Origin of the sequence: Roseburia lenta (assembly GCF_014287435.1) — a bacterium.
Classification (GTDB): domain Bacteria; phylum Bacillota; class Clostridia; order Lachnospirales; family Lachnospiraceae; genus Pararoseburia; species Pararoseburia lenta.
This window is the reverse complement of sequence record NZ_JACOPG010000002.1, coordinates 634,385-738,110: the sequence shown is the minus strand read 5'-3', so window position 1 is coordinate 738,110 and position 103,726 is coordinate 634,385. Positions and strand designations below refer to the sequence as shown.

Here is a 103,726-nt window from a genome sequence, read left to right as displayed (position 1 = left end):
ATGTTTAAAAGTTTTCCCAGTTTCATGAACGCGCTGGCTTCATTTCTTGAGCCATTCCGTTCCTTACTGTTTTAAGGTTGCTTTTTAAAAAGCTGTTCGTTTGCGATCATTTCTGATCGACTTGAATTATTCTCTTAGAATCTTTCAAGGTTGTTTCACTGTTCAGTTATCAAGGTTGTCCTTTGTCGCATCTGTCAGACACAACTCATTTAGAATATCATATGTATTTCTCTTTGTCAACAACTTTTTAAAAGTTTTTGAGAAATCATATTTTATTCCGTTGTTGCAACCGCCTCACGTGCGGTGCGAAAATTATATTATCAAAGACCACACCCAATGTCAAGGCATTTTTACTACTTTTTTTCTTATTTTTTTGTTTACTATTACAAGAAAATAGATGTTGGGGCAAACCGATCATTTACCACAACATCTATTGCTCTATTTCTTCTATAATAAAAAGGATGTATTTTGTATCCAAGAGCATTTTCCGGATCACATCGTAGAAAGAAATGCCATAACCAGATTATGATCGTACAGATAAGTCAGGAATTTGCTCTGATCGATGCCGGCAAGAAGCCCCTGCCCAAGTGTCGTTGTACTGATGCAGGCAGCCGCATACATGATGATCCAAACGACCAGAAATCCTTCTGCAGCCCCAGCGACCAGACCAAGCAAGCCATTGACCTGCCCGAGCCCCGGTGCCTTTCTGGCACCTTTGACAAAATAACCCACGATCAGCACAATGATCTGTGCTATCACAAAGGCGATAAAGACTGCAATACCCTGCATCATAAAATCCGCGATCTTACCGCAGATCATTTGTCCAAGGGTCTGCGTGCCATCCGATAATTGCAGGATACTGGATGCCCCGCCAAATTGCGCGACTGTAAGATCATTCTGCGTCTGCAGTCCATTTAAAAGATCCTGTAATTGCGGGTTCTGCTCCACATTCGTCTGCATCTGCCGGATCGAATCCGTCACATCCCCCAGCGCATTTCCCGGAATAGCATCCGTCAGGGATTGATACCAGTCCTCAAGCCCTGTGTCCTGTGGCAGGTTTTCCGCCTTATTTGTCACAAATTTTTCTGCCTGCTCATAGACTTTATCATATATATTTGTCTCTGTTTTCAGATATCCCAGAATATAAGGATTGGCTACCGATACAAATATAAAGATAAAGATCCAAGAAACCAGTCCATATACAATGCCAAGTATTCCCTTACGCCAGCCTTGCAGCGTCAGGAAAAAGAGAATAAACAGCATAACGATCAATACTATGTTCATTTTGTCCCCTTTTCACTATTTCAATCGGACCACATCTGTATGTCCATCTTCCACAAAAACATATCTGCGCGATGCATCCTGTGGTATTATTTTATATATGCTTGTGCTAAATTCGTATGCAAACTTTTTGATCCCCTGCAAGGTGTATAGTTCTACCTCTTTATTATTAGAAAGAACAATTTCATGGTTTGCCACAAATTCCGCATTGGTTGATGCTATGTCGATCGTCTTCTGGCAGCGTTTTCTGCCGGTCAGGGTATAGACTGTCATCTGATCGATATACTTTCCCTCGTCATCCGTCGCCTGACAAATGATCCCCCAATACTTGTCATCATAAAAGACACTCTTGATTTGTCCGTCAACAAAGGTCTCCTTGGCAATGCTCGCCTTGGAATTGTTGTTGAACACGATCACTTCGCTGTCACCAAAAGCGATCGCCTTGTCTCCATCCACATAGGCGATCTGCGGGATGATCTGATCCGAAAAACTGTAGGTAGCAACAATATTGTCGATCTCATCCTTGCCTTTGTTGCTAAAATCATAGAAAGAGATCGTCGTCTTTACATTTCCATCTTTGACATCCAGTTGTGAGACCATGAGCCTTTGCGCAGTAGAGGAAAGAGCGATCGCCAGTGGATAACCACTATTTTTCATGTGAAGTTCGCCGGATGCCAGCACTTTTCCCGCGTCATTGCAGACTTGCACATAACCCGCCTCACCGTCCTGCATCAGGATCGCAACCGTGCCCTGGGATGCGATATTGGCATCCACGATCGGCATGGCTGTCTTAATGGTCTGCTTGAAGCCGGTATTGGTAAGGATAGCCGCCTGCGTGCCCTGCACATCATAGATCAGGATATAATTGCCGCACACATCGATCTGGGGATCATCCATTTCATAGGTATAGTTCCAGATCAGGTCGCCGTCATACTCCGTATAAAAAGCGCCATCCCTGCTATATTTCAAAAAGTTGTCCTGAAAATCCACATAGTGTGTCTCCGCAGAATCCACACGCTCATATGTCTCTTTTACATCAAAGTCATCATACTTGCGCAGATTAAAGACAAGCACCCATAAAATGACCGCAACAATACAAAGGAAGAAGACCAAGATCTTCTTCCGATGTCTCGTATATATGTGCTTATGATTTCGCAGGAATTCGGTTCCCGCCGCGCCCAGATCCTTGACGCTATGTTTCTTTCCTTTTGCTGAAACTACTGCATTATCCTCTGCCATATATCCCTTTCCTTATTCTAAAATACAAATACAGCCACTCCATATGCCGGTAAAGGATAGCCAATTGAATATTCCCGTCCATCACATTCCTGTCGCTTCGGTGTATAGGATACCTGTCGTTTGGTATCTGTGCCGCCGTATTTGGCATCCTCGCTATTGAGGATGAGTTTATGTTTGCGTTGGTTTAATACGCCAACGCGGTAATCATCATAGGCTACCGGTGTAAAGTTGCATACAAAGAGCAGGTCATTCTTGCCATTCTTAGACTTGCGGACAAAACTAAAAATGCCGCGATAACTGTCGTTGGCATTGATCCATTCAAAGCCCGCCCATGAAACATCCTGCTCATACATTGCCGGATACTTCTTATATATATGTAAGAGATCCTTTACAAAGGTCGAAAGATGGCTGTGATTTGGATTGTCTAAAAGATACCAGTCCAGTTCTCTCTCCTCGCTCCACTCCTGGATCTGTCCGAAATCCTGACCCATAAAGAGAAGTTTTTTGCCCGGATGCCCCATCATAAAGGTATAGCCTGCCTTGAGGTTCTTGAACTTATCCCCCTCAAGTCCCGGCATCTTGCTCAGCATGGAGCATTTCAGATGAACCACTTCGTCATGGGATAAGACCAGAATATAACGTTCATACTCGTTGTAACTCATAGCGAACGTCATCTTACTGTGATTGTCTTTTCTAAAATACGGATCCAGTTTCATGTAATCCAGGAAATCATGCATCCAGCCCATATTCCATTTATAAGAGAAATTCAGACCGCCATCTTCTACATCACCAGTGACCTTTGGCCATGCAGTCGATTCCTCAGCGACCATGACAACGCCCTTGTTGCGTCCGCGGATCAGGGTATTGATATGACGGAAAAACTCTACCGCCTCAAGATTTTCATTGCCACCAAACTGATTTGGCACCCACTGCCCCGGCTCCTTGCCATAATCCAGATAAAGCATAGATGCGACTGCATCTACACGCAGACCATCGATGTGATACTGCTCGATCCACATAAGGGCACTGCCGATCAAAAAGTTCTTGACCTCATTCTTGCCATAATCAAAGATCTTGGTACCCCACTCCGGATGCTCGCCCTTTCTCGGATCCGCATACTCATACAAGGGCTGACCGTCGAAATCTGCCAGTCCATGCGCATCCTTTGGAAAATGCGCCGGAACCCAGTCTAAGATAACACCGATGCCTCTCTGATGCAGATAATCGATCAGGTACATAAAGTCTTCCGGGCTTCCATAGCGCGACGTCGGCGCATAATAGCCCGTTACCTGATAGCCCCAAGATCCATCATAGGGATACTCTGAGATTCCCATCAACTCGACATGGGTATATCCCATATCGCATACATAGTCCGCCAGGCTCTCAGCCAACTGGCGGTAAGAATAAAAGCCGTCATTCTCTGCAGTCGGATGCTTTTTCCAGGAACCCGGATGTACCTCATAGATAGACATTGGCTGTTCCCAGAAATTCTCCTGTTTGCGGCGTTCCTTCATCCAGTTGTCATCCTGCCATGCATAGGAAAATGGCGCAACAATACGGGATGCCGTACCCGGGCGCACCTCTGCCATGGCTGCATAAGGATCTGCCTTGTAGAGTTTGCCGCCGTCCGGCGTATAGATCAAAAACTTGTATAACTGTCCCGGCTTTGCCTCCGGTACAAAGAGTTCATAAATTCCCATATCCGGCTCGACCAGACGTTCCATCATATGTGATGTCTCATTCCAACCGTTAAACTCGCCGATCACTGCTACCGCTGCTGCATGTGGTGCCCAGACATCAAAATATACCCCCTCGATGCCGTCTTTGGTCTGCACATGTGCGCCCATCTTCTTGTAGATATCATAATGTGTCGCCTGCCCAAACAGGTACATATCTAACTCTGAAAAATTGCCCATAGTAAACCCCTTTTCCTTTATATTACAACTCGAAATCCTGCTCCCGTAAGATCAAGTTGCCATCTTCATCATAACGTTTGGATCCAAAACGGCTGAACATTGCCTTGATACCGCCCTTTTCTGCTTTATCAATGGCGGATTCCACAATATCACGCACCTCGATCAGGGAGGTCGGATGGTCTACGCGTTGGATCAGATTGATACGGTTATACATGGCAAGGATCGCCATTTCATCCACAACATAGCCCTCCTCTAAGGCATAAACCTTACCGAAATTGACCAGTTCGTCTATGGTAAAGATCGGGATGGTGATCTTTTCGGTAAACATGGCTGCAAATGCACTGTTGTGGGAAAGCATCTTGTCAATGCGCTTCTTCTGGTCTTCCATAAGAACCAGAACATCACAATTCTCCTGCGACATCAACTGGCGCATGGTCTCCTGAGTACGCTCACTCAGTCTGCCTGCTCCCTCAATGATCAGACATCCGCCTGACACCTTGGAAAGTACCAGTGCCACATCTTTTTTATTTAACTGTTCTGCATCAATCTTGCCGACATTGCCTGTCAGTTTGTCTGTCTCAATCTGCAATACCTTGATCAGATTGGATGCCAACATGGTCTTTCCACTGCCGACACCTCCCTGGATGATGATATTGCCACTTGCAGAATTCTTTTTATTTTCCAGACGGTAACGCACACCTGTCAATGCCTGGCAGATTGTATTTTCCATGCCGTCGATCGGCATAAAGTAAGAGAAGATCTCCTTTTCCTCCTCGGACAGGGTCAACTCCGGCATCTCCTCACTGATGGCACGTTCTAAGACATTCTCATCCAGTAGTTCTGCCATCTCTTCCGGGTCCAATACCACATCCGCGATCTCAGGGAGTGGCTCCTCTGCCACCTCCTGCTCCCGGCTTGGCATTGCCTCTTCTGCCACTGCCTCCTGTGGGCCGACTTCCGACTCTGCCGTTTCTGCCTCTGCTACAAACTCCTGTAAATCTTCCGGCAATGTAATCTCCGGCAGATCATCTTCCTCTACATCTGGGGCAATCTCCTCTGCCACCTCGGATGCAAGCGTTTCTTCCTCTAAGTGTCTGACCTCTTCCTGTCCCTCGTTTGCCATGATCCTGTCAATTTCCTGCTGTAACATGTCATTGACATCGGCAACGATCTTGCTTGCCTCTTTATAATCCACGTCTGTCACTTCCTCCAAATCTGCTTCTTCCGGCAGGGACGCTTCCTGCGCAGGATCTGCTTTTTCATCCTGGTCTTCTAGAACCGGTGGATGCCATTCTTCGCTGGCGTCTGGTTCTACAGACTTGACGATAGAAGGAGCCTCCGGGCTCTCTTCCCCTTTAATGATATGCGCACTTGCAGGATCTACGACCGGAATTTCCAGACCAACGCCCATGACGCCATCCGCTTCCACCTTTGGGATCTGGAATACCGCCGGTGCCAGATCCTCAGTCCGATCTTTGACCGGCTCGGATGAAGCCTCATCCTGCTTTGCCATATATTCTTCTTTTAAAAGATCTGTCGGCCTTGCGCCGGCATCTAATTTCGGGATCGCTTCTTCCAGACGATCCATGATCTGGGATGCCTCTTTGAGTGCGATATTCTTGGCGGACTCCAACTTTTGCTGCTCTGCCTCCTGTAATGCCGCCTCAGCTGCACGTCTGGTCTTTTCCCATTCCTCCATGACATCTTCAATGGTCATCTGACCGTCTACCTGCTGCTCGACCTCTTTGGATTCCGGCACGAGCAGACTAATCTGACCGTCGTATTCCTCGGCGAGATACTCATTGAAAGTATCTTTTAAGGACTCATCCAGTTCCTGTTTTGCCTGCTTTTGTTCCTCTGCAATAGCATCACTCTGTTCGTTGACCTGAAGATAGGGGATCTCCTCAACCAGAGTCTTGATATTTTCCATATTCTCGGAAACAGCCTCTGCCTCCGTTGCACGCATGATCTCGTCGATATTCTTTTTGATCTCCGCCTGCAAATTGACCGTGTTGAAGCGCTCCGCCGGTAACTCTACCTGCGGGATCGCCATAGTCTCATGCACGATCTCACCGGAGTGCAGGATCTCATTGGCGCGGATCTCCGTCACACCGTCGCGGCGCTGCTGGAAATGGCGGTACTTGTCCTCCTGCATCTTGTCGAGCGGCTGGTATATCATCTTCATCTCAAGGGCACGCTCCACATAAGGACCGTCACCAAACCAGAGGATGATCTCATCACACAGATCGATACACTTGTCTACCTGCATGGTCTTGTGATAGAGATAGGCAAGTTCATATGCCCACTCCTCCAAGAAATCATGCTCCTTTAACTCTTCCAAAATACCGATTAGTGTCGTATAATCGGCACCTTTTGCCTTGTTGATCTGGTATTTGATGATATATTTGAGACTGTCATGCGGCGCGATCTCCACGAATTCATCATAGAATTCCTTCGCCTCATCCAGATCGCCCAACTTCACACACAGAATCGCCAGATGATAAATGATCATCCTGCCGATCGGAGAGCGGTCGTGCGCCATATAAAGGAGTTCCCGCGCCTCTTCCAGACGGCCTGCCTCCTCGCACACCTCACTTGCCTTGACCAGCGCGTTGACGTTGTGCACCTTGCGCCAGTTTGTGCTCTCTACAATATCCAGAGCCTCATCTGTACGCCCTTCTTTTATCAGTTGTTTGATCTCATCGTATTTTGTCTTAAACTCGTTCTTATCCAACGTTCTTACCTCGAAAAAGTATCCTGATACGCTCTTATCTCAAGCTATAAATATACAGTTTCAGTGTATCATAGGGCACATGACATGTCAAAAATATTTGTCTGACAAATCTGTGAAAAACCTGCCATTTTTTAGCAATATAAAGGACAGTTTCCTTTGCTTTTGAAACTGTCCTCCTCATAGTTTTATTCTTTTGTATCCTCTTTCTCAGAAGATTGTTTTTTCTTCTTTTTGAAGAACACATTGACTTTTACATGTGATTCTTCTTCATATTCCTTGGTATGCTCTACAAGAGTATGATCTGCCTCGTTGACTCTTTCCATATTGATATAGTCGGCTGTCTCCTCGGGCAGATCCCGTTTTCTCAGCATGTGCTTGGAGAAGCGTCCCACCAGATAGTAGATGAGCGCCATGGTCGGTACGCCAAAGAGCATACCTGCAAATCCAAACAATCCGCCGCCAACAACGATGGCAACGACAACCCAGAAAGAAGAAAGTCCGGTAGAGTCGCCCAGAATCTTTGGTCCGATGATATTACCATCGATCTGCTGCAATACGATGATAAAGATAAGGAAATATATTCCCTGCATCGGCTCCGTTAAAAAGATAATGATAACGGTCGGCAAAGCCCCAATATATGGTCCAAATACCGGTATGATATTGGTCACGCCGATGATGATGGATACCAGAAGTGGATACGGCATCTTAAAGATCAGCATACATACATAACAGATCACACCGATAATAGCGGAATCAATGATCTTCCCTATGATAAATCCATAGAAAATGTCTCTGGTCTTTCTGCCGATTTCCAGGATGACATTGGCTTGATCTGCACGGAAAATACCGTATATCAGTTTCTTGGCCTGTCCTTTAAATGTTTCCTTGCTACAAAGCACATAGACGGACACGATGATGCCGATAATGCAGTTGACCAGCAAACGCCCTACACCGAGCGCTCCTGTCACCGCCACGGATATCACATCCTTGGTGCTCACATCTATGTAATTTTCCAGCCACTTGACGCCCTTATCGATCGCCTTGTCAAGATTACTGCCCTTAGCGCTCATGATATTCTTTTCATAGCGCCCGCCGGTAATCTGGTTTGCCCAATCCAAGACACCATCGATCTGTTCGTTGATGTGTGTGACCAGATAATGGATGGTCTGGTATAACTGCGGTATGATCGCAACAAAGAACAATACAATAATACCAACCACAATGACCAGTGCGATCAAAGATGTGAGCATACGCGTGGTCTTTTTGGCATTTTCTTCCGTCTTGCAGTGTTTTGCAAAGAAGGGGTACATGTGCCTCTCGAAAAATTCCATGATGGGATTCATCAGAAAGGCAAGTCCAAATCCTATGATGATGGACTGCAGGACGCTCATAAACTTGCTCCAGCCTTCGCCCAGTCCCTGATAACGCTCTACACCAAAATAAAACAGGATCACACAACACGCCGTGAAGATGACCACCACAGAGATGGTCATCATGCGCTTTACATTCCCTCTGCCATTACTCCCCGGTTGTTTTTGTATATCCATAAGTCATTAACCTCTGTAATAGTTGATCAGGCATCCCTTTAAGATGATATCTCTCTCATCATCTGTCAGAGCACCAAGCTGCAGTGTGAACGGCTGCATCTGTCCATCCTTTACCACATATGCCTGAATTTCTTTTGTCTTATCGATGATCGCCTGACGGATCGCCGGAACAAAGAGATAATCTCCGTTCTTAAATGGAAGATCACCTGCCGGGATCAAAAATGGGAGCATGCCCCAGTTGATCAGGTTGGAACGATATCTCTTGGTCGCATATTCGTTGGCAATATTTGCCCAGCCACCCAATACCTTCTGGCAGGAAGCCGCCTGCTCTCTTGCAGAACCATCGCCCGGTTTTACGGCAAAAATGGTAGATCCTACACCAAAGTTGTCATGGTTTACATCCGGGAAGGTCTTTTTCACGGTGTGCACGATCTCACGCAGTTCCGGTACTGCCTGTCCGGCACATTCTCCGGCTTCCAGTGCCTTCTGTGCTTTCTGGATCTCCTTGGCACGGCCTACATATTCCGGATCCTTACGGGAAAGTGTAAATTCTGCCAATCCAAGAGGATTAGAGCGGTAAGAAGATGTCTCTCCTGACGGAATCAGTTCATCTGTCGTTGTTACCGGATCGTGGATCTCAGATACGACCTTGAGGAAAAGATTTTCCGGTAATGGGCTCATTGCCGGCCAATCCTTGATATTCGGTCCAAACTTGATCTCCTCATTCGGATCTGCAACGCCCTTGCTGTCAAAGACGCGGTTGGCATAAATATTTTTATCGAAATAGTATTTTGGCTTGGTGTAGTTGACATCCATATCGGTTGCCGCTGTCAGATAACCCTTATTTGCCGCAGTTGCAGCGATGGAACGGGCATCCATAAGTGCTACGGATGAGATCTGTCCATTCTGTAACTTGGATCCTTCTCTGTTCGGGAAGTTTCTTGTAGAGTGGCGGATGGAGAAGCCGTTGTTGCTTGGGGTGTCTCCGGCACCGAAACATGGTCCACAGAATGCTGTCTTGACGATCGCACCTGTCTCCATCAGATCTGCAACACAGCCATTTTTCACAAGCTCCATATAGATCGGTGTGGACGCCGGATAAACGCTGAGTGTAAACTCATCCGGTCCGATGGATGCACCGCGCAGGATGTCTGCTGCATCCGTGATATTCTCAAAACCACCGCCGGCACAACCTGCAATGATACCCTGATCTACATATAATCTGCCGTTTCTGACCTTATCCTTTAAGGTGAAGTCTACCTGTCCGTCCAAGCTGACCTTGGCTCTCTTTTCGCAATCATCCAGAATATCCATGAGATTTGCATTGAGTTCTTCGATCGTATAGGTGTTGCTCGGGTGGAACGGCATAGCGATCATTGGCTTGATCTGGCTAAGATCGATCTCGATCATACCGTCATAGTATGCAACCTGACCCGGATTTAACTCTGCAAAGTCCTCGGTTCTGCCGTGGATCTCATAGAACTCACGCACCTTGTCGTCTGTTCTCCAGATAGAAGAAAGACAGGTCGTCTCTGTTGTCATAACATCCACGCCGATACGATAATCTACGCTGAGGTTGGCAACACCCGGTCCGACAAACTCCATGACCTTATTCTTGACATAACCCTTGTCAAAGACCTCACCAATAATGGCAAGCGCGATATCCTGTGGTCCCACGCCCTTCATAGGACTACCGGTCAGATAGACACCGACAACGCCCGGCATGGCAATATCATAAGTCTTGTTCAGAAGTTGTTTTACCAATTCCGGTCCACCCTCGCCCATAGCCATGGTTCCAAGAGCACCGTATCTCGTGTGGGAATCGGATCCCAAGATCATCTTACCGCCACCTGCAAGCATTTCTCTTGCAAACTGATGGATAACAGCCTGATGAGGAGGTACATAAATGCCGCCGTACTTTTTGGCACATGTCAGTCCAAACATGTGGTCATCCTCGTTGATGGTGCCGCCTACGGCGCAAAGGCTATTGTGGCAGTTGGTCAGCACATAAGGGATCGGGAATTTCTCAAGCCCGGATGCTCTTGCTGTCTGGATGATACCAACGTAAGTGATGTCATGGGAAGTCAGTTTGTCAAACTTGATCTGCAAATTCTGCATATTGCCGGATGTATTATGGCTCTCTAAGATACCATATGCCATCGTCTGCTTGGCTGCTTCTTCCTTTGTGACTTCTTGTCCCGTCTTTTGTCTGATCTCATCCTGTGCCTGTGGGCCATTAGCGACCAACTCTGTTCCACGGAGCAGATATACTCCCTGTTCATATAACTTCATGTGTTTCCTCCTCAATTTTTATTTTCTGCCGAAGAGAGAGAAAATACCTTTTCCCTCCTCCGGCTTTTTCTCTTCTTCCTGGTCGGATTCCTTCCATGCAAAATATTCTTTGTCCAGATCCTCGGAAAGTGCGGCTGCCTCTTTCTCGGTCAACTCGCCCTGGGTCGGAACCCCCGTAGTCCCTTCCTCATCCTCCAACGGGATGCCATTTTGTATGAAATAATCCTTGTTGATGCGGATCTCCGGCTGCACATTGGCATAGGACGGGGTATCCTTTGGCGCGAAATCGCCTTTTTCTCCCTTTTCCCGCTCTAAGCGCAAACGGTGATTTTCCTCCTCGATCAGATGTAAATACTTTTGCGTGTCGATCAGATCTCCCAACTGCGACTTGAGTTCTGATTGGTTGGACTTGATGGTCTGCTTTTCGCTTGCCATCTTATCCTTGGCGTCTTCGTAGATCTTGGCGATCGCATCTCCCGCATCCTCAATGATCTGCTGAATGTCGTTTAAGGCATTGTCCGTATACATGATCGATGCCGCATAGATATCCTCCGCCTTGCGGGAAGCTGCAAAAATAATGTCGTCTCCCTGCTTTTGCATCTCACGGTTTGCCTTATCCTTTTTGGTCTGGGACAATTCATGTTCGTCGATCATGTCATACATGCAGGCATTTAATTCCTTGAGCAGATCCATCATCTCGTTCTTGTTCACGATCACGTCGCGTTTACTGCCGTTGTATGGCTCTGCCTTGGAAAAAAGTACATGAATATCCCGCAGCACTTTCTCAGTGCGATCTGCTGCACTCATATTTCACACCTCATCCGTTCGTCTTTTGGCATTTTACATATAAATATGAAAATACTCTTTAAAATATAGCATACAAGCCAGAGTCTGACAACGCTTGACGGTCAGGGAAATCTTAAATTTTGTTAATAAAAGGACATCATTTCTAAAGAAGATATAAAAAATACAAAATGTAAGCAAGCAGCATGACGATGCCGGCTTTCTTTCGCAATTCTTTTGTCCGTGCCACACATACAAATAGCAAAATGCCGACCGCCGCGGCGATCAGGGTATCCACAACAAAGCCGGAAGCAAAGGTAACCGGCGTGATCAGGGCTGTGGTACCTACGATAAAGAGGATGTTAAAAATGTTGCTCCCAACGATATTTCCAATGGCGATATCCGCATTATGTTTTCGTGCCGCGGACACACTCGTCACCAGTTCCGGCAGGCTGGTGCCAAACGCCACAATGGTCAGCCCGATAAAACGCTGACTGATGCCAAGCGCCTTTGCAAGATTACTCGCTCCCTCGACCGCGAAATTACTTCCTGCCGCAATCATGACGACACCCGCCAAGATCAGACCTATGATCTTTGCCGTGGAAAGTTGCTCCGCTTCCCTTTCTTCTTCCTTGCCCTTTTTTGCCATCATGTAGAGATAGCGCAGATAGAGGAGGAATAAGACCCAGAGGATAATGCCTTCCAGCCGCGTTACCTGACCTCCGGTATAGCCCAGCCACAAGAGAACAAAGGTAACGACGATCATAAAGGGGATCTCATAGCGGACAGTGGAATCCGCCACCTTAAGCGTTGCAATCAGCGCCGTCACGCCGAGGATGATGAGGATGTTTAAAATATTGCTTCCCACGATATTGCCAATCGTGATCTCCGCATTTCCCCGTAGTGCCGCCGAAATGCTGACAGCCGCTTCCGGCAGGCTGGTTCCCATGGCAACGATCGTAAGACCAATGACCAGTTGCGGTATGCCCAATTTTCTTGCCAGCCCGGAGGCTCCGTCCACGAACCAGTCCGCCCCCTTGACCAAAAGGAAAAATCCCAGCGCTAAAAAGACAATCTGTAGTACAAAGTTCATATCGTTCTCCCTTCCTGCAACTTGGGGATAAAAAAAGCGAGTCCCTTTGTTGCATCAAAAAAATAATACAACAAAAGTCTCGCTACTTAACTACATACCGGATTGCTCGCAATCGTACTGACGATATATAGACACAGGTCTGCTGTGTCAGCTACTCCCTTTTATCTAAGCAGATCGTAGCAAAAAAACAAGCCGTCTGTCAAGTCCTATTTATCTCTTTTTATCGGCAAAAGTCTCCGTCACGCGCGGCAGGATACCGTGAATGTAGGCGATCATGACTCCGTAGTTGGTGATCGCAACCTTCTGGCTGTCCCCATAGGAGATACGATAGCGCATTTCCTGTAAAGGCAGGGTACAGCCGCCACAATGCACGACCAGTGCATAAGGCGAAAGATCCTTGGGAAATTCTGTTCCACTGGTAAAAGCAAAATGCAGGTCTTTACCAGTGTATTCCCTGATCCAGCGCGGCATCTTGACCGTACCAATATCATCGCACTGTCTGTGGTGGGTACAGCCCTCGGAAATCAGAACGGTATCGCCATCTTTCAGATCCTCAATCGCCTGCGCACCGGCGATCTGCACTGTCAGATCTCCTTTGTAACGCGCCATCAGTATAGAAAATGAGGTCAAAGGAATGTCTTTCGGCACAATCTTTTCCACTGTCCCAAATGCCTGACTGTCGGTCACAACAAGGCGGGGCTTTTTGCCAAGGGCTGCCAGCGCCTGCGACAACTCGGTATCCCTGACCACCACCGGAATGGCACCTGCCTCCAGACTGTCGCGAATGACCTGCTGCTGCGGCAGGATCAAGCGCCCTTTTGGCGCAGCGGAATCAATCGGCACGACTAAAACGACCAGATCTCCTTCCTCTAAGAGATCACGGATCAAAGGTCTTTCTGCCTCTTTGGGCTGTAATTTTGCCAATCGCTCCTTTAATTCCCCGATCCCCTGTGCCGGATCTGTACTGACCGGACAGACTTTAGCAGGATCGACCGCCAGTGCCTGTGAGATCTCTCCTGCCTTTTCATCGATCTGCGCCGGATCTGCCAGAAGGTCTGTCTTATTTAAGACAATCAGATAAGGCAGACCACGTTTTTTTGCCTCTGCCAAAAGATCTTGTTCCAGATCTCCTACCATAGTATCTGCTGCGATCACAAGCAGAAGAACATCGGTCTGGCGGAGCATCTGCAGACCTTTTTCCATGCGCTTTTGCCCCAGTCCGCCTTCGTCATCCAGTCCCGGCGTATCGATCAGAACGACCGGTCCGAGAGGCAAGAGTTCCATTGCTTTTTTGACCGGATCTGTCGTCGTACCCTTGACTTCCGATACGATAGCGAGATCCTGTCCCGTGATCGCGTTGATCAGGCTGGATTTTCCCGCATTGCGCCTGCCAAAAATGCCAATGTGCAGGCGCTCTCCGCTTGGTGTCTCATTCATACTCATAGATTTTCCCTTCTCTTCCCAAACGTTTTCTGCTGTCATATCAGACTTTCGTCACATTTAGAAACGGAAGTCGCGGTTGCCCTCGTGGATCTTTTCGATATACTCGGTCGCCTTTTCCTTTACCTTTGGATTGGTGATGACTTCCAGTTCTTTTTTGATCAGAGCCTCTCCCACTTCCTTAGTCTCCGGGCTTGCGTAATCTTCCAGATATTCTTTCAGGGTCATAAGTGCATTTGGATGGCAGCAGTTGACAATCTGCTTGCTCTTTAAAAGAGACATGAAACGGTCACCGGTTCTGCCTTCACGATAACATGCCGTACAGAAACTTGGCACATATCCCATATCCATCAGCCACTTGACAACTTCATCCAAGGTACGATTGTCACTGACATCAAACTGTGCTGAGTTGTCCTCCTCTGCTTCCGGCTCAACATAGCCACCGACACTGGTTCTGGAGCCGCCACTGATCTGGGAAATACCAAGTTCCAGTACGCGCTCTCTGCTCTCCTTGGTCTCTCTGGTAGATACGATCATGCCGGTGTATGGCACAGCGATACGGATGCAGGCAACGATCTTTGCAAAGGTCTCGTCCGAAATACCATTGTCGAAAACATCCGGGTCAATATCATCTGCACGACGCACACGCGGTACGCTGATGGTATGCGGTCCACAGCCCTTGGCTGCCTCTAAGTGCTCTGCGTGCATAATGATTCCGGTAAAGTCGTAACGGTAATTGTTGAGTCCAAAGAGAACACCAAGCCCTACATCATCAATACCGCCATCCATTGCACGATCCATTGCCTCGGTGTGGTAAGCATAATTACTCTTTGGTCCGGTCGGATGCAGTTTTTCGTAAGATTCCTTATTGTAGGTCTCCTGGAAAAGGATATAAGTACCAATACCAGCTTCCTTTAACATACGGTATTCTTCGACAGTTGTTGCCGCGATATTGACGTTGACGCGGCGAATATCTCCATTTTTATGGTGAATACTGTAGATTGTCTTGATACTTTCCAAAATATACTCGATCGGATTGTTCTTTGGATCTTCGCCTGCTTCGAGTGCCAGACGCTTATGTCCCATATCCTGTAGAGCAATAACCTCAGCGCGGATCTCCTCCTGCGTCAGTTTTTTTCTGTGAATATGCTTGTTCTTTGCGTGATATGGGCAATACTCGCAGCCGTTGATACAATAATTGGACAGATAAAGCGGAGCAAACATAACGATACGGTTGCCGTAGAACTCCTGCTTGATCTCTTTTGCCAACTGATAGATCTCCTCATTCTTGTCTTCCAGTTCGCAGTCTAAAAGCACGATGGCTTCCTTGTGGCTGATCCCTTTCATCTTTCTTGCCTTGTTCAGGATCTGGTCGATCAGTTCCCGATTGTTCTTGTTCTTCTCAGCGTAATCGAGACACTCGCGGATCTCCTGATCGCTGATGAACTCCTCTGCCTTTGATGACATTACATCATACATTCTTTTTTCCTCCCTTTTTCTATGTGTCTTATGTTATAGTCCGTCTCATTTATCCCTTGTAAAATCGACGGTTGTTTGTAAAATTAAATTTTCTTATAATTTCAACACCTATTAAACAGGTGCATCGCCACGGTCTACAACCAGTTCATAACCTATAGACTGCATACGGTTTCCCAGACAATGACGACACTCTGCCGCCTCATCTCCGGTGCAGATCTTATTATCATACAACTCATACTGTTTGCGCACGCTAATCGGCGACAGATTTGGCATGACGACATTGGCTCCCGCCAAGATCCCCTTTTCACGCCCGCGCGGATCGATCGTCCCCAGCGCTGTCGTTGCCGGAAGCAGCAACTTTGGCTGTAAAAGCCGAAGCAGTGAAATCAGATACAGGGTCTCCTCCACAGTCCCCTGTGCCTGGTCTTTCAGGGGTGTCTCGTGGTGAGGCACAAAAGGTCCGATCCCCACCATTGCCGGCTGTAAGTTCTGGATAAAGACCATATCCTTCGCCAGCGTATGTGGCGTCTGTCCCCGGGAACCGACCATAAAACCGCAACCCACCTGATAACCTAAGTCTTTTAAGGTATAAAGGCATTGGATACGGTGGTCAAAGTCCATTTCCTGCGGGTGCAGGCTCTTGTAATGGTCTTTATCCGCTGTTTCATGCCTTAAAAGGTATCTATCTGCCCCTGCTTCTCTCATTAAGCGGTAACTTTCTTCACTTCTTTCGCCAAGAGACAGGGTAATGGCGCAATTCGGGTGACGCTCCTTGATCTCCCGGATCAAATCACACATGACCTGATCTGTATAGTAAGCATCTTCTCCCCCCTGCAGGACAAAGGTGCGAAAACCCAGTTCTTCCCCAATATCTGCGCAGGATAAGATATCCTCCCGGCTCAGGCGGTAACGTTCAACCTGCCGGTTATCCCTGCGGATGCCACAATAATAGCAATTATTCTTGCAGTAATTGGAAATCTCGATCAATCCTCGCGTATAGATCCTGTTGCCAAAGATCTCTTTGGACCTCTGACGGGCAATTTCCGCTGCATATTCTGCCACCTGATCGCATCGTCCGCGGATAAGTTCTTCCCATTCATCCAGACTTAGTGCATTTTCTTTATCTAATTTATCAATCAATGCTTTGACATCCTGCATTGCCAGTGCCATAGGCATTTCTCTCCTTTTTCTCTTTTCTTTCGCTATTATCCAAGCGTCACTTACTGCAATTTGGAATAGACGGCTTTTGCCGTTACCCCCTCAATATTGCCGATCTTTCCCGACATGGCACTGATCACATCCTGGGGTGCATCTACGGCGACGCTGATCAGTGAGATCCCGCGTTTTTCATAAGGGATCCCCATGCGCCCGATGATATATTTGCCATATGCATGCAGGACGTGGTTGAGTTCTTCTGCCTTGTCACGCTCCTCCACCACGATCGCAAGAATTGCTACTCTGGTATCCATCAGTATGCTCCTTTCTTTTATGAAGAGTGTGCTTTTACCTATAATATGAAAAAGTCCCTGCATCCAAAGATACAGAGACTTTCCCTATCAAACACCTATAAAATCCCGTATCTTTACGCTCAGGCTGCCCTTTGCGCGCAGATGACTTTAATTCATAATGTAAAAAAGGGAGATACCTTGATCTCCCTGAAATTGTCTTTCATAGCGTTACCTCCACAGCCTGCTCAACCCAGGCACCCTTGCGGCACCCGGAAACTCCTTCTTAGTGCTGCTCCATTCCTGACCTGACACGATTCGTAGGCATCCGTCGCGCAAGACCCAAGTATCAACGCCACTTGTGGAGGCCGCCATTTGCATTGTATGGGATTATGACACATTTGTCAATCAAAACCCATCATTCTATCAACCTTCATATGATCTTGCGGATTTTCCTCCCTAAAACTGCTTCTTCTGCTCACGCAGATCTGCGAAAAATCCGCTTAAGAGGGCTGAACACTCATCTTCGAGGACACCGCGCTCAACCTCGACCTGATGATTGAAAGCATCCATCTGTAAAATGTTAAGGACGGATCCGGCGCAGCCCGCCTTGGCATTCATGCTGCCGATAACCGCTTTTTTCAATCTCGCCTGCACCATAGCACCTGCACACATCTGGCATGGCTCAAGGGTCACATACATGGTACAGTCCTCCAGTCGCCAGTCACCTGTCTTTTTACATGCCTGCTTCATTGCGATCAATTCCGCATGGGAAAGTACATTCTTGTCCGTGTTGCGCTTGTTGTAGCCCTTGCCGATGACTTTATCATCGCGCACGATCACGCAGCCAATCGGTACTTCGTTGAGATCGTATGCCTTTTTTGCCTCCTTGAGTGCCATCTTCATGTACTTCTCGTCATGTTTTTCCTGTCTGTTCTTTTCGATTTTCTCTTTCAGTGCCATATGGTAAAACCTCCACCAAACTGTTATAATGTTTTTGATTGGTTTCATTATAACACGATAAGAAATGGAGTAACACTATGACTGTAAAAATATATGGAATGCAGAAAACAACCTTGGTTGACTATCCGGGGCGTGTTGCTACAACCCTCTTTACCGGAGGCTGTAACTTCCGCTGTCCTTACTGCCACAATGGTGATCTGATCGTCGGGCTGAACGACATCAAACCATACACAAAAGATGATATTTTTGATCATCTGCGCAAAAGAAGAAATGTCCTGGACGGCGTTGTCATCAGTGGTGGAGAACCGACCTTGAACCGGGATCTTCCGGACTTTATCCGCCAGATCAAACTCCTGGGCTACAAGGTAAAACTGGACACCAACGGGACCAACCCTGACATGCTCCGCTCTCTGGTCAAAGACCGCTTTGTGGACTATGTTGCCATGGATATCAAGCAATGCCGGACAAAATATGCAGATATCGTCCACGCGGATGAGTTTGATCTGGATGCGATCGCCGAATCGGTGGAGATCTTAAAAGCTTCCAAAAAAGTCGATTACGAGTTCCGCACGACTGTTTGCCAGGAACTCCATGAGACAAAGGATATGACCGCTATCGGTATGTGGTTATCCGGCGCCAAAGCCTACTATCTCCAGCCATACAAGGAATCGCCGGATGTCCTGCACCCGGGATTTCACGCACCGGACGATAAGACCATGCAGGAATTTGTCCAAATATTATCCGCCTTTCTGAATAAGGTAGAAATCCGAGGTTAAGTGAGTGAATCTTGAACAGACGACCGACCGCCTGATTCTGCGTATCCTTTCCGCAGATGATGCCGAAAAGGTATTACAATTTTACAAAGACAACGCTGCGATCTTTGAGCAGTTTGAACCCCTGATCGGAAATGACTTTTACAGTCTGGAGCATCAGAAAAACCTTTTGACCTACGAGTATCAGGAGATCCTGAAGTTACATATGCTACGTTTCTGGATCTTTGAAAAAGATAATCCCGACCGTATCATCGGCACGGTCAGTTTCCACAACATTTCGCCGAATATCTATTCTTCTGCCCAGTTAGGCTACAAGATGGATCAGCATTTCTGGCGAAAAGGCTACTGCTACGAAGCGATCAAGGCAGGCATCCGTATTGTTTCGGGAGACATCGGCATCCGCCGCTACGAGGCACTTGTACTGCCGGACAACACCCCCTCTATCTGCCTTTTGAAAAAACTGGGCTTCCACAAGGAAGGTCTGCTGGTAGATAAGGTATTTTTGCAAAATCGCTGGCGCGATCATTATCTCTATGGTTATATCGTTCCGAAAATGTAAGTGCAGAAAGGAGACCTCATGTCACAAGTAACCAAGCGTGCCCTAGAGACATCACTGAAAAATCTTCTTTTACAAAAGCCGCTGGATAAAATAACGATCAACGATATTACGGCAGATTGCGGTATCAACCGCATGACCTTTTACTATCATTTCAAGGATATCTATGATCTGGTGGAATGGTCCTGTCTGGAAGATGCCGAGAAAGCCTTGAACAACAAAAAGACCTATGATACCTGGGAGCAGGGGCTGTTACAGATCTTTTACGCTGTGCAGGAAAATAAGCCATTCATCATGAATGTCTACCACTGCGTCAGCCGGGAACGTGTAGAAAAATACCTCATGCCGCTGACCGATAAACTCTTAGTCGATGTGATCGAGGAGCAGTCCGAAGGACTCTTTGTCAAGCAGACAGACAAGGATTTTATCGCACAGATCTACTCCTATGTCCTGGTCGGGCTCATGTTGGACTGGGTCGCCGATGACATGAAAGAAGACCCGGAAAAACTGGTCGAGCGTCTTGCCATTGTCATCCAGGGAAACCTGTCGGCAGCCCTACATCGTCTATGTGACCACTGATTTTATCAAAAGACCGGATTTGATAAAATTATTTACAATCATACCCCCATGATAAAAAAATTATCATGGGGTCTTTTTTGTTTATTTTCCTTTTTCTTTGACAAACCTATACTACAGGTACAAAGAAATGAAGGAGGTAAACATTATGTATTACTCAGCAGGAACTTATGAATCATTCGCACATCCGGAGAAACCGGAGGGTGTCGACAAAAAATCCGCATACATCATCGGAACCGGACTTGCCGGTCTGACCGCAGCTTTTTATCTGGTGCGTGATGGTCAAATGAAGGGCGAGCATATCCACCTTTTGGAAAAACTGACCCTCGCCGGCGGTTCATGCGATGGAAGAAAAGATATTACCAAGGGCTTCTTTATGAGAGGCGGACGTGAAATGGATAACCACTTTGAAGTCATGTGGGATATGTTCCGTGATGTGCCTTCCATGGAAAACCCGGAAATCTCTGTTCTGGACGAATATTACTGGCTCAACAAGCATGACCCGAACTATTCTCTCTGCCGTGCTACCGTAAATCGCGGTCAGGACGCTCACACAGACAAGAAATTCGGGCTGGATAAGGCAAGCGCACAGGCACTTTCCAAACTCTTTATCACACCGGAAAAAGAATTGGAAGGCAAGAAGATCTCCGAAGTGCTGCCGGATTCATTCTGGGATACCAACTTCTGGCTCTATTGGCAGACTATGTTTGCTTTCCAGCGCTGGTCAAGTGCCCTGGAGATGAAGCGTTACCTTTGCCGTTATGTGCACCATATTGATGGGCTCCCGGACTTTAGTGCCCTTCGTTTTACCAAGTACAATCAGTACGAAAGCCTCATCATGCCGCTTGTCAACTATCTGACAGCACATGGAGTACAGATCGAGTACGGCATGGATGTAAAGAATGTTGTCATTGAAACGGTCGGCGACAAGAAGATCGCACGCCAGATCGTATATATCAAGGACGGCGAGGAGCAGACATTGGATCTGGTAGAGGATGATCTTGTATTCATCACAAACGGCTGCTGCACCGATACTTCCTGCTACGGCGACCAGACCCATGTACCGGATCTTTCTAAGGTAAAAAATGGTGCCGGCGAGTCATGGGATCTGTGGAAAAATATTGCAAGACAGGCAAAGCACGGTGAATTCGGTAACCCGGATAACTTCTGTGATGACTACGAAGCAACCAACTGGATGAGCGCGACTGTTGCCACTTCCGATGAAAAGATCATCAGCAAGATCAAGGATATCTGCAAGCGTGATCCGAGAGACGGCAAGGTAACGACCGGTGGTATCGTCACAGTAAAGGATAGTACCGAAAACTGGTATCTGTCCTGGACCATCAACCGTCAGCCACAGTTCAAGGCTCAGGATAAGAATATGGTCCTTGTCTGGCTCTATGCCCTCAATACCAACAAGGAAGGAAACTTTGTAAAGAAAGCCATGCGTGACTGTACCGGTAAGGAGGTCTGCGAAGAATGGCTCTATCATATCGGCGTGGATCCAAAGGAGATCCCGGATCTGGCAGAAAATGCCTGCAACACAACCACATGCTTTATGCCATTTATCAATGCTTTCTTCCAGCCAAGAAAGAATGAGGATCGTCCAAAGGTCGTACCGGAAGGCTCTGTCAACTTTGCTTTCTTAGGTCAGTTTACCGAGACACCGAGAGATACCATCTTTACCATTGAATACTCTATGCGTACCGGCATGGAATCTGTTTACACACTACTTGATATTGACCGCGGTGTTCCTGAAGTATGGGGAAGTAAATATGACGTGCGCGAACTCCTGCGTGCATGCTACTATGCAATCGACAAGAAACCGATCACAGATGTAAAACTTTCCTTTGCAGAAAAAGAAGCCCTGAAAGTCCTGCTCAAGAAGGTCAAGGGAACCGATGTGGAGATCCTGCTGAAAAACAGCGGTCTGATCGAATAAGCCCATCATTAAAAAATAAATCTTGAATTAAGGAAACGCCAAAACTGGCTCTGCGTCGGCTTTGGCGTTCTTTTTTCTTTTATTTATTTCTTTTCGGATTCTCTGTGCATGCTCACGGCTTCTCTGCGGATATCCCGCTCAGTGCCACATAGACATCCGCTAAAGATACGATCTGGGCTGAGATCGTTTTGTCATAATTATTTATCCGCCTTTCCGCGAAACTACCTATATACCAATATAATAGACTTCTGTCCTACTTTGGTATGTATTTTTTCATAATCCGTAGTAAATCTTTTTTAATGATAGGCTTGGATATGTGTTCGTTCATGCCAGCCTTGTAACTGCGCTCCTTGTCATCACTAAAGGCATTGGCTGTTATGGCAAAGATCGGCACACTCTTTGCATCCGACCGATCCAGGGAACGGATACAGCGCGCCGCATCCAGTCCGTCCATGACCGGCATCATAATATCCATCAGGATGATGTCATAGGTGCCGCCCTCGGATTGCAGGAAACAGTCTACTGCCTCCTGTCCGTTCCATGCTTTGGTCACAGCCGCGCCCGCATTTTCAAGGATAAACTGCGCAATCTCCATGTTGAGATCATTATCTTCTACCAAAAGAACATGGATGCCATCCAGACAGATGTCCTGGTCCTCGCTGTCCTCCTTATCCTCCACATGGTCGGCAAGTTTGAAACGCAATTCTATGGTAAAGGTCGTTCCCTGCCCCTGCTGGCTGGTAAAGTGGATGCTGCCACCCATCTTTTCCGTCAACTCCTTGGCGATCGGCAGTCCCAGACCGGTTCCGGCATAGGAAGTTCTGGCAGATGCATTTTCCTGGGCAAACGGCTCAAAGGCACGCTTTTGAAATTCTTCCGACATGCCAAGTCCGGTGTCCTGACAGGTAAAGACAAAGATCGCCATCTTTCTGGTCGATCCGGTTTCCTCTACGCTGACATGCACAGTCCCTCCCTCACGGTTGTACTTGATGGCATTGCTCATGATATTCTGCAAGATCTGGCGCAGGTGCAGTGGACTGCCTAAAACATTCCAGTGTACCCCCTTGCAAACGTCCACCTGAAAATCGACCTGGCACTCTACCGCCTGTACCTCAACCAGTGATACCGTTTCCCGGAATAATTCCAAGAGGTCAAAAGGCTTTTGCTCCAGACGCACCTGGCCGGACTCCAACTTATTCATATCCAGCACATTATTGACCAGATCCAAAAGGAAACTGGAGGCGCTGACGATCTTCTGACGACATTCCTCCTGCTTTTCCTCGTCACCTGCATAATATCGGCTGATCTCGATCATACCCTTAATGCCATTGATTGGTGTCCGGATATCGTGGCTCATCCGTCGAAGGAAGTCTGTCTTTGCCACGCTTGCACGCTCTGCATGTTCCACAGAACGGCGCAGACTGTTCTGATAGTGGATCTCCTTTTTCTTCTCGGTCGACACATCCCGGCACAGAAAGATAACTTCCTGTAATTTTCCGTCCTCATCATATTTTTGCGGCACAAAAAACAGTTGTTCCCACTTGGCATTTTTTTCTTCCATGACACAGGAAACATAGGTCTTACCTGCGACACGCGCCGCCATATCCGCCATATCCGAAAAGCGCAGAAAATCCTCCTGATAGGCTTCAGTCAAAACATGCTCTGCATATCTTTTCAGCATATATTTTACGTCACTGCCCTGACTGAGCGCACTCTCCATCTTATCCGCGGATTTTAAGACCTTCCAGGAGTCCGTCCCCAAATCTATGAGCAAAACAAAACTATAGACCCGGCTGATAGAACTGATGGTACGCAGTTGCTCTGCACTTTTTTCCCGGTTCTTTTCTTCCTGTTTGTAACGCAGGAATAAGAAAAGAATACAGGCAAGCACATACAAGATGATCCCAAAACTTTCCGTCATGATAAAGGTGGAATAGACCTTGACCTCCGGGAAAAAGATATAAATATCATAGCCTTCCACCCGGCGCACCTCGCCACACAGATGTCTGCCATTTATCGTCAGGCGGATCAGATTACTGGTCTGGTTCAATTCCCCAAAATCTTCTGCACTCATCTTTAGCCAGTCCTGTAGGCATTTGCCTTTGAGTTCTTCATCGTTGGTACTGATGATCTCATCCCCGGATGCAATGACAGCCGTGCCCTTTAATTCAAAGATAAAATCATCTAAAAGCGTTTGTATGCTGATCTCGTCCTTGGCAAAGATCTCTCTTTTTTCCGATAAAACTGCCACACAGCCCACCTGATCCTGCCGGGAAACAATGGCAAAATCGTACTGGCTACCCCCGATATCCATACGGGTCGCATAAGAATTTTCCGGATAGTGGGATGCATCATACGAAACATCGTTATTCAAAAATTCATCCCAGACAGACTCATCAATCTCTCCCCAACCGTATGTCGGCACATTGTCCGCATCCGTTACCAGAATACCGTCCAGACGCTGCTCATAGGCATACTGCTCTAAGAGAGCATCTGAGGCTTCCTCCCGCTTTAGGCAACGGCTCAACTCCTTTGCCTTGTCCAAAAGACGGACCTCGCTCTTGGTGCGGTCTCCGACCTCATAGTTATTCCATCGCACGATCCTGGACTTGATCGTGTCAAAACTTTCATCCATGACATAATATAGTCTGGCGCGATCACTCTGTATGATGATCATACCACTGATCAAACTAACGGCTATTCCTAAGATTAAGAGAAAGCATGCCAAACTGATCTCTTTATTTTTTCTCATATCTCTACTCTGCATCTGCGTCACTCCAAGCGCGGTCTGCGCTCATGCCGTATTTTTCCAGTATCTCCCCTGTGGTTCCATCTTTTTGCATCTCCTGCAAGGTCCGGGTCAGTTCCTCTGCCAGTTCTTCGTGTGTCCCCTTTTCAAAGGCAACGCCAAGTTCGGACTCATAAAGACTTTCATCCAGCATGTAAAACTCGTCCGGCATAGAATCCATAAAAAGGCGCAATGCACTCTCATGTCCCGCAATGGCATCACAATAGCCCTTGCGCAGACAGGCATACACTTCATCTAATGTAGAAAAACAATAAACCTCATCCACCTGTGGTATTCTGGGATCCTCATGGTTGAGCAGGATCTCCTCCGGCTTGGAGGACACCTGCACGGCAAAGCGCTTGCCCGCAAGATCCTGCAAGGTCTTGATGCCGCTTTCCTGACGTACGACCACGACCTGACGGCTCTTTAGATAGGGGCCCGCCCAGGTGTACTCATCCTCACGTTCAGTCATGGTAAAGGATCCCCAGAGACAGTCAATCTGTCCATCCGCCAGATATTCCTCCTTTTTCTCCCAGACAATATTGCGAAAGACCGGTTCATATCCCATGCGCCCAAAGGCTTCTTTGGCAAGTTCCACGTCAATGCCTGCTGCATTTCCGTCTTCATCCACATAATTGTAAGGTTTATAATCGTCACTGCCTATGATGATCTGCGGTAAGGTGTCCTCTGCCGCTGCCGGACTGCTTCCACAGCCTGCCAGCCCTAGGACCAGCCCTACACAAAGCACCAGGCTTAATAATCTCTTTTTCATGCTCTTTCTCCCCATACGGTCAAAAATCCATTATTCTGCGTCCTCTTGCATTAAGCGGGTCACAGCATCCTGGATCGTCTGATACTGATCGTCCATTGCCTCCATCAATTCTTCTGCACCTTCAAACGTTCCGGCACGAAAGATCTCTGTAATGTCATAAGAAGTATGATAGAGATCCGAAAATCCCAAATTTAGGCAAACCCCCTTTAAGGTATGTGCTGCCCGGAATGCATCTTCCACATTTTTCTCCGCTACTGCTTTTTTCATGTCTGAAAAACTCGGATCATCCAAAAACTTGATGGCAAATTTCTTGACGATCGCCTGACTTCCTCCAAATCTCTGAAGCACATCCTGCCAATCTGCTCCGATCATCTCATAACATTCCTGTACGGTCATTATCCGTCCTCCGTATTCTATGTATTTTGCTCTGTCTAAACGCAATTTATCCTATAGGTATAATTCACCTATGTTATCGCTTCATTATACGCCTGCTTTTGCAGAAAGACCAACACTTTTCACTCTCAAAAGCCAGCATACACTAAATTCCTATCCTTAGGTGGTTATTCCTGTCGAAAAAAGACGACAACATATAAAAAAGAGGAACGTGTAAATCTCATACACATTCCTCTATCTTTTTAACTTCTATAAATCCGGCTTAGCCAAAATATCTGTCAAGCAGACCCTTTAATGCCTTACCATGTCTTGCCTCGTCGCGAGCCATCTCATGTACGGTATCGTGGATAGCGTCCAGATTGTTCTTCTTTGCACATTTTGCAAGATCAACCTTTCCTGCGGTAGCGCCAAATTCGCAATCTACTCTCCAAGCCAGGTTGTCCTTGGTCGTAGCCTTCATGTTTGGCTCAAGGTCCTCGCCTAACATCTCAGCGAACTTTGCAGCATGCTCTGCTTCTTCGTATGCTGCCTTTTCCCAGTAAAGTCCGATCTCCGGATAGCCCTCGCGATGAGCGATACGAGCCATGCAAAGATACATACCAACTTCTGAGCATTCTCCTTCGAAGTTTGCCTTTAACTGATCGAAGATGTACTTCTTGTCCTCTTCGCTGATAGCGTCGTTATTCTTTACCGTCTTAGCATATACGCCATATTCATGCTCAGCAGCAAGTGTCAGTTCTTCGCCTTCTTTGACTTCCTTAAACTTGTCAGCACCAACATGACATACCGGGCACTCCTCTGGTGGCTGCTCGCCTTCATAAACATATCCACATACACTACATACATACTTTGCCATAATTCTTTTCTCCTTTTCTTTACTTATAATGATTCTTAATTACTTACTGTTCCCTTTCGGTGATCTTAATATAACACCTCACCAATGAAATGTCAATAGAAAGTTAGGAATTATTATTATTTTTTTCTTTATCCAAACAGGCAGGGCATTTTCCAAAGAAAACTACCTGACTCTGTTCGATCGTGCCGCCAAACCCTTGATTTGCAAGGGTATGCAGAAATTCCAGATTATCCATTTCCAGATCTAAGACTGACTGACAGTAGTTACAGACAAAATGCGGATGCTCTGCTGTGTTGGCATCGTAATGATCCTTGGCATCGTTGCAAGGGATACGCTGCACCTGTCCGGTTTCCTCTAAGACCGTCAGATTTCGATAGACCGTCGCAAGGCTGATCTTTGGGTAATCCTGCTGAACTGCTTGAAATATGGTCTCTGCAGTGGGATGCTTCTTCGTCGAAAGCAGATAATTATATATGGCTTCCCGCTGCCTGCTATAATTCAGAGTTTTCATAATTTCAACCTTTCTTTATCTTAAACAAATCAGTAACTATTATCAATTTAACATGGCAACTGCTATTTGTAAAGCGTTTTATGCTATTTGAATTTTCGATGAACGTTTTATTACGTAAAAAGAAGACGATGCCACAAGACACCGCCTTCCAAAACCGTCTTCAATTGTCATTATACCAAGAGGTCTGTTCGTTCTTTGCTTTCCTCGATCTTTTCATTCAATTTCTTGCAAGGAATACTGATAACCAGTCCAAAGAGCAGAGCGACTCCGATATAGGCTGTCATTTCTGTCAGATACATCCAGTAGTCATTGCCATGCGTACCTGCGATTGCCTCACGCAAAGCATTCATACCATGTGCGAATGGCATATATTTATAAAGATACTGGAATACCTTTGGCAATACTTCTACCGGGAAGGTACCACCACTTCCAGCAACCTGGATAACCATAAGCACAACTGCTGCTGCCTCGCCGACATTGCCAAAGGCATATGCCAGAGAGTACATAAAGATGGTAAAGGTAAAACTGGTAAAGGATGCCGCAAACCAGAACATAAGCGGATGGTCACACTGGATACCTACATAGAGGATACATCCCAAAACAGTAATGATCGTCTGCAACTGTCCCATCAGGTAGAACACTATATATCTTCCGAAGAATTTCTGCCAATTCCGCAAGTTCCTGCATCCCGGATTGGTCTTAAGTCCGGTATGCATAATGGCGATCAGGATCAGGGCACCAAACCAGATAGATAAGATCACATAGAATGGTGCGGTTGCAGATCCGTTATTTGCCATCGCATAAATCGGCTCCTGATCCAGATTAACCGGACTGGAAATAAAGTCTGCGATCAGATCCGGGTCAGACTCGATCAGTGACATCAAAATGTTGTACTGGTCGTTTGACTCAATATCATCCATATCGGCGATCAGATCCTGCAGTTTGCCTTCCATCTCGATGGCATCATCCCTGGTTGCTACCAGTTTATCCTTGCCAAAAGACATCATATCCGGGTAAGAGTCCAAAGCAGATGAAACATCCTTGATGCTATCGCTGGAGTAGTTCAGGATCTTCTGGATCTCGCTGATCGATGACTGGATGGAATTCATGGTAGAGTTCAACTGTGGGTCTACCGTATCTTTATAGGTCGTTCTTAAGGCTTCGACGCTCTTTTTGCAGGTATCAAAATCTGCATGCAGGGACTGTGAGATTGCATTGGAATCTGCAGAAGTCTTGTCAGATGCTGCTTTTAAATTATCCAGATCTGCCTCAATCTTGTCAAAATCTGCATTGACTGCATCTTTTTGCTGTGTAATGGTCGAATTCATATTTACATTTTCCATTGCACTGTTGAAACTCGTCTGCAAAGCTTCGACTGCAAGTTTGATGGAGTCAATCTGGCCTGACATACCATTGCTTGTGTTATCTACCTTGTCAAAAACATCATCCACAGCATCTGCCATGTTATCGATCTGCTTTAAGACATCATCTAGGTTGACCGTCACCATATCCGAAACGGTATCAATGCTGCCGTCTGCCGCATCCGCTGCTGCATCTGCACTGTTTGCCATGCTCCGTCCGGTCTCCATAATGGAATCCAACTGGTCTGTCACAGCATTAGTCGCATCCATCAGACTGTTTGCGGAGTCAATGATGGCAATATAGGAATCTACGATCGTGATATAGGTATTCAGATCGGCATCCATATCATCCAATTTATCCCGGGCGGCATTGGTAAAGTTGCCGCCATTGCCGCTATTATCTGTCACGACATACTCGCTCATGCTTAAGAGTGCCTGTGCCATGGTCGATACAAAAGCACTGTTGATCTCCTCCTGAACAGTCGTCTTTACCTTACCGGTAATCTTTGGCGCGATCGCGTTCTTTTTCTCATTTTCATAATAAGTGATCTTTGGATTCTCGATGTCTCCGCCAAGGAAACTGATCAAATCTTCCGAAAATGACTCGTCAATGACTAAAGCCGCATAATAATCACCGCTCTGTACGCCATCTACCGCTTCTTCCTCGCTATCTACAAAAACCCAGCCGATGGTCTTATTCTCTTTGAGGTTGCTGACAACCATATTACCGATATTTAACTCTACGCCCTCAATCTCTGTCCCTTGGTCGCAACTTGCAACTACAACGTTCAAATTGGCTGTAGATGCCTCTCCGTATGGATCCCAGTTGGACATGATGTTAAACCAGGCATATAAACTCGGAATAACCGTCAGACCAATGATCATAACAACTGCAACAACATTTGTTGCCAGTCTCTTTGCATCGGAGGTAAAAATCCGAATAATGTTTCTCATCTTATTCGTCCTCCTTTTCATCTGTATTTTTATTGTCCGGGCTGATCTTCTGGATCACTGCCTCTTTGAACTGCTCCTTACGCTCCTCGATCTCGGCACCGATTCTCTGTTTTTCAGCCTCTATCTTTTGCTTGCCTTCGTCAATGCGGTCATCAACATAATCTAATTTCTCGGAAATGTTGCTCTCTGCCTGCTGCACACCTTCACCGATCAGACTGGTGTCGTCATGCAGTTTATCAACATCCACGCCAAACTCTTTCATCTGCTCCATCATCTTGTAATCACTGTACTCCACATAGATCAGATAGAAGGCTATGCCAAAGAGGGAAAGGATCCAAAGGACCAAAAAGACTAATTTCCCTTCTGAAATGGCAAAACTCATGATCAGAAAGAAGAGTGGTAATATGATGTTGACTTTAAGACCAATACGGATTCTCTTTTGATTTTCCAGATGAAGATCCTGTTCATAATTGATGAACTTCTCATACATCTCTTTGTATTCTCGTTTTTCTGCCACAGTCCTACCCTCCTTACATCATTTCCGTATCTTCCAGACGCTTTTCCATGTAATGGTTGAGCCCCTCGAATGGGATACGGATCAAAAGTCCGATGACAAGACCTACACCTAAGAAGGTCAGTAACTTGAGCAGATAAACTACAATATCCGCCTCGTATAATCCACAGATACATTCACGCATAGCGTTGATCGCGTATGGGAATGGGAAGAAGATATATACCTTCTGGAAAAATTCCGGCAAAAGTTCGATCGGATAAGTTCCGCTACTTCCGGCAATCTGCAGCACTAAGATAACAACGGCAATGGCTTTACCTACATCGCCAAAGGAGTAGACCAGTGCATAGATCAAAAGGGTAAAGGTCAGACTGGTCAGTGCGCCGACCACCCAGAACAAAAGCGGGTGAACACACTGAATCTTCAAGATGAAAAGATCACCCAAGACCGTGATCAGGGTCTGTACCTGCCCCATAGCGATAAAGAACATGCCTCTTCCAAAGAAAAGTTGTGTCGGTGTCGCATCCGGGTATTTTGATTTTGATATTTTTACTTTGACAATGGCTACCATGATGATACAACCTACCCATACAGACAAAACCGTATAGAATGGTGCAACTGCAGAACCATAATTTTCAATCGGATATACCGCAACGGACTCGATCTCTACCGGCTCGGAGAAGAACTCACCGTACATATCCGGATCACCGGTCAGTGTATCTACCAGTGCCTGCACACGCTCGTCGTCCTCAACGCTCTTTGCCTTGTCGATCGCCTTGGTCAGTCTGGTGCTGATCTTGGATAAGGCTTCTTTGGTCTTTTCCAGACTCTTATCCGAAGTAGAAATCGTTGTCTGCAAGGAAGAAAATACATTTCCCATGGAGTTGAGCACGCCGCTCATATTGTTCATGACCGTACTTGCATTGCCGATCACATCCTCTAAGTTATCCACGCAGGTATTGAGCTGTGGTACCAACTGGTTGTTGATGGTATTTCTGGTCGATGTGATATTGGAGACCGCCTTGTCAATATCTGAGATCATGGTCGCCTCGGCATCCTTGATCTGCTGGGCGGTCGCATCATACTGTCCGTCCAGATCTGCCTGTTCTAATATCTTTTGCAGGGCATCCACGGCATCGGATAACTGCTGCAGGGTATTGACCACATCCGTATTCCCGTTTTCATCTGCAATGGACTGGCTGAGGGCATTGATATCTTTATTTAACTGGTTGGTATCCTTTAAGGTCTGCTGACAGGCATCTGCCATCTGATCAATATCACCGCTGATCTGCGCCTGCTTTAACTGATTTTCCATGTTTGTCAACATGGTGATCATGGTATCAACCGTCAGATTCATCTGATCTTTGTAGGCATTTAAGGTATTCTGGCTCTGCTGGATAGAACCGTTTGCCTCAGACAGACTTCCTGCGGAAGACTTGGTCTTGCCCTCCAGATCACTCACATCATCTGTGGCATTTGCAATATTAGAGGATAATACCGCATTTCCACTGATGACCTTGTCGATGGTATCCTGATAATCGATCAGATTGTCATTCAACTTCTCTAACTTCTCAATAAAGGCATCCACACCGCCTTCTTCCTCGATGTCGTCATACATATCATTGACATCTTCAAAGATGGTCTTGGTCATGACCTTTACAAACTCTTCGTTGATGTTGCTCTGTACGGTCGTAACGATGGTATCCGAGATCTTATTGGCTACCGGATTCTTTTTCTGATTCTGGTAAAAGATCAGGGTAGGTTCCTCTGTTGTGTTTACGAACATATTATACATATTGTATGTAAAATCTTTTTGCACAACGAGTGCTGCATAGTATTTACCGGATTCCACACCCTCAATGGCTTCATCCGCAGAATCCACGAACTGCCAGTCGACCTTATCGTTGTCTGCCAATTCATCCATGATGTCTTCACCGGTATTTTTGAACTCTCCGTCATCATCCGTATAACCCTGATCCAAATTGACAGCCGCTAACTGTAGATTACCGGTATTGCCGTATGGATCCCAGTTGGAATAGATATTGAACCATGCATAAAGTGCTGGTAAAAAACATACACCAATGGCGATAATCAGGGCAAACAGATTTTTTGCCAGATTTTTCACATCTGTAAAAAAGATTTGTTTGATCGTCTTCATGCCTTTATCCCTTTCGTATTTGTCTGATTCTTGATCAATTCTATTTTCTGCTTTCGCGTTAATTTTTTGATCGCCGCTTCCCGGCGCATTGCCTCTTCCTTTGTGGCATATTCCTCATGGTAGACCATTTCCACCGGAAGACGCGCTTTTGTATATTTGGCACCCTTGCCCGCATTATGCGTTTGCAGGCGTTTGGCCAGATTGGTCGTATAACCTGTGTAGAGTGAATCGTCGCTACACCGGAGTATGTAGGTAAAATGCTTTTTATCAGTCATGATTGGCAAACCTCTCTACATCTCCCAAATGCCCCAGTCGGATGCTGTTTCTGGAAACCTTCTTTACCTGATAGAGAAGTTCATCTGCTGCATGCAGATAGTCCCAGACCTTGTTTTCCTCTACGGGAACACCCCAGCAGATGCCCTGTGAAATGGTCAGAACCTCTGCCGCCTTGGAGTATTTATGCTCTACCGCCTGACGCAGGATCATCTGTTTCAGATGTTCTGCCCACCGATAGGTCTCTTCTTCTGACATCCCGGAGTATATGAGGACAAACTCATCCCCTCCATAGCGGGAACAGAAAACTTCCCCCTGATGCTGCATCTGCATGATCATGCGGGATACCATCTTAAGAGCCTCATCTCCTGCCTGATGTCCGTAATTATCATTATATTCTTTGAAATAATCAATATCTAAGATCTCAATGCCAAGTGGTGTCTGCTGTTCGCGTGCACGGATAAAAGCATCTTCTCCGTATTCGTTTAGTTTGTAGCGGTTGTAGAGTCCTGTCAGAGGATCTGTCTCTGACTTGCGGTGGAGGGCAATATTTTCCTGCTCCACTTCCCAGTTGATCTGCGCCAGATTGTTGAGGGAATTACGCATGTTGATCATGCTCGCCACCATAACGCTGTTTTCTTTTTCCATCTCCTCAGACAACTCATAATAGGTCACGGCCGCCTTCTGGAAATTGTCCTGATCCTCTATGGCTTTATAGTAGCAAACCAGCAGCGTCAGCAATTTTTTCTCCAGATTGCGGATATTGGTCTGCTTGGTCAGTTCCTCGACGATAAAATAGCAATCCTTAAAGTCCTCATAACGCTTGCCATCCAAAAGCATACGCATATACTCATAGAGATCGTCGTAAACATCCATGATCGGCACTTCTTCTTTCAGATAGTCACCGATACGCCTTATCTCACGCAATAAGGCATCTTCCTGTCCTCTTTCATAATAAAAACGCGCCTGAAAACATGACACAACAAGCCCATCGACGTTTTGCAGATATGGCTTGCACTCTTTTTCAATCTTGTCATTGTAACGCGCTGCCGTCGCAAACATTTCCTGACCGGATTCCTCCTTGCCCATGAAAAGATATGCCTTGGCAATGTTGAGATATGCCGCCGTCAAATGCTCTATGTAACCGGGCATGGTCGGATTCACGATAATATAGTGATAGCCGCTCTCCAGGTGGTCAAGTGCCTTTTGATACTCATGGATGTTCAGATACAGGGAACCGATATTCATATGTACGATCCATTCCAGATTCGGCAGTCCGTATTTTTCACAATAGGAAAGTGCTTTCAAGTAATAATCCATGGCATAAGGCGCGTTGCCGCGATTTAGGGACATGATGCCCAGCATATTGTTTGCCATCACGACATATCCCCACTCCCCGATCTTTTCCATGGAAGGAATACACGCGATCATCTGAACATAAAAGTTTCTGGTGTCATTCATTAAATAATAGGTCTCGCCCCTGGAAAAGCAGGCAAAACCTATCAATGCATCGTCGTGTATCTTACGTCCGTATTCTTCAATCTTATCGCAGTTCTCCATAAGACGCTTAGAGTCTCTGCCCCGGTCAGACTGAATTTCTTTTATCCAATTTTGAACCTCTTGCATATAAAGACTGATATTCATACGCCCATTATAAACCTGTCATTTTGAAAAATCTATTACCGAATTTTTCTTATTGTTGCAAAAAATCCTGCGGATTTACTGGGTTTCCATCCTTTCGCAACTCAAAATACAGGTTTGCTCCTTCTGCTGAATAATATTTTGATGGCTGGCTGATATATCCTATGCACTGGCCTGCTGCAACATACTCGCCTGTTGCAACCGGAATCTCCTTCAACTGACCATAGACAGCCTCGTAACCATCTCCCAAGTCCATTGTTACTGTCGTTCCCGTTTTTGCATCATTTAAAATGGATGTTATCTTTCCCGCACAGGCGCTAACGACTTCGTCATTGACCTCTGCTCCGATGATCAGTGCCGGGTTGCACTGGTATTGCTGTAATGTCTTAAAATACACCGTCTGCTCCATGCTGTAGTCGATCAGCACCTTGCCATCGACCGGCCAGGTCAATTCGTCCGGGAAATGTAAGGTGATCGCGGATGTCTCTGCCACCTGCTCGATCACGCTCTGCTCGGCTGTCTGCTGGGAGTCCCTCTCTGCAAGGCTTGCCTCGTAACGCTCCTTTTGCAGGGCTTCCATATCTACAGTCGAGGTCTTTGGCTCTACCGTGCCGGATACCGACTGGCTTTCTTCCTCTGCAAGACTTTCCTGCTTTGCCTCCTGCCGCTGCATGACATTCTTCTGATAAAAATACATCAGCGTGAATCCAACCGTGGCAATAATCAGCATAATTCCCGCTATCTGATAGGATAAACGATGATTTTTTATATATTCACTCTGTCTCTTCATTCCACTACCTCCTACTCATAGGATGGCTGAAATGAAAGATTTTATACGATCAATGTACTTTCTTTTTTAAGGCTTCGCTCAGACGCGCAAATTCTTCCAGGGAAAGGGTTTCACCACGCACAGAAGCCGGATAGCCCAGTTCCTCGATGGTCGCGATAATGTCTTCCTTGGCGACCGGAATGGTCGGTGCATTGTTGAGTCCGTTTGCCAGCGTCTTTCGTCTCTGGTTGAAAGATGCGCGGATCACACGAAACAAAAATCCTTCATCCGTGATCTCAACCGGCGGCTTTTCGTGACAGGTCAGGCGGATCACAGAACTTGCGACCTTTGGCTGTGGTACAAAACAGGTCGGTGGCACGACACAGACGACCTCCGGCTTTGCAAAATACTGTACTGCCAAAGAAAGCGCACCGTAATCCTTGGTGCCAGGTCCTACCTGCATGCGATCGGCAACTTCCTTTTGTACCATAATGGTAATGGATGCCAGCGGCACATGGCTCTCAAACAAGCCCATAATGATCGGCGTCGTAATGTAATATGGCAGATTTGCCACGACCTTGATCGGCTTTCCGCTATTTTTTTCTCCGGCAAGGGATGCAATATCCACTTTGAGGATGTCCTCATTTAAAACCGTCACATTGTCGTATTCCTTTAAGGTATCGTCCAAGACCGGCAAAAGATTGGTATCGATCTCGACTGCTACGACCTCTCTGGCGGCTTCGCACAGATACTGGGTCATAGTACCGATACCCGGTCCGATCTCTAAGACAAAATCATCCTTTGTGATCTCGGCCGCATCGATGATCTTTTCCAGAATATGCGTATCGATCAAAAAGTTCTGCCCATATTTTTTTTGAAAATGGAAGCCGTGTTTTTCTAAGACCGCCATCGTATAGGCTGGATTTCCTAAATATGCCATAGTAACTCCTAATTTCTATTGTAATAGACCATACATGTTTCTTGCATTGATCTCTGTCTGCTTTTCTACTTCTTCCGGCAAAATGCCGCGGATGTCTGCAATCTTATCGATCACATAGCGAATCTGCGATGAATCATTGCGCTTGCCACGGTTTGGCTCCGGGCAAAGATAAGGACTGTCTGTTTCCACCAGAATACGCTCAAGCGGAATCTCCTTTGCCGTCTCAACCAATTTTTTGGCATTTTTAAAGGTAACTACACCGCCGATCCCGATATAGTAGCCCATGGCAATGTATTGCTTTGCCATTTCCGGCGAATAGGAATAACAATGAATGACACCCGGGTGCTTGATATCCGGGTGGGCTTTTCCGAATTCCTGCAAAATCTCCATGGTATCTTCCGCCGCATCTCTGGAATGTATGATAAAAGGTTTTTCTAACTCTACTGCCAGATCCAACTGCTGACGGAACCAGTATTTTTGTGTATCTTTGCAGGCATGTCCCTCCTTGCGGAAATAATCAAGCCCGATCTCTCCGATGGCAAGAACCCTTGGATCCTGCGCCATCTGCCGGAGGCGGTCAATACAAGCCGCATCCATAGACTCCACCTCGTCCGGGTGCACGCCAACGGCTGCGTAAATATAATCATAAGACTGTGCCAATGCGACGCTGGATGCAGAAGATTTCATATCTGCTCCCACATTGACAACGATACCTACATTTTTGGATGGGAGAACTCTCAATAAATCCTCCCGATCCACATCAAATTGTCTGTCATCATAATGTGCATGACTTTCAAATATCATCTTTTTCTCTCTTCATTTAAAGTAATCTTATAGACACTTGCAGGGTCAGACCAATCCGACCTGACCCTGAAGTTATGATTATAGTGTTTGATTAACAGATCTCTGCGCCTGCCGGCATGTCTTTTTCCGGTGTCATGAGTGACAGATTGCCCTCTGCGTCCTCTGCACAAAGCAACATTCCCTCGGAAAGTACACCTGCCAACTTGGCTGGCTTTAAGTTCACGAGAACCATGACCTTCTTTCCGACCATCTCCTCGGCACTGTAGTATTTCTTGATGCCGGACACGATCTGCTTGGTCTGACTGCCAATGCGAACCTGTGAGCAAAGCAACTTCTTAGACTTTGGCACTTCCTCACACTTGATGATCTCGCCTACCTGAAACTGCATCTTGGTAAAATCGTCAAAACCGATCTCATCCTTTGGCTCAATATCAATCACATCTGCATCTTCTTCCGGCTCCTCCTGCGGTGCTGCAACCGGCGGATGGAGTTCAGCAACCTTTGTCATGACCTCGCCCAGATCCAATCTTGCAAAAAGGATCTCCGGTGCATCTGTCACCTTGGTTCCGCTGACATAGTGACCAAAGGTGGAAAGTTCCTCGTATGGGACTTCTTTTGCATTTAACTGTGTCAGGATACGGTCGGTTGTCTCCGGCATGAAACTCTTAAGCAGGGTAGCACCGATGGAAATACTCTCTACCAAATTGTAAAGAACGGTTGCCAGACGATCCTGCTTGGTCTCATCCTTGGCAAGTGCCCATGGCATTGTCTCATCAATATACTTGTTGCAGCGCTTGAAGAGTGCGAAAACTTCTGTGATGGCATCTGCCACACGAAGATCTTCCATCTTGGCTTCCACGCGGGAAACGGTAGAAGTAACAACTGCCTTGAGATCATCATCTACCGGCTCATTTACACCTTTGTCACAAACAAGACCGTCAAAATATTTATTGCTCATGGAAATGGTACGGTTTACCAGGTTTCCAAGTGTATTTGCAAGGTCAGAGTTCATACGCTCAACCAGAAGTTCCCATGAGATAATACCGTCATTGTCATATGGCATCTCATGCAGGACAAAGTAACGTACGGCATCCACGCCAAAGAAATCTACAAGTTCATCGGCATAAAGCACATTTCCTTTGGACTTGCTCATCTTGCCATCGCTCTGGATCAGCCACGGATGACCAAATACCTGCTTTGGAAGCGGCAGGTCAAGTGCCATCAAAAAGATCGGCCAATAAATGGTATGGAAACGGATGATATCTTTACCGATCAGATGCAGGTCTGCCGGCCAGTTCTTTTTGAAAAGGTCAGAAGAATTGCCGTCGCAGTCATAACCGATACCGGTGATATAGTTGGTAAGGGCATCTAACCATACATAGGTAACATGCTTTGGATCAAAATCTACCGGAATACCCCAACTAAAGGATGTACGGGATACGCAAAGATCCTGCAGTCCCGGCAAGAGGAAGTTGTTCATCATCTCATTCTTGCGGGATACCGGCTGAATAAACTCCGGATGTGTATTGATATGCTCGATCAGACGATCGGCATACTTGCTCATCTTGAAGAAATAGGCTTCTTCCTTTGCCGGCTGTACCGGTCTGCCACAGTCCGGACAGCAGCCATTCTCATCCAACTGCGATTCTGTCCAGAAAGACTCACATGGGGTACAATACAAGCCTTCATAGGCACCCTTGTAAATATCGCCCTGATCGTATAACTTTTTGAAGATCTTCTTTACCTGCTTCTCGTGATCCTCATCCGTAGTACGGATGAACTTGTCATAAGAAGTATTCATCAGATCCCAGATACGCTTGATCTCTGTAGATACATTGTCTACAAATTCCTTTGGTGTGATACCGGCTTCCTTTGCCTTTAACTCGATCTTCTGTCCGTGTTCATCTGATCCTGTCTGGAAAAATACATCATATCCTTCCTGTCTTTTAAAACGAGCAATACTGTCCGCCAGGATGATCTCATAGGTATTGCCGATATGCGGCTTGCCTGAGGTATATGCAATGGCGGTAGTAATGTAATACTTTCCTTTGTTTGACATTTTAACTTCTAACTCCTACTCTTCATCTTCTTCAACGACTTCGCCGGAAACAGTCTCTACGGTCTCCTCAGCGACTTCGTCTGTCTTTTCTTCGGTTACGACCTCATCTTCATCCTCGAAAATGTCCTCGTCCATCTTTGCACCACACTTGCTACAGAAAGCAGCGCTACCACTTACAACAGCGCCACACTTCGGGCATGCCTTACCGCCCTTGGTGTATGCGATCTGCTCCTTGATCTCCTCGATCCGCTTCTGTGCTGCTACTACTTCCTCAAAAAGTGAGGTATATGCCTCTGGTGCGGCATCTTTATTCTCCTGATAGAAGATCTTACCGATCTCCTGATACTGCTTGTTCAAAAAATCTTCCTTTGAACGCATCTCATACTGTAACTTTGCAACATCCGTCATGCCCTTTGCCTTTTCGCCGACTTCCTGTGTTGCACTTACGATAGAATCACCTAATTTACTGAAAAAATCCATTTGTTTTTCCTCCTTTAGATAAATTTGTCAAAGTCATACTGATATATTCTGTCATTATAACATTATTATGGCGCGCTTTTCAACGTATTATCGCAGACTGTCAAGAATTGAGTGCCCGATCGTATGCTCTGGCATTGCAAGGGAAAAATTGTCTGCGATCGTCGCGCCGATCACCGCAAAGGTATCTTCTTCCGGTAAAGGTCCGCTGCCTTTGTGTTTCTTGGAATACGCAAGAAACGGCACCTTTTCTCTGGTATGATCCGTCCCGGTATAGGTCGGATCATTTCCGTGGTCTGCCGTGATGATCAAAAGATCGTCCTCCCGGAGTACCGGGAGCAGTTGACCCAACTTGACATCAAACCGCTCGATCTCCTGCCCATAACCAATCGGATTGCGCCTGTGCCCCCAAAGAGCATCAAAATCCACCAGATTGACAAAGCATAGCCCGCAAAAATCACGCTTTGCGATCTCGATGGTCTGCTCCATACCATGCACACTGCTCTTGGACCGGTTACTTTCCGTAATACCCTGACCGACAAAAATATCATTGATCTTGCCAACGGAGATCACATCAAATCCCGCGTCTTTTAGACTGTTCAAAACGGTCTTTCCTGTAGGTTCCAAGGCATAATCATGCCGGTTGCTGGTACGGACAAATTGACCCTTTTTCTTTCCAACATAAGGTCTTGCGATCACACGTCCAACCCGCCACTCGTCTTTCATGGTAAGTTCTCTTGCAATCTCGCAGTAGTGGTAGAGATTTTCCAGTCCCATGGTCTCCTCATTGCCACAGATCTGCAATACGGAATCCGCAGATGTGTATACGATCAGGTGGCCTTTTTCGATCTCTTCCTCACCCAGTTCGTCCAGAATTTCCGTACCACTTGCCGCCTTGTTACCAATGATATGGCGACCGGTACGCTCCTCCAACTCCTTGATGAGTTCCGGCGGAAAACCATGTTCTGTAAAGGTAATGAAAGGTTTTGTCGTCTCAATCCCCATCATTTCCCAATGTCCGGTCATGGTGTCCTTGCCATTGCTTTTTTCACGCAGGGGCGCATAGTAGGCAAGAGGGCTTTCTACCGGATCTACTTTATCCATCGCTTTTAGATTTGCCATGCCAAGCCGCCGGAGATTGGGTATGGTAAAGGAATCCATCTTCTCTGCAATGTGTCCTAAAGTATCCACACCAAAATCACCGAATTTGTCGGAATCCGGCATGGCGCCAATGCCAAGTGAATCCATAACAATGAGAAAAACACGTTTGTAACGATACATTACAATTCCTTCTTTCTTCCTGATCTACTCTAATATCTTTAGCATTTACAATACTTCTAATCCTGTCTTGTCATCCCGGATTAAGATTCGAAGGGCATCCACGGCTGTCTCAATCGCCAGTTCCGTATCATGTACCTGTGCATTGGAAAGTCCCAACTTGGCACGCTCCTGATTTGCCACAACCAAAAAGCAGGATCCCACGCGCACCCGCAGAAAACTGCCTGCAATAAAGAGTGCCGCAGATTCCATCTCGGATGCCAGACAGCCCATCCGAAGCCATGCCTGCCACTTATTCTCCAGTTCATAGGATACCGGCATGACCTCCGGCTCATGCTGTCCGAAGAAAGAATCCTTACACTGGACAACACCGGCGTGATATGTGATTTCTTTCTCTTTTGCTGCCTGTATCAAGGCATGCATGACATCGACATCCGCTACTGCCGGATACTCGATCGGTGCATATTCCCGGCTAGTCCCTTCCATACGGACAGCACCGCTGGCGATCACTATGTCACCTCCACATACATCCTGCTGCATGCCACCGCAAGTACCCACACGGATAAAGGTATGCGCACCTGCCTTTGACAATTCCTCAAGGGCGATGGCTGCCGACGGTCCACCGATCCCGGTTGAAGTCACACTGACTTTTTCCCCATCCAGCATCCCTGTGTATGTAACAAACTCTCTACTATCTGCCACCAAATGCGCATCCGTAAAATGTTCAGCGATCTTGGCACAACGCTTGGGATCTCCCGGCAGGATCACATATTTTCCAATGTCTTCCGGTCCGATTCCGGTATGATACTGTTTGCCGGACCCTTCTGTGTAATCAACCATACGTTACCTCCTTTTTAGGGACGTTCCTTTTGCCATATGGAGTATCCCCTTTGGCTCATCTTATAAATTATCCGGTCCAAAACTTTCCGGTAAAAGTTGACCTAATGTCATCGTCCGGTAAGAGATCTCTCCCTCCGGCGTCTGCTTTCCCAGATAGATCAAAAATTCGTCCTTGCAAAATTCCCGCATGACCTGACGACAGACACCACACGGCGGACAGATCTGCGCACAAGTCATGTCTGCCCTGCCACCCACAATGGCAATGGCTGAAAATTCGTGCTCGCCCTGGCTGACTGCCTTAAAAAACGCTGTCCGCTCAGCACAATTTGTCGGTGTGTATGCCGCGTTTTCAATATTGCATCCTGTGTAGATCCTGCCAGTTTTTCCCAAAAGTGCTGCACCGACAGCAAAGTGGGAATAGGGCGTATATGCATTTTTTCTTGCCTCGATGGCTTGCTCTATGAAACTTATGATCTCTGTATTTTCCATGGTCTTATTATATCCCATAATAACTTATTTTTAAACAGGATATCCTCTTTTGCAATAAACATGATTATAATGATAGAAAGCAAAATAGCCGCCCACAGGCGGCTATTTTAATAGTTAAATAATATTTTATCTCAGGCAAATATAGACAAGATAAATAGCATACAGAACCAGCATGATGATGCCTTCCTTTTTGCCGATTTCCTTTTTGGTTATGCAAAATACCCATGTGATCAGTGAGAATACTAAAAGCACGATAATGTCGATCACGTTCTCCATAAGGAAAGTGATCGGGCTGATGGTTGCCGCAACACCCAGCACCATCAGAATATTGAAGACATTCGATCCAACGACATTGCCAACTGCCATATCCAATTCATTCTTTCTGGCTGCCACAATGGATGTCACAAGTTCCGGTAAAGATGTTCCAACGGAACAGATGGTAAGCCCGACAAGCGTTGCACTGATACCAAAACTTGTAGCAATGGTAGAGGCAGAGTCTACAACCCAATCGCCGCCATATTTGATAGCAATAGCGCCACCTACGATATAGATAATGGATTTCCAGACGGGCTGTTCTTTCATTTCACTCATCTCTTCGTTCATCTCACGCTCTTTTTCAGAGATTTCTCCACGCTTTCTTGCATCCATTGCACTCTTGATCAAAACTACGATAAATCCTACAAAGATGACCAAGAAGGCAATTCCATCGATACGCCCCAGTTCCATGCCAATGCATCCGCAAACAAGCAGTAGAATGGCACATAGCACAGAAAACGGATAGTCTCTTTTTAAGACATCCCGGCTTACCTGTAACTTTGAGATCACTGCACAGATACCAAGTACGACCATCAGATTAAAGATATTGGATCCGACAACATTGCTGACCGCAAGTGTATTCTGATTGTTCATGGATGCCGCAATACTTACAGATGTCTCCGGTAAACTGGTTCCCATTGCAACGATCGTCATACCGATGATGAGTGATGGAACCTTTAACATCTTTGCAACCGATGAAGCACCTTCAACAAAGAAATCTGCTCCCTTTACTAATAATACAAAACCAATGATCAGTACGACCACTGCCTTTAAAATTGTTACTGCCATTTCTTTTCCTCCTATAAATATACTGCCCTTCTCTTATCCCAACAGATGCTCGGTCAAAATTTTTAATCCCAGTAATACTAAGATCAGACCACCTACCAGTTCTGCTTTCGCCTTGTATTTGTTTCCAAAAATGTTACCAACAAAGACACCGATCGCAGATATGACCGCCGTTACCAGACCTATGATCGTAATGGCTTCCACAATGTTAACTTCCAAAAATGAAAATGTGATGCCAACCGCCAGCGCATCGATACTGGTCGCGATCGCCAAAATGAACATTTCCTTGATATCAAGTGGCGGATCCATCTGATCAATCTCTACGACTTCATCCTTTTCCCTGATTGCCTCTGCCATCATCTTGCCGCCAATATAAGCAAGCAAAACAAATGCAATCCAATGATCGATCGCGCTGATCTTATCTGCGAACTGACTTCCCAAGAGCCATCCAACAAATGGCATCAACGCCTGAAATCCGCCAAAGAAAAGCGCAATGACAAAACATTGCTTTTTGTTGACCTTGCGCATGGCAAGACCCTTGCAAATAGACACGGCAAATGCGTCCATAGCAAGTCCTACGCCCATCAACATGAGTTCAACAAGTCCCATATTACTTCCTTCTTCTAAAGTGTGTGGATTTTAACTTTTGTATGTGTGCTTGTCCATAAAAATAAAGATTATCTTATAGAATAAAAAAGAGACTCCATATGTATATGATCTGCTACTACAAAATGTAATAGTCACCATATACATATGAGTCTCACCATTTAAGATTTGCCAGGCTATTGCCGGGTCTGTTGACAAATCACACAATTCTTATGTGCTAGCTACTCCCTCATAGCCATTTCAATATATCGGAAATGTCAGAAAGTGTCAATGTAAAGCATGTCTCATCCATTGTACTTTTATAGATACAATCCTACTATGCAATCTTTGTTTTTTTCTCCTCCATCTTGCGATAGATAAAGCGTACAGTGATACCCGCGAGAATTGCCTCAATAATGCCTAGAATGGTTCCCGTCAGCACGTCTGTTGGAAAATGCACAAAGACATACATTCTGGAAATGGCGATCAGCGCCGCCAAAACCACTGCTGCAATTCCCTGCTTTCGATACCTTGCATACTGGACAATGGATACCGCAGATGCAAAAGAGGCAGAAGAATGCCCCGACGGGAAGGAATAATCCTTTGGATTTTTCACTAAGAGCGTTACTGAATCATCAATCCAGCAAGGTCTTGCCCGCATGACTGTATTTTTTAAAAATACATTGATCACCAGCAGTGAAAATAAGAGGGCAAGCGCAGATGTCCAGACCACCTTCTTATCTTTGCAGAAAATCAGCATAGCGATCGTAAGCAGAATCCAAAAGATTCCGGCATTACCAAGTGATGTGATCGCCACCACGATCTTATCTAAGACCGGATTGTGCAGTCCCTGAAACCAATACAAAAGATCAAATTCCCAGTCAAAATAAAAAACATTTCCCATTGTTGCTATCATATGTATACCCCCAGAATAATTATTTTATGCCAACTCTACCTTGCAGAATTTCTTCTTGCCCTTTTTCAAGATAAATTCCTCTGCAAAGGCTTCTTTTTCATAAGTTGCATGTGAATCTGTTACTTTTTCGCCATTGACAGAAACACCGCCCTGCTCTACCGCACGTCTTGCTTCATTACGGCTTGTGGCAAGATTTGCACTGATCAGAAGTTGTAAGATGTCAACACTGCCATCCTTAAAGATATCCTCTGTGATGGTCTCCGTCGGCATATTTGCAGCACTTCCGGTAGAAAAGAGTGCCTTAGAAGCCTCTTTTGCCTTTACGGCTTCCTCCTCGCCATGCACCAATTTGGTAAGTTCATAGGCAAGGATATTCTTAGCTTCATTTAACTGGCTTCCTTCCCATTTATCCATCTCGTCGATCTGCTCAAGTGGCAGGAAAGTAAGCATACGCAGGCATTTTAAAACGTCCTGATCGGATACATTGCGCCAGTACTGGTAGAACTCAAACGGTGATGTCTTATTCGGGTCAAGCCAAACGGCACCTGACTGGGTCTTACCCATCTTTTTGCCTTCAGAATTAAGAAGAAGATTGATCGTCATCGCATAGGCATCTTTTCCAAGTTTACGACGGATGAGTTCTGTACCACCTAACATATTGCTCCACTGATCGTCTCCGCCAAACTGCATATTACATCCGTATTTCTGGAATAACATGTAAAAATCATAACTCTGCATGATCATGTAGTTAAACTCAAGAAAACTCAGTCCTCTCTCCATACGCTGCTTGTAGCACTCTGCGGTAAGCATACGATTGACGGAAAAATGTGGTCCAACATCACGCAGCAACTCAACGTAATTCAAGCCCATCAGCCAGTCTGCATTATTTACCAGAATTGCCTTGTCTTCTGAAAAATCGATAAAGCGGCTCATCTGCTTTTTGAAACAATCTACGTTATGTGCGATCGTTTCTGTTGTCATCATCTGACGCATATCGGTTCTTCCGGATGGATCACCGATCATGGCTGTTCCGCCACCGATCAATACAACCGGCTTATTTCCAGCCATCTGCAAGCGCTTCATCAGACAAAGTGCCATAAAATGTCCTACATGAAGACTGTCTGCGGTAGGGTCAAATCCAATATAGAATGTAGCCTTTCCGTTATTGATCAACTCCTTGATCTCTTCTTCGTCTGTTACTTGGGCGATCAGTCCCCTAGCAACCAATTCATCATAAATTGTCATTTTTTCCTCCATTTCCGCAACCTGACAAAAGTTGCTCTTATATTCTATGCGTGGAAGATCTGTTACAGAGCGTTATTTATAGGAATAAAAAAACGCCCTCTATCTTCTTCCAAAGATAAAGGACGAGTAAACTCGTGGTACCACCTTTATTCACAAATATCTCACGATACCTGCCTCATCAAGTCTCATAACAAATAATGTCATGTGAAACTCTTAGCACGATAACGTGTGCCAATCCGGCGCATCCTACTTTTGAACTATAGATCCAGGTTCAGACTGCTACTCAGGAAGGTATTCAAGATACCGTCTTCTGCGTCTCGCACCAACCGACGCTTCTCTGATTCCGATCTCTGTATCTCTACTCTTTTCCATCAACGTATTTATCAATCTCCCTCATTATACAGGCGCAGGTTTTCATTTGTCAACAAGTAAAAAACGGCATGCGCAATCCAAGGACTGCACATACCGCTTTTACAAGAAGGGTTTTATCTAAAATTTACGGAAATTGCCTTGATCCGGTTGTTATCGGTAGAATTTGTTTTTGTTTTTCCCATTGTTGTTTTACCCCTTTCAACACAACTTGTATTGGATATTTCTATCATATATAATTATATGTGATAGAAACATATCAGTTTTAACTGTGATTTTATTATTTTTTTACATATTCGAGGTAATATTTATGTTTTTTATGACAGGTCATCCACAAAGTGATATCAGTGAAGCACAAAGTGATTTTATTATTCAGCATGATTCATCAAATACAGGACGATTTGTTTTAAACCATCCTTACCGTCTCATGTTGATCTCCATTCAGCCGGACAACCCGGATCATTATCAGAAATTGACCATAATCTCGCCTAAAGAGACTTTCTTCTTTGAACTATCCATGAAGGAACTTAAGCAGGTACCGGATGGAAGAAATCTTCATAAACATGACTTTTATGAGATCATGATCGTATTGGATGGGGAGGTATATCAGAATATCGAAAACGAAAGACATCTCTATACCAAAGGAAGCTGCTGTATCCTCAATAAAAATGTGCGGCATACTGAGGAATATCGCGATTACTATCGCGTTGCATTTGTCCAGATCTCATCGAATTTTCTGAAACACCTATATGAATGCATGACCCTGCATATCTTTGGCAGACATAAGACAAAGGACTCCAAATTCTTACAGTTTCTGGATAACAATATCAACGAACGACAAACGGCAAATAAGAATTATCTGGATCTGATTTCCCAAAAAGAGCATACATTTTTGGTAAAGCATGTGCACAGCATCTTAGATCAGATCGTACATATCACGGTCGATCCTACGCCGGATGCCAATATTCGGGTACAAGGTCTCTTTTTAGACCTGCTCTATAATCTCTCCCGCCCGGATTATTACAACTCAGTTCCTATCCGCATCGGAACAGACACGGAAAACCGCCTTTTCCAGCAGATCACCAAACTTTTAGAGGCAAACCACGGACATATCTCCAGAAAAAAATTGTCTGATGCACTCAGTTATTCCGGCACCTATCTCAATGCCATCTGTAAAAAATACTCGGGACTTTCCCTTTTTGATTATGGCATGCATTTTTGTATGAAGGAAGCCAGCATACGTCTTCTGGATACTGACCAGACTATTGCTGATATTTCCAGAGACTTGGGTTTTACCAACCAAACACATTTTTATAAAGTCTTTAAAGAAAAATATAAAATGACACCTATGCAATACCGCAAACAGAACCAGACAAAGGAATAAAAACAGTCATAGGAAAAGGAGCCGAGACTTTCGTCCCGACTCCTGTTATTTTATGACTTATGTATTTTATGCTTCTGCATTTTCGTTTGCTTCTGCTTTTGCCTTCATCTCTGCTACTTTCTTCTGAACCTCAACCATTTCTTCCTTGTTCAGTTTGTAGAATCTCATAGCAACGATGTTGCACAACCATCCAAGAATTGGAAGACCGAACATTAAGAACATTGTCATCCAGAATACACCCTTTGTTGCAGGATCGCCCATCTGAGGAACGGTATCCTTATATCCGATCAATGTAATACAGAATGCTGCAATGGTAGATGCAAGTGATGTGATGAGTTTATCAATAAAGTTGTAAACACCGGAAATAACAGCCGGTAAGTAGTTACCTGTTCTTGCATATTCATAGTCAACAATATCTGCCTTCATAGCAGTACCTGTTGTGGTAAGAACCATCTTTGTACCGGTTGTAGCCAACTGCAATAATGCATAAATGATCATTGGTACACCGAAGACACCGATGGACTTCATACCGGTTGGTCCTAAGATCGCACAGAATACAACTGTAATCACTGCTACTGCAATAGAAAGCCATGACCAAACGGTTGTTGCCTTCTTTGCACCCATCTTAGCAACGAATACACCACCACCAAAGGCAAATAAAATACCTACGATCATAGTAAAGTTACCGATCATAGTTGCTGCTGCATAGGATCCGATCAAGATACCGGACGCCATGGTTGTAATGATAGACTGTGATCCGACCTGCTGAGCCAACTTATCAGAAATACCGGTAAGCATATACATCTGGCAAGGCTTGTTGTCTTTTAAGATAGCAACCATGTCCTTAAACTTAACGGTCTGGTTCTTCTGACCATCTTTTCCGATAACTTCAAATGTCTTTGCATTATCTGACTTACGAACAGCGAAGCATGCAAGTAACATAAAGATACCAGCTGTAATTACATACCAGTAGCAAGCTTCTTTCAGCATCGGAGCATTATACTGATTGTCGTATCTAGGCAAAATAGCAAAGGTAACAATGTTGTTAAAAATAAGTGGAACAAGATATGAGAACAATGTTCCAAATACACCCATCATTGGACGCTGTGTTGGGTCATTCGTAAGTACGATACCGATCGTACCACCTGCCATACCATTGATGGTATATCCGCAGATATATACAACATAAATAAGGATAAATACTACAATACCAGTTGTTCCTGTGTATTTACCGGATGCCCAATCAAACATCATAAGAACTGCAAGTGCTGCCATCACCCATCCAGTCACAAGGAAGATACGGATCTTTCCATGTTTTGGATTCATTTTTTCGAACAATGCTGCAAAAAGCGCATCTGTGAATCCATCAAAAAGTCTTGTTCCTGTAATAATGATACCTGCAACTGCCGGTACGATTGCGTATCCTGCATTTGCAATGTAAGATGCATACATCATCAGCAAATAAAAGCAGATACCACATCCGTTATTTGCGTTACCAAGTATCATTTCGAGCATGGATGCTTTACGATACTGAACGCCATCACGTGCGCTGGCATTAAAAATGCCGGCTTTTTTCTCGTTTGCCATAGTCAAACCCTCCATATTCTTTTCATTTATCACTTCTCAACACTGCGCTTTCCTATTTCGTAGAAAGTTGTGCAGTATCTCTGTGGCTTATGATTAAATTATAAAGAGTTTATAAAATCAGATGTCGGAAAATTCGACGAAATGTAAACAAATTTGTCTGATCTGGCTATTTTTTCAACTTTACTATACAAATTCGTTGGAGATAAGGCTTTCTCTTTGTTCTGCCTTATTTATTAACTATACATTTGTATATCAAAACTATAAAGACACAACTCTCTCATAAGATCCTGCCTTCAGGGTCTCTGGATCGCAGCCTTCCAATCGGACCGTAGCAGTCATATTTGCCGGGATCTCAAAGGTGTAGACAATACGGTTTTTTTTATATTTCCAGTCAGACGTGATCTTTCCATATGGAGAATCATAGGAAGCATGCAAATAACCAAGTCTTTGGTCTGGCTCCAGCCATTCTCCCCACATCCATTCTGTATCGATCATATAGTCTCGATATTCCATGGCTTAGACAGATGGTTTACCTGTAAATCTCTGATCTTCATGAAAAAACCTCCCATTTTGTTTTTAGCAATCTTTTCTTTATTGTAGATTGCAAAATAAAACAAAAAAAGAGGTCTTTCATACCATATAATATGGTGATATAAAACTAATCAATATCATTTCTATATTGTAAAGGTGTCTTTTTATACTTTTTCTTAAACAGTTCGATAAAATAGGATGTATCCTCATATCCGACATGTAGGGCAATATCTTCCACAGACATTCTCATATTTTTCAAAAGCAGACAAGACTCCTGCAAACGTGTATCCTGAATCTGTTTTAAAATAGTCGTACCCATGTGTTTTTTAAAAATCCGGTTCAGATAAGTTTTTGAATAGTGAAATTCTTCTGCGACTTCTTCTAGGGAAATGCTTGCATAGTTATGATTGATATACAATAAAATCTGTGTCATCTGCTCTCCTTCTTTTCCAAGCCTGGAGGACAATTTTACATTTTTACACTGACCAAGAAGTTCCAGAAAAAAGATACTCAGATAATGATCACAAATTCTTGCTCCGTATGTAGTTTCATTCAGATAAGCTACCATGAGATCAAGTAACTTGTCCCTTAATACTTCATCATTTCCACCTGAAAAAACAAGATATGCATTGGATTCCTGCGAAAAAAGTACCTCACTGAAAAACTGATGCAAAAGACTCTGTTGCGGAATATCCCCCAGAAATGTCTTCTCAAAAGTGTATTTATTAACTACAATATTGATCATCATACTGTCATCATAAATATTTACTTTATGCTGCATTCCCGGCGGAATGATCAGCAGGTTTCCTTGATTCAAAGTCTCCTTTTTTTCTGCTTTTCCTTCTTTACTGCGTAAAAATTGATCAACCTTTCCCTTATATATGTAGCACATCTCTATAAATTCATGATCGTGAAATTCTCCGGGAGAAAATCGAATGTGTTTATTGATAAAGATGTTTTTGTCTGTTTCAAAAAATTCCTTGTGAAGAAAATGTACTCTGTTTTTTTCCTTTATTTCGTGATCCATATTCTTTTGTACATTTTCTTTTTCCCATGCATCCAAATCTACATTATCCAGATCAAGAATCTTTTTGGGATATTTTTCATCGAGTTCTTTTTTTCTCTGAAGAAATCTGCTACCTTCCTTCATAAAAAAAGCATATTTTTTTTCCATATCATAAAAAGAATTCACTTTACCATCCTGTTCATAATATGTGCGAAATATTTCTTCGATTGCACTGTATTCTGTCAGATAAGATATAATCATTTCTCTGCTTATCATAAGGTCTCCTCATCTTTACAAATCAGGGAATTCCACAGGTTTTTCCTGTGATATAAAAACAAAAGCGGCTCACTACTGTGAACCGCTAAATCAGAGGCGCCAACCAGATTTGAACTGGTGATAGAGGTGTTGCAGACCTTTGCCTTACCACTTGGCTATGGCGCCATAACTTGCATCAACATGATGCATTATATAAAAAAGTCATACATCCGTCAAGATGTAAGTGACTCCGACGGGAATCGAACCCGTGTTACCGCCGTGAAAGGGCGATGTCTTAACCGCTTGACCACGGAGCCATATGCATTATGAAAACGGAGAAGGAGGGATTTGAACCCTCGCGCCGGTCACCCGACCTATACCCTTAGCAGGGGCACCTCTTCGGCCACTTGAGTACTTCTCCATAGTCGAACCAAATCAATATTCACAATGCACAAACTATTCTACTAAAGGTATCCCCATTTGTCAACGGAAATATTGCATTTCTTCGCAATTTTCTTTTATTTCTGATACTCCAGAATGGCTGTTTCATAGAGATTATTTCCGTGGCAATCTGCTACAACTATGACCGGAAAATTTTCGACCATAATCTTACGGATGGCTTCTGCACCCAGATCATCATAGCAGATGACTTCTGACTCTGTGATGCATTTAGAAAGAAGGGCACCGGCACCGCCAACGGCTGCAAAATATACAGCGTGATTGCGGATGACAGCATCTAAGACTTCTTTTGTCCGCTTTCCCTTACCGATCATAGCCTTTTGTCCCAGATCTAATATGCGCGGTGCGTATTTATCCATACGGCTGGCTGTTGTCGGTCCTGCGGAACCGATCGGTCTGCCCTCTCTGGCAGGTGAAGGTCCCATATAATAAATCGTTGCATCTTTGATCGGGATCGGAAGTTCTTCTCCACGATCCAGGACTTCCATCATACGCTTGTGCGCTGCGTCGCGTGCTACATACATCTGACCATCCAGATATACATAGTCCCCAGAAGTCAGGCTTTCTGCGATTTCTTTTGTAATTGGTAATGTAATATGTCTATCCATCTGAAACCCCTTTTTACAATTATAATTCTCTCACTACGTGGCGATTGACGTGACAACAGATGTTGACTGCCACCGGAAGTCCCGCAATATGTGTTGCATAAGTATTGATATTGACTGCAAGTGCCGTGGTGCTTCCGCCGAGTCCACCCGGTCCGATTCCCAGTCCGTTGATCTTTTCAAGCATTTCTTTTTCCAGATCTGCCACCCATGGAATTTCCGGCTTCTGATTGAGATTTCTGGTAAGTGCCTGCTTTGCCATCAGTGCAGATTTTTCAAAGGTTCCGCCAATACCGACACCTACGACCATAGGTGGGCAGGCATTCGGACCTGCATCCTTTACCGCGGTGAGAATGGCATTTTTTACACCCTCGATTCCATCGGCAGGTTTTAACATAAAGATCCGGCTCATATTTTCACTGCCAAAACCCTTTGGCGCAAATGTGATCTTTACCTTATCTCCGGTCACGATAGAATAATGGATGACAGCCGGTGTATTATCCTTGGTATTGACGCGCTCGATCGGATCACCTACGACAGACTTGCGCAGATAGCCATCAATATAACCTTGGCGCACACCCTCATTGATGGCATCTTCCAGACTACCGCCGACAAAATGCACATCCTGTCCGATCTCCATAAAGACAACTGCCATACCGGTATCTTGGCAGATGGGAATGGTTTCCTGGTCTGCGATCGTGAGATTTTCCTGCAACTGCTCCAAAATCTTTTTGCCCAGAGGAGATTTTTCTTCTTTTGTCGCAACTTTCAGTGCCTGATCCATGTCCTCTGACAGATAGTGATTTGCCTGAATGCACATATCCGCAATTTCTTTTGTGATGTCTTTTACCGCTATTTCTCTCATTGTATTTTCTCCCTCTACCACCAGTCGCTATCCCACAGGATCGTGAATGGTCCGTCATTTTCCAGATTCACTTTCATATCTGCGCCAAAACTGCCACATTCCACCTTGCCAAATGCCTCCTGACATTTTTCTTTAAAATATTCATAAAGTCCATTGGCAAAATCAGGTGCGCCTGCTTTGACAAAACTCGGTCGGTTTCCTTTTTTACAGTCCGCATAAAGTGTAAACTGTGATACTATAAGTATTTCACCATCCACATCTTTTATGGACAGATTTGTCTTTCCATCCGCATCCTCAAAAATGCGAAGTCCCTGCAACTTTTTGACATATTTATCTACCATTTCTCTGGTGTCGCCATCCGCCACACCAAGAAATATCAAAAGCCCTTTGCCGATCTTTCCGATCACGTCACCATCTACTTTGACAGATGCATGATTTACCCGCTGAATTACTAACCGCATGCATATTCTCCTTTACATCTAAAATTTATTATATACGCAGGTGTCTGTATCAGCAATGGGTAATTTTTTCTCTTGACTTTTGTATTATTTGTATTACACTAAATAATACAAAATAAGAAGAAAGGAGTCTATCATGGTCATCTGTATTGACGAGGTTTCTGAAATTCCTATTTACAAACAGATCCGCAATCAGATTGTCTTAGGTATTTCTGATGGGAAATTACAGCCCGGGGAACAATTACCTACCGTGCGCGCCCTTGCAGAAGAAATCGGGATCAATTCCATGACGGTAAACAAAGCCTATGCTCTTTTAAAACAGGAAGGCTATATCGTTACCGACCGCAGAAACGGCGCAAGGATCCGAAATGAATTTGACCAGGGCAAATATCTCTCACAAACTTCTTTGGACAATTTGCAGCAGATCATATCCGAGGCAAACATTCGCGGATTTTCAAAGGAAGAATTTTTCCAATTATGTGAAAAGTATTTTTAGGAGGCAGATCTATGTTTAATATCATTCTTTTTATTAGTACATATCCGGTACTGCTTATCATTTATTTCGTTTTAAAAAACAACCATAAATTTCATGATCATTTGTTGTTTTCTGTATCCATGAAGGAAGAATGGGTAGAGCAACCTGCAGTTCAGAAGATCATAAGCGACTTTAAGAAGCAGATGAACATCCTGCTTCTCATCTTTTTTGCGATTCCTCTCACCAGTTTACTGACAAGTCATTTTTCCATACAGTTTACAATCTGGATGAATTGGCTCATGCTCTTAATTCTATTATTTTATGTGCCATATGCCATAGCCAATAAAAAGTTAAAGAAATGGAAAAAGGAAAATCAATTATACGAAAATCAGATTTTAGTATCTTATGTAGAGATGAAAAATGCCGGAAATGTCAGAAAGGTACGATTTTTGCCATTCTTCCTTCCGACTTTTCTCAGTTTTTTCGTTTTTATCCTTTCCATTGTATTTTCGGCTATCTCTGAAAAAACAGATTTTGACAGCACGATTATGGTTCTTATCATTGCGGCTATCAGTTTATTGTACTGGATTATTGCTCTCTGGATGGATCGTAGACCGGTGGAAGTCATCTGCAATGACAGTGACATCAACATCAATTACACCAGATCCAAAAAAAACGTGTGGAAAAATTTCTGGTTAGCCTGTGTCTGGCTAAACCTTGTCTATACTTTGATTACCTTTTTGCCTCTTATATCCGATACTATCCATCTAGGTATTTTTCTTGTTGGATCCATTGCTTATGCCCTTGTCCTCTTGATCTTGATCATCCCATTAGGAAAAAAATTCAAAAATATTGAAAAACGTTATGCAAGTTCTTTTGATCCGGCATTTAAGACCAACGAAGACGAGGCATGGATCTTTGGACTGTTTTACTACAATCCTAAGGACAAAAGCAGCATAGTAGAAACGAGAGCCGGCATTGGAACTTCCGTAAATATGGCAACAGGTCTCGGAAAAGGGCTTACAATCTTTTCTATTATTGCAATGCTCAGTATTCCTTTTATCAGTATTTTTATGATCATGGAAGAATTTACACCAATCCACCTTGTCATAAAAGATGACACTCTTTACTGTGAACACATTTTTGAAAACTATGCTATTGATACAGATACCATTTCCAATGTATCTTTGGTAGATGAACTGCCATCTATGGTAAAAAGCAATGGAACCGCTATGGATAATCTCTTAAAGGGAAAATTCCATGTGAGAAATCAGGGAAACTATGAACTATTCTTAAATCCGCAACACAAGTATTATATAAATTTTTCGGCTGATGAAAAAAATTATTATGTAAATGGATTTGATGATAAAGAAACCTTAGAAATTTATAGCGAACTCACAGATTGATAAAACTCCGCCAGTTTTGCAATTAACTGCAATCAACTCTGGCGGAGTTTTATTTTACTTCTTATTCTTCTGTAGAATCTTCCTGATTTTCTTCACTTTCATCCATAATCATGTCTTCCTTGCGTACTTTTGCAATACTTGCAACCGTAACGCCCTCACCGACATTGATTAATTTCACACCGGAAGTAATTCTTCCGAGAAGTGCTATATCATTGACCTTGATGCGGATAATAATACCTTCGGTATTGATAAGCATCATCTCATCATCTTCATTGACAGCCTTACATCCAACGACATTTCCTGTCTTTTCTGTAATCTTGTAACACTTGACACCCTTACCGCCACGGTTCTGCGGTGTAAATTCTTCTACCAGTGTGCACTTTCCAAGACCCTTTGCAGAAACGATCATCAGAGAATCTCCCTGAGAAGCAAGCTGCATTGCGATCACTTCATCCTGGTCTGTCAGACTCATACCGATAACACCCATAGAAGTACGTCCGGTATTTCTTACATCTGTCTCATGGAAACGGATACATTGACCAAACTTGGTGATCAGAATGATGTCCTCACTATTATCTGTCAGTTTTACTTCAATCAGACGGTCATCTTCACGCAGATTGATGGCTGCAAGACCCGTCTTACGGATATTTTCATAATCTGTGATCTTCGTCTTTTTCACAATACCATTCTTGGTAGCCATGAAAAGATACTGGCTGTCTGAGTATTCCTTGATCGGTATCATGGATGTGATCTTTTCGTCCGGCTGCAACTGCAAAAGGTTGACAATAGCAGTACCTCTTGCGGTTCTGGAACATTCCGGAATCTCATAGGCTTTCAGACGATAAACTCTACCGGTATTGGTAAAGAACATGAGATAATGATGCGATGTCGTCATCATCATTTCGACAATGTAATCTTCATCGATCGTCTCCATGCCCTTGATTCCCTTACCGCCACGATGCTGGCTCTTAAAGTTATCCACATTCATACGCTTGATATAGCCAAGTTTTGTAAATGTGATAACAGTATTTGTAACCGGAATCATATCTTCCATGGAAATATCATATTCATCAAATCCGATAGAGGTTCTACGATCATCCCCATACTTATCAGAGATAGCAAGGATTTCTTCCTTGATAACACCAAGCAACTTCTTTTCATCTGCAAGAATTGCCTTTAACTCCGTAATGAGTTCCATCAAAGACTTATATTCTTCTTCCAGTTTGTTTCTTTCCAAACCGGTCAATGCGCGCAAACGCATCTCAACAATGGCATTTGCCTGTGCTTCTGATAAAGCAAAACGCTCCATCAACTGCTGCTTTGCCGTAGCCACATCAGCAGAACCACGGATGATCTTGATCACTTCATCAATATTATCCAGAGCGATCAATAATCCCTGTACGATATGTGCTCTTTCTTCTGCCTTGTTCAGGTCGTATCTGGTTCTTCTGGTTACGACATCTTTCTGATGCAGCAAGTAATAATTTAAAAGTTCATAGAGGTTGAGTACCTTTGGCTGGTTGCCGACCAAGGCAAGCATAATTACACCAAAAGTATCCTGCAACTGTGTATGCTTGTAAAGTAAGTTGAGCACGACATTCGGATTGACATCACGACGCAACTCAATACAGATACGCATACCTTCTCGTGATGATTCATCACGAAGATCGGTAATACCGTCAATCTTTTTATCGCGGACAAGTTCTGCGATCTTTTCGATCAGGCGTGCCTTATTTACCATATATGGAAGTTCGGTTACAACGATACGGTTCTTGCCGTTGTTCATCGGCTCAATCTCAGATACCGCACGCACACGGATCTTACCGCGTCCTGTACGATATGCCTCATCAATACCGGCATGACCTAAGATCGTACCACCGGTCGGAAAATCAGGACCCTTGACGATCTCAAGTAATTCCTCAATATCTGTCTCACGATCTTCCTCTACCTGATTATCAATAATCTTTACCACGGCTGCGATAACTTCACATAGATTGTGTGGCGGAATATTTGTCGCCATACCAACAGCAATACCTGTTGTTCCATTTACCAGCAAGTTTGGATAACGGGAAGGAAGAACGGTTGGTTCTTTTTCCGTCTCGTCAAAGTTTGGCATGAAGTCTACGGTATCTTTGTTGATATCGGAAAGCATAGCCATGGAAATCTTGGAAAGTCTTGCCTCTGTGTAACGCATGGCAGCAGCGCCATCTCCATCCACAGAACCAAAGTTACCATGTCCGTCGACAAGTGGATATCTGGTCGACCATTCCTGTGCCATGTTGACAAGTGCTCCATAAATAGAAGAATCACCGTGCGGATGGTACTTACCCATGGTATCACCGACAATACGCGCACACTTTCTGTGTGGCTTGTCCGGTCCATTATTCAATTCGATCATAGAATATAAAACTCTACGCTGTACCGGTTTGAGTCCGTCTCGAACGTCAGGAAGGGCGCGGGACGCGATTACACTCATGGCATAATCAATATATGATGTTTCCATCGTCTTTTTCAGATCCACCTCATGAATCTGATCAAAAATCTTGTCATCCATTTGTAAACGTCCTCCTACTAAATATCAAGATTCTGAACATATTTTGCATTTTCTTCAATGAATTCACGACGAGGTTCTACCTTATCACCCATCAAAGTTGAAAATGTAACGTCAATTTCAGAAGCATTTTCATCATGAACCATAACACGCTTTAAGATACGGCGCTCCGGATCCATGGTTGTCTCCCAAAGCTGCTCTGCATCCATCTCTCCAAGTCCCTTATATCGCTGGATCTTATTATTTCCGTCACGACCGACCTCTGTCAAAATGTTATTGAGTTCTTCATCACTATAGGCATACCAGACCTTGCGATTCTTTTCAATCTTGTAAAGTGGCGGTGTTGCCAGATATACATAGCCCTGCTTGATGAGTTCCGGCATAAAACGATAGAGGAAGGTAAGCATAAGTGTTGCAATATGCGCACCATCGACATCGGCATCTGTCATAATGATGATCTTGTGGTAACGAAGTTTTGTAATATCGAAATCTTCGTGGATACCGGTACCAAAGGCTGTGATCATCGCCTTGATCTCGGCATTTGCGTAAATCTTATCTTCTCTAGCTTTTTCTACATTTAAAATCTTACCACGCAAAGGCAAGATAGCCTGTGTTGCACGACTTCTCGCTGTTTTTGCAGATCCACCGGCGGAATCTCCCTCGACGATAAAAATCTCACAATTTTTTGGATCCTTATCGGAACAGTCTGCCAGTTTACCCGGAAGTGAGGTTCCCTCTAAAGCAGTCTTTCTTCTGGTCAGATCTCTTGCCTTTCTGGCTGCTTCCCTTGCTCGCTGCGCAAGCAGCGTTTTTTCACAGATAGATTTGGCAACCTGCGGATTCTGCTCCAAAAAGTAAGTCAACTGCTCACTTACAATACTGTCAACCGCTCCTCTTGCCTCACTATTTCCAAGTTTTTGCTTTGTCTGTCCTTCAAACTGCGGCTCTTCGATCTTGATACTGATAATCGCAGTCAATCCTTCACGGATATCCTCTCCACTAAAGGCACTCTCATTTTCCTTCAAAATCTTTGCTTCTCTGGCATAAGCATTAAAGGTCTTTGTAAGCGCACTACGGAATCCTGCCAGATGTGTACCACCTTCCGGTGTGATGATATTATTAACAAAAGAATAAGACGAATCATTGTAGGAATCATTGTGCTGCATGGCAACTTCTACATAAACGCCATCTTTTTCGCCTTCACAATAGATAACCTCAGGATAAAGTTCCTGATTTCCTTTATTCAGGTAGGTAACAAATTCCTTGATACCTCCTTCATAGTGGAAAACGCGTTCATTGATCGGATCTTCCCTCTTATCCTGCAAAGTAATGCGGAGATTTTTTGTCAAAAATGCGGTCTCACGAAGACGCACCTTTAAGGTATTAAAATCAAAGGTCGTTGTCTCAAAAATAGATCCATCCGGTGAAAAAGTAACCTTAGTTCCTGTCTTATCCGGATCACAAGTACCGATCTCTTTCAAAGGATACATGGTCTTTCCACGCTCATAGCGCTGCTTATAAACCTTACCGTCACGGCAGATTTCTACTTCCAGCCAATTAGAAAGCGCATTTACAACAGATGCACCTACACCATGCAGACCACCGGATACCTTATATCCGCCACCGCCAAACTTACCGCCGGCATGTAAAACTGTAAATACAACTTCAACCGCAGGAATTCCTGCTTTTGAGTTGATGCCGACCGGAATACCACGACCATCATCTTCTACCGTAACCGTGCCATCTTCGTTGATGCTTACAATAATATGGTTACAAAATCCTGCCAAAGCCTCATCTACGGCATTGTCAACGATCTCATATACCAAATGATGCAATCCACGCTCAGATGTGCTACCGATGTACATACCCGGACGCTTACGAACAGCCTCTAATCCTTCCAATATCTGAATCTGATCTGCTCCATATTCCTGATTATTCTGACTCATTTTTATCCTCCATCATATTGCTATGTAAATGAACGCATCCATTCTCTACTTCGTATACCTTATTCAAGGTAAATCTATTTTTCACAAAATCATCCAGACCCGTACAGGTAATGATAGTCTGTGTATCGTCGATCGCCTGTAAGAGATAATTTTGTCTATTATGATCCAATTCTGAAAGTACATCATCAAGCAAAAGAACAGGTTTATCATGAATGGTCTGCTCTACTAATTTGATTTCTGATAATTTCAGCGACAGAGCACAAGATCTCTGCTGCCCCTGCGAACCAAACTTACGCACATCAATATCTCCCACAGAGATTTTTAGGTCATCCCTGTGCGGTCCGACTGAAGTCTGTGCATATTTTAAATCTTTTTCCTTGGCGCGTATCAATTCATCTTCAAAGAAAATATCCTCAATATTTGGTTCGTATTTGATAACCATTTCTTCCCTGCCACCGGAAATCTTGTAATGGATATCATGAACGACTTCATTTAATTCCATGATAAACTGATTTCTTCTGGCAATGATCTTTTTGCCGTAGTTGACAAGCTGCATATCCCATACCGGAAGTGTTTCCTTGAGACTCGGGTTAAAATAAAGATCTTTGAGAAGTTTATTCCGCTGATTTAATATCTTATTGTAGTTTGTCAGATCCGATAAATAAATCTTATCCAACTGACAAAGTTCTGCATCAATAAATCTTCTTCTCTCTGCCGGTCCGTTCTTAATGATGTTCAGATCTTCCGGCGAAAAGAAAATAATATTTAAAATACCAAAAAGTTCGCTTGCTTTCTTGATGGGAACCTTGTTGATGGCAATGCCCTTTGCCTTATTTTTCTTGAGGTGGATATCGATCTGGTATTCCTTTTCGTTCTTTTCCACCAGCGTCTTGATATGAGACTCTGTCTGGTCAAAACGGATCATCTCTTTATCCCGGCTGCCCTTGTGTGACTTTGTCGTTCCACTGACATAGGCAGCTTCCAAGATATTTGTCTTTCCCTGGGCATTATCACCATACAAAATGTTGGTGCCCTCATCAAATGTAATATCTAAATGTTCATAATTACGAAAATTACTTAATTCTATGGACTTTATGATCATCTGACTACTTTAACGCTCTCTCCCTCAAAAGTAACCACATCACCCGGGTAGATTTTTTTGCCACGACGAAGTTCCACCTCGCCATTGACACTTACCAGTCCATCTAAAATGACCATCTTGGCATCCACACCGGAGGACATCATATTGGCTTTTTTGAGTAATTGTCCAAGTTTGATATAGTCATCGCCCTCTCTTAAACTAATTTCTTCCATTTTATATTCCTCTTAGTTTGTCGCTGTATTAAAGTTTACCGGAAGAATGAGGTAAATGTACTTGTCCTCATCATCCTTAATAAAACATGGTGCCTTTGGATTAACCATGTAAATAGATACTTCTTCCTCATCAATAACACGAAGGGCATCGATAAAAAACTTTGGATTGAATCCGATCAAAATATCCTTACCTTCTTTGCCGATCTCGATATCTTCCTTCATGGATCCGGCAACAGAATTGATCTTTAATTCCATGTTTCCATCGGTAATATCCATGATGATCGGCTTTTTGTCGCCTTCTTTTACCATCAGAGTCGCACGGTCGATACAGTCTAAAAGTTCTCTCTTGTTGATCTTAAACTTTGTCTCATAATCGGTAGACAACATCTGATCGATTTTGAAGTATTCGCCTTCAATCAGACGGGAAACAACCGTTGTATTGTCGAATTCAAAAATAATATGATTGTCTGTAATAAAGAGATTTACCATTTCTTCGGTGGATCCCGGAATGATCTTGCTGACTTCTATCAGGCTCTTTCCTGGAACAACGACCTTTTTATTTTCATAAGATTCCTTTAATTCGATGTTACGAATGGAAATTCTATGACCATCCAGAGAAACCACTTTCAGATGATTTCCTTCAATTTCAAATAATTCACCTGTCATCAATTTGTTATTTTCATTATCTGCAATAGAAAAAATGGTCTGGCGGATCACTTCCTTTAATGTAAACTGTGAAAGTAAGATCGGCTCATTACGAGGAATGATCGGAATATAAGCAAAATCTTCACCGGATTTTCCTACGATAGTAAAGTTTGCCTTTTCACAGGTAATAGTTGTCTTAAAGGTAGCATCTGTTTCAATGGTAACTTCATTATCAGGAAGTTTACGAACAATATCAGAAAAGAATCTGGCATCCAATGCAATGATACCTCTTTCTTCAATCGTGCCTTCAATGATCGTTTCAATACCAATTTCCATATCATTGGCTGTTAATTTGATTTCATTTGTAGAAGCATCGATTAAGATACATTCTAAGATAGCCATGGTAGTTCTGGTAGGAACTGCTTTTGAAACGATGTTTACTCCTTTTGCTAGTTCTGCTTTTTGACAGGTGATCTTCATAATCGGTAAAACTCCTTTCAGTTTAACATAGATAAATATAATAGAAATTAATAGTAATATTATTATAGGGTGTGCAAAAGTGTATAAGTCGTGAAACGCTGATGGTTTCTGGACTTGTCCTAAAAGTTAAATCAAAAAGTACTGTTGAAAGGCTGAGGAAACACAGAGGATGTTTTGTAGATAAAAGGGACAACCTCTTAAGGTGTTTTACCTTTATCCTCAGGCTGTAAACATAAATTCACAACTTATCCCATATATTTAAACATAGAAATCAACAACTTATACACAATCTCATCTAATTTGGATTGATCTTCTTTTTGATGGTGTCGATCTGTTTACGAAATTCTTCATCATTATTATATTCTTCTTCAATCACATTACGTCCGTGTAGGATAGTAGAGTGATCTCTTCCGTTGAGTAACTGACCGATACCTTCTAAGGTAGCATCTGTCATGGTATTGCATAAGAACATGGCAATCTGACGCGGTCTGGAAACGGATTTACTGCGATCCTTGGAAAGCATCTTTTCCATAGGAATATTATAATGTTCAGAAACAACTTCAATGATGAGTTGCGGTGTAACTTCTCTAGGCTTGTCCGGATAAATAATATTCTGAAGTTCACGCATGGCAATATCCATGGTGATCTCGCTCTTTTCCAGATTGGAGTAGGCAATGAGTTTGTTGAGTGCCCCTTCCAGTTCACGGATGTTGGACTTGATATTCTCAGCAATGTAATCCAAGATATCATCACTCAGATTGATCTTTTCAGATTCGACTTTTTTGCGCAAGATCGCCATTCTTGTCTCATAATCAGGATTGCCGATATCAGCCATGAGTCCGCTTTCAAAACGGGAGCGGATTCTTTCTTCCAAAGTCTCCATCTCTTTTGGCGGCTTATCGGAAGTGATAACGATCTGCTTTCCAGCCAAATAAAGGGTATTGAAAGTATTGAAAAATTCTTGCTGCGTGCTTTCCTTACCTATTAAAATCTGGATGTCATCGATCAGAAGGATGTCAACCGAACGATATTTTTCTCTGGTCTTTGTGATGGCATTGGAAGAATTGGATCCACGAATGCCTTCGATGACTTCATTTAAGAATTGTTCGGAAGTCACATAAAGTACCTTTTTATCAGGATTTTCATTGATAATGAAATTGCCGATGGAATGTAAAAGGTGTGTTTTTCCAAGTCCCGGTCCACCATAGATATAAAGTGGGTTGTATGCTTCGCCCGGAGATTCTGCAACAGCGAGAGATGCCTGTCTGGCAAATTTGTTGTTGCCACCTACGACGAAAGTATCAAAGGTGTATTTTGCATTTAAATTAGAAGTTGCATAGTTGGCTGACTTTGGAATAAAAGTCTCATTGATAGCCGGTGTGCTGAATTCGCCCGGTAAGGCAAAACGCAATTTTACTTCCTTAGTAAAGCCACATACTTCACTGATCATGATGGCAAGAAACTTTGCGTACTTCTTGGTGATATAATTGATTGCCATCTGGTCAGGATCGGATTCCTGATCATCTTTTGGATCAAAGACAACGATTAGTGTATCATCTTCAATGGATGTTGGCTCCAGTGGTAATAACCAGGATTTGAAGGAAATATCAGAAATAGAGTGTTCTTCTTTGAAACTCTGTAAAATATCATCCCATTTTTCCTGAATAAGTTCTAAATTCATATGTAGTCCCCGTTCTTTATCCTAATAACCTATCATCTATAATACCTTAATAAAGCCATTTTATCAACAAAAACATCATAGGTATAGGGGATAATACAGGCACCTTATTTTCTTTATTTTCCAAAATACGACGTTATAGGGCTATCTTTGTGCATAAAGTGGATAATAGACTTAGTATGTGGATAAGTTATAAACCACAATATCTGACACAAAATGACATTTTTAGCAATATATCTGTGGATGAATGTTTTTAAATTTTACACTTATCCACAAAGTTATCCACTTTATCAAGAGAATTTTAGAAAATTGTGGAAAAGGTAAAATACCTAAAAAATGTTGATTTTGCTTGACTTTGAGACTTTTTTTGTTATAATGATAGCGATGTTTTTTCATAAAGGGAGGTGGATACTATGAAGATGACATTTCAACCAAAAAAGAGACAGAGATCTAAAGTACATGGTTTTCGTTCAAGAATGAGTACAGCAGGCGGAAGAAAAGTATTGGCTGCTAGAAGAGCAAAAGGTAGAAAGAAATTATCAGCTTAGGCCACAGACCCTGTGGTCTTTCTTCTTTTTATCAAAAACGATCATGACCCAATTCGAGAGACTTTTTGTCATGGAAAGGTGAGTGGATATTAGTGAAATTCAGTGATTCTTTAAAGAAAAATGCCGATTTCCAGTATGTTTATAAAAACGGACAATCCAAAGCAAATCGATATTTAGTTATGTACGTATGCGAGAATCAAGGATCCACAAATCGAATTGGAATTTCTGTTAGTAAAAAAGTAGGAAACAGTGTAGTACGACATCATTTGACGAGACTGATCAGAGAAAGTTATAGACTACATGAAGAGATGTTCAATAGTGGTTTGGATATCGTAGTCGTTGTAAGAAACAGGGCAAGGGATTGTTCTTATCATGAAATTAATGATGCTTTGCTTCATCTTGCAGGTCTTCACAACATATTAAATAGGTAATAATTGGAAAAGAATATGCAATCAATTTTGAAAAATGGTTTAATCTGGATTATCAAATTCTATAGAAAGTATATTTCGCCAATGAAGACAACGAAATGCCCGTATTATCCCACATGCTCGACCTATGGTCTGCATGCTGTGGAGAAGTACGGTTTTTTTAAAGGCGGAGCTTTGGCTGCCTGGCGTATTCTTCGTTGCAATCCATTTTCAAAAGGTGGTTATGATCCTGTTCCATAAAATGGAGGTTTTTAACATTGACAGAGTTATATTTAACTGCTTATGATGGTGCGATCTTAGGACCAATCGCTAAAGGACTCGGCTGGATCATGGATAAGATATACGTTTTTCTTAGTTCCGTATGTCATATCAACAGCATCGCCCTTACCATCATCGTATTTACGGTATTCATTTACCTGTGTCTGTTCCCGCTGACTTATAAGCAGCAGAAGTTTTCTGTGCTTACAAGAAAGATGCAGCCGGAACTGAATGCTATCCAGAAGAAGTACAAGAATAAAAAGGATACTGCTTCTATGCAGGCACAGCAGGAAGAAACACAGATGGTCTATGACAAATACGGTGTTTCTCCAATGGGTTCTTGTTTACAGATGCTCATTCAGATGCCGATCCTTTTTGCACTTTACCGTGTATTCTGGAACGTACCGGCTTACATTACCAGTGTAAAGGACATTTTTACCGATGTTGTAAACGGCATTATGGCAACCGATGGTTATGCACAGACCATGGAAGCACTTTATAAGAGTGCAGGTCTTAAGAATGTTGCTTTTCATGCAGATGCAACCGGTACAGCAATGAGCAATTCTATCATTGATGTTCTTTACAAATTGAGTGAATCCGGTTGGAGCGCTCTGGCAGACAGTTTTCCTAATCTTTCTGACTCCATCGCAACCACAGCCGCAAACTTAAAAGATATCAACTACATGTTCATCTTAAATATTTCCGATACACCTTGGAATCTGATGAAGACAGCATGGGCTGATAAGTATTGGGTACTCCTCATTGCAGCACTTTTAGTTCCAATCGTTTCTTATCTTGGACAGGTCGTCAATATGAAGTTGATGCCTACACAGGATACTTCCGGATCCGGCAACGCACAGGCAGATCAGATGGCACAGCAGATGAAGACAATGAACATGATGATGCCTTTGATGACACTTTTCATCGCCTTCACCTGTCCGGTAGGTCTTGTTTTGTACTGGACCATGGGTTCTGTAGTCCGTATCGTTCAGCAGATCTTACTGAACAAGCATTTTGAGAAGATCAATCTGGATGATATTATTGAAAAGAACAAAGAAAAAGCAGCAAAGAAGAAAGAGCAGCGCGGTATCCGTCAGGCACAGATCTATGAAGCAGCAAAGATGAATACAAAGAGCAACAGCATGGCTTCAAAGGCAAACATTTCTTCTGACAAGATTGATGCTTTGAACAAGGCAGAAGAAGCGCGTGCACATGCTGCAAGCGGATCTATGGCATCAAAAGCCAATCTGGTAAAAGATTTTAACGAGCGTAATAATAAATAATGGGGGTTTAAAATCATGGAATTTGTAGAATTTAGAGGAAAAACTGTTGATGATGCAATCACAAATGCATTGGTTTCTCTTGGAACAACAAGTGATCAGATTGAATATGAAGTAATCGAAAAAGGCAGCAACGGTATTCTTGGTTTTGGCAGCAAAGATGCAGTCATCAAGGTTGCAAAGAAGTCTACACCGGAAGATGTTGTAAAAGATTTCTTAACAGAAGTTTTTGATAAGATGAACTTAGAAGTTGAGATCATCACGAAGTTTGATGAGATCGAGGGTGTGATCGACATTGAATTGAAGGGACCTGAGATGGGCGTTCTGATCGGTAAGCGCGGGCAGACATTGGATTCTCTCCAGTATCTGACAAACCTTGCTGTCAACAGAAAGTCAGACAATTATCTTCGTGTAAAGATCGACACAGAGGATTATCGTAGAAGAAGAAAGGAAACCTTGGAAAACCTTGCCAAGAACATGGCTTATAAGGTAAAGAGAACCAAGCGTCCGGTTTCTTTGGAAGCAATGAATCCTTATGAGAGAAGAATTATTCACTCTGCTTTGCAGAATGACAAGTATGTTGTAACACATTCTGAAGGGGAAGAACCTTACAGACATGTTGTTATTACCCTGAAGAAATAATATAAATGGGTTGAAATCTTTGGACTTTATCTTCATAATAAATGGGGATAAGGTCCAATTTTTTCTTATAAGGAATTGATTATGTATAAGACAGATACTATTTGTGCAATCGCATCTGCCATGACAAATGCCGGTATCGGTATTATCCGTGTGAGTGGTTCGGATGCGATTGAAAAAGTTGATCGAATTTATAAAGGAAAACATAAACTGACGGAAGTAGAGTCTCATACCGTACAATATGGTCATATCGTTTATGATGATAAGGTCATAGATGAAGTTATGGTACTGGTCTTGAAGTCTCCGCGTACTTATACGACAGAAGATACTGTTGAGATCGATTGTCATGGCGGGACACTTGTCATGCAGGAGATTTTAAAAGCCGTTATAGCGCAGGGTGTAAGACCGGCGGAACCGGGAGAGTTTACTAAGCGGGCATTTTTGAATGGCAGGATCGATCTTTCCCAGGCAGAGTCTGTTATGGATGTGATTTCTTCCAATTCCAACTTGGCTCTTCACAATTCCATCAATCAGTTGCAGGGCATTTTTTCAGATCAGATCAAGGATATGCGGTCTAAGATCATTTATGAGATCGCTTATATTGAGTCGGCTTTGGATGACCCGGAGCATATAGACATTACAGGTTATGGGGAAGAACTTTTACCAAAGATACAGGAGATCATAGATCAGATTTCGCATTTGCTTGCAACCGCGGATAATGGTTCTATGTTAAAAGAGGGCATTAAGACGACGATCATTGGCAAACCAAATGCCGGAAAATCCTCTCTTTTGAACCTGCTTGCCAGAAAAGACCGGGCGATCGTTACTGATATTGCCGGAACAACTCGTGATACTTTGGAGGAGCAGATCAGTTTGAATGGTATTTCCCTTCGCATTATTGATACGGCGGGTATTCGCCATACAGAAGATGTGGTAGAAAAGATTGGTGTCAAAAAGGCATATGATACCATGGAAAATGCTGACCTCATCCTTTATGTCGTGGATGCATCAAGACCATTGGATGAAAATGATATTGCCATTATGGAAAAGATCAAAGATCTCAAAGTTATTGTACTTTTAAATAAGACGGATCTGGATCCGGTCGTGGATGCGGACGAGATCCATAAATATCTGTCACAGGACATTTTGCCGTTTTCTGCAAAGAATGGTCAGGGATTGGATTATCTGGAGAAAATGATCACAGATATGTTCTTTACAGGTCAGATCATGGACAGTAATGAGGTATTTCTTACCAATGCCAGACATATTGCAGCGCTTTCTGATGCAAATGAGAGTTTAAAGCATGTTGTGGAAAGTATCTCTATGGATATGCCGGAAGATTTTCTGTCGATCGATCTTATGGATGCTTATGAAAGTTTGGGTATTATCATTGGTGAGTCGGTAGAGGAAGACTTGGTAAATGAGATTTTTGCAAAGTTTTGTACCGGAAAATAGAAAGTGCCCATAATTAGGAAGGAAAAATTATGCCAGTAATAGAAGAAACATATGATGTCGTTGTTGTCGGTGCGGGTCATGCCGGATGTGAGGCTTCTCTTGCCGCAGCACGACTTGGGTTAAATACCATACTTTTTACTATCAGCATGGATAGTGTGGCTATGATGCCGTGCAATCCAAATATCGGCGGAAGTTCTAAGGGACATCTGGTAAGAGAGATCGATGCTCTTGGCGGACAAATGGGTATCAACATTGATCATACTTTTATCCAATCCAAGATGCTCAACAAATCCAAGGGTCCGGCAGTTCATTCTCTCCGTGCTCAGGCGGACAAGGCTGCCTATAGTATGGAGATGCGCAAGACTTTGCAAAATACCGAAAATCTTACCCTGCGTCAGGCAGAAGTCTGTGAGATCATAGTAGAAGACGGAAAGATCACCGGGGTAAAGACTTTGTCCGGTGCTATCTATCATTGTAAGGCATGTGTTCTTTGTACCGGAACTTATCTGAAAGCCCGTTGTCTTTATGGTGATGTGATCGAACATACCGGACCGAATGGTTTAAAGGCCGCTAATCATCTGACGGATTCTTTGGTGGAAAATGGTATTGAAATGTACCGCTTTAAGACAGGTACTCCGGCAAGAATAGACGGTTCGACCATTGATTACGACAAAATGGAAGAACAGTTTGGAGATGAGAAAGTTGTTCCATTTTCCTTTACCACAGACCCGGAGGATGTGCAGATAGATCAGGTGTCCTGTTATCTGACTTATACAAACGAAAAGACACATGAGATCATTCGCGCAAATCTAGATCGTTCGCCAATGTATTCCGGTGTGATCGAGGGCACCGGTCCGAGATATTGCCCTTCCATCGAGGACAAGGTCGTAAAATTTGCTGATAAGAACAGGCATCAGTTGTTTGTGGAGCCGGAAGGCCTCAATACCAATGAAATGTATATCGGTGGTATGAGTTCTTCACTCCCGGAAGATGTGCAGTACGCCATGTATCATACGGTTCCTGGATTGGAGCACGCAAGGATCGTCCGCAATGCTTATGCCATAGAATATGATTGCATCAATGCCAATCAACTTTATGCCACACTTGAGTTTAAAAAGATCAAAGGACTTTTCAGTGGTGGACAGTTCAATGGCAGCAGTGGATATGAAGAAGCTGCCTGTCAGGGACTTCTTGCCGGTATCAATGCTGCTCTTGAAATTTTAGGAAGAGAACAGGTTGTATTAGATCGTTCTGAAAGTTATATCGGTGTTTTGATCGATGACCTTGTGACAAAGGAAAACCATGAGCCATATCGTATGATGACATCCCGTGCAGAGTATCGTCTGCTGTTGCGCCAGGATAATGCGGATCTTCGTTTGACTCCGATCGGTCATAAGATCGGTCTGATCTCTGATGAGCGTTTTGCCTGGGTAGAAGAAAAGCGGCGTCTGATCGAGCAGGAAATCAAGCGCGTGCATAGTGTTCATATCGGTGCCAATGAAAAAGTACAGACTTTTCTTGAATCACAGGGAAGCATACCTTTGAACTGTGGTGTGACTTTGGCAGATCTGATCCGCAGACCGGAACTGAATTATGAATGTCTGGCGCCGATTGATCCGGAGAGGCCTCGCCTCCACCCGGAAGTGAGAGAGCAGGTCAATATTCATATCAAATATGAAGGCTATATCACAAGACAACAAAAACAAGTAGAGAACTTTAAAAAGATCGAGTCAAAGAAGATACCGGAGAATATTGATTATGAAGTCGTTCCGAGTCTTCGTATTGAAGCCCGCCAGAAGTTGGAGGCATTGCGGCCACTTAGTATAGGGCAGGCTTCCAGAATTTCCGGTGTATCACCTGCGGATATTTCCGTACTTTTGGTTTATCTGGAAAGTTATGATTATAAGAAAGAACATAATATAGAGTAAAGATTGGAAAAGTGTATGAATTATAATTTAAATCGATTTTATCATGGATTGCAGGAACTTGACATTAACTTATCAGAAGATCAGATCAAGCAATTTCTTATTTATTATGAAATGCTGATAGAAAAAAATAAGGTCATGAATTTGACGGCAATCACGGAATTTGATGAGGTTGTGGAAAAACATTTCTTAGACAGTTTGTCCTTGGTTGAGGTTGCAGATCTTCATAAATCTCAGAAAGTACTTGATCTTGGTACAGGTGCAGGTTTTCCCGGTATTCCGCTTAAGATTGCTTTTCCTGAACTTGAGATCACACTCATGGATTCCTTGAACAAGCGTATTTTGTTCTTGCAGGATGTCATAGATGAACTTAGTCTGGAAAATGTTGAGGCAGTGCATGGCAGGGCAGAAGAAGCAGCGCGCAACAAGAATTACAGAGAGCAGTTTGATCTATGCCTATCGCGTGCCGTTGCTAATATTTCGACTTTGTCAGAATATTGTCTACCATTTGTAAAAGTAGGCGGAGTCTTTATCTCTTACAAGTCATCAAATATTGATAAAGAACTGGATCAGGGAAAGAAAGGTATTTATCTTTTGGGTGGAAAAGTTTCGGATGTGCACAAATTTTCTTTGCCGGATTCTGATCTGCAAAGGTCTTTTGTAGTCATTCAAAAAGAAAAGAAGACACCAAAGGCTTATCCGAGAAAAGCGGGGATGCCTTCTAAGGATCCATTACATTAAAGACATAAAAATGGGATAAGAGGAAATTCTTATCCCATTTTTATTATTCCAAGAAACGCATACGATCGTCTTCCTGACTTTTGAAATCCGGTGTAAGTTGGATTTTTTTATTGTTGTAATTCATGAGGCGCATACAATCCGGACAGAGTGTTCCGAAAGAAACCGGCTTGCCACAACGCTGGCATTTGGTGCCGACGATCTGTGTATCTTTTTCTACATATTCGATACGCCCCTCTTTGATCCAGTTTCTCACTTTTTTTATGGAAATCTGAAAATGATCTGCTACCATATATTCATTTACAACATTGGATCGAATGTAATCTTTCACACGCATAAAGAGGTCTTCCTCCTGACAATGCGGACAGACGTCGCCCTCATAATCAGCGGATAATAATTTGTGACAGATTTTGCATTCCTTTGTATTTTCTATCATAAGCATGTCCCATCTTGTGTAAGTCAATCGTGTTACTTTATGCCAGATAATTCTGAATGATCTTCAGACATTGATCCGGTACTTCTAACATTGGAAGTAATTTTGAATTGGAAATGTATGTGACATCGATCGCATGATTTTTCTTTACATATTCTTCTGCGATGCTGATGGCTTTCTTTCGGTCTGTACTTTCTATGATGTGAAGATTATCTTTGTCTGTGATGGCTCTTGTCACATCCACGTTTGTATAAGAACATTTTTTGCTGGCATATAAAAATCTGCCGTTACTCTTATGGATGTGTGCAGACTGATAATACAGATCTGTAAATTTCTTGTTGTCCTGTAGTGGGCGGCTCAGATACTTTTTGTCAAAGATAGAACGGATATGATCTTCACTGACATAAAAGTTGTAGAGGGCTGTTCCGACCAGTGGTGCAAACAGGATATTTTTGATCGTCATCTGTAAACGGTTGGTCTCCATCTTCATCTGATGGATGTCAGACGGATTGATCAAAATGATCTGATCGAAAAGATCAGGATTCATTTGATTTGCCATGATGGCAATGGATGAAGCATCTGCGCTGGTAATGACATTTGTCTTTTCACCGATCACATCCTGGATAAAGGAGGTCAGCAACTGCACATACAAAAAATTCGTATAAGTAAGTGATGGCTTGTCTGATCTGCCGCATCCGAGAAGATCCAGTGTGTATACGGTGTGATCCTTTTCTAATTTTTTCAGAATCTTGGACCATTCATAACCGGAACTGATGGTATCTAAATTGTGGAGCAAGAGGAGAGGAGCGCCCTGACCCTGCCTGGTGTAATAGATTCGACCATATTTAAAATCATAAAAATCACCCTTTGCCGTAGAACAAAGATTTTTATCTTTTGCATGATAGTCGATCGCTGTGTTGGTCGCATAGAGAGCAGCCGTTGCAGCAAGCACTGTTTTTAATAAGGAATGTTTTTTACCCATATTTGATCTCCCTAAATTTTCTAATCCTATTATTTTTTATTATAGTGTACTTTATGCGTCTTATCAAATATTTTCTGAAAACTTTTAGAATTTTTCTATAATTTATTTTGTTTTGTTAAGGTAGAATTCTTGCAATGCTAAGTCATAATATTATAGAATATAGGTGGAGTTAAATATCCTAATTATGTATTAAAAAATATTTAATACGGTAGTGTATTAACGTGATAAAATATATAAATATCAAAGGATGAAATATGGTTTACGAATTTCTAAAGAAGCAGCAGGAAGAACTGATCGCTAAAAAAATAGAACTGGATGAGGACTATGAATTAGTCCTTAGCAAAATTAAAGAAAATGAAAAATTCTTAGATCTTTTGGATGAGGAGGATAATTCTTATTTTTCTGATTTCACACCAAGAGATATTAATCAAAAAAACAAGTCCCGTATACAGGAACTGCAACAATTACTGGTAGGATTGAACCAAGATAAAATAAATCTTTCTTCTGAGATAGACAGAGTGCATGAAAAATTATCCGACTGCGAAAAAGCATTGGAAGAGGTAAAGGACACCAAGAACAACCAAGAGCAGTTGAAGGATGTTTCACATGAAAAAGAATTAAAAACGATTTCTTCTTATATTATAAGTGATCCGAGAAGAGCAAAATTGGAACTGGATCATTATATCAGTAAGTATATGTCTTGATATATTATGAGGGTAAACAATCCAATATGTTTACCCTCATTTTTTATTTATTCTGTCTTTCATAGATGCGGACAAGTCTTGGTCGGTTGTATCTCTGGATCATAACAAACATACTATCAAATAGGGTAGCACAGATTGCCGTGATCAAGAATACCGGTAAGGCACCAAAAGGTATGGTAAAGAGAATGGACAAGATGCTAAATAGCATGATAAGTTCATGCACAAGTTCTGCATGACACATATTATTGATGACCTCTTGTATGCTATGTATTTTTAAAGAAAATTGGCTTGGATCAAAGACCATGACCTGCCTTTTCCATTGTTTTACTTTAAGTCCTTTGTATAGTTTGGTCTCCCATGTCTTTGGTTGAAACCACCATATCTGGTAGTTATACTTATGATGAAACAGGAGGCTTAGTATAAGAGGAGACAACAGTCTTATCACGATATGATAACTTGTTGTAAAAAATGTGATGGCAAGCGACTCTATCCAGTCAATTTGTAGATGTAGATAGAGTATGGTAAAAAGGATTGTTCCGAGCAGTGCGATGACAAGAGAGACTGAAACTATCCTTGGCCATGGACTGTAAAATTCATCTTCTTTCTTTTTTATTAAAGTCATATACACTCCTTATCCTATAGTTCATGGTAGTATTGTTAAATATCCTCCTGTATTTATCTATTAATTATAGAAAACAAATCAGGATATGACAATATCTAGAAAAGAAAAATATTTATGAAACACTAGATATAGGTACTATGGATGAGATGTTTCACGTGAAACATTATATATATATATACTTATCCACAAATAATGACCACAATATTTAGTGTTGAGATTTGGATAAACTCCAGATGATTTTACTATATCTTGTAAAAATGTTTCACGTGAAACATTCTAATGTGGATAATGTGAATAGACAATATCTAGTATTATATATAGTGAAAGGCTTGATTTTACTAGGAAAAATCGCTTTTTAAAGTTCTATAAAAGTGCTATAATTGGTATCGTTGTAAATAAGAATATACGATAAGAGAATAGAAAGAAAAGGAGTTTCATCAGATGGGAAGAATCATCTCAATTGCAAATCAGAAGGGTGGCGTTGGTAAGACAACGACATCTATAAATTTGTCAGCATGTCTGGCAGAGTTGGGTAAGAAGGTATTGGTTATCGATCTGGATCCGCAGGGAAATACGACCAGTGGATTTGGTATTGATAAAGAAGAAATAGAAAATACAGTTTATGAGTTGATGCTGGGAGAATGTTCCATTCGAGAGAGTATGACAAAAGTGGAAAATATTGAGCATTTATCTTTGATTCCATCTAATGTAAACTTAGCAGGAGCGGAGATCGAATTGCTGGGCATCAATGAAAAAGAATATATTTTAAAGAATGCAGTAGATTACATTCGTGACGATTATGATTTTATCATTATTGATTGCCCGCCATCATTGAACATGCTTACCGTCAATGCTATGACAACAGCAGATTCAATTCTTGTTCCAATCCAGTGTGAGTATTATGCATTGGAAGGAATCAGCCAGTTGATCCATACGATCGACCTGGTACAGGAAAGATTGAATTCAAATCTTAGGATTGATGGTGTGGTATTTACCATGTACGATGCAAGAACAAATCTTTCATCAGATGTTGTAGATACTGTCAAAGAAAATCTGAATGCTACGGTTTATCAGACGATCATTCCTAGAAATGTTCGTTTGGCAGAGGCTCCTTCCCATGGACTGCCGATCAATCTTTACGATTCAAAGTCTTCCGGAGCAGAGAGTTATCGTAATTTGGCAAAGGAAATTATTGAGAGAAAGGATGTCTAGGCATGGCAGCAAAAAAAGGATTAGGTAAAGGACTGGATTCCTTAATTCCAAGTAAACCAATAGAAAGTGCAAAAGAAGTATCAGATCAGAATGCGGTAGAAAATGCAAAAGCAATGGTAAGCATTGACAAGATCGAGCCAAATGCAGAGCAGCCACGAAAAGCATTTGATGAAGATGCTCTGATGGAATTAGCAGATTCTATCAAACAGCATGGTGTCTTATCACCACTTTGGGTGCATGAAGTAAAGAACGGAAAAGATTCTTATTATGAGATCATTGCCGGCGAGCGTAGATGGCGTGCGGCAAAGAAAGCAGGACTGAAAGAAGTACCTGTTATCGTTATGAATCTTTCAGAGCAGGAAATCGTTGAGATTTCTTTGATCGAGAATATCCAGCGTGAGGACTTAAATCCGATTGAGGAAGCCCTTGCTTATAAGAAACTTTTGGATGAGTTCAATCTGAAACAGGATGAAGTAGCGGAGCGTGTGTCAAAGAGTAGAACAGCCGTTACCAACTCTATGCGTCTTTTGAAGTTGGATGAGCGTGTACAGCAGATGGTCATTGACGAAATGCTTTCCACCGGTCATGCCAGAGCCATTCTTGGTATTACAGATAAGGATAAGCAGTACGATTTTGCACAGCGTGTTTTTGATGAAAAACTCAGCGTGCGTGATGTAGAAAAAGAAGTAAAGCGTCTGCAAAATGAGAAAGACAGTGACAAGGTAAAAGAGCCGAAGATCGATCCGAGACTTGAGGCTATTTATGCAGAATTGCAGGAGCAGATGAAAAAGACACTGGGAACAAAGGTAACTATCGTGCCAAAGGATAACAAAAAGGGTAGAGTAGAGATCGAGTATTACTCACAGGATGAGTTGGATCGTATCGTAGGTCTGTTTCAGTCTATCCGTCATGAATAGAACAAATGTTCTGTAAAATACAAAGAAAGAAAAGTTGGTGTTATTATGTTTGAAGAATATTTAGGAATCAGTACCGATTATGTTGTCATTGGTATGGCAGCAGTTATCTTGCTTTTGATCATCCTCATGATCATCAATGTGGTGCAGATGAGCAAGTTAAAGAAAAGATATGCAATCTTTATGAGTGGTAAGAATGCCAAGTCACTGGAAGATACACTTGTATATCGACTGGAGCAGGTAGATGAACTGATCGAGAATAATGCGGCAAATGAGAGAAACATTGATGCTTTGTTCAAGAGAATGAAGTTTGGTTTTCAGAAGTACGGACTCATCAAGTATGATGCTTTTCAGGAGATGGGAGGAAAACTTTCTTTTTCACTTGCCATGTTAAATGAGAAGAATGACGGATTTGTCCTTAATGCTGTTCACAGTCGTGAGGGCTGCTATACATATGTAAAAGAGATCATTGACGGCAATTCCATCATTACGCTTGCAGAGGAAGAACAACAGGCTCTCGATGCTGCGCTTGAGAGTAACAAGTAAGGAAAGTAGGAATTTATGCATAGTTATTTACAGGCGATTGGATTTTCCAATATTACAAAAGACGAACTGGATCATTTGATCTATGAAGCGATACGCAAGCCTGATAGCCATGAAGTAGCCCTGGATTCTGATGGAAATGAATTTGTAGAACTTGATTTTGAAGTGTGCGAACATACGGGAATTGCCATTCGTGGTGTATATGATACGGATGACAATTTCAAAGTAGATTATTACTTTCCTTATTGTAAGGGCGGTAATTTTTCTACAGATGCGGAACTGGAGATCATCAAGCAATCGGATAAAGAAAGTTATCAGGGATTTTGTGATGAGATGCGGCTTGGCGTAAATCTGATCTTTTACTTACAGAATGCGATCGAGTATCTGCAAAAGTCCAGCCATGGTTATGATGGAAATCGTTTTCGCAGATCTTATCTGACGGGACTTTCGCTGGAGGGAAAGATATTACTTCCGGTGGCAGAGCCTACCGTAAAAAAGACAGATAAAAAGACGACAGATCGTACTTCACTCGTGGCGGCAGCCAGAGAAGGGGATGAGGATGCGATCGAGAGTCTGACGATCGATGATATGGATACCTATTCCATGATATCAAAGCGTGTCACGAAGGAAGATGTTTATAGCATTGTAAAGACAACCTTTATGCCATATGGTATTGAAAGTGATAAATTTGCTGTGATCGGTCAAATAAAAGAGTTCCATAAATTAACAAATTATGTTACCATGGAAGAGTTGTATGTGATGCATCTGGAAAGTAATGATCTGGAGTTTGATGTTTGCATCAATGCAAAAGATCTATTGGGACTCCCAGAGGTTGGTCGTAGATTTAAGGGCAACATTTGGATGCAGGGAACCGTGGAGTTTTAATTTAATAAAAAGGTCTGTTTTGGCAGACCTGTATTTGTTCTCTTAGTTAAATGGATATAACAAGCGCCTCCTAAGCGCTAGTTGTGGGTTCGATTCCCGCAGGGAACATTTGCGAAAACTATAAGTCATGTAAAAATAGAGACAATATGTACTGCGCGAGATTTACTCGCAGTCAGAATGTATTATCTCTATTTTTATAGGGTGACATCCCGCAACGAAGAAAGAAAAGATAGTTATTTTTAGATAAAAATCAGTTGTTTGAAAAATTTTATAAATGACAATACTTCAATATATATTCTTAATGATATTAGTATATTACTAAAAGTTTGTGTTCAAAAGACGAAATCCTTAGTTTTACACTTAAAAAAGATACTAAAATTTTTCAAGACTACGAATAAAGTTTGCAGGAGTGATCCCATATTTTTTCTTAAACAATTGGATGAAGTGACTTTCATTACAAAAACATAAGGTGTAACTTGTTTCATTTATGGTCATTCCGGAAGATAGCATTTTCTGTGATTCATCAAGTTTCTGATTCAGGATATATTGGTGCAGAGAAATACCGGTCTCTTTTTTAAAAGCCTGAGATAAGTAATCGCGGGAAACATGTAAAGCATTGGATAATTGTTCAATCTTAAGCCGGCTGTGAAGATTGATATGAATCAGATGCATACAACGATTGATCAGGTCGCTATAAGTGTGTGGAATATTGTTTTCCTTCACTTTTGAAACAAGCTCAATGGCTTTTTCACAGAGATAATCAATACATTCTTCCATTGTCTGAAGGTAATCAATCTCCTGAATATATTGGTCACTTAACTGGTAAGCCTCACTTTCATCCAAGCCACCAAGAATTGCATAGTGAATGGCAACAGCAATGGTGGCAACTGCCCAGTAATGAATTTCTCTGGATTGATTATCTGACATGTGCCCAATAATCAGTCCAGATTCTTTATACAAGTCAAGCGCTTTTCTGACACCGTCAATATCTCCATTTCTAATAGAATAAAATAGCATGATCTCATATTGGAAAGAGGAATGTGTCTTTCCGGTTTCTCTTGCTTCATATATAAAATTCTTAGTTGAATCTAAAAATTCATAGTTTATTTTTGTATGATCTTCTGACATAAATTCCTCCACTAAAAAAATTCGCCGTTTTCCAAGAGTAAGCAAGTTTCATCAGGTTTTCCTCCACTTATTATATAATAAAAATAATATAAAACAACATAAATTTGATATAGATAAATGTAAATAGATGATATGTTGAAGATAGATAAATGGATTGAATGGGAGGTATTTTATGGGGAAAAGCCTTGAGGAAATGTGCCGGCTTGTGACAGGGGCTGGAGCATGGCACATAGGAAACATTCATGTATCGGACGGACCTCACGGAATCCGCGCACAGGAGGATGGGGCTAAGAATAATGACAGTTACGAAGCAACTTGTTTTCCTACTGCCAGCAGTACGGCCTGTTCCTGGAACAGAGAATTGATTGGAAAAATGGCAGAAGGAATGGCAAGTGAGGCAAAAGAACTTGGTGTATCTGTTGTTTTAGGACCGGGGATCAATATAAAACGCTCTCCTTTGTGTGGTAGAAATTTTGAGTATTATTCGGAAGATCCTTTTCTCGCCGGAGAACTGGCAGTAGCATATATTTGTGCAATGCAGACAAATGGAGTGGGGACATCCCTGAAGCATTTTGCCGGAAATAGTCAGGAAACTCATAGGATGACGAGTAATTCCATGATTGATGAACGTGCTTTGCATGAAATCTATCTGAGTGCATTTGAGAAAACAGTAAAATGTGCAAAACCGGCAACTGTCATGGCAAGTTATAACTATCTGAATGGAGTGCCGGCCTGTGAAAATTATGAATTGCTGACGGATATACTTAGAAAGCAATGGGGGTATGAGGGGCTGGTAATGAGTGATTGGGGTGCATGCGTAGATCTTCCGGCTTGTATTGCTGCCGGAATGGATGTAGAAATGCCGGACAGCTGCGGAAATCATTTTAATGAGTTACTGGAAGCGGCAAAAAAGAACTCGCGATTAGAACAGGCGCTTAGAACTTCTGTCTACAGAATTGAAAAGTTAGTTGCTGCTTATGGCAAGAACAGAATTGAAAAGAAAGAAGCTAAGTGTGTATCGGAGCAGACAAGAAATCATAATCATGAACTGGCAAGACGGATTGAGGAAGAAAGTGCAGTACTTCTAAAAAATGATGGCTTTTTCCCATTAAAGGATATAGGGGAAATTCTTCTGATCGGAGACCTTGCCGATAAACCGAGAATTCAGGGTGGAGGCAGCAGCCATATTCATACGGATCGTGTGGATAATTTTATAGAAGAATTTGAAAAACAACATATAAAAGTACATTTTGCCAGAGGTTATAGGAGCAATACCTTTCATAGAGACAGCAGGTTGGAAAAGGAAGCTTTGGAGAAATTGCAAAAAGCAAAGAAGCAGAACATGCCAGTCCTTTTTGTTGGTGGATTGACAGATATTGCTGAGGGCGAAGGTTATGACAGGGAGAGTTTTGAATTACCGGCGAACCAGACAGCTTTGCTGGAACAGATGCTTTGTATAGATGATAAAATCGGATTTATTTCTGTTAGCGGTTCTCCCTATAATATGGAACTTCCATCAAAATGTAAAGGGTTATTGCAGTTATATCTTGGTGGAGAAGCAGCAGCGGCAGCTTGTGTAAGGCTTGTTACAGGTGTTGTTAATCCATCAGGGAAACTTGCAGAATCGATTCCTTATTGTGAAAAAGATGTTCCTAGTTATGGATATTTTGGAAGACAGGGGGAGCAGAATCACCATTTGGATGATGTTGCGTATCGGGAGAGTATTTTTCCGGGATACAGATATTACGATACATTTGATGTTCCGGTGAGATATTGTTTCGGATATGGACTGAGTTATACGCAGTTTACCTATTCTGATTTACAGATTAGTAAAGCTACAAACGAAAGTTATCAAATTTCATTTTGTATTGAAAATACCGGAATGGTATCTGGAAGTGAAATATCGCAGCTTTACATAAAAAATCCACAAACCGACGATTTCCGGGCAAACCGGGAATTAAGAGGGTTTGAAAAAACAGACCTGAAGCCGAGTGAGAAGAAAAAGATAGTGATTGCTATTGATGAGAGGGCTTTTTCGGTGTATCAGAACGGAGAATTTCAGGTAATTGAAGGAGTATATGAAATACAGATAGGTTCATCGTTACAGGATATACGTTTATCGGAAACTGTTGAAGTGAACGGAACCAAACTGGTTTCTCCCCTATACAGGAATACGAAGGTGCCTCTTTCTGAAAAAGATTTTAATATGATTTATTCTTATCCGTACACCCATTTTTCAGATATGAAACCTGGGGAGTTTACAACAAAAAACTCATTAATACAGATGGCACCTTATTCCCGGCTTGCAAAAAAATGGATCCGGATAGGAAAAATTGCAGCAAGACTAATGTACTTTCCAAAATCCATGCAGGATCCGGAAGTAAGAATGATGACGGAAGGTATTCTGGAGGGAAATATTGATAGTGTATGTAATCAGAGTGGAGGTCTGATAAAAAACAGGACAATTAAAAAGATAGTGGATTCAGCAAATAAGGGGGCTTTAAAATGAATGAAAAATTAGATGCAAGAACAAAATGGACTTATTGTATCGGTGCAACAGGAAGAGATGCAGCATATGCACTGGTAAGCATGTACCTGATATTGTATGTACAGTATACAATGAACCTTACAAGTGCACAGTTTGCAGTAATCAGTGGTGCAATGATTCTTTGTATGGTATGGGATGCCATTAATGATCTCCTAATGGGAATCATAATAGAAAATACACATTTCAAGATGGGAAAATTTAAGCCATGGATACTGATTGGCTGTATCACAAATGCGATCGTTATTGTATGTTTGTTTACCATAAGACCAAGTGGATGGGGATTTGTGGCTTTTTACAGTCTGTTTTATTTATTATGGGGAATGACCTATACAATGAATGATATTGCATACTGGGGTGTTCTGCCGTCGCTAAGTTCTGATCCCGGAACCAGAGATTCTCTTGTAACTATTATGAGTATTTTCGTGTGTATCGGACAGTTTTCAGTTGCAGGAGTTGTACCGGTGGTAATTGCCGGCAATGCAGTAAACGCATACAGAATAGTTGCACTTATCGTTGCTTTGGCTTTGATCTGTTTTCAAATGCTGACCGCATTTGGAATAAAGGAGCGGCCGCGAAAGGAACAGAAAGACAAATTGTCTTTGAAGGATATGTTCCATATTTTTGCAAGAAATGACCAGTTGGTAGCATCAGGGCTGGCATCCATATTTTTTAATATTACAAATAATATTCTGATTGTTTTCGGGGTGAATTTCTTTTATACAGAGTACGGATATTCGGAAAGCGGAACACTGGTATTTTACTTTACGGTCATGTATGGACTTGGAATGCTGATCTCACAGGCAAGTTATGCAGGACTGGCAAAGAGATTTTCAAGAGAGAAGATTCTTAAAGTATGCTTTATTGTTCTTCTGATTGGGTATGCCTGCTTTATGGCGTTTGGTTATGTGCTGCCGAAGAATGTGATCCTTCTGAATGCAATCGGTTTTGTAATCTTCTTTTTTCAGGGACTTATGAATCTGGCAATCGTTGTTATGATCAATAATACGATCGAATATGATGAGGCAAGATTTCATGAAAGACATGATTCAGTCATATCTGCAGTGCGCTCATTCAGTGTAAAACTGGCGGGGGGAATTAATCAGGGGCTTTCAACATTAGTGCTTATTGTGAGCGGTGTTTATGCTAAGAGCCAGAGCATCAGCGCTTTGGAGATAGAGGTAAACAAGGGAAATCTTTCCAGTGAAGAGGTTTTAGCGGAAGCAAACAAGTATATTAGTGAAATAACAGCGCAGCAGGCTCTTATTTTCCGAATTGGAATGGTTCTCATACCGGTATTAGCATTGATAATTTCTTATGTGATTATCAAAAAGAAATATCATATTGATGAAGCGGAGTATGCCAGACTTATTAGGGAAAAATAAGTCGATATATGTGGGGACTTTTTTACAATATTAGAGTTGAATAAGGTAGGAATTCTGAGTAAATAAGAGCAAATTTTGGTGATTAAATTATATATTAAAAATTGTTGTAATTTTTAATATTATCGCACATAATATAACCACAGATATGATTCTGGTGTGTGTATGCACATTAAATATTGGGCTGGTCGCAAGACCCGGGTCCACCAAATGGCGGGTAAGACACCCGCCATTTTTATATGGAGAAATAGATGAAAGAATTGAGCATTTTTGTTGACGAATCAGGAGATTTTGGTGAATATAATCATCGAACTCCATATTATATAATTTCTATGGTATTACATGATCAGGATGTAGATATAACAAAAGGTGTGGAACCCTATCTAAGGTGGCAGAAAAGTATCATATTTCAACCCCTTCTATGACACGCTCCATGCAAAATCTGGAGAAATGTTTTGGGGTCAGGCTTTTTGAACGTCAGAAAAATAAAATGACGCTGAATGAAACAGGGCAGTTTGCCTTGGTCTATGCGTCCACCCTGCTCTGCTTTACCACAGACTATATTGTCAATCGGGAGTCAGTCTATGCAGACCGCCTCATCCTGTCAATCGCAGATGAGGATGCCAATATCTGTTTCTTTCTATATATGAAAACTAACTATAGGTAGACGTACCGTTCCGGTCGTCCTATAAGATCAGGAAATGCCGCAGGTCAGGCACACTTCCCTGACCCAGCGGTCGGCATCCAAGAGTAGTTCCTCATGCCGCAGGTCAAATGCGCGGATATCCGGATCGGCAAAATGTTCCAAATAGCGTTTTTCATACTTTTGCCCCATTTTCATGGCATAGAAAACATGGATGGTTGTTCCGGGTACGCGGATATGGTCGTCGACTTTGGTATAAAGATCCGTGTAGAACTGATTTTTGACCGATTCTTTGGATATAAAGGAGAAGTCTCTGTCGGTGCCGATTCCCATAAAAGCCATAAATTTTTTGGCATATTCTGCTTGCTCATCATTGGCAGCAAGCATTTTGTCCATGCGCTTTTTCATGAATTTGCCCGGATGTCCTGTCATGACAGGATAAATGAGAGGCAGCATAAGGGATGTCTCCAGATAGGCGAGCCACTTTGGCGCCTGGTCCATGTCGCTGGAGCCGATGATGGCATGATCGATATGGATCTTTTGCCTGTCTACCAGCAGGGATACAAAGGATCCGCCCAGTGAGCAGCCGTATGCGGCAAAGAGTTTGCCATCCAGATTTTCTTCTATATAATCTTCGATCTTAGCGACTTCATCCAATTCTGAGATGAAAGTTGTCTTTTCCGTCTCGTCAAATCCGCTATAACTGACAACCAGCGTGTAAAAATGTTCTTCCAAGGGTTTTATGACATGACCGAAATTATTTTTCCAGTAACAGCAGGTTCCCGGAAACAACATGATGGTCGGTTTTTCCTTATCTCCAAATGTATATACTTTCATATGATAAATCTCCCTTTGCGTGTTAGTTTATACTAACCTAATAGTAGCACCGTGGGATTTTTCTGTCAAATAAGGCAGGAAAATGCAGGAAACTCTAAGAAATATCACAGAAATTAAACATTGTCATCTTTAAATAATTAGGAAACGATGTTACACTATAAATGATTTTCTTTTTTACAAATGAAAGAATTTTTTAGTTTGGAGCGCCTTTATGAAACAAGACACAGAACAGTTGAGACAACTTGCCTATGACTATTTAAAAGATGGTCGTCTGGAGTATGAGAGGGGGAATACCGATGACAGTATTACCCTGACCGAAAAGGCAAAAAATACATTTGAAACAATTGGTGACAAGGAAGGATGTGCTTCCAGTCTGAATATGTTGGCGGTTCTTTTGGGAGCAACCGGCAACGGTAGTATGGCGATCGACCAGCTTTTTCAATGTATTGAGATCGCGCAAAAATATGGCTATCCGATCTATGAGATGATGGGCTATGTCAATATCGGTTGCGAATATCAGGTCATTGGCGCGCATGAAAAGGCTTTGGTCTATTTTAATCTGGCAGAGGAAGTCATCCGCAAGTATCATTTAGATCAGGATCCGAACCAAAAGGAGCGCGTGCTGGGTGCATACATCAATATGCAGGACTCTTATATGTCCTTAAAGCAATATGACATGGTGGAAAAGTTTCTCATTCTGGAGCGTCCATTGATTGAATATATGCCAGATGAGGAGTGGATCCGTTTTGATTATGATGTGATGGAAAGTCGGGTAAATTGGGTTCTTGGCAAGAAAGACCTGGTCTATGAGAAACTGGATTATCTGATAAAATGTGCCACAGAATATACTGCGATTGGCAATTATGTACAAAACTTTACGGAATTATGCCAATTATTGATAGATATGCAGGAATACGATAAATGGAAGCAGGTCATTGAGATCATGGAGAGATATTCGACGAAGGCAAACGTGCTTGACCTCAAGTTGTTTGTCAACGAGATGTGGCGTAAGTGGTATCAGACCATGGATGATATGCCTTCCTATACGAAAAAATGCATGGAATTGACAGATCTTTACAATGAGAAGATTGAAAAGGACAGATATGACAAAGAGGCAGCCTATGATGTCAGGGTTGCTTTGGAAAATAATGAGAGGGAGCGGAAACAGGCAAAAAAGAAGTCTGATACCGACCAGTTGACAGGTGTATTCAACCGTTACAAGTTGGGCGAAGATCTTGCCGGTTTCTGCAAAAAGGATTTACAGCGCCTCTGTGTAGGTATTCTGGATATTGACTGCTTCAAGGAAAAGAATGATACTTACGGACATCTGAGCGGAGACGACTGCTTAAAAGATATCGCCAGTATTATTCAGGACGTTGTCAGCAAGCACTCTGGCAAGGTTTACCGTTATGGCGGGGATGAGTTCTTAGTCGTCATCTTAAACCATGAAAATGAGGCGATCAAGGAGATCGCAGACCAGATCCGGCAGAAATTGATGGAAAAAGCCATTCCGAATGAAAACTCGCTCGCAGGCGTCCATGTGACCTTGTCGCAGGGTTACAAGAATGGTAAGTTGTCAGAAAACAAGGATTTCCGAACATTTTTTGACGAGGCAGACAAGATCCTTTATCGCGTAAAGCGGGGCGGCAGGGACAACTATATCGTAGAAGAATAGAAAAGTTAAAGGAGGGTTTTATAAATGGAACAAAGAGACAATATGCACAATGGAAAGTTATATGATCCGAACGATGACAGCGTTATGGAAGAACAGATGGTATGCCTGGATCGTTTGTATGATTTCAACCAGACCAGACCGTCGGAAATGGATAAGCGCAATGCTATCATGAAGGAAATGATGGGAGATGTGGGAAAAGATTGTTACATAGAACCGCCTTTTCATGCAAATTGGGGCGGCAAACATGTACATTTTGGAGACGGAGTTTACGCAAATTTCGGCTTGACCTGTGTAGATGATACCCATATCTATGTAGGCAGCCATACTCTCTTTGGACCAAATGTCGTTTTGGCGACTGCAGGACATCCTATGCTGCCGGAATTGCGCAAACATGGCATCCAGTACAATATGCCGATTCATATCGGGGAGAATTGCTGGCTGGGAGCCGGTGTTATCGTTGTGCCGGGTGTTACGATCGGGGACAATGTCGTGATCGGTGCCAGTAGTGTCGTAACCAAGGATATTCCGTCCAATTCGGTAGCAATGGGTACGCCATGCCGTGTCGTTCGACAGATCAACGACCATGATAAAGAGTACTATTTTAAAGATAAGAAGATTGATTGGTCAGAAATGCAGCAGTTTTTAGATTAGTCATCCGTTTTTCTATTGGAAAGTTTGGCAAGACAGGGTATAATGTCTTTAAATGTACAAATATGTCTTAATAGAGGAAAACGGGGGACATTCATGAAAAAAGAAAAAATTACCATTGCTTTTGCCAGTGTGATCGAGGCATTATTTCTCTTGTTGGAAATTTACTTTATGATACACGCCAAAGGCAATTTTCCGGTTTTACTGATTGTTGCCATTTGTATGGTGGCGGTTCTCTTCTTTCTTGTTTTATCGATCATCGAACTGAGCCAGAAAAATAAAGAAAAAGAGAGACTGGATTACGAGGACATCTATAAGGCGCAAAAGGCATCTTATCTTGCACAGAGAAAATACTTTGATGAGTTGAACGAACGCCTGAACCAGTTAGAGGAAAATACGAATTTTCCGGCGGAAGATATTATCACAGCACAAAAGGCAGTTGCAAAGGTAACGATTTCCAGAAGTAAGGAAAATGCAGACGCGCTTATGAATGCCAATGATGAACTGATTCAGCGCGTGTTTGGATTTGAGGAAAAACTGGCAGACAATAATGATGCCCTTCTTCGCCAGCAGGAGACACTCTTGCAGCAGACGAGAGAAGAACTTGTGGCTAATAATCAGGGAATGCAGGATCAGTTTGCTGCCCTGCATCAGGCATTGGAGCAGATGAAGCAGGAGATTTCCGATCTGGAACTCCGTCAGGCAGCACAGCCGGCGGCAAGTCCGGTAGCAGAAAGCCCGGCAGCGGAAGCACAAGCACCGATTCCGGAGGAGCCGGTAGAGGATGATGCTTTTGCAGCAGCCGAGGAAACTCTTGCACAAGAGACTGTGGAAGAACCTGTAATAGAAGAATCCGTAGCCGAACCGATCATAGAAGAAGCGGTTGAAATGCCGGAGGAAGCAGAAGAAGTGACAGCCGCACCGGAGGCAGAGCCTGTTGACAATGGCGGAGAGATCTCGCAGGCAGAGATCGATGCCATGCTTGCAAGCCTTGCATCGGATACAGAGGAAATGCGTCAGGATGAGACCGTGATCGAGGAGGATGCTCCGATGGTCGATGAGGGACCGGTCGCAGCCGAGGAGGCTGAGGCGATCGAAGAAGAGGCAGGGGAGACAGAAGAAGTACCTGTCATGGAGGACATGCCATCTGTAGATGATCTGCCAAGTCTGGACGAGTTGGATGATCTGGATCTGCCGGATCTTGAGGAATATACAGAAAGTGCAGACGATCTGCCAGATCTGGATGCTATAGCAGAGCCGGAACCAATGCCGGAGCCTGCCGCTGAAGAAAAGCCACCAATGCCGGATTTGTCAGATCCGAATAAGGTCTTGTCACCGGATGAGATCGCAGCCTTATTTGCAAATATGTAAAAAATCAGGGGTCGTGATGCGAAATCACGGCTCCTTTTTGAATGGCATATAAATATATTTTTATCAAATTTGAGAAATCAAAATTTATTTAGAAAAAAATGAAAAAAGTACTTGCTTTTTTCATCGAGTCGTAGTAATATATTTTTTGTCGTCAGGAACGACAGACAAGTATATGCGCGATTAGCTCAGCTGGCAGAGCACCTGACTCTTAATCAGGGTGTCCAGGGTTCGAACCCCTGATCGCGCATTTGAAGAGTGTCGGACTTAGAAATGTCTAGGTTTGGCGCTTTTTTATTTTCCAAAAATCTCCCTGTCGGTCGGCAGAGGATCTCCAGACCAGTGCGATAAAAAAGTGAACTAAATTCGTTAATAAACGTATAGTGGAAAAAAACCGGCAATGCTATACTAAATGCAGAATAAGGATCATAGGTCTTATAACAGAGCCTTGTATAATTTTAAATAATTTGAGGAGGTACTTATGGGAAACATAGGGGAATTGATTGCCGGTGGAAAGGCAATCCTCGGAATTGAATTTGGTTCGACGAGAATTAAGGCAGTGCTAATCGATGAGGCGCACAAGCCGATCGCAAGTGGGGACCATATCTGGGAGAACCGTCTGGAAAATGGTTTCTGGACCTACCATGATGATGAGATCTGGGCAGGTTTGCAGGATGCCTATGCCAATCTGAAAAAAGATGTGGCAGACAAATATGATGTGAAATTGACAAAAGTTGCTGCACTTGGTTTTTCTGCCATGATGCATGGATATCTGGCATTTGATAAAGACGGAAATCTGCTGGTGCCATTTCGGACATGGAGAAATTCTACGACCGGTCCGGCTGCCGCAGAATTGAGTCAACTGTTTTCATACAATATCCCGGAGCGCTGGAGTATCTCGCATTTGTATCAGGCGATCTTAAACGGCGAAGACCATGTAAAAGACCTTGCTTTCTTTACGACGCTGGCTGGCTATATCCACTGGCGCATGACAGGGGAGAAGGTGCTGGGTGTCGGTGATGCATCCGGTATGTTCCCGATTGATCCTAAGACAAAGCAGTACGATGCCGTCATGATGGATAAGTTTGAAGATCTGATCGCAGACCGCCACTTTGCATGGCATCTGGCAGATATTTTACCGGAGATTCGTCTTGCCGGAGAAAGTGCAGGAAGTCTTACTGCAGAAGGTGCAAAACTCTTGGATCCAAGCGGTGAATTAGAGGCAGGCATTCCGATCGCTCCACCGGAAGGAGATGCCGGAACGGGCATGGCTGCGACCAATAGCGTCAAACAGCGTACAGGTAATGTTTCCGCCGGAACATCCGTATTTGCCATGGTGGTTCTGGATAAGGAACTTACCAAATACTACCCACAGATTGACATGGTAACGACACCGGACGGAAGTCTGGTTGCCATGGTACATGCCAACAACTGCACAAGTGACCTGAATGCATGGGTTGGATTATGTGGCGAAGTCTTAGATACTTTTGGTGTAAAGGTGTCCGGGGATGAATTATATGGTACGCTTTATCGCAAGTCCTTGGAGGCAGACCCGGATTGCGGCGGATTGCTTTCCTATGGATTTTTGTCCGGCGAAAATATCATGAACTGCGTAGAGGGACGTCCGATGTTCGTACGGACTCCGGAGAGCAGGTTTACACTGGCAAACTTCATGCGGTCTCATCTGTATGCAAGTTTCGGTGCTTTGAAAGTCGGCATGGATCTGCTTTTACAGGAAGAAAAGGTTGAGATCGACGCTATCTATGGACATGGCGGTATCTTTAAGACCAAGGGCGTAGCCCAGAATTATCTGGCAGCAGCACTGGATACACCGGTTTCTGTTATGGAGACGGCAGGCGAAGGCGGTCCTTGGGGCATGGCACTTCTGGCAGCCTATCTGGTCAATAAGGAAGCAGGGGAGACACTTGCCGATTATCTGGCAGATCGTGTCTTTGCAGATGCGGTTGGCTCATCCGTTGACCCGGATCCAAAGGACGTAGAGGGCTTTGATGCATATGCCAAGATCTTTAAGGATGCGATCGCAGTAGAGCAGACAGCGGTAGAGAAACTGTAATTTTTGACAAAATGAGGTGAGGATCTTATGTTAGAGCAATTAAAAAGAGAAGTTTATGAGGCAAATATGCTTTTGCCAAAATATCAGTTGGTGACATTTACCTGGGGCAATGTCAGTGGTATCGACAGGGAGGCAGGACTTTTTGTAATCAAGCCGAGCGGTGTAGATTATGACAAACTGACACCGGAAGATATGGTCGTTGTGGATTTGCAGGGCAATAAGGTTGAGGGCAAGTACAACCCTTCTTCCGATACGGCGACCCACATGGTACTTTACAACCGTTTCCCGGATATTGGCGGTATCGTGCATACCCACTCTACCTGGGCGACATCTTGGGCGCAGGCAGGAAGAAATATTCCTTGCTACGGTACGACCCATGCAGACTATATTTACAAAGACGTTCCATGTGTCCGCAACTTGACTAAGGAGGAGATCGATGAGGCTTACGAACTCAACACAGGAATCCTGATCGCTGATGAGTTTGAGAGACAGGGCATCGACTATATCGCAACGCCTGCGGTTCTTTGCAAGAACCACGGACCATTTACATGGGGCAAAGATGCACATGAGGCAGTACACAATGCAGTCGTTTTGGAAGAAGTTGCAAAAATGGCGGCAAATTGTGAGATGATCAATCCAAAGGTTGCTCCGGCACCGGTAGAATTGCAGGATAAGCACTACTATCGCAAACATGGAGCAAACGCCTACTACGGACAAAAATAGTCTTGCACACTAGATCAGGTGTTTTAAGTCTTTGCTGAGACAGCGAAAGGATTTTCGCAGGCATTTACAGATCTTAAGGCAGTGAAAAGACCGATAGAAGTAAGGAATATAAAAACAGCATTTCATATAAGAGAAAGTCTCCGGGCTTTCTCTTATTTTATGCATAAATTATGCTTGTGTGCTTTGGCAGGAAATTTCAAAAAAAGATCCTTCCCATGCTTTTCTTAATTTTTGCAGCGTGCTATAATGTTATTTGTACCAAGATTGGTAACACAGGCAGGATTAGTCTATCGGTAGGGCGCCAGCTTCCCAAGCTGGATAGGCGGGTTCGACTCCCGTATCCTGCTTTTCGTATTTTATGAGGGGATCTTATAGTTGATGGGGTGCTGATAGAAACAGCACTTTTTTCTTTATCATTTTATAATACAGGAGGTTTTTCATGGAAAAGTTTAGATGGTGTTTTATCGGAACGGGGAAATTGGGACATCAGGTGGCAGGGCAGTTGCTTGCCAGTGGCAGACATGAGATCGTCTCCTGCTATACCAGAAATATGGATAATGCCAAGGCTTTTGCGGAGGAGTTCCATTGCAAGGCATATGGGAGCGCCGAGGAAGCCATTTTAGCAGATGGTGTGGAGGGCGTCTATGTCGTGACACCCCACAATGCGCATTTCCGTTATGTCAAAGAGGCTCTGGAACTGGGCAAGCCGGTATTGTGTGAAAAGGCGTTTACGGTCACAGCGGAGGAGACCGACAGTCTGATCGCGCTTGCAAGGGAAAAGAAAGTCTATCTGGCAGAAGCCATGTGGACCTGGTTCTCTCCGGCTGCCAATCAGGTCAAATTATGGTTGATGGAGGACAAACTGGGAAAGGTGACGGATGCCAACTTCACTTATCATATGAAGTCTGTCAAATATGCACCACGTGTGTCGGATCCAAAGCGTGCCGGCGGTGCCCTTTTGGACATCACGATCTATCCGATCACCTATGCTTATCGTTTGTGGGGCTATCCGGTAAAAATCGAGAGCAGCGGTACGATCGAGAATGGTATCGATTATGGCGAGGATGTGATGCTGACCTTTGAAAATGGACTGACTGCCAGGATCTCCGCGTCTATCGTGGATATGAAGGGGCTGGAAAAGATGACCATCAGCGGAGAAAAGGGTAAGATTCAAGCGTCTTTTTATCATGCGACCAATCAAGTTACTTATAAAAAGAACATCTTTCATAAAGAAGTGTTTAAGGGTCCGGGACCGCGCATCAATTCTTATCTGGATGAATTTGACGCCGTGGCAGAGGATATCCGGGCAGGCAGGCTGGAAAGTAAGATGGTGCCGCTGCAGGCGACATCCGATGTAATGCACATTTTAGACCGGATCCGTAAGCAGATCGGACTGGAATATACAGAATTAGAGTAGGAAATCATGACAGAAGGTAAAATTATTAAATCCATTATCATATATGCGATCCCCTTGATATTGGGAAATTTCATGCAGCAGTTGTATAGCACGGTCGATTCTTTCGTGGTTGGTAATTATGTAGGAGCGACAGCACTTGCGGCGGTCGGCGCCAGCGGGCAGTTGACCTATTTTCTGATCGCCTTTTGTCTGGGGGCATCCGCCGGAGGCGGTATTTTGATCTCCCAGTTCTATGGTGCCAAAAGTTACGATGAACTCCACCATGTGATCCACAATATGTTGGGGATTGCCGTGGTACTGGGACTGGTATCGACAGTGGTTGGCGTTGCCTTTTGTCCGCAGTTATTGCGTGCCATGGGAACACCGGAAGATATGATGCCGGAGGCGGTTCTGTATCTGCGCATTTATTTTGGCGGCATGATCTTCATGACCTTTTATAATATGTTGGCAGCCATCCTAAATGCTGTCGGAAATTCCACAAAATCGCTTCAGTATCTTGTGGTTTCATCCCTTGTCAATATTGCTCTGGATTTTCTGCTGATTTGCGGATTTGGCATGGGCGTGGAAGGGGCTGCGATCGCGACGGTCATCAGTCAGGGCGTCAGCAGTATTCTGGCATTCCGCTATCTGGCAAAAGTGGATGCGCCTTATCGCGTAGTATTCCGTGACATCAGCCTGGATAAATATTGGGCGATGCGCGTTGTCCGTATCGGACTTCCGGCTGCCATCCAGAATGCAGTCATCAGTTTTTCCAACATTTTGATCCAGACAGGTGTCAATGCTTACGGAACCAATGTTGTTGCAGGATTTTCCGCCTATATGAAGGTAGACGGCTTCAATATCCTGCCGATCCTCAGTTTTTCCATGGCTGCGACGACTTTTGTCGGACAAAATATCGGTGCAGGCAAGCGCAAGCGGGCTTTCCAGGGTGCAGCCATGATCTTTGTCATCAATTTATGCTATACACTGATGATGACAGCCATTATGTTAGGCTTTGATACCCAGATTATTTCCGCCTTTTCCAAGGAGCCGGAAGTCATTACATCCGGTGTTATGTGCATCTGGGCACTTGCCCCATTTTACAGTGTTTTGGGCGTGATTCACTCCTTAGCAGGGGCTTTGCGTGGAACCGGAGATACCATGGGACCGATGGCGATCATCCTGATCTCGCTCTGTCTTTTCCGTGTGATCTGGATCTGGACCATGACATCGCGTATCGACGGTGTGATGGGCGTGTATCTGACCTATCCGACATCCTTTGTGCTGGGTGCCGTGCTCATGGTTATTTATGTGCTCTTTAAGTATCATCGCAGCAAGCAGAAAAAGGAGAAGTTATGGTAAAAATCGATCTCATCACCGGATTTCTGGGATCCGGGAAAACAACCTTTATCAAAGAATATGCCAGATACCTTATGCGTCAGGGCTTAAATATCGGTATTCTGGAAAATGACTATGGTGCCATCAATGTCGATATGATGCTTTTGCAGGATCTGGAAGGGGAAAAGTGTGAGTTGGAAATAATCGCCGGAGGATGTGACGCAGACTGTCACCGCAGGCGCTTTCGCACCAAACTGATCGCCATGGGTATGTGCGGTTATGACCGGGTGATCGTAGAGCCGTCCGGGATCTATGATGTGGATGAATTTTTTGATGCCCTGCGTGAGGATCCTTTAGACCAGTGGTATGAGATCGGCAATGTGATCACGATCGTGGATGCAAAACTGGAAAAAGACCTGTCGGAGACAGCCGATTACCTCTTGGCAAGTGAAGCGGCAAATGCAGGCTGTATCCTGCTTTCCCATGCAGATGAGGCGGATCCGGTACAGATGGATGAGACCATTGCACATCTGAATGCAGCCATGGAGGGCATTCAGTGCAAACGCAGATTTTCAGAGGAAGTTATCCGAAAGAGCGTTTTGCAATTTGTGGATAAAGATTTTGAGAAGATCGCTAATTGTGGATATCGTATCGAGAGTTATGAGAAACGCTTTGTGGATGACAGCGGCGAGTTTTCCTCTTTATATTATATGAATAAAGCCTTTGATCGTGATCGGCTGGAAGTTCTGGTAAAGCAGGTATTTGCAGATGTATCCTGCGGCAAGGTATTCCGTATCAAAGGCTTCTTTTTGGATCAGAATGAGAAGTGGGTCGAACTCAACGCGACAAAAGACCAGATCCGTTTTGCACCGATCGGGGCAGGACAGGATGTCGTGATCGTGATCGGGCAGGATCTGGTCGAGGAAAAAATTGATAAATATTTATCTTAGGCGTCTATGCGGCTGGCGATCAGTTTGCAGATCGGGTTGCCCTTGGAGGAGAACTTTTCCTCGTACTCAGTCATGATGTTACCGGGGTTCATGGACGCATCCTGATGCAGATCATAGGTCTTTGCATCGATCTGCCAGATGCTGGAATTTTCGATCTCTTCTACAGAAAAGTCGAAAAGGTCGCGGTTGTCGGTCTTAAACTCGATGTGACCGCCCTTTTTCAGGATCTTGTCATAGCGGTCTAAAAAGGCAGAAGATGTCAGGCGGCGCTTGGCATGCCGGTCCTTTGGCCAGGGATCACTGAAATTCAGATAGATTCGGTCAACTTCTCCCGGAGCAAAGATCTCCGCAATGTCCTCTGCGTTAAAGCAGAGAAAGCGTAAGGAGTCGATCGGGCTTTCCTCGGCTTCCATCTTTTGCACCGCGCGTAAAAGGACGCTGGTGTATTTCTCAATGCCAAGATAGTTGATGTCGGGGTGTGCCTTTGCCATGCCCATGATAAACTGACCTTTTCCCATACCGATCTCGATATGGAGTGGCTGTTTCTGCGGAAAAATAGATTGCCAGTTTCCTGCAAGGGAAGCGGCATCCTGCACACAATAAGGGCTGCTGGCGATCACTTCGTCTGCGCCCGGAATATTTCTTAATCTCATATAGGATCTCCATCTCAAATTATTTTAAAATTTAGCAAAACGATTATATCATAAAATAGGACTTTCGTGGTAGAAATCTGTTGCAGATGAAAAACGATGCGATTATACTATTACTGTATGTGCAAAAAGAAGCACAGATATGGGCAGTATAAAAGAAAAGAGATAGAAAAGAGAAGCAAATGAATAGAATAAAGAAGTGGATAGCATTATGTCTTGCGGGAGCGATCACGGCAGTATCGTCGCTTGGCAGTGCCATAAATACACAGGCAGCGGAGTATTGGCCGGACAATGTCAGCGTGACATCGGGAGCTGCAATCGTCGTAGAGATGGAGACAGGAACTGTCCTCTATGAAAAGAATGCGGATACCTCCCATTATCCGGCGAGTATCACCAAGGTCATGACCGCACTTTTGGCACTGGAAAATTGTGATCTGGACGAGATAGTCACTTTTTCAGAGGAAGCAGTCTATGGCAATGAGGGAGATACCTCTCATATTGCCAGAGAAGTCGGGGAAGAAATGACGCTGGAGAACTGTCTTTACGGTATGATGTTAGAGTCTGCCAACGAATGTGCTTGGGCGATCGGCGAGCATGTGGGCGGCGGCAGTATGGACAAGTTCGTGGAAATGATGAATGCCAAGGCAAAGGAATTGGGTTGTACCGGTACACATTTTGCCAATCCGAACGGACTTCCCAACCCGGATCATTATGTGACGGCGAGAGACATGGCTTTGATCGCGCGTGCGGCTTACCAGTATCCGGAATTTCGCAAGATCAGTTCTACCAGGGCATACACGATCCCGGCAGACAACAAAAAAGAGGCATATAATTGTAACAATACCCATGGTATGATCAGTAATCACAGGGGAAGCAGTAACCTGTATGAATATGCGCTAGGCGGTAAGACCGGTTATACGGATGAAGCGGGAAATACCCTCGTTACCTATGCACAGAAAAATGGTATGACCCTCCTTTGTGTGATCTTAGACAGCAATAATCCGGCGCATTATAATGATACGGAAAATCTGTTTGAATACTGTTTTCAGAACTTTTCCTTATATTCGGTAGCGGACAATGTCAACCTTTCGGATATGAGCGATCAGGCGGCACTGGAATCACTCAGTGATAAGATCGATCTGATCCGTGTTGATGAGGACGGCGTGGTCGTTCTTCCAAATACAGCATCTTTTACCGATGCGCAGGCGACGGTCACACCGACAGATAAAAATGCTGATAAGGGAGCCGTTGCAAAGATCTCCTATACCTATGCCGGAAAGCAGGTGGGAGGAGCCAATGTTATTTATGAGAAGAACACAAAGGCAACCTATCCTTTCCACAATATTTCCGCAGATGAAGGCGGATCCAAAGTAAAGTATTTCCGCATTGATTTTAAGACCATTCTTCTGGTGATCGGCATTATCCTGATCTTTTTATTGGCAGTTTATGTATGGAATGTCATGTCAGGACAGATCCTTTTGAGCCATCACAGAAAGAACGAAGACCGAAAGAAGAGAAGCCGTTATCGTCAGATCAGCCGTAATAAGAGGCGCAAACGAAAAGCGGCAGCAAGCCGTGCAGCGTCAAGCAGAGGCACGGCTACAAGGCGACAGCCTAACCGGACTTCCGGCAAGCCTATCCATAGAAATACAAAACGGTCAAAAAGGACAAGATAATCTGAATTAGACTATAATATATGGTTAAGATATAAAAAACGACAATATACAATTTGTATATTGTCGTTTTGCTATTTGCAGACATTTGTATCTGCACCATATAATGTCGGATATTTAGCGTATATGATATTTATTGTCAGACAATATCAGGAATGTTGCATGAGGCTTTCCAAGAGGATACGGAGTTGGGATGCATTTTTCGTATAGAATAAAAGCCCGTCTGTTGTATCTAAGATCGTGATATATTTGCCGTGACAGGTCTTGGATTCCCGGATCAACTGTAAGAGGTAGGACTTGTAGTTAGGATCTGTTGCTAGAAAGAGTGTCTCATAGTCCTCCAGGGAAGTCACATGTGCCTTGCTTTTTTGCAGCATGAAGGAAAGTTCCTGATCCTGATCCAACTGTTCGGCAGTCTTATTGATGATGAAGTAGCCGTTTGGATCCTTTGGCATATCAAGGGACTTGATGGCACGCTGTACCTGCTTGGTTAGACTGTCGCTGGCTGGGTAGAGTGATTCAAAGTATTTCATGAAATCGGTGGCAGTCTTAAAATGTTCGTTCTTTCCTTTTTCCAGCATCTCGGTCATAAGGATGCGGCGGATGATATCCTCACATTCTTTACGGGATGGGTTCTTGCGAAGTCTTCTTTCCATTTCCGGCATAATGTATCTCCTTACTGTCTTTTATATTATCAAAAGACAAAAATGTTTGTCTTTCATCAATATACGACAAAAATCATGGAAATGCAAGACAAAAAAGAGGAAGAAAGGACAGGTATATAGAATTGACATCAAATATACATATTCTTATAATAAAGGCAAGGAATGTATGAAACTACCTAATGTAAGATCAAGGAGTGGGGAAAATGGAATTAACAAATCTGAGCCGCGAAGAAAAGAAAGCCTATGATCTGGAGCAGATCGATGCCCTGGTGCAAAAAAATCAAGGCATGGCAAAGACAGCGGATATTCTCGCCATGGGGATTGACTACCGACGCATTTTGCAATTTCTGAAGGAAGGTTATCTCAAGCGGGTCAAAAGCGGTTATTATACGACCAAGTATTTTGACGGATCGGAAGAAAGTATGGTGGCGCGCATGTTCTCGGATGGAGTGCTTACCATGGAATCCGCTCTTTTTTATCACGGTTATCTGGAACAGCGTCCTTATGCATGGCACATTGCTGTCAGCAAGAATGTTTCCAAGTCCCGCTTTAAGATGGATTACCCGAATCTGCAGCCATATTACACGGAACCAAAGGTGCTGGGTATGGGCGTGACGACCATAAAACTGGCAGGCGAGCCCATGCAGATCTATACCAAAGACCGTCTGGTCTGCGACTGCCTCAAGTATCAGGATAAAATGGATCGAAACGATTTCAAGAAAGCCATCCTTACCTATATCGGTGATGAGGATAAGGACGTTGCGGCGCTGATGGAGTATGCCAAGGAGCGCAAGGTCTTAAAGAAAGTGCAAAACATGATTGGAATCTGGTTGTAGGAGCATAGCATGATAAACGAAGCATGGATCAAGACAAAGAGTCAGGAACTGGATATTCCTTTTTCCCATATTTTAAGTGCCTATGTCCTGGAGACAACGGTGCGCATCTTTGCAGAATTGGCGGATGCCAAAGACTTCTGGCTGGAGGGCAGTGACAGGCTGGGGCTGGATGTTTATAAGAAATCGGTCTCAGAGAAGGTCCGCTACTATTATACCGGTGGCAAAGCCTTCAAGGAGATCAAAGAGCGGATTCGACAAGATTTATTGCAGGCATATGAAAAAGAAGGATTTGGCGTAGAACTGGTTTCCGAGGAAAAAGAAGGTCAGGGATTTCGGATGAACTTTTCCATGGAAGTCTGCGGCATGTATGTGCCTTTTCGCGTCAGCCTTCTGCCTTTTGGCGGAGAGCATATTTTTCCAAAGGAAGAAAATCTGCGGCTTTTTTTGGAGAATAACAAGACGATCGGTATATACGCATACCCGGTAGAGCAGATCGCGGCGGAGCATCTGCTGCCCATTGTAAAGCAGTTGGAATTGTTGCAGGACATGGAGCACTACCAAAAACTATACGAGATCCTGAGCAAATACCCTTTGGAGGGACGCAAGGTACAGGAAAGTTTAGGGGCCTTGTGCCGCAAAGACCATGTAAAATGCAGTGCCTTGGTATGGGAAAGTCTGAGCGGATACGGTACATACACTTATATGGAAAAGAAATGGAAAAGCCTTTTGCGTAAGGAGAAGAAAAAAGAGCCAGCCTGGCAGGAAGTGCACGGGCTGATCTGTAGGTTCTTAGAGCCTATCTGGGAAAAACTGATGGAAGATCAGATCTTTTTTGGCGATTGGATGCCGCAACTGGGCAGATTTTTGGACTAATGGCGGATGCTGCTGATGTCCTGTAACTGGTGGAAAAGGGCATAGTAATAGGAATCGCGGTCGCTCAGACGATAAAATTGGTCTTCAAAAGGCATGGTCGAGCAGAGCGCAACATCCGAAACCGGCACATAGTTGATATAGCACTTGGCTTGGATCTGGCTGTTGGTGCGGTTGTTCAAAAGGATGGACTTGCCAAAGGCAGGAATACACGCCTTGGAATACACGCAGGCGATGGTGTCGACATAGTGATCGCGCAGAGCCAGCGAACAGGCATCGTAGTTTTCGGATGCCGCAAGCAGGTGCTTGCAGAGTGACGGCTGGATAAAAGGGGTATCAATGGTTACAAAAAAAGCACGGTTTTCAACGATCATGGTAAGGCTGCTCAAGATCGCCCCTATGGGACCGGCATTGAGATAGATGTCAGGTATCTCCGTGACATCCAGATCCAGATGTCCGTAGTCACCACGCTGGTTGACAGACAGGTAGATGCGGTCAAAGTGGGGCGCAAACTTGTGCACCATATATTCTAATAAGCATTCATCACCGAATGGCAGCAGTGCCTTGTCGGTTCCCATGCGGGAACTGTCACCACCACATAAAATGACCAAAGCCTGACTCATTGTAACCTCCAACAAACACGCGAAAAGCCATCCGCGTTTTTTCATGTAGATACTATTATAAGATGATAGAGGGAAAAAGAAAAGAAAAATGTTAGATCATAAATTAAGAGAACTGGCAGATTCGGACTTTTATCCGTTTCATATGCCGGGACATAAGAGACAGCAGACCGGGCTGGAAGACCCATATGCCATTGATATTACGGAGATCCCAGGATTTGACAATCTGCATGATCCACAGGGGCTTATCTTAGAAGCCATGGAACGTATGGCAGGGCTTTATCATGCAAAAAAGTCCTATCTTCTGGTCGGAGGATCGACTTGTGGCAACCTGACAGCAGTCTTTTCCGCTCTGCCGCAAAAGGGATGCATCCTCATGGGACGGGGCAGCCACAAAAGTATTTATCATGCTGCTTGGCTGCGGCAGTGCCGGATCGTCTATACCTATCCCAAGGTAGGGCAGATCGGCATGATCGAGGGAACGTCGATCGCAGAATATGAGCAGGCTTTGCAAGTCAACCCGGATATCGGAGCCATCGTGGTGACATCGCCGACCTATGAAGGGATGATCGAACCTCTGGATGAGATCGTGGCACTGGCACATGCAAGGGGGATCCCGGTCATTGTGGATGCGGCACACGGCGCGCATCTGGGCTTTGATCCCTATTTCCCAAAGTCTCCGCTGGAAAGCGGGGCAGACCTTGTCATCATGAGCCTGCACAAGACCCTGCCTGCGCTGACCCAGACGGCGGTGCTTCACGTCAATGAAAATTCACTTGTTTCGGAAAGGCAGATCGAGACCTATCTGGATGTATTTGAGACCAGTTCGCCGTCTTACGTCCTGATGGCTTCCATATGTCAGTGCATCCGCTTTCTGGAAGAAGAAAAAGCGGCATTTGGGGTATATGCCTCTCGTTTGCAGGACTTTTATAAAAAGTGTAAAAGTCTGGAAAAGATCCGTGTCTCTTCTTTCCCGGGGCAGGATCCGGGCAAGATCGTGATCGACGTATCAAAGACCTGGCTTTCCGGGCATGCGCTGGAAGAGATCCTCTTGCAAAAATATCATCTGGTTCTGGAAATGTCTTCTTTTTCCTATGGACTTGCCATGACAAGTGTCATGGATAGTGAAGAGGGATTTGTCCGTCTTTTTGAGGCACTAAAAGAGATCGATCGGGAAGCCAGTGCAAGAGATACAGACGATCCTTGCTGGACGGGGCAGGTCTTATACGGGCGCGGGCAAAAGGTCATGGAATATCATGAGGCAATGGAAAAAGCGAAAGAACGCTGTGCTCTTGATCAGGCAGAGGGCAGGATCGCAGCGTCATCGGTCGCCATCTATCCGCCGGGTGTACCTTTGATCGTACCGGGTGAGCGGATCGATCAGGAGCGGATCGACCTCTTAAATCTAGCCCAAAAGCAAGGGCTGACCATCACCGGGCTTGTGGATCATGGGCTTTTCGTTGTCATTTGAGGTGGACTATATTATACTAGATGGTAAGCGCATTCTATAGACAGGCAGAGTAAGGAACATGGGAAAGATTTTTTGTATCATAGGAAAAAGTTCAACAGGAAAAGATACCTTATATCAGCGCATTTTGGGACGGCATGATCTTGCCCTGCGCCAGATCGTGTCTTATACGACCAGACCCATCCGCGCAGGTGAAGTGGATGGGATCGAATACCATTTTTGCACACATGAGGAAAAAGACAGGCTGCTGGCATCCGGCAAGGTCGTGGAGATCCGCAGTTATAATACCTGTCACGGCATCTGGGACTATTTTACCGTTGACGATGGCAACATTGATCTGAGCAGATATGACTATCTGGTGATCGGAACGATCGAGTCCTTTGTCAAGTTGCGGGATTACTTTAGTCAGGATGCGGTTCTTCCGATATATATAGAAGTAGAGGACGGCGTGCGCCTGCAAAGAGCACTGGATCGTGAGCGGTGCCAGAAGCATCCAAAGTATGAGGAAATGTGCCGACGATTTTTGGCAGATGCCGCAGATTTTTCCAAGGAGAAATTGCAGGAGGCAGGCATCCACAGGATTTTCTATAACGAGGACTTGGAGTGCACGGAAGAGGACATCGTATGCTTTATGCGCGAAGTCATGATGAGTGAGGAAGGCTAGCCTATGGATTTAAAGGTAAATGATGTGTCGGGCGTGACGCAGACACAGGAAGTGAATCAGACAAAGCCTACGGATGACGGATTTAAGTTCACCCTGGCGAGTGCCATCGATGATGCGGAATTAAAGGAAAAACTGTCGGGGCTGATGGATGAGATCACGGAGCAGGGAAAGAAGATCTCGGAGCACATGGATATCCGGGATATGAAAAAATACCGCGGTCTGGTCAAGGATTTCATGAATGAAGTCGTCAATCGTTCCCACAAGTTTTCCAGAGAGAACTTTTTGGATCGCCGGGGACGTCACCGCGTCTATGGTTTGGTAAAATTAGTGGATAAAAATCTGGATGATCTGGCTGGAGAACTGGTCAAGGAAGAAAAAGACCATCTTGCCATTCTTGGAAAAGTCGATGAGATCCGGGGATTGCTTCTGGATATTTCCACCTAAAACGGAGTAGTTTAAAATGAAGTTTGCAGACATAAAAGGACAAGAGGATATCAAAGAGCATTTGCAGAACGCGATCGCTTTAGGCAAAACGTCCCACGCTTATATTATCAGCGGGGAGAAGGATGCCGGCAAGATGATGTTGGCGGAGGCATTTGCCCAGACTCTTTTGTGTCAGGACCGGGGCAAGGATGCCTGCGGAAATTGTCATTCCTGCAAGCAGTGCCAGAGCCACAACCACCCGGATATCCGCTATGTTTCGCATGAAAAGCCAAATACCATTTCGGTGGAGGACATCCGACAGCAGATCAATAACGACATTGTCATCAAGCCTTATGCGAGCGAATACAAGATCTATATTATGGATGAGGCGGAAAAGATGAACAAGGCGGCGCAGAATGCCCTGTTAAAGACCATCGAGGAACCACCGCATTATGCTATTATCTTTTTGCTGACGACCAATGCAGCAGGATTTTTGCCGACTATTTTATCCCGTTGTGTGACCTTGGAATTAAAGCCGATCTCTGCGGATATCATCCGAAAAGAGTTGATGGAGCATCACAACATGCCGGATTATCAGGCAGATGTCTGTGCCCAGTTTTCCCAGGGGAATCTGGGAAAAGCCATCAAATTGGCATCTTCCGAGGAATTTAACGAAATGAAATCCCATATGACCTCTCTGATGCGTCGTATGGAAAAGATGGATGTCTTTGGTATTTCCCAAGCCGTCAAGGAATTGGAGGAATACAAGCCTAAGATCGGTGATTATTTGGATTTGATGAACATCTGGTTTCGAGATGTGTTATTATATAAGGCGACAGGTGATGAGAGAAAGATTACTTTTCAGGATGAAAAGATGATCATAAAAAGACAGGCAAGTGAGTGTTCTTATCACGGGCTGAATACCATCATTCAGGCAGAGAATACCGCAAGGCGGCGGATCGCCTGCAATGGCAATTACAATTTGGCAGTGGAACTCATGTTGCTTTCAATAAAGGAGAATATTGCATGATAAAGATTGTTGGTGTGCGTTTTCGCACCGCAGGTAAAGTATATTATTTTGGACCCAAGAACTTAGACTTAAAGATCGGTGACCGCGTGATCGTTGAGACTGCGCGTGGTGTCGAGATGGGAACAGTTGCCGTAGCACCAAAGGAAGTGCCGGATGATGAGGTTGTCCAGCCGCTAAAGACTGTCCAGCGTATCGCGACCGAGGAAGACTTTAAACGGGCAGAGAAGAACAAGGAAAAAGAAAAAGAGGCTTTCAAGATCTGTCAGGAAAAGATCAAAAAGCACAAACTGGAAATGAAACTGGTGGACGCAGAGTACACCTTTGATAACAATAAACTGCTCTTTTACTTCACGGCAGACGGCAGGATCGATTTCCGTGAACTGGTAAAGGATCTGGCATCGGTATTCCGTACCAGGATCGAGTTGCGCCAGATCGGTGTGCGTGACGAGACCAAGATCATGGGCGGGATCGGCATCTGCGGCAGACCACTCTGCTGTAGTTCTTATCTGACAGACTTTGTTCCGGTTTCCATCAAGATGGCAAAAGAGCAAAATCTTTCCCTGAACCCGACTAAGATCTCTGGGGTCTGCGGCAGACTTATGTGCTGTCTGAAAAATGAGCAGGAGACTTACGAGTATCTGAACAGCCAGTTGCCGAATATCGGGGACTATGTGACGACACCGGAAGGGATCCGCGGACAGGTTAAGGCGGTCAGCGTCCTTCGTCAGCGCGTCAAGGTATTGATCGAGCAGAATGATAC

General features: G+C 43.7%; 93 protein-coding genes, 6 tRNA genes, 1 other RNA gene, 1 pseudogene and 1 other annotated feature (1 of these 102 only partly in view). Of the genes and pseudogenes, 42 read left to right on the top strand and 59 right to left on the bottom strand.

Features of this window, described 5'->3' with window-relative positions; all coding sequences use genetic code 11:
• Nucleotides 1-492: 492 nt before the first annotated feature.
• The 14 genes from H8R94_RS07535 to tadA all read right to left on the bottom strand — a co-directional run bounded on the left by H8R94_RS07535 (nucleotide 493) and on the right by tadA (nucleotide 18,212).
• Complete coding sequence (locus H8R94_RS07535; RefSeq protein WP_118282484.1) at nucleotides 493-1,284, bottom strand: CvpA family protein; 792 nt, start codon at nucleotides 1,282-1,284, stop codon at nucleotides 493-495.
• A 15-nt stretch (nucleotides 1,285-1,299) separates the two neighbouring features.
• Nucleotides 1,300-2,520 carry a DUF5711 family protein gene (locus H8R94_RS07530; RefSeq protein WP_118534894.1) on the bottom strand — a complete coding sequence of 407 codons (1,221 nt, stop codon included), beginning with the start codon at nucleotides 2,518-2,520 and terminating at the stop codon, nucleotides 1,300-1,302.
• 17 nt (nucleotides 2,521-2,537) lie between these two features.
• Nucleotides 2,538-4,436 (bottom strand): 1,4-alpha-glucan branching protein GlgB, encoded by a 1,899-nt coding sequence (gene glgB / locus H8R94_RS07525; RefSeq protein WP_118282476.1) that lies wholly within the window; start codon nucleotides 4,434-4,436, stop codon nucleotides 2,538-2,540.
• 22 nt (nucleotides 4,437-4,458) lie between these two features.
• Complete coding sequence (locus tag H8R94_RS07520; RefSeq protein ID WP_178009796.1) at nucleotides 4,459-7,170, bottom strand: P-loop NTPase family protein; 2,712 nt, start codon at nucleotides 7,168-7,170, stop codon at nucleotides 4,459-4,461.
• Between the two features lie 185 nt (nucleotides 7,171-7,355).
• Nucleotides 7,356-8,717, bottom strand: a complete 1,362-nt coding sequence (locus tag H8R94_RS07515) for an AI-2E family transporter (RefSeq protein WP_118282469.1) — start codon at nucleotides 8,715-8,717, stop codon at nucleotides 7,356-7,358.
• A 6-nt stretch (nucleotides 8,718-8,723) separates the two neighbouring features.
• Nucleotides 8,724-11,009 carry a hydratase gene (locus H8R94_RS07510; protein ID WP_186854277.1) on the bottom strand — a complete coding sequence of 762 codons (2,286 nt, stop codon included), beginning with the start codon at nucleotides 11,007-11,009 and terminating at the stop codon, nucleotides 8,724-8,726.
• An 18-nt stretch (nucleotides 11,010-11,027) separates the two neighbouring features.
• Nucleotides 11,028-11,816, bottom strand: a complete 789-nt coding sequence (locus H8R94_RS07505) for a hypothetical protein (RefSeq protein WP_186854276.1) — start codon at nucleotides 11,814-11,816, stop codon at nucleotides 11,028-11,030.
• Nucleotides 11,817-11,958: 142 nt separating this feature from the next.
• Nucleotides 11,959-12,885 carry a calcium/sodium antiporter gene (locus H8R94_RS07500; RefSeq protein WP_186854275.1) on the bottom strand — a complete coding sequence of 309 codons (927 nt, stop codon included), beginning with the start codon at nucleotides 12,883-12,885 and terminating at the stop codon, nucleotides 11,959-11,961.
• 210 nt (nucleotides 12,886-13,095) lie between these two features.
• Complete coding sequence (gene hydF / locus H8R94_RS07495) at nucleotides 13,096-14,328, bottom strand: [FeFe] hydrogenase H-cluster maturation GTPase HydF (RefSeq protein WP_186854274.1); 1,233 nt, start codon at nucleotides 14,326-14,328, stop codon at nucleotides 13,096-13,098.
• A 57-nt stretch (nucleotides 14,329-14,385) separates the two neighbouring features.
• The gene (hydG, locus tag H8R94_RS07490; RefSeq protein WP_186854273.1) at nucleotides 14,386-15,804 is read right to left on the bottom strand and encodes a [FeFe] hydrogenase H-cluster radical SAM maturase HydG; all 1,419 of its coding nucleotides are present in this window, start codon (nucleotides 15,802-15,804) and stop codon (nucleotides 14,386-14,388) included.
• 111 nt (nucleotides 15,805-15,915) lie between these two features.
• Complete coding sequence (hydE, locus tag H8R94_RS07485; RefSeq protein ID WP_243238473.1) at nucleotides 15,916-16,974, bottom strand: [FeFe] hydrogenase H-cluster radical SAM maturase HydE; 1,059 nt, start codon at nucleotides 16,972-16,974, stop codon at nucleotides 15,916-15,918.
• A 50-nt stretch (nucleotides 16,975-17,024) separates the two neighbouring features.
• On the bottom strand, nucleotides 17,025-17,273 hold the full coding sequence (locus H8R94_RS07480; protein WP_118282445.1) for a TM1266 family iron-only hydrogenase system putative regulator: 249 nt from the start codon (nucleotides 17,271-17,273) through the stop codon (nucleotides 17,025-17,027).
• A 210-nt stretch (nucleotides 17,274-17,483) separates the two neighbouring features.
• Nucleotides 17,484-17,616: signal recognition particle sRNA large type (gene ffs, locus H8R94_RS07475), an RNA gene on the bottom strand.
• Between the two features lie 92 nt (nucleotides 17,617-17,708).
• A complete protein-coding gene (gene tadA / locus H8R94_RS07470; RefSeq protein WP_118282442.1) occupies nucleotides 17,709-18,212 on the bottom strand; it encodes a tRNA adenosine(34) deaminase TadA in 504 nt (167 codons plus the stop codon).
• Between the two features lie 77 nt (nucleotides 18,213-18,289).
• Here tadA and H8R94_RS07465 point away from each other — a divergent pair, with 77 nt between their 5' ends.
• The 4 genes from H8R94_RS07465 to H8R94_RS07450 all read left to right on the top strand — a co-directional run bounded on the left by H8R94_RS07465 (nucleotide 18,290) and on the right by H8R94_RS07450 (nucleotide 22,059).
• On the top strand, nucleotides 18,290-18,988 hold the full coding sequence (locus H8R94_RS07465; protein WP_186854272.1) for an anaerobic ribonucleoside-triphosphate reductase activating protein: 699 nt from the start codon (nucleotides 18,290-18,292) through the stop codon (nucleotides 18,986-18,988).
• Between the two features lie 4 nt (nucleotides 18,989-18,992).
• Nucleotides 18,993-19,544 (top strand): GNAT family N-acetyltransferase, encoded by a 552-nt coding sequence (locus H8R94_RS07460; protein WP_178010536.1) that lies wholly within the window; start codon nucleotides 18,993-18,995, stop codon nucleotides 19,542-19,544.
• An 18-nt stretch (nucleotides 19,545-19,562) separates the two neighbouring features.
• Nucleotides 19,563-20,120 carry a TetR/AcrR family transcriptional regulator gene (locus tag H8R94_RS07455; RefSeq protein WP_186854271.1) on the top strand — a complete coding sequence of 186 codons (558 nt, stop codon included), beginning with the start codon at nucleotides 19,563-19,565 and terminating at the stop codon, nucleotides 20,118-20,120.
• Nucleotides 20,121-20,265: 145 nt separating this feature from the next.
• Entirely contained in the window at nucleotides 20,266-22,059 is a 1,794-nt protein-coding gene (locus tag H8R94_RS07450) for an oleate hydratase (RefSeq protein ID WP_186854270.1), read from the top strand.
• Nucleotides 22,060-22,312: 253 nt separating this feature from the next.
• Here the strand turns inward: H8R94_RS07450 and H8R94_RS07445 are convergent, their stop codons facing one another.
• The 22 genes from H8R94_RS07445 to tyrS form a co-directional block, all read right to left on the bottom strand.
• Entirely contained in the window at nucleotides 22,313-24,811 is a 2,499-nt protein-coding gene (locus H8R94_RS07445; protein WP_186854269.1) for an ATP-binding response regulator, read from the bottom strand.
• 4 nt (nucleotides 24,812-24,815) lie between these two features.
• Nucleotides 24,816-25,619: a substrate-binding periplasmic protein gene (locus tag H8R94_RS07440; RefSeq protein ID WP_243238472.1), complete on the bottom strand. Its 804-nt coding sequence runs from the start codon at nucleotides 25,617-25,619 to the stop codon at nucleotides 24,816-24,818.
• Nucleotides 25,620-25,649: 30 nt separating this feature from the next.
• Entirely contained in the window at nucleotides 25,650-26,015 is a 366-nt protein-coding gene (locus H8R94_RS07435) for an Hpt domain-containing protein (RefSeq protein ID WP_118282419.1), read from the bottom strand.
• Between the two features lie 259 nt (nucleotides 26,016-26,274).
• The gene (locus tag H8R94_RS07430) at nucleotides 26,275-26,868 is read right to left on the bottom strand and encodes an NADH peroxidase (protein ID WP_118282416.1); all 594 of its coding nucleotides are present in this window, start codon (nucleotides 26,866-26,868) and stop codon (nucleotides 26,275-26,277) included.
• Nucleotides 26,869-26,971: 103 nt separating this feature from the next.
• On the bottom strand, nucleotides 26,972-27,379 hold the full coding sequence (locus H8R94_RS07425) for a Fur family transcriptional regulator (protein ID WP_118282413.1): 408 nt from the start codon (nucleotides 27,377-27,379) through the stop codon (nucleotides 26,972-26,974).
• 170 nt (nucleotides 27,380-27,549) lie between these two features.
• On the bottom strand, nucleotides 27,550-29,694 hold the full coding sequence (locus H8R94_RS07420; RefSeq protein WP_186854267.1) for a YhgE/Pip domain-containing protein: 2,145 nt from the start codon (nucleotides 29,692-29,694) through the stop codon (nucleotides 27,550-27,552).
• 1 nt (nucleotide 29,695) lies between these two features.
• Entirely contained in the window at nucleotides 29,696-30,211 is a 516-nt protein-coding gene (locus H8R94_RS07415) for a hypothetical protein (protein ID WP_118282406.1), read from the bottom strand.
• A gap of 13 nt (nucleotides 30,212-30,224) precedes the next feature.
• Nucleotides 30,225-32,363 (bottom strand): YhgE/Pip domain-containing protein, encoded by a 2,139-nt coding sequence (locus H8R94_RS07410; RefSeq protein ID WP_186854266.1) that lies wholly within the window; start codon nucleotides 32,361-32,363, stop codon nucleotides 30,225-30,227.
• On the bottom strand, nucleotides 32,360-32,638 hold the full coding sequence (locus tag H8R94_RS07405; protein WP_118534908.1) for a GIY-YIG nuclease family protein: 279 nt from the start codon (nucleotides 32,636-32,638) through the stop codon (nucleotides 32,360-32,362). The genes H8R94_RS07410 and H8R94_RS07405 overlap by 4 nt, the downstream gene beginning before the upstream one ends.
• Complete coding sequence (locus tag H8R94_RS07400; protein ID WP_186854265.1) at nucleotides 32,631-34,262, bottom strand: GGDEF domain-containing protein; 1,632 nt, start codon at nucleotides 34,260-34,262, stop codon at nucleotides 32,631-32,633. The genes H8R94_RS07405 and H8R94_RS07400 overlap by 8 nt, the downstream gene beginning before the upstream one ends.
• Before the next feature lie 67 nt (nucleotides 34,263-34,329).
• The gene (locus tag H8R94_RS07395; protein ID WP_118282383.1) at nucleotides 34,330-35,067 is read right to left on the bottom strand and encodes a M23 family metallopeptidase; all 738 of its coding nucleotides are present in this window, start codon (nucleotides 35,065-35,067) and stop codon (nucleotides 34,330-34,332) included.
• Between the two features lie 49 nt (nucleotides 35,068-35,116).
• A complete protein-coding gene (gene rsmA, locus H8R94_RS07390; protein ID WP_118282381.1) occupies nucleotides 35,117-35,986 on the bottom strand; it encodes a 16S rRNA (adenine(1518)-N(6)/adenine(1519)-N(6))-dimethyltransferase RsmA in 870 nt (289 codons plus the stop codon).
• A gap of 15 nt (nucleotides 35,987-36,001) precedes the next feature.
• Nucleotides 36,002-36,790 (bottom strand): TatD family hydrolase, encoded by a 789-nt coding sequence (locus H8R94_RS07385; RefSeq protein WP_186854264.1) that lies wholly within the window; start codon nucleotides 36,788-36,790, stop codon nucleotides 36,002-36,004.
• Between the two features lie 91 nt (nucleotides 36,791-36,881).
• Nucleotides 36,882-38,849, bottom strand: a complete 1,968-nt coding sequence (gene metG, locus H8R94_RS07380) for a methionine--tRNA ligase (RefSeq protein ID WP_186854263.1) — start codon at nucleotides 38,847-38,849, stop codon at nucleotides 36,882-36,884.
• Nucleotides 38,850-38,864: 15 nt separating this feature from the next.
• A complete protein-coding gene (locus H8R94_RS07375) occupies nucleotides 38,865-39,329 on the bottom strand; it encodes a zinc ribbon domain-containing protein (RefSeq protein ID WP_118534914.1) in 465 nt (154 codons plus the stop codon).
• Nucleotides 39,330-39,416: 87 nt separating this feature from the next.
• Nucleotides 39,417-40,607: a phosphopentomutase gene (gene deoB / locus H8R94_RS07370; protein ID WP_178010565.1), complete on the bottom strand. Its 1,191-nt coding sequence runs from the start codon at nucleotides 40,605-40,607 to the stop codon at nucleotides 39,417-39,419.
• A gap of 45 nt (nucleotides 40,608-40,652) precedes the next feature.
• The gene (udp, locus tag H8R94_RS07365) at nucleotides 40,653-41,444 is read right to left on the bottom strand and encodes a uridine phosphorylase (protein ID WP_118534916.1); all 792 of its coding nucleotides are present in this window, start codon (nucleotides 41,442-41,444) and stop codon (nucleotides 40,653-40,655) included.
• 60 nt (nucleotides 41,445-41,504) lie between these two features.
• On the bottom strand, nucleotides 41,505-41,951 hold the full coding sequence (locus H8R94_RS07360) for a cytidine deaminase (RefSeq protein ID WP_330593026.1): 447 nt from the start codon (nucleotides 41,949-41,951) through the stop codon (nucleotides 41,505-41,507).
• Between the two features lie 108 nt (nucleotides 41,952-42,059).
• Nucleotides 42,060-43,037: a calcium/sodium antiporter gene (locus H8R94_RS07355; protein WP_186854262.1), complete on the bottom strand. Its 978-nt coding sequence runs from the start codon at nucleotides 43,035-43,037 to the stop codon at nucleotides 42,060-42,062.
• A gap of 33 nt (nucleotides 43,038-43,070) precedes the next feature.
• The gene (locus H8R94_RS07350; RefSeq protein ID WP_186854261.1) at nucleotides 43,071-43,643 is read right to left on the bottom strand and encodes a manganese efflux pump MntP; all 573 of its coding nucleotides are present in this window, start codon (nucleotides 43,641-43,643) and stop codon (nucleotides 43,071-43,073) included.
• A 313-nt stretch (nucleotides 43,644-43,956) separates the two neighbouring features.
• Nucleotides 43,957-44,535 (bottom strand): phosphatase PAP2 family protein, encoded by a 579-nt coding sequence (locus tag H8R94_RS07345; RefSeq protein ID WP_243238471.1) that lies wholly within the window; start codon nucleotides 44,533-44,535, stop codon nucleotides 43,957-43,959.
• A gap of 24 nt (nucleotides 44,536-44,559) precedes the next feature.
• Nucleotides 44,560-45,780 (bottom strand): tyrosine--tRNA ligase, encoded by a 1,221-nt coding sequence (tyrS, locus tag H8R94_RS07340; protein WP_186854260.1) that lies wholly within the window; start codon nucleotides 45,778-45,780, stop codon nucleotides 44,560-44,562.
• A gap of 115 nt (nucleotides 45,781-45,895) precedes the next feature.
• Nucleotides 45,896-46,164: a binding site (T-box leader), on the bottom strand.
• 295 nt (nucleotides 46,165-46,459) lie between these two features.
• Between tyrS and H8R94_RS07335 the strand changes: the two genes are divergently transcribed.
• Nucleotides 46,460-47,533 (top strand): AraC family transcriptional regulator, encoded by a 1,074-nt coding sequence (locus H8R94_RS07335; protein ID WP_118534919.1) that lies wholly within the window; start codon nucleotides 46,460-46,462, stop codon nucleotides 47,531-47,533.
• Between the two features lie 66 nt (nucleotides 47,534-47,599).
• Here H8R94_RS07335 and H8R94_RS07330 read toward each other — a convergent pair whose 3' ends face one another.
• From H8R94_RS07330 to dtd, 9 genes are all read right to left on the bottom strand, one after another.
• Nucleotides 47,600-49,120, bottom strand: a complete 1,521-nt coding sequence (locus H8R94_RS07330) for an MFS transporter (protein ID WP_158575184.1) — start codon at nucleotides 49,118-49,120, stop codon at nucleotides 47,600-47,602.
• 258 nt (nucleotides 49,121-49,378) lie between these two features.
• The gene (locus tag H8R94_RS07325) at nucleotides 49,379-49,615 is read right to left on the bottom strand and encodes an alpha-L-rhamnosidase C-terminal domain-containing protein (protein WP_186854259.1); all 237 of its coding nucleotides are present in this window, start codon (nucleotides 49,613-49,615) and stop codon (nucleotides 49,379-49,381) included.
• A gap of 163 nt (nucleotides 49,616-49,778) precedes the next feature.
• Entirely contained in the window at nucleotides 49,779-50,933 is a 1,155-nt protein-coding gene (locus H8R94_RS07320) for an AraC family transcriptional regulator (protein ID WP_186854258.1), read from the bottom strand.
• Nucleotides 50,934-51,027: 94 nt separating this feature from the next.
• A tRNA-Cys gene (locus tag H8R94_RS07315) sits at nucleotides 51,028-51,098 on the bottom strand.
• Between the two features lie 59 nt (nucleotides 51,099-51,157).
• Nucleotides 51,158-51,229: transfer RNA gene (locus H8R94_RS07310), tRNA-Glu, on the bottom strand.
• 16 nt (nucleotides 51,230-51,245) lie between these two features.
• Nucleotides 51,246-51,333: transfer RNA gene (locus H8R94_RS07305), tRNA-Ser, on the bottom strand.
• A gap of 97 nt (nucleotides 51,334-51,430) precedes the next feature.
• The gene (locus H8R94_RS07300) at nucleotides 51,431-51,979 is read right to left on the bottom strand and encodes a Fe-S-containing hydro-lyase (protein ID WP_186854257.1); all 549 of its coding nucleotides are present in this window, start codon (nucleotides 51,977-51,979) and stop codon (nucleotides 51,431-51,433) included.
• A 19-nt stretch (nucleotides 51,980-51,998) separates the two neighbouring features.
• Entirely contained in the window at nucleotides 51,999-52,841 is an 843-nt protein-coding gene (locus H8R94_RS07295; protein WP_186854256.1) for a fumarate hydratase, read from the bottom strand.
• Nucleotides 52,842-52,855: 14 nt separating this feature from the next.
• A complete protein-coding gene (dtd, locus tag H8R94_RS07290) occupies nucleotides 52,856-53,302 on the bottom strand; it encodes a D-aminoacyl-tRNA deacylase (protein ID WP_186854255.1) in 447 nt (148 codons plus the stop codon).
• A 133-nt stretch (nucleotides 53,303-53,435) separates the two neighbouring features.
• Here dtd and H8R94_RS07285 point away from each other — a divergent pair, with 133 nt between their 5' ends.
• The gene (locus H8R94_RS07285; protein WP_186854254.1) at nucleotides 53,436-53,795 is read left to right on the top strand and encodes a GntR family transcriptional regulator; all 360 of its coding nucleotides are present in this window, start codon (nucleotides 53,436-53,438) and stop codon (nucleotides 53,793-53,795) included.
• Between the two features lie 11 nt (nucleotides 53,796-53,806).
• Nucleotides 53,807-55,180, top strand: coding sequence for a PH domain-containing protein (locus H8R94_RS07280; RefSeq protein WP_186854253.1), 1,374 nt, complete (start codon nucleotides 53,807-53,809; stop codon nucleotides 55,178-55,180).
• A gap of 61 nt (nucleotides 55,181-55,241) precedes the next feature.
• Here the strand turns inward: H8R94_RS07280 and gyrA are convergent, their stop codons facing one another.
• From gyrA to dnaA, 6 genes are all read right to left on the bottom strand, one after another.
• Nucleotides 55,242-57,734, bottom strand: a complete 2,493-nt coding sequence (gyrA, locus tag H8R94_RS07275) for a DNA gyrase subunit A (RefSeq protein WP_186854252.1) — start codon at nucleotides 57,732-57,734, stop codon at nucleotides 55,242-55,244.
• Nucleotides 57,735-57,751: 17 nt separating this feature from the next.
• A complete protein-coding gene (gene gyrB / locus H8R94_RS07270) occupies nucleotides 57,752-59,677 on the bottom strand; it encodes a DNA topoisomerase (ATP-hydrolyzing) subunit B (RefSeq protein WP_186854251.1) in 1,926 nt (641 codons plus the stop codon).
• Nucleotides 59,664-60,779 carry a DNA replication/repair protein RecF gene (gene recF, locus H8R94_RS07265; protein ID WP_186854250.1) on the bottom strand — a complete coding sequence of 372 codons (1,116 nt, stop codon included), beginning with the start codon at nucleotides 60,777-60,779 and terminating at the stop codon, nucleotides 59,664-59,666. The genes gyrB and recF overlap by 14 nt, the downstream gene beginning before the upstream one ends.
• Entirely contained in the window at nucleotides 60,776-60,991 is a 216-nt protein-coding gene (locus tag H8R94_RS07260; protein ID WP_118280660.1) for an RNA-binding S4 domain-containing protein, read from the bottom strand. The genes recF and H8R94_RS07260 overlap by 4 nt, the downstream gene beginning before the upstream one ends.
• A 12-nt stretch (nucleotides 60,992-61,003) precedes the next feature.
• The gene (dnaN, locus tag H8R94_RS07255) at nucleotides 61,004-62,116 is read right to left on the bottom strand and encodes a DNA polymerase III subunit beta (protein WP_118280659.1); all 1,113 of its coding nucleotides are present in this window, start codon (nucleotides 62,114-62,116) and stop codon (nucleotides 61,004-61,006) included.
• Nucleotides 62,117-62,411: 295 nt separating this feature from the next.
• Complete coding sequence (gene dnaA, locus H8R94_RS07250) at nucleotides 62,412-63,797, bottom strand: chromosomal replication initiator protein DnaA (RefSeq protein ID WP_118534927.1); 1,386 nt, start codon at nucleotides 63,795-63,797, stop codon at nucleotides 62,412-62,414.
• Nucleotides 63,798-64,207: 410 nt separating this feature from the next.
• On the opposite strand from dnaA, the gene rpmH reads away from it, so the two are divergent.
• The 8 genes from rpmH (at nucleotide 64,208) to rsmG (ending at nucleotide 71,068) form a co-directional block, all read left to right on the top strand.
• The gene (gene rpmH, locus H8R94_RS07245) at nucleotides 64,208-64,342 is read left to right on the top strand and encodes a 50S ribosomal protein L34 (RefSeq protein ID WP_005334681.1); all 135 of its coding nucleotides are present in this window, start codon (nucleotides 64,208-64,210) and stop codon (nucleotides 64,340-64,342) included.
• Between the two features lie 92 nt (nucleotides 64,343-64,434).
• Complete coding sequence (rnpA, locus tag H8R94_RS07240) at nucleotides 64,435-64,773, top strand: ribonuclease P protein component (protein ID WP_118280712.1); 339 nt, start codon at nucleotides 64,435-64,437, stop codon at nucleotides 64,771-64,773.
• 15 nt (nucleotides 64,774-64,788) lie between these two features.
• A complete protein-coding gene (gene yidD, locus H8R94_RS07235) occupies nucleotides 64,789-65,010 on the top strand; it encodes a membrane protein insertion efficiency factor YidD (RefSeq protein WP_186854249.1) in 222 nt (73 codons plus the stop codon).
• 17 nt (nucleotides 65,011-65,027) lie between these two features.
• Nucleotides 65,028-66,311, top strand: coding sequence for a YidC/Oxa1 family membrane protein insertase (locus tag H8R94_RS07230; RefSeq protein ID WP_243098660.1), 1,284 nt, complete (start codon nucleotides 65,028-65,030; stop codon nucleotides 66,309-66,311).
• 15 nt (nucleotides 66,312-66,326) lie between these two features.
• Complete coding sequence (gene jag, locus H8R94_RS07225; RefSeq protein WP_118280657.1) at nucleotides 66,327-66,950, top strand: RNA-binding cell elongation regulator Jag/EloR; 624 nt, start codon at nucleotides 66,327-66,329, stop codon at nucleotides 66,948-66,950.
• A gap of 81 nt (nucleotides 66,951-67,031) precedes the next feature.
• A complete protein-coding gene (gene mnmE, locus H8R94_RS07220) occupies nucleotides 67,032-68,402 on the top strand; it encodes a tRNA uridine-5-carboxymethylaminomethyl(34) synthesis GTPase MnmE (RefSeq protein ID WP_186854248.1) in 1,371 nt (456 codons plus the stop codon).
• Nucleotides 68,403-68,431: 29 nt separating this feature from the next.
• On the top strand, nucleotides 68,432-70,330 hold the full coding sequence (gene mnmG / locus H8R94_RS07215) for a tRNA uridine-5-carboxymethylaminomethyl(34) synthesis enzyme MnmG (RefSeq protein ID WP_186854247.1): 1,899 nt from the start codon (nucleotides 68,432-68,434) through the stop codon (nucleotides 70,328-70,330).
• Between the two features lie 15 nt (nucleotides 70,331-70,345).
• Complete coding sequence (gene rsmG, locus H8R94_RS07210) at nucleotides 70,346-71,068, top strand: 16S rRNA (guanine(527)-N(7))-methyltransferase RsmG (RefSeq protein WP_186854246.1); 723 nt, start codon at nucleotides 70,346-70,348, stop codon at nucleotides 71,066-71,068.
• A gap of 43 nt (nucleotides 71,069-71,111) precedes the next feature.
• On the opposite strand, the gene H8R94_RS07205 is transcribed toward rsmG, so the two are convergent.
• Together H8R94_RS07205 and H8R94_RS07200 are read right to left on the bottom strand one after the other, a co-directional pair.
• A complete protein-coding gene (locus tag H8R94_RS07205; RefSeq protein WP_118534931.1) occupies nucleotides 71,112-71,501 on the bottom strand; it encodes a FeoC-like transcriptional regulator in 390 nt (129 codons plus the stop codon).
• Between the two features lie 37 nt (nucleotides 71,502-71,538).
• Nucleotides 71,539-72,480 carry an alpha/beta fold hydrolase gene (locus H8R94_RS07200; RefSeq protein WP_118534932.1) on the bottom strand — a complete coding sequence of 314 codons (942 nt, stop codon included), beginning with the start codon at nucleotides 72,478-72,480 and terminating at the stop codon, nucleotides 71,539-71,541.
• A gap of 254 nt (nucleotides 72,481-72,734) precedes the next feature.
• Between H8R94_RS07200 and H8R94_RS07195 the strand changes: the two genes are divergently transcribed.
• Nucleotides 72,735-73,184, top strand: a complete 450-nt coding sequence (locus H8R94_RS07195; protein WP_118534933.1) for a hypothetical protein — start codon at nucleotides 72,735-72,737, stop codon at nucleotides 73,182-73,184.
• A 43-nt stretch (nucleotides 73,185-73,227) separates the two neighbouring features.
• Here the strand turns inward: H8R94_RS07195 and H8R94_RS12180 are convergent, their stop codons facing one another.
• Nucleotides 73,228-73,806, bottom strand: coding sequence for a glycosyl-4,4'-diaponeurosporenoate acyltransferase CrtO family protein (locus tag H8R94_RS12180; RefSeq protein ID WP_118534934.1), 579 nt, complete (start codon nucleotides 73,804-73,806; stop codon nucleotides 73,228-73,230).
• 441 nt (nucleotides 73,807-74,247) lie between these two features.
• Between H8R94_RS12180 and H8R94_RS07185 the strand changes: the two genes are divergently transcribed.
• From H8R94_RS07185 to H8R94_RS07165, 5 genes are all read left to right on the top strand, one after another.
• Nucleotides 74,248-75,018: a ParA family protein gene (locus H8R94_RS07185; RefSeq protein WP_186854245.1), complete on the top strand. Its 771-nt coding sequence runs from the start codon at nucleotides 74,248-74,250 to the stop codon at nucleotides 75,016-75,018.
• Nucleotides 75,019-75,020: 2 nt separating this feature from the next.
• The gene (locus tag H8R94_RS07180) at nucleotides 75,021-75,935 is read left to right on the top strand and encodes a ParB/RepB/Spo0J family partition protein (RefSeq protein WP_118280648.1); all 915 of its coding nucleotides are present in this window, start codon (nucleotides 75,021-75,023) and stop codon (nucleotides 75,933-75,935) included.
• Nucleotides 75,936-75,980: 45 nt separating this feature from the next.
• Nucleotides 75,981-76,478, top strand: a complete 498-nt coding sequence (locus H8R94_RS07175) for a DUF4446 family protein (protein WP_186854244.1) — start codon at nucleotides 75,981-75,983, stop codon at nucleotides 76,476-76,478.
• A gap of 15 nt (nucleotides 76,479-76,493) precedes the next feature.
• On the top strand, nucleotides 76,494-77,360 hold the full coding sequence (locus H8R94_RS07170) for a DUF3881 family protein (protein ID WP_118280646.1): 867 nt from the start codon (nucleotides 76,494-76,496) through the stop codon (nucleotides 77,358-77,360).
• A 36-nt stretch (nucleotides 77,361-77,396) separates the two neighbouring features.
• Nucleotides 77,397-77,468, top strand: a tRNA-Arg gene (locus H8R94_RS07165).
• 264 nt (nucleotides 77,469-77,732) lie between these two features.
• Here H8R94_RS07165 and H8R94_RS07160 read toward each other — a convergent pair.
• Nucleotides 77,733-78,488, bottom strand: coding sequence for an AraC family transcriptional regulator (locus tag H8R94_RS07160; protein ID WP_186854243.1), 756 nt, complete (start codon nucleotides 78,486-78,488; stop codon nucleotides 77,733-77,735).
• Between the two features lie 205 nt (nucleotides 78,489-78,693).
• Here H8R94_RS07160 and H8R94_RS07155 point away from each other — a divergent pair, with 205 nt between their 5' ends.
• From H8R94_RS07155 to H8R94_RS12290, 3 genes and pseudogenes are all read left to right on the top strand, one after another.
• Entirely contained in the window at nucleotides 78,694-80,997 is a 2,304-nt protein-coding gene (locus tag H8R94_RS07155) for a beta-glucosidase (protein ID WP_186854242.1), read from the top strand.
• A complete protein-coding gene (locus H8R94_RS07150; protein ID WP_186854241.1) occupies nucleotides 80,994-82,418 on the top strand; it encodes a glycoside-pentoside-hexuronide (GPH):cation symporter in 1,425 nt (474 codons plus the stop codon). The genes H8R94_RS07155 and H8R94_RS07150 overlap by 4 nt, the downstream gene beginning before the upstream one ends.
• Nucleotides 82,419-82,794: 376 nt before the next feature.
• A pseudogene (locus tag H8R94_RS12290) lies at nucleotides 82,795-83,082 on the top strand (helix-turn-helix domain-containing protein); the annotation flags it as partial.
• A 27-nt stretch (nucleotides 83,083-83,109) separates the two neighbouring features.
• Here H8R94_RS12290 and H8R94_RS07140 read toward each other — a convergent pair.
• Nucleotides 83,110-83,895: an alpha/beta fold hydrolase gene (locus tag H8R94_RS07140; protein ID WP_178009612.1), complete on the bottom strand. Its 786-nt coding sequence runs from the start codon at nucleotides 83,893-83,895 to the stop codon at nucleotides 83,110-83,112.
• A 211-nt stretch (nucleotides 83,896-84,106) separates the two neighbouring features.
• Here H8R94_RS07140 and H8R94_RS07135 point away from each other — a divergent pair, with 211 nt between their 5' ends.
• The 10 genes from H8R94_RS07135 (at nucleotide 84,107) to H8R94_RS07090 (ending at nucleotide 94,067) form a co-directional block, all read left to right on the top strand.
• Nucleotides 84,107-85,570, top strand: a complete 1,464-nt coding sequence (locus H8R94_RS07135; protein ID WP_186854240.1) for a tetratricopeptide repeat-containing diguanylate cyclase — start codon at nucleotides 84,107-84,109, stop codon at nucleotides 85,568-85,570.
• Nucleotides 85,571-85,594: 24 nt separating this feature from the next.
• Nucleotides 85,595-86,221 carry a sugar O-acetyltransferase gene (locus tag H8R94_RS07130; protein WP_118534941.1) on the top strand — a complete coding sequence of 209 codons (627 nt, stop codon included), beginning with the start codon at nucleotides 85,595-85,597 and terminating at the stop codon, nucleotides 86,219-86,221.
• Between the two features lie 93 nt (nucleotides 86,222-86,314).
• A complete protein-coding gene (locus H8R94_RS07125) occupies nucleotides 86,315-87,589 on the top strand; it encodes a hypothetical protein (RefSeq protein WP_186854239.1) in 1,275 nt (424 codons plus the stop codon).
• Nucleotides 87,590-87,763: 174 nt separating this feature from the next.
• A tRNA-Lys gene (locus H8R94_RS07120) sits at nucleotides 87,764-87,836 on the top strand.
• Nucleotides 87,837-88,067: 231 nt separating this feature from the next.
• The gene (locus H8R94_RS07115) at nucleotides 88,068-89,660 is read left to right on the top strand and encodes a xylulokinase (protein WP_186854238.1); all 1,593 of its coding nucleotides are present in this window, start codon (nucleotides 88,068-88,070) and stop codon (nucleotides 89,658-89,660) included.
• A 27-nt stretch (nucleotides 89,661-89,687) separates the two neighbouring features.
• Nucleotides 89,688-90,383 carry an L-ribulose-5-phosphate 4-epimerase gene (locus H8R94_RS07110; RefSeq protein ID WP_118280618.1) on the top strand — a complete coding sequence of 232 codons (696 nt, stop codon included), beginning with the start codon at nucleotides 89,688-89,690 and terminating at the stop codon, nucleotides 90,381-90,383.
• Nucleotides 90,384-90,659: 276 nt separating this feature from the next.
• Nucleotides 90,660-90,730, top strand: a tRNA-Gly gene (locus tag H8R94_RS07105).
• 92 nt (nucleotides 90,731-90,822) lie between these two features.
• Entirely contained in the window at nucleotides 90,823-91,800 is a 978-nt protein-coding gene (locus H8R94_RS07100; RefSeq protein WP_186854237.1) for a Gfo/Idh/MocA family protein, read from the top strand.
• Nucleotides 91,801-91,806: 6 nt separating this feature from the next.
• Nucleotides 91,807-93,141, top strand: coding sequence for an MATE family efflux transporter (locus tag H8R94_RS07095; protein WP_118280616.1), 1,335 nt, complete (start codon nucleotides 91,807-91,809; stop codon nucleotides 93,139-93,141).
• A complete protein-coding gene (locus H8R94_RS07090; protein ID WP_186854236.1) occupies nucleotides 93,135-94,067 on the top strand; it encodes a GTP-binding protein in 933 nt (310 codons plus the stop codon). Before H8R94_RS07095 ends, H8R94_RS07090 begins: the two co-directional genes overlap by 7 nt.
• Here H8R94_RS07090 and trmB read toward each other — a convergent pair.
• The gene (gene trmB / locus H8R94_RS07085; protein ID WP_186854235.1) at nucleotides 94,064-94,720 is read right to left on the bottom strand and encodes a tRNA (guanosine(46)-N7)-methyltransferase TrmB; all 657 of its coding nucleotides are present in this window, start codon (nucleotides 94,718-94,720) and stop codon (nucleotides 94,064-94,066) included. The two genes, H8R94_RS07090 and trmB, sit on opposite strands and share 4 nt — an antisense overlap.
• A gap of 179 nt (nucleotides 94,721-94,899) precedes the next feature.
• On the opposite strand from trmB, the gene H8R94_RS07080 reads away from it, so the two are divergent.
• Nucleotides 94,900-96,393: a D-alanyl-D-alanine carboxypeptidase family protein gene (locus H8R94_RS07080; RefSeq protein ID WP_186854234.1), complete on the top strand. Its 1,494-nt coding sequence runs from the start codon at nucleotides 94,900-94,902 to the stop codon at nucleotides 96,391-96,393.
• 146 nt (nucleotides 96,394-96,539) lie between these two features.
• Here the strand turns inward: H8R94_RS07080 and H8R94_RS07075 are convergent, their stop codons facing one another.
• Nucleotides 96,540-97,055 carry a hypothetical protein gene (locus H8R94_RS07075; RefSeq protein ID WP_118280612.1) on the bottom strand — a complete coding sequence of 172 codons (516 nt, stop codon included), beginning with the start codon at nucleotides 97,053-97,055 and terminating at the stop codon, nucleotides 96,540-96,542.
• Between the two features lie 203 nt (nucleotides 97,056-97,258).
• On the opposite strand from H8R94_RS07075, the gene H8R94_RS07070 reads away from it, so the two are divergent.
• The gene (locus H8R94_RS07070; protein WP_118534949.1) at nucleotides 97,259-97,891 is read left to right on the top strand and encodes a type IV toxin-antitoxin system AbiEi family antitoxin domain-containing protein; all 633 of its coding nucleotides are present in this window, start codon (nucleotides 97,259-97,261) and stop codon (nucleotides 97,889-97,891) included.
• Between the two features lie 9 nt (nucleotides 97,892-97,900).
• Nucleotides 97,901-98,764: a hypothetical protein gene (locus H8R94_RS07065; protein ID WP_186854233.1), complete on the top strand. Its 864-nt coding sequence runs from the start codon at nucleotides 97,901-97,903 to the stop codon at nucleotides 98,762-98,764.
• Here H8R94_RS07065 and mobA read toward each other — a convergent pair.
• Nucleotides 98,761-99,384 (bottom strand): molybdenum cofactor guanylyltransferase, encoded by a 624-nt coding sequence (mobA, locus tag H8R94_RS07060; protein ID WP_118534952.1) that lies wholly within the window; start codon nucleotides 99,382-99,384, stop codon nucleotides 98,761-98,763. The genes H8R94_RS07065 and mobA overlap by 4 nt on opposite strands.
• 88 nt (nucleotides 99,385-99,472) lie before the next feature.
• Here mobA and H8R94_RS07055 point away from each other — a divergent pair, with 88 nt between their 5' ends.
• The 5 genes in view from H8R94_RS07055 to H8R94_RS07035 are tightly spaced (at most 58 nt apart) and all read left to right on the top strand, a layout consistent with a single transcriptional unit that may run on beyond the window.
• On the top strand, nucleotides 99,473-100,852 hold the full coding sequence (locus H8R94_RS07055; RefSeq protein ID WP_186854232.1) for an aminotransferase class I/II-fold pyridoxal phosphate-dependent enzyme: 1,380 nt from the start codon (nucleotides 99,473-99,475) through the stop codon (nucleotides 100,850-100,852).
• A gap of 58 nt (nucleotides 100,853-100,910) precedes the next feature.
• Nucleotides 100,911-101,513 (top strand): nucleoside/nucleotide kinase family protein, encoded by a 603-nt coding sequence (locus tag H8R94_RS07050; protein WP_118280607.1) that lies wholly within the window; start codon nucleotides 100,911-100,913, stop codon nucleotides 101,511-101,513.
• A gap of 3 nt (nucleotides 101,514-101,516) precedes the next feature.
• Nucleotides 101,517-101,957 (top strand): YaaR family protein, encoded by a 441-nt coding sequence (locus H8R94_RS07045; protein WP_118280606.1) that lies wholly within the window; start codon nucleotides 101,517-101,519, stop codon nucleotides 101,955-101,957.
• A gap of 16 nt (nucleotides 101,958-101,973) precedes the next feature.
• On the top strand, nucleotides 101,974-102,966 hold the full coding sequence (holB, locus tag H8R94_RS07040) for a DNA polymerase III subunit delta' (RefSeq protein WP_186854231.1): 993 nt from the start codon (nucleotides 101,974-101,976) through the stop codon (nucleotides 102,964-102,966).
• A protein-coding gene (locus tag H8R94_RS07035; RefSeq protein ID WP_178009637.1) for a PSP1 domain-containing protein crosses the window boundary here: on the top strand, nucleotides 102,963-103,726 show its 5' portion. The gene runs 115 nt beyond the window's last position; 764 of the gene's 879 nt are visible here — the first part of the coding sequence; the start codon lies at nucleotides 102,963-102,965; its stop codon lies off the right edge, out of view. Before holB ends, H8R94_RS07035 begins: the two co-directional genes overlap by 4 nt.

Excerpts from the sequence above, each read along its gene's own strand:
- H8R94_RS07535 (WP_118282484.1), bottom strand. The coding sequence starts at position 1,284 with ATGAACATAGTATTGATCGTTATGCTGTTTATTCTCTTTTTCCTGACG.
- H8R94_RS07530 (WP_118534894.1), bottom strand. The coding sequence starts at position 2,520 with ATGGCAGAGGATAATGCAGTAGTTTCAGCAAAAGGAAAGAAACATAGC.
- glgB (WP_118282476.1), bottom strand. The coding sequence starts at position 4,436 with ATGGGCAATTTTTCAGAGTTAGATATGTACCTGTTTGGGCAGGCGACA.
- H8R94_RS07515 (WP_118282469.1), bottom strand. The coding sequence starts at position 8,717 with ATGGATATACAAAAACAACCGGGGAGTAATGGCAGAGGGAATGTAAAG.
- H8R94_RS07510 (WP_186854277.1), bottom strand. The coding sequence starts at position 11,009 with ATGAAGTTATATGAACAGGGAGTATATCTGCTCCGTGGAACAGAGTTG.
- H8R94_RS07505 (WP_186854276.1), bottom strand. The coding sequence starts at position 11,816 with ATGAGTGCAGCAGATCGCACTGAGAAAGTGCTGCGGGATATTCATGTA.
- H8R94_RS07500 (WP_186854275.1), bottom strand. The coding sequence starts at position 12,885 with ATGAACTTTGTACTACAGATTGTCTTTTTAGCGCTGGGATTTTTCCTT.
- hydF (WP_186854274.1), bottom strand. The coding sequence starts at position 14,328 with ATGAGTATGAATGAGACACCAAGCGGAGAGCGCCTGCACATTGGCATT.
- hydG (WP_186854273.1), bottom strand. The coding sequence starts at position 15,804 with ATGTATGATGTAATGTCATCAAAGGCAGAGGAGTTCATCAGCGATCAG.
- hydE (WP_243238473.1), bottom strand. The coding sequence starts at position 16,974 with ATGGCACTGGCAATGCAGGATGTCAAAGCATTGATTGATAAATTAGAT.
- H8R94_RS07480 (WP_118282445.1), bottom strand. The coding sequence starts at position 17,273 with ATGGATACCAGAGTAGCAATTCTTGCGATCGTGGTGGAGGAGCGTGAC.
- tadA (WP_118282442.1), bottom strand. The coding sequence starts at position 18,212 with ATGGCACTGAAAGAGAAAATCGAAAAGAACAGACAGGAAAAACATGAC.
- H8R94_RS07465 (WP_186854272.1), top strand. The coding sequence starts at position 18,290 with ATGACTGTAAAAATATATGGAATGCAGAAAACAACCTTGGTTGACTAT.
- H8R94_RS07455 (WP_186854271.1), top strand. The coding sequence starts at position 19,563 with ATGTCACAAGTAACCAAGCGTGCCCTAGAGACATCACTGAAAAATCTT.
- H8R94_RS07450 (WP_186854270.1), top strand. The coding sequence starts at position 20,266 with ATGTATTACTCAGCAGGAACTTATGAATCATTCGCACATCCGGAGAAA.
- H8R94_RS07445 (WP_186854269.1), bottom strand. The coding sequence starts at position 24,811 with ATGAGAAAAAATAAAGAGATCAGTTTGGCATGCTTTCTCTTAATCTTA.
- H8R94_RS07440 (WP_243238472.1), bottom strand. The coding sequence starts at position 25,619 with ATGAAAAAGAGATTATTAAGCCTGGTGCTTTGTGTAGGGCTGGTCCTA.
- H8R94_RS07435 (WP_118282419.1), bottom strand. The coding sequence starts at position 26,015 with ATGACCGTACAGGAATGTTATGAGATGATCGGAGCAGATTGGCAGGAT.
- H8R94_RS07430 (WP_118282416.1), bottom strand. The coding sequence starts at position 26,868 with ATGGCAAAGTATGTATGTAGTGTATGTGGATATGTTTATGAAGGCGAG.
- H8R94_RS07425 (WP_118282413.1), bottom strand. The coding sequence starts at position 27,379 with ATGAAAACTCTGAATTATAGCAGGCAGCGGGAAGCCATATATAATTAT.
- H8R94_RS07420 (WP_186854267.1), bottom strand. The coding sequence starts at position 29,694 with ATGAGAAACATTATTCGGATTTTTACCTCCGATGCAAAGAGACTGGCA.
- H8R94_RS07410 (WP_186854266.1), bottom strand. The coding sequence starts at position 32,363 with ATGAAGACGATCAAACAAATCTTTTTTACAGATGTGAAAAATCTGGCA.
- H8R94_RS07405 (WP_118534908.1), bottom strand. The coding sequence starts at position 32,638 with ATGACTGATAAAAAGCATTTTACCTACATACTCCGGTGTAGCGACGAT.
- H8R94_RS07400 (WP_186854265.1), bottom strand. The coding sequence starts at position 34,262 with ATGCAAGAGGTTCAAAATTGGATAAAAGAAATTCAGTCTGACCGGGGC.
- H8R94_RS07395 (WP_118282383.1), bottom strand. The coding sequence starts at position 35,067 with ATGAAGAGACAGAGTGAATATATAAAAAATCATCGTTTATCCTATCAG.
- rsmA (WP_118282381.1), bottom strand. The coding sequence starts at position 35,986 with ATGGCATATTTAGGAAATCCAGCCTATACGATGGCGGTCTTAGAAAAA.
- H8R94_RS07385 (WP_186854264.1), bottom strand. The coding sequence starts at position 36,790 with ATGATATTTGAAAGTCATGCACATTATGATGACAGACAATTTGATGTG.
- metG (WP_186854263.1), bottom strand. The coding sequence starts at position 38,849 with ATGTCAAACAAAGGAAAGTATTACATTACTACCGCCATTGCATATACC.
- H8R94_RS07375 (WP_118534914.1), bottom strand. The coding sequence starts at position 39,329 with ATGGATTTTTTCAGTAAATTAGGTGATTCTATCGTAAGTGCAACACAG.
- deoB (WP_178010565.1), bottom strand. The coding sequence starts at position 40,607 with ATGTATCGTTACAAACGTGTTTTTCTCATTGTTATGGATTCACTTGGC.
- udp (WP_118534916.1), bottom strand. The coding sequence starts at position 41,444 with ATGGTTGATTACACAGAAGGGTCCGGCAAACAGTATCATACCGGAATC.
- H8R94_RS07360 (WP_330593026.1), bottom strand. The coding sequence starts at position 41,951 with ATGGGATATAATAAGACCATGGAAAATACAGAGATCATAAGTTTCATA.
- H8R94_RS07355 (WP_186854262.1), bottom strand. The coding sequence starts at position 43,037 with ATGGCAGTAACAATTTTAAAGGCAGTGGTCGTACTGATCATTGGTTTT.
- H8R94_RS07350 (WP_186854261.1), bottom strand. The coding sequence starts at position 43,643 with ATGGGACTTGTTGAACTCATGTTGATGGGCGTAGGACTTGCTATGGAC.
- H8R94_RS07345 (WP_243238471.1), bottom strand. The coding sequence starts at position 44,535 with ATGATAGCAACAATGGGAAATGTTTTTTATTTTGACTGGGAATTTGAT.
- tyrS (WP_186854260.1), bottom strand. The coding sequence starts at position 45,780 with ATGACAATTTATGATGAATTGGTTGCTAGGGGACTGATCGCCCAAGTA.
- H8R94_RS07335 (WP_118534919.1), top strand. The coding sequence starts at position 46,460 with ATGTTTTTTATGACAGGTCATCCACAAAGTGATATCAGTGAAGCACAA.
- H8R94_RS07330 (WP_158575184.1), bottom strand. The coding sequence starts at position 49,120 with ATGGCAAACGAGAAAAAAGCCGGCATTTTTAATGCCAGCGCACGTGAT.
- H8R94_RS07325 (WP_186854259.1), bottom strand. The coding sequence starts at position 49,615 with ATGATCGATACAGAATGGATGTGGGGAGAATGGCTGGAGCCAGACCAA.
- H8R94_RS07320 (WP_186854258.1), bottom strand. The coding sequence starts at position 50,933 with ATGATAAGCAGAGAAATGATTATATCTTATCTGACAGAATACAGTGCA.
- H8R94_RS07300 (WP_186854257.1), bottom strand. The coding sequence starts at position 51,979 with ATGGATAGACATATTACATTACCAATTACAAAAGAAATCGCAGAAAGC.
- H8R94_RS07295 (WP_186854256.1), bottom strand. The coding sequence starts at position 52,841 with ATGAGAGAAATAGCGGTAAAAGACATCACAAAAGAAATTGCGGATATG.
- dtd (WP_186854255.1), bottom strand. The coding sequence starts at position 53,302 with ATGCGGTTAGTAATTCAGCGGGTAAATCATGCATCTGTCAAAGTAGAT.
- H8R94_RS07285 (WP_186854254.1), top strand. The coding sequence starts at position 53,436 with ATGGTCATCTGTATTGACGAGGTTTCTGAAATTCCTATTTACAAACAG.
- H8R94_RS07280 (WP_186854253.1), top strand. The coding sequence starts at position 53,807 with ATGTTTAATATCATTCTTTTTATTAGTACATATCCGGTACTGCTTATC.
- gyrA (WP_186854252.1), bottom strand. The coding sequence starts at position 57,734 with ATGGATGACAAGATTTTTGATCAGATTCATGAGGTGGATCTGAAAAAG.
- gyrB (WP_186854251.1), bottom strand. The coding sequence starts at position 59,677 with ATGAGTCAGAATAATCAGGAATATGGAGCAGATCAGATTCAGATATTG.
- recF (WP_186854250.1), bottom strand. The coding sequence starts at position 60,779 with ATGATCATAAAGTCCATAGAATTAAGTAATTTTCGTAATTATGAACAT.
- H8R94_RS07260 (WP_118280660.1), bottom strand. The coding sequence starts at position 60,991 with ATGGAAGAAATTAGTTTAAGAGAGGGCGATGACTATATCAAACTTGGA.
- dnaN (WP_118280659.1), bottom strand. The coding sequence starts at position 62,116 with ATGAAGATCACCTGTCAAAAAGCAGAACTAGCAAAAGGAGTAAACATC.
- dnaA (WP_118534927.1), bottom strand. The coding sequence starts at position 63,797 with ATGAATTTAGAACTTATTCAGGAAAAATGGGATGATATTTTACAGAGT.
- rpmH (WP_005334681.1), top strand. The coding sequence starts at position 64,208 with ATGAAGATGACATTTCAACCAAAAAAGAGACAGAGATCTAAAGTACAT.
- yidD (WP_186854249.1), top strand. The coding sequence starts at position 64,789 with ATGCAATCAATTTTGAAAAATGGTTTAATCTGGATTATCAAATTCTAT.
- jag (WP_118280657.1), top strand. The coding sequence starts at position 66,327 with ATGGAATTTGTAGAATTTAGAGGAAAAACTGTTGATGATGCAATCACA.
- mnmE (WP_186854248.1), top strand. The coding sequence starts at position 67,032 with ATGTATAAGACAGATACTATTTGTGCAATCGCATCTGCCATGACAAAT.
- mnmG (WP_186854247.1), top strand. The coding sequence starts at position 68,432 with ATGCCAGTAATAGAAGAAACATATGATGTCGTTGTTGTCGGTGCGGGT.
- rsmG (WP_186854246.1), top strand. The coding sequence starts at position 70,346 with ATGAATTATAATTTAAATCGATTTTATCATGGATTGCAGGAACTTGAC.
- H8R94_RS07205 (WP_118534931.1), bottom strand. The coding sequence starts at position 71,501 with ATGATAGAAAATACAAAGGAATGCAAAATCTGTCACAAATTATTATCC.
- H8R94_RS07200 (WP_118534932.1), bottom strand. The coding sequence starts at position 72,480 with ATGGGTAAAAAACATTCCTTATTAAAAACAGTGCTTGCTGCAACGGCT.
- H8R94_RS07195 (WP_118534933.1), top strand. The coding sequence starts at position 72,735 with ATGGTTTACGAATTTCTAAAGAAGCAGCAGGAAGAACTGATCGCTAAA.
- H8R94_RS12180 (WP_118534934.1), bottom strand. The coding sequence starts at position 73,806 with ATGACTTTAATAAAAAAGAAAGAAGATGAATTTTACAGTCCATGGCCA.
- H8R94_RS07185 (WP_186854245.1), top strand. The coding sequence starts at position 74,248 with ATGGGAAGAATCATCTCAATTGCAAATCAGAAGGGTGGCGTTGGTAAG.
- H8R94_RS07180 (WP_118280648.1), top strand. The coding sequence starts at position 75,021 with ATGGCAGCAAAAAAAGGATTAGGTAAAGGACTGGATTCCTTAATTCCA.
- H8R94_RS07175 (WP_186854244.1), top strand. The coding sequence starts at position 75,981 with ATGTTTGAAGAATATTTAGGAATCAGTACCGATTATGTTGTCATTGGT.
- H8R94_RS07170 (WP_118280646.1), top strand. The coding sequence starts at position 76,494 with ATGCATAGTTATTTACAGGCGATTGGATTTTCCAATATTACAAAAGAC.
- H8R94_RS07160 (WP_186854243.1), bottom strand. The coding sequence starts at position 78,488 with ATGTCAGAAGATCATACAAAAATAAACTATGAATTTTTAGATTCAACT.
- H8R94_RS07150 (WP_186854241.1), top strand. The coding sequence starts at position 80,994 with ATGAATGAAAAATTAGATGCAAGAACAAAATGGACTTATTGTATCGGT.
- H8R94_RS07140 (WP_178009612.1), bottom strand. The coding sequence starts at position 83,895 with ATGAAAGTATATACATTTGGAGATAAGGAAAAACCGACCATCATGTTG.
- H8R94_RS07135 (WP_186854240.1), top strand. The coding sequence starts at position 84,107 with ATGAAACAAGACACAGAACAGTTGAGACAACTTGCCTATGACTATTTA.
- H8R94_RS07130 (WP_118534941.1), top strand. The coding sequence starts at position 85,595 with ATGGAACAAAGAGACAATATGCACAATGGAAAGTTATATGATCCGAAC.
- H8R94_RS07125 (WP_186854239.1), top strand. The coding sequence starts at position 86,315 with ATGAAAAAAGAAAAAATTACCATTGCTTTTGCCAGTGTGATCGAGGCA.
- H8R94_RS07115 (WP_186854238.1), top strand. The coding sequence starts at position 88,068 with ATGGGAAACATAGGGGAATTGATTGCCGGTGGAAAGGCAATCCTCGGA.
- H8R94_RS07110 (WP_118280618.1), top strand. The coding sequence starts at position 89,688 with ATGTTAGAGCAATTAAAAAGAGAAGTTTATGAGGCAAATATGCTTTTG.
- H8R94_RS07100 (WP_186854237.1), top strand. The coding sequence starts at position 90,823 with ATGGAAAAGTTTAGATGGTGTTTTATCGGAACGGGGAAATTGGGACAT.
- H8R94_RS07095 (WP_118280616.1), top strand. The coding sequence starts at position 91,807 with ATGACAGAAGGTAAAATTATTAAATCCATTATCATATATGCGATCCCC.
- H8R94_RS07090 (WP_186854236.1), top strand. The coding sequence starts at position 93,135 with ATGGTAAAAATCGATCTCATCACCGGATTTCTGGGATCCGGGAAAACA.
- trmB (WP_186854235.1), bottom strand. The coding sequence starts at position 94,720 with ATGAGATTAAGAAATATTCCGGGCGCAGACGAAGTGATCGCCAGCAGC.
- H8R94_RS07080 (WP_186854234.1), top strand. The coding sequence starts at position 94,900 with ATGAATAGAATAAAGAAGTGGATAGCATTATGTCTTGCGGGAGCGATC.
- H8R94_RS07075 (WP_118280612.1), bottom strand. The coding sequence starts at position 97,055 with ATGCCGGAAATGGAAAGAAGACTTCGCAAGAACCCATCCCGTAAAGAA.
- H8R94_RS07070 (WP_118534949.1), top strand. The coding sequence starts at position 97,259 with ATGGAATTAACAAATCTGAGCCGCGAAGAAAAGAAAGCCTATGATCTG.
- H8R94_RS07065 (WP_186854233.1), top strand. The coding sequence starts at position 97,901 with ATGATAAACGAAGCATGGATCAAGACAAAGAGTCAGGAACTGGATATT.
- mobA (WP_118534952.1), bottom strand. The coding sequence starts at position 99,384 with ATGAGTCAGGCTTTGGTCATTTTATGTGGTGGTGACAGTTCCCGCATG.
- H8R94_RS07055 (WP_186854232.1), top strand. The coding sequence starts at position 99,473 with ATGTTAGATCATAAATTAAGAGAACTGGCAGATTCGGACTTTTATCCG.
- H8R94_RS07050 (WP_118280607.1), top strand. The coding sequence starts at position 100,911 with ATGGGAAAGATTTTTTGTATCATAGGAAAAAGTTCAACAGGAAAAGAT.
- H8R94_RS07045 (WP_118280606.1), top strand. The coding sequence starts at position 101,517 with ATGGATTTAAAGGTAAATGATGTGTCGGGCGTGACGCAGACACAGGAA.
- holB (WP_186854231.1), top strand. The coding sequence starts at position 101,974 with ATGAAGTTTGCAGACATAAAAGGACAAGAGGATATCAAAGAGCATTTG.